General features: G+C 71.3%; 97 protein-coding genes (1 of these 97 running past the window's edge). 68 read left to right on the top strand and 29 right to left on the bottom strand.

Annotated features, from left to right (window positions below; genetic code table 11):
• A protein-coding gene (locus BEK98_RS08815) for a hypothetical protein (RefSeq protein WP_094215853.1) crosses the window boundary here: on the bottom strand, nt 1-340 show its 5' portion. It extends 89 nt beyond the left edge of the window; 340 of the gene's 429 nt are visible here — the first part of the coding sequence; its start codon is at nt 338-340; its stop codon lies beyond the left edge, outside the window.
• Between the two features lie 181 nt (nt 341-521).
• On the opposite strand from BEK98_RS08815, the gene BEK98_RS08810 reads away from it, so the two are divergent.
• The gene (locus BEK98_RS08810; protein WP_094215852.1) at nt 522-1,052 is read left to right on the top strand and encodes a YbjN domain-containing protein; all 531 of its coding nucleotides are present in this window, start codon (nt 522-524) and stop codon (nt 1,050-1,052) included.
• A gap of 43 nt (nt 1,053-1,095) precedes the next feature.
• On the opposite strand, the gene BEK98_RS08805 is transcribed toward BEK98_RS08810, so the two are convergent.
• Nucleotides 1,096-2,280 carry a pyridoxal phosphate-dependent aminotransferase gene (locus BEK98_RS08805; RefSeq protein ID WP_094215851.1) on the bottom strand — a complete coding sequence of 395 codons (1,185 nt, stop codon included), beginning with the start codon at nt 2,278-2,280 and terminating at the stop codon, nt 1,096-1,098.
• A 261-nt stretch (nt 2,281-2,541) separates the two neighbouring features.
• Here BEK98_RS08805 and BEK98_RS08800 point away from each other — a divergent pair, with 261 nt between their 5' ends.
• The 5 genes from BEK98_RS08800 (at nt 2,542) to BEK98_RS08780 (ending at nt 7,100) form a co-directional block, all read left to right on the top strand.
• Nucleotides 2,542-3,030, top strand: a complete 489-nt coding sequence (locus BEK98_RS08800) for a DUF7144 family membrane protein (protein ID WP_244201797.1) — start codon at nt 2,542-2,544, stop codon at nt 3,028-3,030.
• A 249-nt stretch (nt 3,031-3,279) separates the two neighbouring features.
• Entirely contained in the window at nt 3,280-3,600 is a 321-nt protein-coding gene (locus BEK98_RS08795) for a hypothetical protein (RefSeq protein ID WP_094215850.1), read from the top strand.
• 316 nt (nt 3,601-3,916) lie between these two features.
• Nucleotides 3,917-4,444, top strand: a complete 528-nt coding sequence (locus BEK98_RS08790; RefSeq protein ID WP_094215849.1) for a DUF2617 family protein — start codon at nt 3,917-3,919, stop codon at nt 4,442-4,444.
• A 152-nt stretch (nt 4,445-4,596) separates the two neighbouring features.
• The gene (locus BEK98_RS08785; RefSeq protein ID WP_094215848.1) at nt 4,597-6,237 is read left to right on the top strand and encodes a polyamine aminopropyltransferase; all 1,641 of its coding nucleotides are present in this window, start codon (nt 4,597-4,599) and stop codon (nt 6,235-6,237) included.
• Between the two features lie 80 nt (nt 6,238-6,317).
• A complete protein-coding gene (locus BEK98_RS08780; RefSeq protein ID WP_094215847.1) occupies nt 6,318-7,100 on the top strand; it encodes an SRPBCC family protein in 783 nt (260 codons plus the stop codon).
• Nucleotides 7,101-7,110: 10 nt separating this feature from the next.
• On the opposite strand, the gene BEK98_RS08775 is transcribed toward BEK98_RS08780, so the two are convergent.
• Entirely contained in the window at nt 7,111-7,488 is a 378-nt protein-coding gene (locus BEK98_RS08775) for a YciI family protein (protein WP_094215846.1), read from the bottom strand.
• Between the two features lie 63 nt (nt 7,489-7,551).
• Between BEK98_RS08775 and BEK98_RS08770 the strand changes: the two genes are divergently transcribed.
• From BEK98_RS08770 to BEK98_RS08755, 4 genes are all read left to right on the top strand, one after another.
• The gene (locus BEK98_RS08770) at nt 7,552-8,340 is read left to right on the top strand and encodes an aldose epimerase family protein (protein WP_094215845.1); all 789 of its coding nucleotides are present in this window, start codon (nt 7,552-7,554) and stop codon (nt 8,338-8,340) included.
• Between the two features lie 10 nt (nt 8,341-8,350).
• Nucleotides 8,351-8,899 (top strand): orotate phosphoribosyltransferase, encoded by a 549-nt coding sequence (gene pyrE / locus BEK98_RS08765; RefSeq protein WP_094215844.1) that lies wholly within the window; start codon nt 8,351-8,353, stop codon nt 8,897-8,899.
• Between the two features lie 147 nt (nt 8,900-9,046).
• Nucleotides 9,047-10,069, top strand: a complete 1,023-nt coding sequence (gene fbaA / locus BEK98_RS08760; protein ID WP_094215843.1) for a class II fructose-bisphosphate aldolase — start codon at nt 9,047-9,049, stop codon at nt 10,067-10,069.
• 66 nt (nt 10,070-10,135) lie between these two features.
• Nucleotides 10,136-11,590 carry an MFS transporter gene (locus BEK98_RS08755; protein ID WP_094215842.1) on the top strand — a complete coding sequence of 485 codons (1,455 nt, stop codon included), beginning with the start codon at nt 10,136-10,138 and terminating at the stop codon, nt 11,588-11,590.
• 110 nt (nt 11,591-11,700) lie between these two features.
• On the opposite strand, the gene BEK98_RS08750 is transcribed toward BEK98_RS08755, so the two are convergent.
• Together BEK98_RS08750 and BEK98_RS08745 are read right to left on the bottom strand one after the other, a co-directional pair.
• The gene (locus BEK98_RS08750; RefSeq protein ID WP_094215841.1) at nt 11,701-12,639 is read right to left on the bottom strand and encodes a sigma-70 family RNA polymerase sigma factor; all 939 of its coding nucleotides are present in this window, start codon (nt 12,637-12,639) and stop codon (nt 11,701-11,703) included.
• A gap of 10 nt (nt 12,640-12,649) precedes the next feature.
• Entirely contained in the window at nt 12,650-13,840 is a 1,191-nt protein-coding gene (locus BEK98_RS08745; RefSeq protein WP_094215840.1) for an NAD(P)/FAD-dependent oxidoreductase, read from the bottom strand.
• 227 nt (nt 13,841-14,067) lie between these two features.
• Here BEK98_RS08745 and BEK98_RS08740 point away from each other — a divergent pair, with 227 nt between their 5' ends.
• The 11 genes from BEK98_RS08740 to BEK98_RS08690 all read left to right on the top strand — a co-directional run bounded on the left by BEK98_RS08740 (nt 14,068) and on the right by BEK98_RS08690 (nt 26,025).
• Entirely contained in the window at nt 14,068-14,481 is a 414-nt protein-coding gene (locus tag BEK98_RS08740; protein WP_094215839.1) for a DUF3151 domain-containing protein, read from the top strand.
• 152 nt (nt 14,482-14,633) lie between these two features.
• Nucleotides 14,634-15,482 carry a tryptophan 2,3-dioxygenase family protein gene (locus BEK98_RS08735; RefSeq protein ID WP_094215838.1) on the top strand — a complete coding sequence of 283 codons (849 nt, stop codon included), beginning with the start codon at nt 14,634-14,636 and terminating at the stop codon, nt 15,480-15,482.
• A complete protein-coding gene (gene kynU / locus BEK98_RS08730) occupies nt 15,475-16,686 on the top strand; it encodes a kynureninase (RefSeq protein WP_094215837.1) in 1,212 nt (403 codons plus the stop codon). Before BEK98_RS08735 ends, kynU begins: the two co-directional genes overlap by 8 nt.
• A gap of 225 nt (nt 16,687-16,911) precedes the next feature.
• Nucleotides 16,912-17,811, top strand: coding sequence for an alpha/beta hydrolase (locus BEK98_RS08725; protein WP_094215836.1), 900 nt, complete (start codon nt 16,912-16,914; stop codon nt 17,809-17,811).
• Nucleotides 17,812-18,306: 495 nt separating this feature from the next.
• Nucleotides 18,307-19,065, top strand: a complete 759-nt coding sequence (locus tag BEK98_RS08720; protein WP_425276597.1) for an alpha/beta hydrolase — start codon at nt 18,307-18,309, stop codon at nt 19,063-19,065.
• A complete protein-coding gene (locus BEK98_RS08715) occupies nt 19,058-20,272 on the top strand; it encodes an acyltransferase family protein (RefSeq protein ID WP_094215834.1) in 1,215 nt (404 codons plus the stop codon). Before BEK98_RS08720 ends, BEK98_RS08715 begins: the two co-directional genes overlap by 8 nt.
• Nucleotides 20,273-20,471: 199 nt before the next feature.
• Nucleotides 20,472-21,872, top strand: a complete 1,401-nt coding sequence (locus BEK98_RS08710) for a sensor histidine kinase (RefSeq protein WP_244201796.1) — start codon at nt 20,472-20,474, stop codon at nt 21,870-21,872.
• A complete protein-coding gene (locus BEK98_RS08705; RefSeq protein WP_094215832.1) occupies nt 21,869-22,549 on the top strand; it encodes a response regulator in 681 nt (226 codons plus the stop codon). Before BEK98_RS08710 ends, BEK98_RS08705 begins: the two co-directional genes overlap by 4 nt.
• A gap of 155 nt (nt 22,550-22,704) precedes the next feature.
• Complete coding sequence (locus tag BEK98_RS08700) at nt 22,705-24,060, top strand: sensor histidine kinase (RefSeq protein ID WP_094215831.1); 1,356 nt, start codon at nt 22,705-22,707, stop codon at nt 24,058-24,060.
• On the top strand, nt 24,057-24,722 hold the full coding sequence (locus BEK98_RS08695; protein ID WP_094215830.1) for a response regulator: 666 nt from the start codon (nt 24,057-24,059) through the stop codon (nt 24,720-24,722). Before BEK98_RS08700 ends, BEK98_RS08695 begins: the two co-directional genes overlap by 4 nt.
• A 97-nt stretch (nt 24,723-24,819) precedes the next feature.
• Nucleotides 24,820-26,025 carry a cytochrome P450 gene (locus BEK98_RS08690; RefSeq protein WP_094215829.1) on the top strand — a complete coding sequence of 402 codons (1,206 nt, stop codon included), beginning with the start codon at nt 24,820-24,822 and terminating at the stop codon, nt 26,023-26,025.
• 21 nt (nt 26,026-26,046) lie between these two features.
• Here the strand turns inward: BEK98_RS08690 and BEK98_RS08685 are convergent, their stop codons facing one another.
• Entirely contained in the window at nt 26,047-27,615 is a 1,569-nt protein-coding gene (locus BEK98_RS08685; RefSeq protein WP_094215828.1) for an ABC transporter permease, read from the bottom strand.
• Nucleotides 27,612-28,514 carry an ABC transporter ATP-binding protein gene (locus tag BEK98_RS08680; protein WP_094215827.1) on the bottom strand — a complete coding sequence of 301 codons (903 nt, stop codon included), beginning with the start codon at nt 28,512-28,514 and terminating at the stop codon, nt 27,612-27,614. The genes BEK98_RS08685 and BEK98_RS08680 overlap by 4 nt, the downstream gene beginning before the upstream one ends.
• A 74-nt stretch (nt 28,515-28,588) precedes the next feature.
• Here BEK98_RS08680 and BEK98_RS08675 point away from each other — a divergent pair, with 74 nt between their 5' ends.
• Entirely contained in the window at nt 28,589-29,077 is a 489-nt protein-coding gene (locus BEK98_RS08675; RefSeq protein WP_094215826.1) for a GbsR/MarR family transcriptional regulator, read from the top strand.
• Here BEK98_RS08675 and BEK98_RS08670 read toward each other — a convergent pair.
• Both BEK98_RS08670 and BEK98_RS08665 read right to left on the bottom strand, forming a co-directional pair.
• On the bottom strand, nt 29,074-30,582 hold the full coding sequence (locus BEK98_RS08670; RefSeq protein WP_094215825.1) for an APC family permease: 1,509 nt from the start codon (nt 30,580-30,582) through the stop codon (nt 29,074-29,076). The genes BEK98_RS08675 and BEK98_RS08670 overlap by 4 nt on opposite strands.
• Nucleotides 30,583-30,717: 135 nt before the next feature.
• The gene (locus BEK98_RS08665; RefSeq protein WP_094215824.1) at nt 30,718-31,575 is read right to left on the bottom strand and encodes a diacylglycerol kinase; all 858 of its coding nucleotides are present in this window, start codon (nt 31,573-31,575) and stop codon (nt 30,718-30,720) included.
• A 197-nt stretch (nt 31,576-31,772) separates the two neighbouring features.
• Here BEK98_RS08665 and BEK98_RS08660 point away from each other — a divergent pair, with 197 nt between their 5' ends.
• From BEK98_RS08660 to BEK98_RS08640, 5 genes are all read left to right on the top strand, one after another.
• The gene (locus BEK98_RS08660; protein ID WP_094215823.1) at nt 31,773-33,056 is read left to right on the top strand and encodes an adenylosuccinate synthase; all 1,284 of its coding nucleotides are present in this window, start codon (nt 31,773-31,775) and stop codon (nt 33,054-33,056) included.
• Between the two features lie 178 nt (nt 33,057-33,234).
• The gene (locus BEK98_RS08655) at nt 33,235-33,711 is read left to right on the top strand and encodes a hypothetical protein (protein WP_143684090.1); all 477 of its coding nucleotides are present in this window, start codon (nt 33,235-33,237) and stop codon (nt 33,709-33,711) included.
• Between the two features lie 75 nt (nt 33,712-33,786).
• On the top strand, nt 33,787-33,999 hold the full coding sequence (locus BEK98_RS08650) for a hypothetical protein (RefSeq protein ID WP_094215821.1): 213 nt from the start codon (nt 33,787-33,789) through the stop codon (nt 33,997-33,999).
• Between the two features lie 120 nt (nt 34,000-34,119).
• The gene (locus tag BEK98_RS08645; RefSeq protein ID WP_244201795.1) at nt 34,120-34,761 is read left to right on the top strand and encodes a DUF6230 family protein; all 642 of its coding nucleotides are present in this window, start codon (nt 34,120-34,122) and stop codon (nt 34,759-34,761) included.
• The gene (locus tag BEK98_RS08640) at nt 34,752-35,228 is read left to right on the top strand and encodes a DUF6114 domain-containing protein (protein WP_208643055.1); all 477 of its coding nucleotides are present in this window, start codon (nt 34,752-34,754) and stop codon (nt 35,226-35,228) included. The genes BEK98_RS08645 and BEK98_RS08640 overlap by 10 nt, the downstream gene beginning before the upstream one ends.
• Nucleotides 35,229-35,287: 59 nt before the next feature.
• Here the strand turns inward: BEK98_RS08640 and BEK98_RS08635 are convergent, their stop codons facing one another.
• Together BEK98_RS08635 and BEK98_RS08630 are read right to left on the bottom strand one after the other, a co-directional pair.
• Nucleotides 35,288-35,884, bottom strand: coding sequence for a hypothetical protein (locus BEK98_RS08635; RefSeq protein ID WP_143684089.1), 597 nt, complete (start codon nt 35,882-35,884; stop codon nt 35,288-35,290).
• Complete coding sequence (locus BEK98_RS08630) at nt 35,865-38,102, bottom strand: hypothetical protein (protein WP_094215818.1); 2,238 nt, start codon at nt 38,100-38,102, stop codon at nt 35,865-35,867. Before BEK98_RS08630 ends, BEK98_RS08635 begins: the two co-directional genes overlap by 20 nt.
• Before the next feature lie 378 nt (nt 38,103-38,480).
• On the opposite strand from BEK98_RS08630, the gene BEK98_RS08625 reads away from it, so the two are divergent.
• Nucleotides 38,481-40,298 (top strand): bifunctional metallophosphatase/5'-nucleotidase, encoded by a 1,818-nt coding sequence (locus tag BEK98_RS08625; RefSeq protein WP_094215817.1) that lies wholly within the window; start codon nt 38,481-38,483, stop codon nt 40,296-40,298.
• Nucleotides 40,299-40,382: 84 nt separating this feature from the next.
• Entirely contained in the window at nt 40,383-40,841 is a 459-nt protein-coding gene (locus tag BEK98_RS08620) for a hypothetical protein (RefSeq protein ID WP_094215816.1), read from the top strand.
• On the opposite strand, the gene BEK98_RS08615 is transcribed toward BEK98_RS08620, so the two are convergent.
• Both BEK98_RS08615 and BEK98_RS08610 read right to left on the bottom strand, forming a co-directional pair.
• Nucleotides 40,830-41,024, bottom strand: coding sequence for a DUF397 domain-containing protein (locus BEK98_RS08615; protein ID WP_094215815.1), 195 nt, complete (start codon nt 41,022-41,024; stop codon nt 40,830-40,832). The two genes, BEK98_RS08620 and BEK98_RS08615, sit on opposite strands and share 12 nt — an antisense overlap.
• Nucleotides 41,021-41,863: a helix-turn-helix domain-containing protein gene (locus BEK98_RS08610; protein WP_094215814.1), complete on the bottom strand. Its 843-nt coding sequence runs from the start codon at nt 41,861-41,863 to the stop codon at nt 41,021-41,023. The genes BEK98_RS08615 and BEK98_RS08610 overlap by 4 nt, the downstream gene beginning before the upstream one ends.
• A 124-nt stretch (nt 41,864-41,987) precedes the next feature.
• Here BEK98_RS08610 and BEK98_RS08605 point away from each other — a divergent pair, with 124 nt between their 5' ends.
• The 4 genes from BEK98_RS08605 (at nt 41,988) to BEK98_RS08595 (ending at nt 44,635) form a co-directional block, all read left to right on the top strand.
• The gene (locus BEK98_RS08605; RefSeq protein ID WP_094215813.1) at nt 41,988-42,395 is read left to right on the top strand and encodes a hypothetical protein; all 408 of its coding nucleotides are present in this window, start codon (nt 41,988-41,990) and stop codon (nt 42,393-42,395) included.
• A 93-nt stretch (nt 42,396-42,488) separates the two neighbouring features.
• Complete coding sequence (locus tag BEK98_RS08600) at nt 42,489-43,454, top strand: helix-turn-helix domain-containing protein (protein WP_094215812.1); 966 nt, start codon at nt 42,489-42,491, stop codon at nt 43,452-43,454.
• 10 nt (nt 43,455-43,464) lie between these two features.
• On the top strand, nt 43,465-43,635 hold the full coding sequence (locus BEK98_RS48905) for a hypothetical protein (protein WP_167444111.1): 171 nt from the start codon (nt 43,465-43,467) through the stop codon (nt 43,633-43,635).
• A gap of 1 nt (nt 43,636) precedes the next feature.
• The gene (locus BEK98_RS08595; protein WP_094215811.1) at nt 43,637-44,635 is read left to right on the top strand and encodes a peptidoglycan-binding protein; all 999 of its coding nucleotides are present in this window, start codon (nt 43,637-43,639) and stop codon (nt 44,633-44,635) included.
• A gap of 41 nt (nt 44,636-44,676) precedes the next feature.
• On the opposite strand, the gene BEK98_RS08590 is transcribed toward BEK98_RS08595, so the two are convergent.
• From BEK98_RS08590 to BEK98_RS08580, 3 genes are all read right to left on the bottom strand, one after another.
• On the bottom strand, nt 44,677-45,327 hold the full coding sequence (locus BEK98_RS08590) for a hypothetical protein (RefSeq protein ID WP_094215810.1): 651 nt from the start codon (nt 45,325-45,327) through the stop codon (nt 44,677-44,679).
• 148 nt (nt 45,328-45,475) lie between these two features.
• On the bottom strand, nt 45,476-46,171 hold the full coding sequence (locus BEK98_RS08585) for a GntR family transcriptional regulator (RefSeq protein ID WP_094215809.1): 696 nt from the start codon (nt 46,169-46,171) through the stop codon (nt 45,476-45,478).
• 111 nt (nt 46,172-46,282) lie between these two features.
• A complete protein-coding gene (locus BEK98_RS08580; RefSeq protein ID WP_094215808.1) occupies nt 46,283-47,638 on the bottom strand; it encodes an aspartate aminotransferase family protein in 1,356 nt (451 codons plus the stop codon).
• Between the two features lie 188 nt (nt 47,639-47,826).
• On the opposite strand from BEK98_RS08580, the gene BEK98_RS08575 reads away from it, so the two are divergent.
• Both BEK98_RS08575 and BEK98_RS08570 read left to right on the top strand, forming a co-directional pair.
• Nucleotides 47,827-49,851: a serine/threonine-protein kinase gene (locus BEK98_RS08575; protein WP_094215807.1), complete on the top strand. Its 2,025-nt coding sequence runs from the start codon at nt 47,827-47,829 to the stop codon at nt 49,849-49,851.
• 129 nt (nt 49,852-49,980) lie between these two features.
• Nucleotides 49,981-51,516 carry a substrate-binding domain-containing protein gene (locus tag BEK98_RS08570; RefSeq protein WP_094215806.1) on the top strand — a complete coding sequence of 512 codons (1,536 nt, stop codon included), beginning with the start codon at nt 49,981-49,983 and terminating at the stop codon, nt 51,514-51,516.
• A 118-nt stretch (nt 51,517-51,634) separates the two neighbouring features.
• On the opposite strand, the gene BEK98_RS08565 is transcribed toward BEK98_RS08570, so the two are convergent.
• Nucleotides 51,635-52,384, bottom strand: coding sequence for an SLATT domain-containing protein (locus tag BEK98_RS08565; RefSeq protein WP_094215805.1), 750 nt, complete (start codon nt 52,382-52,384; stop codon nt 51,635-51,637).
• Nucleotides 52,385-52,658: 274 nt separating this feature from the next.
• Here BEK98_RS08565 and BEK98_RS08560 point away from each other — a divergent pair, with 274 nt between their 5' ends.
• From BEK98_RS08560 to BEK98_RS08550, 3 genes are read left to right on the top strand one after another with little or no spacing between them, the layout of a single operon-like run.
• Nucleotides 52,659-53,003: a YbaB/EbfC family nucleoid-associated protein gene (locus BEK98_RS08560; protein WP_094215804.1), complete on the top strand. Its 345-nt coding sequence runs from the start codon at nt 52,659-52,661 to the stop codon at nt 53,001-53,003.
• Between the two features lie 55 nt (nt 53,004-53,058).
• A complete protein-coding gene (gene recR / locus BEK98_RS08555; protein ID WP_033524560.1) occupies nt 53,059-53,658 on the top strand; it encodes a recombination mediator RecR in 600 nt (199 codons plus the stop codon).
• Nucleotides 53,651-54,313 carry a DUF5063 domain-containing protein gene (locus BEK98_RS08550; RefSeq protein WP_094215803.1) on the top strand — a complete coding sequence of 221 codons (663 nt, stop codon included), beginning with the start codon at nt 53,651-53,653 and terminating at the stop codon, nt 54,311-54,313. Before recR ends, BEK98_RS08550 begins: the two co-directional genes overlap by 8 nt.
• A gap of 6 nt (nt 54,314-54,319) precedes the next feature.
• Here the strand turns inward: BEK98_RS08550 and BEK98_RS08545 are convergent, their stop codons facing one another.
• Nucleotides 54,320-58,987 carry a wHTH domain-containing protein gene (locus BEK98_RS08545; protein WP_094215802.1) on the bottom strand — a complete coding sequence of 1,556 codons (4,668 nt, stop codon included), beginning with the start codon at nt 58,985-58,987 and terminating at the stop codon, nt 54,320-54,322.
• A gap of 192 nt (nt 58,988-59,179) precedes the next feature.
• Here BEK98_RS08545 and BEK98_RS48900 point away from each other — a divergent pair, with 192 nt between their 5' ends.
• The 3 genes from BEK98_RS48900 to BEK98_RS08535 all read left to right on the top strand — a co-directional run bounded on the left by BEK98_RS48900 (nt 59,180) and on the right by BEK98_RS08535 (nt 61,257).
• Nucleotides 59,180-59,350 carry a hypothetical protein gene (locus BEK98_RS48900; protein ID WP_167444110.1) on the top strand — a complete coding sequence of 57 codons (171 nt, stop codon included), beginning with the start codon at nt 59,180-59,182 and terminating at the stop codon, nt 59,348-59,350.
• 291 nt (nt 59,351-59,641) lie between these two features.
• Nucleotides 59,642-60,628, top strand: a complete 987-nt coding sequence (locus BEK98_RS08540; RefSeq protein WP_208643054.1) for a hypothetical protein — start codon at nt 59,642-59,644, stop codon at nt 60,626-60,628.
• 50 nt (nt 60,629-60,678) lie between these two features.
• A complete protein-coding gene (locus BEK98_RS08535; RefSeq protein ID WP_094215801.1) occupies nt 60,679-61,257 on the top strand; it encodes a Uma2 family endonuclease in 579 nt (192 codons plus the stop codon).
• A gap of 31 nt (nt 61,258-61,288) precedes the next feature.
• Here BEK98_RS08535 and BEK98_RS08530 read toward each other — a convergent pair whose 3' ends face one another.
• A complete protein-coding gene (locus BEK98_RS08530) occupies nt 61,289-61,717 on the bottom strand; it encodes a nuclear transport factor 2 family protein (RefSeq protein WP_094215800.1) in 429 nt (142 codons plus the stop codon).
• 160 nt (nt 61,718-61,877) lie between these two features.
• Here BEK98_RS08530 and BEK98_RS08525 point away from each other — a divergent pair, with 160 nt between their 5' ends.
• The 4 genes from BEK98_RS08525 to BEK98_RS08510 all read left to right on the top strand — a co-directional run bounded on the left by BEK98_RS08525 (nt 61,878) and on the right by BEK98_RS08510 (nt 64,610).
• A complete protein-coding gene (locus tag BEK98_RS08525) occupies nt 61,878-62,504 on the top strand; it encodes a TetR/AcrR family transcriptional regulator (protein ID WP_094215799.1) in 627 nt (208 codons plus the stop codon).
• A gap of 9 nt (nt 62,505-62,513) precedes the next feature.
• On the top strand, nt 62,514-63,680 hold the full coding sequence (locus BEK98_RS08520) for a bifunctional class I SAM-dependent methyltransferase/NUDIX hydrolase (protein WP_244201794.1): 1,167 nt from the start codon (nt 62,514-62,516) through the stop codon (nt 63,678-63,680).
• A gap of 129 nt (nt 63,681-63,809) precedes the next feature.
• On the top strand, nt 63,810-63,992 hold the full coding sequence (locus tag BEK98_RS08515) for a hypothetical protein (protein WP_094215798.1): 183 nt from the start codon (nt 63,810-63,812) through the stop codon (nt 63,990-63,992).
• A gap of 111 nt (nt 63,993-64,103) precedes the next feature.
• Nucleotides 64,104-64,610 carry an SgcJ/EcaC family oxidoreductase gene (locus BEK98_RS08510; RefSeq protein ID WP_094215797.1) on the top strand — a complete coding sequence of 169 codons (507 nt, stop codon included), beginning with the start codon at nt 64,104-64,106 and terminating at the stop codon, nt 64,608-64,610.
• Here BEK98_RS08510 and BEK98_RS08505 read toward each other — a convergent pair.
• Nucleotides 64,576-65,946: a HAMP domain-containing sensor histidine kinase gene (locus tag BEK98_RS08505; protein WP_094215796.1), complete on the bottom strand. Its 1,371-nt coding sequence runs from the start codon at nt 65,944-65,946 to the stop codon at nt 64,576-64,578. The genes BEK98_RS08510 and BEK98_RS08505 overlap by 35 nt on opposite strands.
• The gene (locus BEK98_RS08500; RefSeq protein ID WP_094215992.1) at nt 65,943-66,629 is read right to left on the bottom strand and encodes a response regulator transcription factor; all 687 of its coding nucleotides are present in this window, start codon (nt 66,627-66,629) and stop codon (nt 65,943-65,945) included. Before BEK98_RS08500 ends, BEK98_RS08505 begins: the two co-directional genes overlap by 4 nt.
• A gap of 208 nt (nt 66,630-66,837) precedes the next feature.
• Between BEK98_RS08500 and BEK98_RS08490 the strand changes: the two genes are divergently transcribed.
• The 4 genes from BEK98_RS08490 (at nt 66,838) to BEK98_RS08475 (ending at nt 71,408) form a co-directional block, all read left to right on the top strand.
• A complete protein-coding gene (locus BEK98_RS08490; protein WP_094215794.1) occupies nt 66,838-68,109 on the top strand; it encodes an aspartate kinase in 1,272 nt (423 codons plus the stop codon).
• A complete protein-coding gene (locus tag BEK98_RS08485) occupies nt 68,106-69,179 on the top strand; it encodes an aspartate-semialdehyde dehydrogenase (RefSeq protein WP_094215793.1) in 1,074 nt (357 codons plus the stop codon). Before BEK98_RS08490 ends, BEK98_RS08485 begins: the two co-directional genes overlap by 4 nt.
• A 322-nt stretch (nt 69,180-69,501) precedes the next feature.
• Nucleotides 69,502-70,194 (top strand): SigE family RNA polymerase sigma factor, encoded by a 693-nt coding sequence (locus BEK98_RS08480; protein ID WP_094215792.1) that lies wholly within the window; start codon nt 69,502-69,504, stop codon nt 70,192-70,194.
• Nucleotides 70,195-70,334: 140 nt separating this feature from the next.
• The gene (locus BEK98_RS08475; RefSeq protein ID WP_094215791.1) at nt 70,335-71,408 is read left to right on the top strand and encodes a hypothetical protein; all 1,074 of its coding nucleotides are present in this window, start codon (nt 70,335-70,337) and stop codon (nt 71,406-71,408) included.
• A gap of 10 nt (nt 71,409-71,418) precedes the next feature.
• Here the strand turns inward: BEK98_RS08475 and BEK98_RS08470 are convergent, their stop codons facing one another.
• On the bottom strand, nt 71,419-72,216 hold the full coding sequence (locus BEK98_RS08470; protein WP_094215790.1) for an SURF1 family protein: 798 nt from the start codon (nt 72,214-72,216) through the stop codon (nt 71,419-71,421).
• An 82-nt stretch (nt 72,217-72,298) separates the two neighbouring features.
• Nucleotides 72,299-73,855, bottom strand: coding sequence for an FG-GAP-like repeat-containing protein (locus BEK98_RS08465; RefSeq protein WP_244201812.1), 1,557 nt, complete (start codon nt 73,853-73,855; stop codon nt 72,299-72,301).
• Between the two features lie 277 nt (nt 73,856-74,132).
• Here BEK98_RS08465 and BEK98_RS08460 point away from each other — a divergent pair, with 277 nt between their 5' ends.
• Nucleotides 74,133-75,941, top strand: coding sequence for a S9 family peptidase (locus tag BEK98_RS08460; protein WP_094215789.1), 1,809 nt, complete (start codon nt 74,133-74,135; stop codon nt 75,939-75,941).
• Nucleotides 75,942-76,023: 82 nt separating this feature from the next.
• Here the strand turns inward: BEK98_RS08460 and BEK98_RS08455 are convergent, their stop codons facing one another.
• Together BEK98_RS08455 and BEK98_RS08450 are read right to left on the bottom strand one after the other, a co-directional pair.
• Nucleotides 76,024-76,863, bottom strand: coding sequence for a hypothetical protein (locus BEK98_RS08455; protein ID WP_143684088.1), 840 nt, complete (start codon nt 76,861-76,863; stop codon nt 76,024-76,026).
• 191 nt (nt 76,864-77,054) lie between these two features.
• Nucleotides 77,055-78,902, bottom strand: a complete 1,848-nt coding sequence (locus tag BEK98_RS08450; RefSeq protein ID WP_094215787.1) for an NAD-binding protein — start codon at nt 78,900-78,902, stop codon at nt 77,055-77,057.
• Between the two features lie 164 nt (nt 78,903-79,066).
• Between BEK98_RS08450 and BEK98_RS08445 the strand changes: the two genes are divergently transcribed.
• Nucleotides 79,067-80,110: a permease gene (locus BEK98_RS08445; protein ID WP_341868958.1), complete on the top strand. Its 1,044-nt coding sequence runs from the start codon at nt 79,067-79,069 to the stop codon at nt 80,108-80,110.
• A complete protein-coding gene (locus tag BEK98_RS08440; protein WP_094215786.1) occupies nt 80,107-80,832 on the top strand; it encodes a TIGR03943 family putative permease subunit in 726 nt (241 codons plus the stop codon). Before BEK98_RS08445 ends, BEK98_RS08440 begins: the two co-directional genes overlap by 4 nt.
• Before the next feature lie 12 nt (nt 80,833-80,844).
• Here BEK98_RS08440 and BEK98_RS08435 read toward each other — a convergent pair whose 3' ends face one another.
• Nucleotides 80,845-81,621, bottom strand: a complete 777-nt coding sequence (locus BEK98_RS08435; RefSeq protein WP_094215785.1) for an SCO2400 family protein — start codon at nt 81,619-81,621, stop codon at nt 80,845-80,847.
• Nucleotides 81,622-81,860: 239 nt separating this feature from the next.
• On the opposite strand from BEK98_RS08435, the gene BEK98_RS08430 reads away from it, so the two are divergent.
• The 7 genes from BEK98_RS08430 to BEK98_RS08400 all read left to right on the top strand — a co-directional run bounded on the left by BEK98_RS08430 (nt 81,861) and on the right by BEK98_RS08400 (nt 91,065).
• Nucleotides 81,861-83,678 carry an APC family permease gene (locus BEK98_RS08430; RefSeq protein ID WP_094215784.1) on the top strand — a complete coding sequence of 606 codons (1,818 nt, stop codon included), beginning with the start codon at nt 81,861-81,863 and terminating at the stop codon, nt 83,676-83,678.
• A gap of 428 nt (nt 83,679-84,106) precedes the next feature.
• Nucleotides 84,107-84,196: a K(+)-transporting ATPase subunit F gene (gene kdpF, locus BEK98_RS08425; protein ID WP_067057375.1), complete on the top strand. Its 90-nt coding sequence runs from the start codon at nt 84,107-84,109 to the stop codon at nt 84,194-84,196.
• Nucleotides 84,197-84,198: 2 nt separating this feature from the next.
• Complete coding sequence (gene kdpA, locus BEK98_RS08420; protein WP_094215783.1) at nt 84,199-85,860, top strand: potassium-transporting ATPase subunit KdpA; 1,662 nt, start codon at nt 84,199-84,201, stop codon at nt 85,858-85,860.
• A complete protein-coding gene (gene kdpB / locus BEK98_RS08415) occupies nt 85,860-87,983 on the top strand; it encodes a potassium-transporting ATPase subunit KdpB (protein WP_208643053.1) in 2,124 nt (707 codons plus the stop codon). The genes kdpA and kdpB overlap by 1 nt, the downstream gene beginning before the upstream one ends.
• 24 nt (nt 87,984-88,007) lie before the next feature.
• Nucleotides 88,008-88,640 carry a potassium-transporting ATPase subunit C gene (locus BEK98_RS08410; protein ID WP_208643052.1) on the top strand — a complete coding sequence of 211 codons (633 nt, stop codon included), beginning with the start codon at nt 88,008-88,010 and terminating at the stop codon, nt 88,638-88,640.
• A gap of 91 nt (nt 88,641-88,731) precedes the next feature.
• Nucleotides 88,732-89,415, top strand: a complete 684-nt coding sequence (locus BEK98_RS08405) for a response regulator (RefSeq protein ID WP_094215781.1) — start codon at nt 88,732-88,734, stop codon at nt 89,413-89,415.
• Nucleotides 89,416-89,514: 99 nt separating this feature from the next.
• Complete coding sequence (locus BEK98_RS08400) at nt 89,515-91,065, top strand: PH domain-containing protein (protein WP_094215780.1); 1,551 nt, start codon at nt 89,515-89,517, stop codon at nt 91,063-91,065.
• Between the two features lie 18 nt (nt 91,066-91,083).
• Here the strand turns inward: BEK98_RS08400 and BEK98_RS08395 are convergent, their stop codons facing one another.
• Entirely contained in the window at nt 91,084-93,060 is a 1,977-nt protein-coding gene (locus BEK98_RS08395) for a hypothetical protein (RefSeq protein WP_143684087.1), read from the bottom strand.
• A 185-nt stretch (nt 93,061-93,245) separates the two neighbouring features.
• Entirely contained in the window at nt 93,246-93,974 is a 729-nt protein-coding gene (locus BEK98_RS08390; RefSeq protein WP_094215778.1) for a chaplin, read from the bottom strand.
• 189 nt (nt 93,975-94,163) lie between these two features.
• Between BEK98_RS08390 and BEK98_RS08385 the strand changes: the two genes are divergently transcribed.
• The 5 genes from BEK98_RS08385 to BEK98_RS08365 are packed head-to-tail and all read left to right on the top strand — an operon-like array spanning nt 94,164 to nt 109,143.
• Nucleotides 94,164-95,600 (top strand): esterase/lipase family protein, encoded by a 1,437-nt coding sequence (locus tag BEK98_RS08385; protein ID WP_094215777.1) that lies wholly within the window; start codon nt 94,164-94,166, stop codon nt 95,598-95,600.
• Nucleotides 95,601-95,654: 54 nt separating this feature from the next.
• On the top strand, nt 95,655-99,803 hold the full coding sequence (locus BEK98_RS08380; RefSeq protein WP_094215776.1) for an AAA family ATPase: 4,149 nt from the start codon (nt 95,655-95,657) through the stop codon (nt 99,801-99,803).
• Nucleotides 99,804-99,842: 39 nt separating this feature from the next.
• Nucleotides 99,843-103,541, top strand: coding sequence for an AAA domain-containing protein (locus BEK98_RS08375; protein ID WP_167444108.1), 3,699 nt, complete (start codon nt 99,843-99,845; stop codon nt 103,539-103,541).
• Nucleotides 103,538-106,756, top strand: coding sequence for a phospholipase D-like domain-containing protein (locus tag BEK98_RS08370; RefSeq protein WP_094215774.1), 3,219 nt, complete (start codon nt 103,538-103,540; stop codon nt 106,754-106,756). The genes BEK98_RS08375 and BEK98_RS08370 overlap by 4 nt, the downstream gene beginning before the upstream one ends.
• Nucleotides 106,753-109,143 (top strand): ATP-binding protein, encoded by a 2,391-nt coding sequence (locus BEK98_RS08365; RefSeq protein ID WP_094215773.1) that lies wholly within the window; start codon nt 106,753-106,755, stop codon nt 109,141-109,143. The genes BEK98_RS08370 and BEK98_RS08365 overlap by 4 nt, the downstream gene beginning before the upstream one ends.
• Nucleotides 109,144-109,179: 36 nt before the next feature.
• Here BEK98_RS08365 and BEK98_RS08360 read toward each other — a convergent pair whose 3' ends face one another.
• Nucleotides 109,180-110,541: an alkaline phosphatase gene (locus tag BEK98_RS08360; RefSeq protein WP_094215772.1), complete on the bottom strand. Its 1,362-nt coding sequence runs from the start codon at nt 110,539-110,541 to the stop codon at nt 109,180-109,182.
• A gap of 224 nt (nt 110,542-110,765) precedes the next feature.
• On the opposite strand from BEK98_RS08360, the gene BEK98_RS08355 reads away from it, so the two are divergent.
• The 4 genes from BEK98_RS08355 to BEK98_RS08340 form a co-directional block, all read left to right on the top strand.
• Nucleotides 110,766-111,236 (top strand): hypothetical protein, encoded by a 471-nt coding sequence (locus BEK98_RS08355; protein ID WP_143684086.1) that lies wholly within the window; start codon nt 110,766-110,768, stop codon nt 111,234-111,236.
• Between the two features lie 74 nt (nt 111,237-111,310).
• Nucleotides 111,311-111,673 (top strand): ArsR/SmtB family transcription factor, encoded by a 363-nt coding sequence (locus BEK98_RS08350; protein WP_094215770.1) that lies wholly within the window; start codon nt 111,311-111,313, stop codon nt 111,671-111,673.
• Nucleotides 111,666-114,341 carry a magnesium-translocating P-type ATPase gene (gene mgtA, locus BEK98_RS08345; RefSeq protein WP_094215769.1) on the top strand — a complete coding sequence of 892 codons (2,676 nt, stop codon included), beginning with the start codon at nt 111,666-111,668 and terminating at the stop codon, nt 114,339-114,341. Before BEK98_RS08350 ends, mgtA begins: the two co-directional genes overlap by 8 nt.
• Before the next feature lie 97 nt (nt 114,342-114,438).
• On the top strand, nt 114,439-115,343 hold a 905-nt coding region (locus tag BEK98_RS08340; RefSeq protein ID WP_208643051.1), incomplete at its 3' end, for an LCP family protein.

The following is a 115,343-nucleotide window of genomic DNA, read 5'->3' as shown; positions in this document are numbered from 1 at the left end:
CCGGGGGCGCGTGCTCGTCGGAGTCAAGGTTCAGACACAGGTCCGCGCTCTCGTCGCACAGCTCCGTGCCGGGCGCGGGCCCCTTCGGGTAGGTGCCCGTCAGCCAGTCACGAACCCCCGCCCGAGGCATCCGGAAGGTGGCCTCGTAGTCGGTGTCCATCCAGGCCTGCACCGTGCACTCGGTGTCGTACGCCCCCTCCGGCAGCTTCGCCCCACCGAAGTCCAGGGCCTCGGCGCACGGCACCTTCTCCGGGCCCCCGCCCAGCGGATAGTCCGAGGTCGCGAACCTCACCACCACCACGGCCAGCCACCCCAGGACCAGTACGGGAAGTGCCCCCACCAGCGCGAAAAGGCCCCATCTGGTCCACCCTCGAGACGCCACGCCGCCCCCCGCCGCTCACCGACCCGCCACCCGTCCAGACGGATCATGTCAGCCGACGGCTGACAGGCCCCGTCGGGGCTTGCCACCCCCCTCCCCGCATGGGGGAGGATGACGGAATCCGTACGAAGGGAAAAACACGGTGACCATCGACCCGTCCTCGATTCCGAACTTCGGGGGCCAGCCCGAGCCGCAGCCCCAGGGACCGGGTGGCCCCGTCGTCCCGGATCAGGACCTCGTGAAGCAGCTCCTCGACCAGATGGAGCTGAAGTACGTCGTAGACGAGGAGGGAGACCTCGCGGCGCCGTGGGAGCAGTTCCGCACGTACTTCATGTTCCGTGGGGAGCCGGAGCAGGCGGTCTTCTCGGTGCGGACCTTCTACGACCGCCCCCACAAGATCGACGAGAAGCCGCAGCTGCTCGAGTCCATCGACGACTGGAACCGCCGCACGCTGTGGCCCAAGGTGTACACCCACACCCACGACGACGGCACGGTCCGCCTCATCGGTGAGGCCCAGATGCTGATCGGTACCGGCGTCGACATCAACCACTGGGTCTCCTCCACGGTCAGCTGGGTGCGGGCCGCGATCGAGTTCGACAAGTGGCTGGTCGAGCAGCTGGGTCTGGAGCAGGAGATCGACGACGCGGAGAAGCCCGAGGAAGACGGGGAGTAACCACGTCCGGCCAGGTCCGGGGGCGCAGGCCCCCGGACAGGGCTCACATGCGCCGCAGCCGCTCCGCCGCCTCGCGCAGGACCTCCTCGCGCTTGCAGAACGCGAAGCGCACGAACGGCGCCCCCGCCTCGCGGTCGTCGTAGAAGACCGCGTTGGGAATGGCCACCACGCCCGCCCGCTCGGGCAGGGCGCGGCAGAAGGCGAAGCCGTCCTTCTCGCCGAGGGGGCGGATGTCGGTCGTGATGAAGTAGGTGCCGGCCGGCTTGAAGACCTCGAAGCCCGCTGCCGTCAGCCCCTCCGCGAGGATGTCGCGGCGGGCCAGCATGTCCCGCCGGAAGCCGTCGAAGTAGGAGTCGGGCAGCGCCAGGGCCTCCGCCACCGCGTACTGGAACGGGCCCGAGGAGACGTACGTCAGGAACTGCTTCGCCGAGCGGACCGCGGTCACCAGCTCCGGCGCCGCCGTCACCCAGCCGACCTTCCAGCCGGTGAACGAGAAGGTCTTGCCGGCCGAGCCGATCGTCACCGTCCGCTCGCGCATCCCGGGGAACGCGGCCAGCGGCAGGTGCTCGGCGTCGTCGAAGACCAGGTGCTCGTAGACCTCGTCCGTCACCACCAGCAGGTCCCGGTCGACCGCCAGCTCGGCGATCGCGGCCAGCTCGGCGCGCGTGAGGACCGTACCGGTCGGGTTGTGCGGAGTGTTGATCAGCAGCAGCCGGGTGCGGTCCGTGACCGCCGCGCGCAGCTCGTCCAGGTCCAGCCGGAAGCGGCCCTCGTGGGGCCGCAGCGTCACCGGCACCCGCCTGCCGCCCGCCATCGCGATGCTCGCCGCGTAGGAGTCGTAGTACGGCTCCAGGGCCACCACCTCGTCGCCCGGCTCCAGCAGCGCCAGCAGGGAGGCCGCGATGGCCTCCGTGGCGCCGGCCGTGACCAGCACCTCGGTGTCGGGGTCGTACGACAGCCCGTAGCGGGTCTGCTGGTGCGCGGCGATCGCGGTGCGCAGCTCGGGGACGCCCGGACCTGGCGGGTACTGGTTGCCGCGCCCGTCGCGCAGCGCCCGTACGGCGGCCTCCCGGACCTCCTCCGGGCCGTCGGTGTCGGGAAAGCCCTGGCCCAGGTTGATCGACCCGGTCGACACGGCGAGGGCGGACATCTCCGCGAAGATCGTCGTCCCGAACTCGGCGAGACGGCGGTTGAGGTGCGGGCGCGCGCTGGAGGTCATGCCGGCCATCCTGCGCCCTGGCTCTGGACTTCCTCAACATGGCTTCGCGGATGAACACCTTCGGTGAGACCCGACGCGCCGGCTTTGACCGGGGGAAGGCCTTCGTCATCTGTCGTCGTCCGTCGTCGTCGGCTGCTCTCGGAGGGCCCGGGGCGGCGTCAGCCGCTGATGTCAGCCGTCGCCCGGGGTGCGGGTGTGCCCTTCGCGGCACCTGCGGCAATGCCCTGGTGGCGGCGCGGGTTGCAGTCGCGGTGACGAAGGATTGCGGCCATGCTGGCAAGGGAGCGTGGCTGGCTTCGCGCGGGCGGTGTGCATCGGTTGACCGCGCTGTACAGGAAGGCTGCTGCCATGACAACGGTGCCGAACAGGACACAGCGAGGACACGCGATCATCGACGCATCCTCGTTCGCCGGGATCATGATGATGCTCAGTGGGCCCCTCAGCATTCTGATGGGCGCAGCCGGAATCGCACAGGACAGCCTGTTCGCCGCGTCCCGGTACTCCTACCGGTTCGACCTGACGGCTTGGGGCTGGATCCACCTTGTGATCGGAGTGGCACTCGTCGTTGCCGGCCTGGGAGTCCTGGCAGGCCAGAGCTGGGGTCGCGGGGCCGGTGTAGCGGTGGCAGCGATCAGCCTGATCACTCAGTTCATGTTCGTTCCGTACTACCCGTTGTGGGCCATCCCCATGATGACGATCGACCTCCTGATCCTGTTCACCCTGACGAGGGTCCATATCGAGACCAGCGACGGTCAATGAACCTCACCGCCTTGCGGCGTGCCTCGGAGGAAGATCACGGCCCACAGGCGGCCCAGTGAGACATCGAAGGCCCCTGATCTGCCCGTCTGTGCAGGTCAGGGGTCTTTTCCAGGCGTTGACCCTCAGAACTTCCTCAACTCTGCTTTGACGGATGAGACGTCCGGGCATCCCCCCGTCACCGCACGAGAGGCGGGAACGGACGAGGCGTCCACGGGGGCCGCTTCGGGGGAACGGAAAGAAGGTGACGCCATGGGCACCGTCTTCATCATCCTGGTGGTCGCGCTCATCTGCGTCGGGGTCGTCGCGTCCGCGGCTCGCCGGAGCGGATGGCTCGGCGGCGGCGGCTCGTCGTCCTCGGCGTCGTACCAGGGGGACAGCAGCGGCAGCTGGTGGGCCGGCGGGGGAGACGGCGGATCGTCGTCCGGCGGCCACCACTCCGGGGGCCACCACGGGGGTCACTCCGGCGGGCACCACTCCTGCGGGGGCGGTCACTCGTCGTGCGGCGGAGGTTCCTCCTGCGGCGGGGGTTCCTCGTGCGGTGGCGGGGGCGGATGCGGGGGAGGCAGCTGACACGGGGCAGCTGAGCTTTTCCGCTGCCGGGCGCCCGTCGGACGAAGGCATTCCGTGGGCGTCCGGCCGTTTTGTCCGCGCGCCGGGCGTACGCCGTAGTTGAACAGTTGAGCTGTGGAGCCCTCTGAGGGATGGAAACCCCACGAAGTTGGGTAAAAACGCTGTGGCGGAGCCACTCTTCATGATTCCCTCTAAATCACCAACGCAGCCCCTCGGACGTCCTTGCAGACTCCCCTCCCCGGCCGGGCCGGCCGGGCTGACCGGGCTGACATGGCCGATCTCCCCCCTCTTCTTTGCGTGTTAGCGGAGCCGATCCATGCTCACGACCCTGAACACCTCCTATACCGATACCCGTGCTGCCGACCTCGCCTGGGCCCTCGGGCGCGAGCCGTTGCCCGCGCTGGCCACCCTCGATCTGGAACTGACCGGGGCGAAGCTGCAGTTGAGACTGCTCGGCGCATCCCACCAGGTGCTCCTGGAGGAGCAGCGGGGTGACTGCTCGGAGACGGTCGCGTGCATCCCCGGGTCCAGTACCCCGCTGCCGCTGGGCGTCGCCAAGCGGGTCGGCGACTGGGAGTACGAGTTCGCGGCGCGCGTCGAGGTTCTCACGCCGGGCTCCTTCGCGGGCCGGGCCCAGGAGTTGCTGGCCCTGGTCTCCGACCATCCGCACGGCCTCGCCGGTGTCTTCCCCGGCAGCCCGCACGCCTTCACCGCGATGCTGGCCCAGCGCCACGAGGGCCAGGTGCACTGGCGCACCTGGCACGCCTACCCGCAGGACGGCCAGTTGGTGGCGACACGGACCCGGGTCGGGGCGCGGGTGACGGTGGTTCGGTCGAACCAGTAGCGGTGGTCCAGTCGGACCAGGAGCGGTGGCCGAGTCGATCCGGGACTCGTCGGACAGGCTCTCGGCGGACATAAACCCCCGATACGTCAAGTGCCCGAGTTCCACACGTGTGGGTGACGAAGCGTACCGAGCATGTGACGTAACGTCGCAACGTGATCGAACCGCACGCCCCTGCGCGCCCGGGTGCCGCGCCCTGGACCGGCGGCCCCGCACGGCTGCCCGTCCGGCCCGGCACCGGGCGGTTCCTGGTCCTCGTGTGCGTCTTCGTGTGCGCGGCCTGCGGACTGGTGTACGAACTCGAACTCGTCGCCTTCGCCTCGTACTTGATCGGCGACTCGGTCACCCAGGCCTCCGTCGTGCTGTCCGTGATGGTCTTCGCGATGGGCATCGGCTCCCTCGCCGCCAAGCGGCTGCGCTGGCACGCGGCCGCCGGCTTCGGCGCGATCGAGACCGCACTCGCCCTGGTCGGCGGCTGCAGCGCGATGGCGTTGTACGCGGTCTTCGCCTGGACCGGCGGCTGGGGCGGGGTGTGGGCCGACGGCCCGCGCGCTCTCCTGGTCGCCTTCTCCCTCGCCATCGGCCTGCTCGTCGGCGCCGAAGTCCCCCTGCTGATGGAGCTGATCCAGCGGATCCGCCGCCAGGACGCGGGCGGCGCGGTGGCCGACCTGTTCGCGGCGGACTACGTCGGCGCACTGGTCGGCGGCCTCGCCTTCCCCTTCCTGCTCCTGCCCTTCCTGGGCCAGTTGACCGGCGCCCTGCTCACCGGCAGTGTCAACGTGGTCGCGGGCGGCGCCCTGGTCCTCGGCCTGTTCCGCCGCGACCTGACCCGCCGCGCCCGCTGGACCCTGCTGCTCGTCGGCCTCGCCGTCCTCGCCGTGCTCGCCTCCGCCGCCGCCCTCGCCGACGAGTTCGAACGCGCCGCCCGGCACGCGGTGTACGGCAGGGACGTCCGGGTCGCCCTGCAGACCGACGTCCAGGAGGTCGTCCTCGCCGGCGGCACCCATGGCCGCCCCCTCGACCTCTTCCTGGACGGCCGGCTGCGGGTCGGCGGCCGCGACGAGCGCCGCTACCACGAGGCGCTGGTCCACCCCGCGATGACCGGCCCGCACGCGCGCGTGCTGATCCTCGGCGGCGGCGACGGCCTGGCCGCCCGCGAAGTCCTGCGGTACGGCGGTGTGCGCCGCGTCGACGTCGTCGAACTCGACCCCGGCCTGATCGGCCTGGCCCGCAACGACCCGGGCCTGTCCGCCCTCAACGGCCACGCCTTCGCCGACCCCCGCGTCCGCGTCACCACGGCGGACGCCCTCACCTGGCTGCGCGGGGCGCCGCAGACGGCGTACGACGTCGTGATCGCGGACCTGCCCGACCCCGGCATCACGGCCAGCACCAAGCTGTACTCACAGGAGTTCTACGGCCTGACCCGCCGCGTCCTGGCCCCCGACGGCCGCCTGGTGGTGCACGCGGGCCCCGTCGCCGCCCGCCCCCGCGTCTTCTGGACGGTGGCGTCGACGCTCCGAGCCTCCGGCTTCGCCGCTTCCCCGTACCGGGTCCTGGGCCACGACTCCGGCTTCCCGGCGGGGCCGGACCGCTCGGCGGGGGCGTCGCGGGCGCCGCACGACTGGGGGTTTCTGGTGGCGGTGCCGGGGGACTCCGCTCCCCGCCTGGCCCTGAGCCCCGGGGGCCCGCGTCCGCGAACTCTGACGCAGGCCGACCTGATCGCCGACGCGAGGGCGGTCGAACGCACGCGGATCGACGGCCTGCCCGCGTCGACGCTGGTGCATCCACGGTACTGAGGCGAGGTGCTTCACTTTCCGGCTGGCCGGGACGGCGCGGGAGGGTACGTTCCGCTCGCTCCTGGGTAGGCTCAGCCGACATGGAGCACCAGGTCTTCGTCCCGGTTCCGGTCGAGCGGCTCAGAGAAGCCCTCGCCGACCCCGCACGGGTGGCGCGGGCGGTCCCCGGACTCCAGCAGGACGCCGGCGCCGAACCCGTCGCAGGACGCCTGAAGTTGCGCGTGGGCGGGCACTCCGTCACCTATCGCGGAGCGGTCCGCGTCACGCCCCGCGAGAACGGCACGTACGCCGTCGAGGGCGACGCCACCGAGGCCCGCGGCACCGGCAGCGTCAAACTCGCCCTCACCCTGCGCCTCACGGGCACCGAGGGCGGCACCACCGTCACGGTCGAGGGCACGGCGGACGCGGACGGCCGTGTCGCGGAACTTCCGGCGGACGCGGTCGCCTCCGCGGCGACCCGGCTGCTGAACCGTTTCGTGGAGAGCCTGGCGGAGACGGCAGAGACCACGGAGGAGCAGGCACCGGAGCAGGAACAGGAGCCGGAGCACACGTCGGTCTTCGACACCGAGGTCCCCCCGCCGTCCCTGGACCGCGACACGGACGAGACCACCCCCGACGACCGCTTCACCGAAGACTTCACCGACCTGGGCGAGCCCCCCGCCGAGGCCGCGCACGCGCGCCGCACGATGATCGGCCGCAGCGCGGAGGAGGTCGACCATGCCCCGCCGCGCGGCCGCTACGCCCCCGTACCGGCCCCCCAGACCGTCGCCGGGAACCCGGCCCTGCGCTGGGCGGCCCCCGCGGCGGCCCTGGCCCTGGCCTCGGCGATCGTCCTGGGCCGCGCCCTGCGCAAGCGCCGCTAGGGCACGGGATCTAGCGCCCCGGCCCCTCGTCGCCCATGCCGAACCAGTCGTGCACCGGCCGTACCTCGACCGCCACGACATGGAAGTCGAGGACGCGTTCGGCGATCTCACGCGCCCGCTCCGGGGTTGCGCACTCGATGACGTAGTAGGCGGTGACCTGCTCGGCCGCGTCCGTGAGCGGACCGTCCGCCGCGACCGACCCCTGCCCGGCCCAGCGGAGGGTGGCCGTGTCCCTCGGGTAGGCCAGCCCGGCGCCGTTCAGTATCTCGCCGGTGTCCGCCAGGTCCTCGTGGAGCGCTTCGTGCCGCTGGAACACCTCGGCGCGCTGCTCGGCGGTCATGGCCTCGGTCGCCGCGGGGTCGGCGTACATCAGCACCATGTACTTCATCCCCCCACCCTGGCACCGCCGGGACGGCGCACGCCCTCTTGATCGCCCCAGTAGGGTCGTCCCGTGAGTAACGAAGACATCACGCTGACCGCGGGCGACGCGGAAGTGAGCGTGCGGCCCGGCAACGGCGGCCGTATCGGTGGGCTCCGGATCGGCGGCACGGAGGTGCTGCGCCAGGGCGAGCGCTACGGCTGCTTCCCGATGGTGCCCTGGTGCGGCCGGATCCGGGACGGCCGTTTCCTGGACGGCGCCACCGTCCGCCAGATGCCCCTCAACTCGCCGCCGCACGCCATCCACGGCACCGCACGCGACGGCGCCTGGCGCACCGCCCGCGTCGACGCGCACGAGGCCGTCATCACGCACGACCTGGGCGACCCCTGGCCGCACCGCGGCCGCGTCACCCATGTCGTCACGCTGACCGAGGACAGCCTGACGCTGACCATGTCCGTGGAGGCGTACGACGACTCCTTCCCGGCGCAGATCGGCTGGCACCCCTGGTTCCACCGGAATCTGGGCGGCCAGGACGTCCGGCTGGACTTCACGCCCGCCTGGCAGGAGGAGCGCGGCGCCGACCACCTGCCCACCGGCAACCGCGTCGACCCCAAGCCCGGCCCCTGGGACGACTGCTTCGGCATGCCCGACGGCGTCGACGTCACCCTCACCTGGCCCGGGCAGCTGGAGCTGAAGGTGACCAGCCGCGAGGAGTGGGTCGTCGTCTACGACGAGCAGGCGGAGGCGGTGTGCGTCGAGCCGCAGACCGGCCCGCCCAACGGCCTGAACACGCTGCCCCGCCTGGTCACACCGCTGGAGCCGCTGGAGGCGACGACCACTTGGAGCTGGCGGCGCCTCTAAGCTGTTCGGCATGACGGACGTACGTGGCGCGCTGCTGCAGCAGATCAAGGACAAGGCCGTGGTGCACGGCAAGGTGACCCTGTCGTCGGGCAAGGAAGCCGACTACTACATCGACCTTCGCCGGATCACGCTGGACGGCGAGGCCGCTCCGCTGGTCGGTCAGGTCATGCTCGACCTGACCGCCGAGCTGGACTTCGAGGCCGTCGGCGGGCTGACCCTGGGCGCCGACCCGGTGGCCACCGCGATGCTGCACGCCTCCGCCGCGCGCGGGAAGGTCCTGGACGCCTTCGTGGTCCGCAAGGCGGGCAAGGCGCACGGCCTGCAGCGCCGTATCGAGGGCGCCGAGGTCAAGGGCCGCCGGGTGCTGGCCGTGGAGGACACGTCCACCACCGGCGGCTCCGTGCTGACCGCCGTGGAGGCGCTGCGCGAGGCCGGCGCCGAGGTCGTCGCCGTCGCCACGATCGTGGACCGGGCGACCGGGGCGGCCGAGGCGGTCGCCGAGCAGGCGGGGGTGCCGTACGTCTTCGCCTTCTCGAAGGATGAACTGGGTCTGGACTGACGCGCCGGTTTGACCTGGACTTGACCGGGGGCGCCGACCATCACGTCATGTCTGGAAAGATGGGGACGACGATGACGTCGCCCCCAAGGTCTAGGTCAGGGCCGTAGTACGCAGATCGCCAACCCGCACACTCCAAGGAGCGGACAGATGCCCATCGCAACCCCCGAGGTCTACAACGAGATGCTCGACCGGGCGAAGGCAGGCAAGTTCGCCTACCCGGCCATCAACGTCACCTCGACCCAGACCCTGCACGCGGCGCTGCGCGGCTTCGCGGAGGCGGAGAGCGACGGCATCGTCCAGATCTCGACGGGCGGTGCCGAGTTCCTGGGCGGCCAGTACAGCAAGGACATGGTGTCCGGCGCGGTCGCGCTCGCCGAGTTCGCGCACATCGTCGCCGAGAAGTACCCGGTCAACGTCGCGCTGCACACGGACCACTGCCCGAAGGACAAGCTCGACGGGTACGTACGTCCGCTGCTCGCGCTCTCCGAGGAGCGCGTCAAGGCCGGCCGTAACCCGCTGTTCCAGTCCCACATGTGGGACGGCTCCGCCGAGACGCTGGCCGACAACCTGGCCATCGCGCAGGAGCTGCTGGAGCAGGCCCGCCGCGCCAACATCATCCTCGAGGTGGAGATCACCCCGACCGGTGGCGAGGAGGACGGCGTCTCCCACGAGATCAACGACTCCCTGTACACCACGGTCGAGGACGCGATCCGCACCGCCGAGGCCCTGGGCCTGGGCGAGAAGGGCCGCTACCTGCTGGCCGCCTCCTTCGGCAACGTGCACGGCGTGTACAAGCCGGGCAACGTCGTGCTCCGCCCCGACCTGCTGAAGGAGCTGAACGACGGCGTCGCCGCCAAGTTCGGCAAGGCCTCCCCGTTCGACTTCGTCTTCCACGGCGGCTCCGGCTCCACCGAGCAGGAGATCCTCACCGCGCTGGAGAACGGCGTCGTGAAGATGAACCTCGACACGGACACCCAGTACGCCTTCACCCGTCCGGTCGCCGCGCACATGTTCAAGAACTACGACGGCGTCCTGAAGGTCGACGGCGAGGTCGGCGACAAGAAGACCTACGACCCGCGCACCTGGGGCAAGCTGGCCGAGGCGTCGATGGCCGCGCGTGTCGTCGAGGCCACGCAGAACCTGCGCTCCGCGGGCAACAAGATCAAGTAAGCACGTCTCACGACGTCTTCGACGGACCCGGTGCCACGGCGCCGGGTCCGCTGTATACCTGGGAGCATGCCCGACGTCCGGATCACCGCGCCCCAGGGCAAGTGGATCCTGTTCACCACCGTCCTCGGCTCCAGCATGGCCATGCTGGACTCGACCGTCGTCAACGTGGCGCTCCCGACCATCGGCCGCGACCTGGGCGCGAGCCTCGCCGCCCTGCAGTGGACGGTCAACGCGTACATGGTCACGCTGGCCGGCCTGATCCTGCTGGGCGGCTCGCTCGGGGACCGCTACGGCCGCCGGAAGATCTTCGTGCTGGGGGTCATCTGGTTCGCGGCCGCGTCCCTGCTGTGCGGCCTGGCCCCCACGTCCGGGGTCCTCATCGCCGCCCGGGCCCTCCAGGGCGTGGGCGGCGCACTCCTCACCCCCGGCTCCCTCGCGCTCATCCAGGCCTCCTTCCACCCGGACGACCGGAGCCGGGCGGTCGGCCTCTGGTCCGGCTTCGGCGGCATCGGGGCGGCCGTCGGCCCGTTCCTGGGCGGCTGGCTGGTGGACGGCCCCGGGTGGCGCTGGGTGTTCCTCCTCAACGTGCCGCTGGCGCTGCTGTGCGTCCCGGTCGCCCTGCGCCACGTCCCCGAGTCGTCCGACGAGCGCTCTCACGGCCGCTTCGACGTCCTCGGCGCGGCCCTGGGCGCCCTGGCGCTCGCCCTGCTCACCTACGCGCTCATCGAGGCCCCCACGGGCTCCCTGGGCGTGACGCTGAGCGCGGTCGGGGGCGTGGTCGCGGCCGTCGCCTTCGTCTACGTCGAGAAGCACCGCCCCGACCCCATGCTCCCGCCGGACATCTTCGCCTCGCGCCAGTTCACGGCGGTCAACCTGGTCACCCTGTGCGTGTACGCGGCCTTCGGCGGCTTCTTCTTCCTCACCGCGCTCCAGCTGCAGGTGGTGGCCGGCTACTCCGCCCTGCAGGCCGGTACGGCCCTGCTCCCCACGACGGCCATGATGCTGCTGTTCTCGGCCCGCTCCGGCGCGCTGGCCGACCGCACGGGCCCGCGCCTGCCGCTCACCGTCGGCCCTCTTCTGTGCGCTGCGGCGATGCTGCTGATGCTCCGGGTGGGCCCCGACGCGAACTACCTCACGGACGTCCTCCCGGCCCTGCTCGTCATGGGCACGGGCCTGGTCACCGTGGTCGCCCCGCTGACCGCCACGGTCCTCGCCTCCGTCGACACCGCCCGGGCGGGCCTGGCCAGCGGCATCAACAACGCGGCGGCGCGGGCGGCGGGCCTGGTGGCCGTGGCCGCGCTGCCTCTTCTGGCGGGGATGGGTCCGGAGGCGTACCGCTCCGCGGCCGCCTTCGACGCGTCGTTCGACCGCGCGATGCCGATCTGCGCGGGCGTGCTGGTGGTGGGGGCGGCACTGGCCTTCACCCTGATCCGCCGCCCACCCCCGGGCTGCCGCCACCCGGAATGCAAGAGGCACGGCTGTGTCACGTCTCCGCCGCTGGAGGCCGACGAACCTGCGTAGCTTCGGGCCGTCCTTCGGCTGCGGGCACGTTGTGGCTGGTCGCGTCCACGCGGCGGCAGCGGGGTTCCGTCCTCGCTCCGACTCGGGTCACTGGATTCCGGTGGCTCTGGTCACCATGCGGTGATGACCGGCGCGTCGGGTTCGTGTTGCCGCCAGGCCTCATTGAGGCGCGCGAGCCGGTCCGCGGCGCCGATGCCGCGCAGGGACGCGACCTTGCCGTCGCTGACTTCGAACGCCACGGCGCCCACGACCCGGTCGTCGACCACGGCGAGGACGGCCGGGGAACCGTTGACCAGCGCGATGTGCATCGCGGGGGAGCCGCCGGCCAGCCGCCGCTTCGCCGGAGTGGGCTTGAAGCCGGCCCGCACGTAGGAGGCGACGCGCTCGCGCGTCTTGTACCGGAGGAGCCGCCTGGCCAGTCCGGCGCCGTCCGAGACCGCGGTCACGTCGTCGGTGAGCAGCGCCACCAGCCGTTCGGTGCGCCCCGACGTGGCGGCGGCGAGGAACTCCTCGACGATGCGGCGCGCGGACGCGGGGTCTACCGCGTCGCCGCCGCGGCGCTCGGCGGCGACCCGGCGTCGGGCCCGGTGGACATGCTGCTGGCTCGCGGACTCGGTGATGTCGAGGATCCCGGCGATCTCGGCGTGGGGATACGAGAAGGCCTCGTGCAGGACGTAAGCGGCCCGCTCGACCGGCGCGAGGCGCTCCATGAGGGTCAGCACGGCCAAGGACACCGATTCGCGCTGCTCGAAGGTGTCGGCAGGGCCGAGCATCGGGTCGCCCTCGAGGAGTGGCTCGGGCAGCCAGTCTCCGACAGCGCGCTCATGGCGCGCCTGCGCCGAGCGGAGGCGGTCGAGGCAGAGATTGGTGACGACCTTGGTCAGCCAGGCCTCCGGCACCTCGATACGTTCCCGGTCCGCGGCCTGCCACCGCAGGAACGCGTCCTGCACGGCGTCCTCGGCGTCGGCCGCCGAGCCGAGCAGACGGTACGCGAGCGAGGCCAGCCGGCCCCGGCTGGCCTCGAACCGATCGACGGCTGCGCTGTCCATGCGGAGCAGCCTATGCGGCGGCCCTCACACCGGCCCGGTCAGGCGCGGTGGCCAGGCGGCGCTTGCGCTTCGGCATGCCGAAGGTCGGGTGGGCGATGCTCCACCCGGCCCCCTTGAGCACGCCTGACTTGAGAAACGCGGCGGTCCGGCCGCCCAGGTACCAGGACTTCGACCGGACGTCGCCGTCCACCATCTGGAAGATCGCGTCCCGCCGCCCGAGGCTGATGTGGTTGCCGTAGTACTTCAGCCCGGTGGTCGGGGCCTCGCTGCCCGTCAGGCGCGCGATGATCGCGGCGGTCGCCTGCATGTTGGTGTAGCCGGCCGAGGCGCAGGACATCGGCAGCGGCCGGCCGTTCTCGCCGATCGCGTAGGCGCAGTCGCCGGCGGCGTAGACGTCCGGGTGCGAGACCGAGCGCATGGTGCGGTCGACGACGATCTGGCCGGTCTCGGCGACCTCCAGGCCGCCGGCGGCCGCGATGGGGTGCACGGCGAACCCGGCCGACCAGACGGTCACGTCGGCCGGGAGGGACGTACCGTCGGCGGCGATCGCCCGTGTCGGCTCGACGGCTTCGATGCCGGTGTGCTCGTGGACGGTGATGCCGAGCCGGTCGAAGGCCTGGCGCAGGTGACGGCGGGCCTTCGGGGAGAGCCAGGCGCCCAGCTCGCCGCGGGCGGCGAGCGTGACCGTGAGGTCGGGCCGGGACTCGGCGAACTCGGTGGCGGTCTCGATGCCGGTCAGCCCCTCACCGACGACCAGCACGGTGCCGCCCTCGCCCAGGCCGGCCAGGCGCTCGCGCAGACGCAGCGCCGAGGACCGGCCGGTCACATCGAAGGCGTTCTCGGCCACGCCGGGGACGCCATGGTGGGCTACGGAGCTGCCGAGTGCGTAGAGAAGCGTGTCGTACGCGAGCTCGCCGTCGCCGTCCTCGCCGGTCACGGCGACGGTCCTGCGCTCGGGGTCGACGCCGGTGACGCGCGCCAGGCGCAGCCGGACCCCGGTGCCCGCGAATACGTCGGCGAGCTTGCGGAACGCGAGGTCCTGGCCGATCGCGAGCTGGTGGAGCCGCATCCGCTCAACGAAGTCGGGCACGGCGTTGACGACGGTGATCTCGGCGTCGGCGGGGGAGAGCCGGCGGGCCAGGTTTCCGGCGGCGAAGGCCCCGGCGTATCCGGCGCCGAGTACGACGATGCGGTGCTTCATGGCGATGCTCCTGTCTCGTTCGCGTGCCCCTTGAACGGGACGGCGCCCCGATTGCTGACAGGAACCGGGTGTGACGAGGGCCACACGGGCGTCGGTGTTGGGGGCGACCCTGCGCGCTTGCAACCGGGCCGAGAACCTCCTCGGCTGCGTAACCGCCGCCGTTGGGGTTGAAGGAAGGAGCACGGGGCACCCGAGAGGATCACGCCGCGGGGCGGCAGACTGGAGCCATGACAACCCACCAAAACCTCCTCGGCGGCCCGCCCCCCACCCACCTCCCCGACGACCCGGAGCCCCGCGAACTCCTCGCCCAGGGCACCGCGCCCGCGGACGTCGCCGCCAAGTACCCGACCTCCTCCCTCGCCTGGGCCCAGCTGGCCGACGACGCGTTCGAGCGGGGCGCGGTCGTGGAGTCGTACGCCTACGCCCGTACGGGCTACCACCGCGGCCTGGACGCCCTGCGCCGCAACGGCTGGAAGGGCCACGGCCCGGTCCCCTGGGAGCACGAGCCGAACCGCGGCTTCCTGCGCGCCCTGCACGCCCTCGCCCGCGCCGCCCAGTCCATCGGCGAGCAGGAGGAGTACGAGCGCTGCTCGCAGTTCCTGAAGGACTCCTCCCCGACGGCCGCCCAGACCCTGGGCTGACCCTTACGGGAGTTCCCGGTGTGGCCCGTCTGGCAGCAGACGGGCCTTGCCGTATCCGATGGGATTGCGGAGGATTCCGCTTGGGGACCGGGGCCCCCGTGCCGGCATCGGCAGGGGCGGACCGCTACCCTGAGTAACAACAGGAGACAGTGATGTCCCACCAGGCTCGCCCCCCTCATGAGGCCGCTGAGCCCGAGACCCCGCATCTCGACTTCGCCGGTACGACGCCCTACGAGGACTACGTCAAGGCGGATGTGCTCACCCACCTCCAGCACACTCTCTCCGACGACCCCGGAGAGATGGTCTTCCTGGTCACGACCCAGGTCATGGAGCTGTGGTTCACGGTGATCGTGCACGAGTGGGAGACCGCCGCGAAGGCGCTCCGCTCGGACGACGTCCCGACCGCCCTCGCCGCGCTGAAGCGTTCCGTGCGGGAGCTGGAGGCCCTGAACGCCTCCTGGAAGCCGCTCGGCCAGCTGACCCCGGCCCAGTTCAACTCGTACCGCTCCGCCCTCGGCGAGGGCTCCGGGTTCCAGTCGGCGATGTACCGCCGCATGGAGTTCCTGCTCGGCGAGAAGTCCGCGTCCATGCTCGTCCCGCACCGCGGCGCCCCGCGCGTCCACGCGGAACTGGAGAAGGCCCTGCACGAGCCGAGCCTGTACGACGAGGTCGTACGGCTCCTCGCGCGCCGCGGCCACGCGATCCCCGAGCCGGTCCTGCACCGGGACGTGGCCCAGCGCTACGAGACGTCCGACGCCGTCGAGGCGGCCTGGGCGGAGGTCTACTCCGGCGACCAGAACTCCGAACTCGTCCGCCTCGGCGAGGCGTTGTCCGACGTCGCCGAACTGGTCTGGCGCTGGCGCAACGACCACCTGGTCGCCACCCGCCGCGCGATGGGCGCCAAGCCCGGCACGGGCGGCTCCGCGGGCGTGGCCTGGCTGGAGAAGCGCGCGGGCAAGAACGTGTTCCCGGAGCTGTGGACGGCGAGGTCCCATGTCTGAGCTGACTGTGCGCGCCGAGAAGCTGGACGCGGCGGACGAACTGGCCCCGCTGCGCTCCCGCTTCGTCCTCGACACTGTGTCCGATCATGCGGCTGACGCCGCGGGCGTCTACCTGGACGGAAACTCCCTGGGCGCCCTGCCGGCGAACGTGCCGGCCCGGATCGAGGACGTCGTCCGCCGGCAGTGGGGCGAGCTGCGCATCCGCTCCTGGGACGAGAGCGGCTGGTGGACGGCCCCCGAGCGGATCGGTGACCGCATCGCCCCGCTGGTGGGTGCGGCGCCGGGCCAGATCGTCGTGGGCGACTCCACAAGTGTCAACGTTTTCAAGGCACTTGTGGCCGCCGTCCGCATGGCCGGCCCGGCCCGCGACGAGATCCTGGTCGACGCGACCACGTTCCCCACGGACGGCTACATCGCCGAGTCGGCCGCCCGCATGACCGGCCGCACCCTGCGCCCGGTGACCCCCTCGGAGGTCCCCTCGGCGCTGAGCGACCGTACGGCGGCGGTGCTGCTGAACCACGTCGACTACCGCAGCGGCCGCCTGCACGACCTGCCGTCGCTGACCGCCGCGATCCACGCGTCCGGCGCGCTCGCGGTCTGGGACCTGTGCCACAGCGCGGGCGCCCTGCCGGTGGGCCTGGACGAGCACGGGGTCGACCTGGCGGTCGGCTGCACCTACAAGTACCTGAACGGCGGCCCGGGTTCACCCGCGTACCTCTACGTCCGCCGTGACCTGCAGGACCGCTTCGACTCGCCGCTGCCCGGCTGGAACTCGCACGCCGAGCCCTTCGGCATGAGTCAGTCCTACGCCCCGGCGCCGGGCGCCCTGCGCGGCCGCGTCGGCACCCCGGACATCCTCTCCATGCTGGCCCTTGAGGCGGCCCTGGAGATCTGGGACGACGCCTCCGTCGCCGCGGTCCGCGCCAAGTCCCTGGCCCTGACCGACTTCTTCCTGGAGTGCGTCACGGCGTACACCGAGCCGGGCCGGATCACCTCCGTGACCCCGGACGCCCACGAGGAGCGGGGCAGCCAGATCGCCCTGCGCTGCCCCGACGCGGGTGACGTGATGAAGCGGCTCATCGACCGGGGCGTGGTCGGCGACTTCCGCAACCCCGACGTCCTCCGCTTCGGCTTCAGCCCGCTGTATGTGAGCTTCGCCGAGACGGAGCGGGCGGCGCGGGTGCTGGGGGAGGTGCTCGGCTAGGGGAGGCGCTGGGCTAGGGGAGGCGCTCGGCCGGCGGAGGTGCTCGGCCGGCCGAGCGGAGACAAGGGGGGCGGGGTGCGGTCGACCACCCCGCCCCCTCCTCGTCCCCCTCCCCTTGCTCTGCCTCTCCATGCACGTCACCGGCCTGATACCGTCCCCGCCAACGGTCGACGAAGAGTCGCCACCCGGTCCGCCAAACCCGTTCTGTCACTGAGAGGTTGGAGCATGCCGGACGACGCCGCAGCAGCCCGCGCCGCCGCCGAAGAGGAGTCGGCCTTCTCGCACCCCCCGGTCGACCCCGACGTCACCGCCGCCTACGGCGACCACCCCGACCAGGTGATCGACTTCTACGCCCCCCGGACCGATGCGACCCAGGCCCCCCTGGTCGTCGTCCTGCACGGCGGGGCCTGGCGCGCCCCCTACGACCGCCGCCACGTCACCCCCTTCGCGGACTACCTGGCCCGTAAGGGCTTCGCCGTGGCCAATGTGGAGTACCGGCGAGGCGGCGACCCCCAGATCCGGGCCCAGAACACCGGATCCGGCACCGGGGCGTCGACCCCGCTGGCCGGCCGCTGGCCCGACACCTTCGACGACGTAGCCGCCGCCCTGGACGCCCTCCCCGCCCTGGTCCGCGAGGCGCTTCCGCAGGCCGACCCCCGCCGCATGGTCCTCACCGGCCACTCGGCGGGCGGTCACCTCGCCCTGTGGGGAGCGGCCCGCCACGTCCTGCCCGCCGACGCCCCCTGGCGCACGGGCGGCCCGGCCCTGCTGCGCGGCGTGGTCGCCCTCGCCCCGATCGCGGACTTCGCGATGGCGGAGAAACTGGACGTCTGCGGTAACGCGGCCCTCCAACTCCTCGGCGGCCAGGACGGGTTCGCCGAGCGCCGGCCGTACGCCGACCCCGCCCTCCTCCTCCCGACGGGCATCGCGACGACCCTGGTCCAGGGCCGTGCGGACCTGGACGTACCGCAGGCGGTGGCCGAGTCCTACGCGGACGCGGCGGCGAAGGCGGGCGAGGTGGTGGGCCTGACGCTGCTGGAGGACGTGGGCCACTTCCCGCTGATCGACCCGGCGGCGGACGCGTGCGCGGTGGTGGCGGAGGAGATCGCCCAACTGGCGTGGTAGCCCTCTGACCCCGACCCGGTCATACCCGTAGTACCTGAGAGCTACATCCCAGAACAGCTCCCTGGCGGGACGCCGACGACACCCCCCGGTTCCTAACTTCCTCCTCAGACAAGCCCGATGGCCGGGCTCTCTGAGAGGAACCGAACCATGGGGCAGTCACCGACGGCGCTTTCGTTCCATCCCGACAACCCGCAGCCGCCGACGGCGCTTCCGCCCCACGAGGGCCACCCGCACCCGACGACGAAAGCTGCACGGGTGGTGCGGGTGGGAACCCAAACCCGGCCGAAGGCCGGGTGCCCACCCACGCACCCGCACCCAAAAACGCACCGCACGTGGCGCCAGGGCCTCCTCATAGCCGCAACCGTCGCAGCCCTGACCGCAGCCGCCCACCCTCAGATCCCGGCACCCGCCCCCGCCACCCTCCCCACTCCCACCGCAGCCAACCTCCAGGCGATCTACAAGGCGAACCGAGAAAACGCCACCCACGCAGCCCACATGGCCGCCACCCACGGCGACAACCACCGCGCCACAGCCGACCGCACCCTCGCCACCCGCAACCTCCTCACCTTCGACGGCAGAGGCCCGGGCCAGGCCACAGAAGTCCTCGGCGACCCCACCCACGCGGACCACATCGCCGTCCTGGTCCCCGGCTCCGACACCTCCCTGGACACCTACGCCCGCTTCCACCGAACCGCGGCGGCCCTCTACAAGGCGGCGCACCGCACCAACCCCCGCACAGCGGTCATCGCCTGGCTCGGCTACAAAACCCCCGCCACGGTCAGCACCACAGTCACCACCACCACCCGAGCCGACCAAGCGGCCCCCCAACTGCGCGCCTTCATACGACAGTTGCGCGGAATCACCCCCACCCCCACCACCCACATCACCCTCCTCTGCCACTCCTACGGCTCAGTCGTCTGCGCCCGATCCGCCCCCACCCTCCCCGTGGACGACATCGTCCTGCTCGGCAGCCCCGGCACAGCCGCGGACACCGTCGCAGCCCTGCACACCCCCACCCGAGTCTGGGCGGCCCGCGGCAGCAAGGACTGGGTGGCCCACGTACCCCACATCCGCGCCGACCTGCTCCTCGCCACCGTCGGCTTCGGCACCGACCCCGTCTCGCACGCCTTCGGTGCCCGGGTCTTCGACGCGGCCGACGCCGACCACAGCGGCTACTTCACCCCGGGCTCGGTCTCCCTCGCCAACCTGGCCCGCATCACCCTCGGCGAGACCTCGGAGGTGACCCATGGCTGAGCCGACCCCGCGCGCTCCGCGCCGCGCGCTGCACGCGATCCGTCAGGGCGCCCACCGCGTGGACGCCGCCACCCCCGCCTCCCGGGACCGCGCGGTCGACGCCCTGCGCGCCTTCGCGATCCTCGGTGTGGTCCTCGGCCACTGGCTGGTCACGGCACTGGTCGCGCAGGACGGCGGCCTGCACACGGCGAGCCCGCTGCAGCGCATGCCGTGGCTGGCCCCGATCTCCTGGATCTTCCAGACCCTGGCGGTGTTCTTCCTGGTGGGCGGTCACGTGGCGACCCGCAGCCTGGCCTCGGCACAGGCCCGCGGCACGACGTACCCCCACTGGCTCCGCGCCCGGCTCACCCGCCTCCTGCGCCCGGTTGCAGCCCTACTGGCCCTCTGGACGGTGGCCGCAGTGAGTCTCCTCCTCACCGGCGCCCCTCTCGCCACCATCCACACCCTCCTCAAACTCGCCCTGTCCCCCTTGTGGTTCCTCCTGGTCTTCGCGGCCCTGACCGCCGCGACCCCCCTCCTCACGCGCCTCAACCCCCTCTGGCCGCTGGCCGTCGTCCTGCACGTGGACGTCCTGCGCTTCGGCCTGCACATGGGCCCGTCCTGGCTCGGCTGGGTGAACCTGGCGGCGGGCTGGCTGGTCCCGTACACCCTGGGCGCGGCCTGGACCCGAGGCGAACTGGACACCCGCCGAGCGGCCTGGGTCCTGCTCATATCCGGTACGACGGCAACGGCGGCCCTGATCATCTGGGCGGGCTACCCGGCCTCCATGGTCGGAGTCCCGGGCACGACCATCTCCAACCTCAACCCCCCGACCCTGGCGGCCGTGACGTTCGGCCTGGCCCAGTGCGGCCTGGCGCTGCTCCTCAGAGACCGCCTGCACCGAGCGATGACCCGCCCCCTCGTCTGGTCGGCGACAACCCTGACCAACCTCTCGGCAATGACGATCTTCCTCTGGCACCAGACGGCCCTGATGGCCACGACGGCAACCGCCCTCCTGGCCGGCCGCCTCCCCGGCCTGCACACCCGCCCCGACTCCCTGAGCTGGGTAGCGGCCCGCCTCGCCTACCTCCCCCTCTTCGCCCTGACCCTGACCCTCTTCTGGCTGGCCTTCCGCCACCACGAACAGGGCCCCCGCCGCCCCCGCAACCGCCCGTCCCGCCTGGTCCACCACCATTCCCCCCAAGCGAAGACCCCACACAATGCCTAAAGTTGCCCAAGTGACACCCGCGGCCGCCGACGACGCGCACGCCCCACAGGGCCCAAAGACACCCAACGACGAAAGCCGCACACCCCACCCACGTGCCGCACCCGCCGACGGCGAATCCGCCCCACAAGGGCCACCCGCACCCGACCACGAAAGCGGTACGGGTGGTGCGGGTGGGAACCCAGACCCGGCCGAAGGCCAGGTGCCCACCCACACACCCGCACCCGACACACCCCGCAAATCCCCCCTCCGCACCTGGCTGGGAGAAACCCCCTCCCCCCACTCACCCCCGTTCTCGAAATACCGCTGGCTCCGCCTCCTCACCTACCTCCTCACCGCCTACACAGCCCTCGGCATCGCCCTGGCCGGAAGCGACGAACTCCACACCTCCTACGGCCTCACCACAGCCGTAGCCCTCCTCACCGGCGCCCTCCAGGCCACCGCCATCGTCCTCGCCCTCTGGCGCCCCACCCCCGCCTGGACCCTGTCCCTGACCGCCGCCGCCCTCACCGCCCTCCTGGCCCGCCCCCACCTGGGGACGGTCTCGACCCCCGGCCCCGACTGGCCCTGGACCACGCCCACGCTGCTCGCCCACATGGCCGTGCTCCTCCTCCTGGCCCTGCGCGTCCGTATACGCCTCACCCTCGCCGCCCTGGCCGTGACGACCCTGACGACCTACGTCCTGCAAGGCGTGATCGGTGCCCAGCGCTACTCCTCGACCGGCGTCATAGCGGTAGCCCTCTTCGCCGTCACCGTCCTCGTCGGCACCGCCCTGCGCAGCCGCAGCGAGGCCCGCACCCAGCTGATCGAGCAGACGACGATCACCGCGGAGGAACGCGCCCGCCGCACCCTGCTGGAGGAGCGCAGCCGTATCGCCCGCGAGCTGCACGACGTGGTCGCCCACCACATGTCGGTGATCTCCATCCAGGCCCAGGTCGCCCCCCACCTGGTGGAGAACCCCCCGGAGGAGCTGAAGGAGAACCTCGCCGGGATCCGCAACAACGCCCTGGAGGCCCTCACCGAACTACGCCGCGTCCTCGGCGTCCTGCGCTCGGAGTCCCCCGACAACCCCGGTAACCCCGACGCGACCGAGGGCCCGCAGCCGAACCTCGCCCGCCTGGCCGCCCTGATCGAGAACACCAGGGCGGCCGGCCTGGACGTCGTCACCCGCCTCTGCGGCGAGACCCGCACCTACCCGCCGGGTGTGGAGCTGTCGGCGTACCGGATCGTCCAGGAGGCGCTGAGCAACGCCCTGCGGCACGCCCCGGGTTCAAGCGTCCGGGTGGAGGTCAGCCATCAGTCCGACGGCATATTGCTGTGCGTGACCAATTCCCGTCCCCGCCGCCCGGTCCAGCCCTCCCCGGGCTCCGGCCACGGCCTGCTGGGCATGCGGGAGCGCGCGGCGATGCTCGGCGGGCACCTCAGCGCGATCCCGAACCTGCACGGCGGCTTCACGGTGACGGCGTTCCTCCCCAAGACGGGCACCCCACGTCAGCCCCGGCCCCTGCGCCCGGACTTTCCCCGCCCCGACATCTACTTCCCGCCCCTGCCCGACGACGACCCGCACCACCCCCAGCCCCCGACAGGAGAACCGACCCCATGACGAGCGGCGCCGGCACCATCCGCGTACTCATCGCCGACGACCAGGAGATGGTCCGGCAGGGCTTCACCGTGCTGCTCAACACCAAGCCCGACATCGATGTGATCGGACAGGCGGTGCACGGCCGCGACGCGATCGCCAAGACCGCCGAACTGACCCCGGACGTGGTCCTGATGGACATCCGGATGCCCGAACTCGGCGGCATCGAGGCGACCCGCCGCATCACCGCCGACCACCCCGGCACCAAGGTCCTGGTGCTCACCACCTTCGACCTGGACGAGCACGTGTACGACGCGCTGCGCGCCGGAGCCTCCGGGTTCCTGCTCAAGGACGCCTCCGCCGACCAGCTCGCCGATGCGGTGAGAGTGGTGGCGGCCGGGGACGCGTTGCTCGCCCCGGGCATCACCCGCCGTCTGATCGCCGAGTTCTCGCGTATGGACGGCCCTCCCCGGGCCCCGCTCAAACAGCGCGTGGGCGAGCTGACGGAGCGCGAGACGGAGGTGCTCGCACTGATCGCGCAGGGCCTGACGAACGCCGAGATCGCCGAGCACCTGGTCGTCGCCGAGCAGACCGTGAAGACCCACGTGGGCCGCATCCTGGTGAAGCTGGGCCTGCGCGACCGCACCCAGGCGGCGATCTTCGCCTACGAGTCCGGTCTGGTCCGCCCCGGCGGGCACTGACCCCGTCCCGCCCGGCTCCCTGGGTCCGGCACCCTGAGGACTGCCCCACCCCTAGGTACTGTCCCGCCCCCTACTTGTAGTACCTGAGAAGGATCCCCAAGGACCCCCCTCCGAGGGGACGACCGCTACCCCGCCCGGGCCCTACCGTTTTCCACGTGACCGACACGACGCACACGCAGCCGACACCGCAGGGCGGAGCCGCGAGGCCGCGCAGCCCCGAGTTCCGGCTCGCCGCGGATGCCCTGCGCGGGCTGCGGCAGGACCTGTTCCACGACGCCTTCGCCTACCGCCCGCTGCCCCGCAGGGACGCCGACGGCCGGCTCGCCCGCCGCGGCGGCCGGATGAAGGAGTACGCGGACTGGGCACCGCACACGGTCGTGGCGGTCCTCGGCGCGATGGCGGCGTTCCTCGCCGTGGGGAGCACGGACGACTCCGGGCTGCTGCCGCTGGTGTGCGGGCTGCTGGCCCTGGGGCCGGTCCTGCTGACCCTGGCGCGTCCGGTGGGAGCGTTCTGGTCCTCCCTCGCCGCGACCACGGTCACCGCCGTCATAGCCGGCGGCAACTGGGGCGACTGGCCGTGGACGCCAGGCAGCTTCCTGTCCCACCTGGTGGTGCTCACGGTGGTCGCGCTGCGCACCCGCCCGCGCACGGCGGCCTGGATGTGGGTGCTGACCGCGGCCTACGGCTTCGTGCTCCAGAGCAGTTTCGGCTGGCGCCACTACGACACCAACATCGGCCCGATGCTGGTCCTCTCCGCGCTGATCCTGCTGGTCGTCACCGTCCGGCAGATACGCAGGGAGGCCCAGCAGGAGGTGACCGCCCAGCAGACGGTGACCGCGGTGGAGCGTTCGCGGCGCACGCTGCTGGAGGAGCGCACAACCATCGCCCGAGAGCTGCACGACGTGGTCGCCCACCACATGTCGGTGGTCGCCATCCAGGCGGAGGCCGCGCCCTACCGGGTGGAGAACCCCCCGCCGGAGCTGGAGAAGGCGTTCGCCACCATCCGGGAGAACGCGGTGGCGGCCCTGACCGAGCTGCGCCGGGTCCTGGGAGTGGTCCGCGCGGAGGACTACGAGGCGCCGGACGCCCCGCAGCCCACCCTCGCCGACCTGGACGGGCTGCTGGCCAATGTGCGGGAGGCCGGGCTCGAGGTGGAGAAGGCGGTGACCGGTGCGGTGCGCGAACTGCCGCAGGGCGTGGAGCTGTCGGCGTACCGGATTGTGCAGGAGGCGCTGAGCAACACGCTGCGGCACGCCCCGGAGGCGGGCGCGCGGGTCGAGATCGGGTATGTGCTCGGTGGCCTGGGCCTGCGCATAGTCAACGGCCCGCCGCCCGCCTCGGCCCTGCTGAAGCCCTCGCCGGGCGCCGGGCACGGCATCACGGGGATGCGGGAGCGGGTCTCGATGCTGAACGGGGAGATGACGACGGGCCCGACGGCCGACGGAGGGTACGAGGTGACGGTGTTCCTGCCGGTGCCGGCGGCCGACACCGCGATCGAGGGTGAGGCATGACGATCCGCGTACTGATCGCGGACGACCAGATGATGGTGCGCGAGGGCTTCTCGGTCCTGCTGAACGCGATGCCGGACATCGAGGTCGTCGGCGAGGCCGTCAACGGCCGCCAGGCGGTCGAGCGGGTGCGGGAGCTGGCGCCGGACGTGGTGCTGATGGACATCCGTATGCCGGAGCTGAACGGCATCGAGGCGACGAGGGAGATCGTCGCGGCGGACGACACGGCGAAGGTGCTGGTGCTGACCACGTTCGACCTGGACGAGTACGTGTACCAGGCGCTGCGCGCGGGAGCCTCCGGCTTCCTCCTGAAGGACGCCTCGGCCCGCCAACTGGCCGACGGCGTAAGGGTGGTGGCCTCCGGTGAAGCGCTGCTCGCCCCCTCGGTCACCAAGCGGCTGATCACGGAGTTCTCCCGGCTGTCGGAGGCGCCGCGCATGATGCCCTCGGCGCAGGCGGCGTACGGGGAGCTGACGGAGCGGGAGACGGAGGTGCTGGTCCTGATCGCGCAGGGCCTGTCGAACGCGGAGATCGCCGAGCGGCTGGTGGTGGCGGAGTCGACGATCAAGACCCATGTGAGCCGGATCCTGGTGAAGCTGGGGCTCAGGGACCGTACCCAGGCGGCTGTGTTCGCGTACGAGGCGCGGCTGGTGACACCTGGGTAGGCGGGCGACGTCAAGAACGGCGAGGTCAACGCCGCCACCCCGTGAGCCGCTGAGACACCCCTGGTCAGGAGGGGGATCGTCGGTCTAACGTCCGTGCATGGCAGCCTTCGATCCCTGGGACCCGTACTTCCTGGCCGACCCGTACCCCGCGTACGCCGAGCTGCGCGCCAAGGGCCGGGTGCACTACTACGAGCCCACGAATCAGTGGCTGGTCCCGCGGCACGCCGACGTCTCGGCGCTGCTGCGGGACCGGCGCCTCGGCCGCACGTACCAGCACCGGTTCACGCACGAGGACTTCGGGCGTACCGCACCCCCGGCGGCGCACGAGCCGTTCCACACGCTCAACGACCACGGGATGCTCGACCTGGAGCCGCCGGACCACACCCGGATCCGCCGGCTGGTGTCGAAGGCGTTCACACCGCGTACGGTCGAGCAGCTCAAGCCGTACGTGGCGAAGCTCGCCGGCGAGCTGGTGGACCGGCTGGTCGCGGCGGGCGGAGGCGATCTGCTCACGGACGTGGCCGAGCCGCTGCCGGTCGCCGTCATCGCCGAGATGCTGGGCATCCCGGAGTCGGACCGGGCCCCGCTGCGGCCCTGGTCGGCGGACATCTGCGGGATGTACGAGCTGAACCCGTCGCAGGAGACGGCGGCGAAGGCGGTGCGGGCCTCCGTCGAGTTCTCGGACTACCTGCGCGAACTGATCGCCCAGCGCCGCAAGGAGCCGGGCGACGACCTGATCTCCGGGCTCATCGCCGCCCACGACGAGGGCGACCGGCTGACCGAGCAGGAGATGATCTCCACGGCCGTCCTGCTGCTGAACGCCGGGCATGAGGCGACCGTCAACGCCACCGTGAACGGCTGGTGGTCCCTGTTCCGCAACCCGGACCAGCTGGCGGCCCTCCGCGCCGACCACTCCCTCGTCCCCTCGGCCATCGAGGAGCTGATGCGCTACGACACCCCGCTCCAGCTCTTCGAACGCTGGGTCCTGGACGAGATCGAGATCGACGGCACGACGATCCCCAGCGGCGCGGAGATCGCCATGCTCTTCGGCTCCGCCAACCATGACCCGGAGGTCTTCCAGGCCCCCGACCAGCTCGACCTCACCCGCAAGGACAACCCCCACATCTCGTTCAGCGCGGGCATCCACTACTGCATCGGCGCGCCTCTGGCCCGCATCGAGCTGGCGGCCTCGATGACGGCACTGCTGGAGAAGGCCCCGACCCTGGCCCTCGCGACAGACCCGGAGCGGAAGCCGAACTTTGTGATCCGGGGCCTGGAGGGGCTGGACGTGCGGATCGCCTGACGCCCGGCCCGGCGGTGGGGCTCACGTGGTCAGGTCGCGCCTGCGCAGCCCCGCCAGCCCGCCGGTCACCAGCAGCACCGCAAGGGCCAGGAGGGCGCACACCGGCCCCCACTCCATCGCCCCACCCGGCAGCTTGGGCAGATGGCCGAAGGGGGAGAGGTCCAGGACGATCCGGGGGGCGTTCAGGGCGGGGCCGATCCAGCCGAGCAGCAGGACCGCCACCGCGATGCCCCAGGCGGCCGGTGCCAGTCGGGGTGCGAGCCCGTACAGGAGCAGGGTCACTCCGCCGATCACCCAGACCGCGGTGACCTGGAGGAGGCACGCGCCCAGCACCGGGCCGATCTGCCTCCCGTAGCCGGCCGCGAAGCCCAGGCCCGCCAGGAGCATGATCAGGGCCGAGCCGCCGAAGGCGATCGTCAGGTGGCTCGCGGCCCAGCGGAGGCGGCTCACCGCGCAGGCCAGCACCGGTTCGGCGCGGCCCGAGGTCTCCTCGCCGTGCAGGCGTAGTACCGAGGCCACGATGTACAGGGACGCGATCAGGCCGAGCATGTCCACCATCGAGGCCAGGAACGCGTCCGTGAGGCCGTTCCGGCCGCCCATCCGCTCGAAGATCTGCCGTGCGTTGTCGTTGTCGCGGACCAGGTCGGCCGCGCCGTCGGTCAGCCCGCCGTACACCACTCCGGCGAGGAAGAAGCCGATCGACCAGCCGAGCACGCTGCCCCTTTGGAGCCGCCAGGCCAGCGCGCCCACGGTGGCGAGACGCCCGGTGGGCGGTCCCGGGCGGGTGGGCAGGAAGCTCATGCCGAGGTCACGGCGGCCCGCCAGCTCGTAGGCGACCACGGCCTGTACGGCCACCGCCGCCGCGAAGAGCGCCAGTACCCACCAGCGTTCGTGTGCGAAGGAGCGCTGGTTCTCCAGCCAGCCCAGCGGGGACAGCCAGGTCAGGGCGGACGAGCCGTCGTTCGTCGTCGAGTCGCCCGCCGCGCGGAGGACGAAGGCCGCGCCGAGGACCGCCGCCGTCAGGCCCCGGGCCAGGCGGGCGCTCTCCGTCAGCTGGGCGACGATCGCCGCCATCGTGGCGAAGACCATGCCGACCCCGGCGAGGCCGAGCCCGAAGGACAGCGCGCCCGGGGCTCCTTGCCCGGCCAGACCGGCCGTGATGAGCAGCGCGAGTACGGCGTTGGCCACGGCCGCCGCCAGCAGAGCCGCCGTGAGGGAGGCCCGGCGGCCCACCATCCCGGACGCCACCAGCTCCTGGCGGCCGCTCTCCTCCTCGTCCCGGGTGTGCCGTACGACGATCAGCAGGCTCATCGCGGCCGCGAGCGCGGCGGCGTACACCCCCACGCGCCACGCCGTCAGCGCGCCGAGCGAGGTGTCGAAGACCGGGCCGATCAATGCGCGGAAGGAGGCGTTGGTCTGCAACTGGCTCACCAGGTCGGCGCGTTCGGCGGCCGTGCCGTAGAGGGTCCGCAGGGTGTTCGGCATGGAGAGGACCATCAGCGCGTTCACCGCGAGCCACACCGGGATCAGCACCCGGTCGCGGCGCAGCGAGAAACGCAGCAGCACTCCCGTGCCCGTGAACGTCGTCATCGCGCCGCCGCCTCGTCGAGATCCTGGTAGTGGCGCAGGAACAGCTCCTCCAGCGTCGGCGGGGTCGAGGTCAGGGAGCGTACGCCCGACTCGCTCAACTGGCGCAGGACCGCGTCCAGTTGGTCGGTGTCCACCTGGAGGCGGACCCGGTGGCCCCGCACGTCCAGGTCGTGGACGCCAGGCAGGTTCGCCAACCCGTTGGGCGGGCCCGCGAGTTCGGCGCTCACGCTCGTCCTCGTCAGGTGGCGCAGGTCGGCGAGCGAGCCGGTCTCCACGGTCCGGCCCTTGCGGATGATGCTGACCCGGTCGCAGAGTTCCTCGACCTCGCTGAGGATGTGCGAGGAGAGCAGGATCGTGCGGCCCCGCTCCCGCTCCTCCGTCACGCAGCGCTGGAAGACCTCCTCCATCAGCGGGTCCAGGCCCGAGGTCGGCTCGTCCAGGATCAGCAGGTCCACGTCCGAGGCGAAGGCGGCGACCAGGGCGACCTTCTGCCGGTTGCCCTTGGAGTAGGTGCGGCCCTTCTTGGTGGGGTCCAGCTCGAAGCGGTCGATCAGGTCCGCGCGGCGCCCCGCGTTCAACCCGCCGCGCAGCCGGCCGTAGAGGTCGATGACCTCGCCGCCCGACAGGTTCCGCCACAGCGTCACGTCGCCGGGGACGTAGGCGATCCGGCGGTGTGCCTCCACCGCGTCCGTCCACGGGTCGCGGCCCAGCACCTGTGCCGCGCCCGAGTCCGCGCGCAGCAGGCCGAGCAGGACACGGATGGTGGTCGACTTGCCGGCGCCGTTGGGGCCGAGGAAGCCGTGGACCTCGCCGGTCTCGACGTCGAGGTCGAGGCCGTCGAGCGCGTGGGTACGGCCGAAGGACTTGTGGAGTCCGGAGACCGTGATGGCCTTGGTCATGTTTCCGAACGTACGCTTCTTTCAGAAATTTGTGAAGTTAAGGAAGTGCGTGAACCCCGGATAGGGTGAGGGGCATGACGGAGTCGAGTACTGAGCGGGACCCGGAGTCGGTCTCGAGGTTCGTGGAGCACTTCGCGGCACAACTGGTCGAGGCCGGGATGCCGCGCATGCCCTCCCGGGTCTTCGGCGCGCTGCTCGCCTCCGACACCGGCACCCTGACCTCGGCCGAGCTGGGCGAACAGCTGAGGATCAGCCCCGCGGCCGTCTCCGGTGCCGTGCGCTACCTCGCCCAGGTGCACATGGTGTCCCGCGAGCGGGAGCCGGGCTCCCGCCGGGAGCGGTACCGGGTGCACAGCGACCAGTGGTACGAGGCGCTCACCAACCGCGAGGCGATCATCAAGCGCTGGGAGGACGCCCTCAGAGACGGCGTGGCCAGCCTGGGCGCCGACACACCGGCCGGGCGCAGGCTGGCCGAGACGCTCGCCTTCTTCGAGTTCATCGAGCGGGACGTCGCCGAGATGATGGAACGCTGGCGGGCGTACCGCGAGGAGAGGTTCGGCTAACGTTCCTTCGTCTCCTCCAGCACCGTCCGCCCCAGCAGCGCGTACCGCTCCGGCGAGCGCCGCTTGAGGTACTGCGCGTAGCCGATGCCGCCCGCCGCGATCAGTGCGACCAGCCACGGCGTCGCCTTCAGGACCAGTGAGCCGGACTCCGAGCCGGCCGCCACGCCCATGTTGGACACCAGCAGCACGACCACCGCGAGCATCGCGATGCCGCCGAGCAGCGGGGCGGCGGAGGTCTTGAACCAGTGCCTGCTCTCGGGGTGGTTCTTGCGGAAGTAGACCAGCACCGCGAACGAGCACACGGCCTGGACGACGAGGATCGCCATGGTGCCGAGGATGGCGAGCAGGACGTACGTGCCGTTGTACGGGTCCTTGCCCGCGGCCCAGAACGCGCCCACCAGCAGCCCGCTCACCACCGTCTGCACCAGGCCCGCGATGTGCGGGGAGCCGTGCCGGGGGTGGGTGCGGCCGACGGTGTTCTTCAGGGACGGCAGGACGCCCTCGCGGCCCAGGGCGTACATGTAGCGGGCGGCGCAGTTGTGGAAGGCCATGCCGCAGGCCAGTGAGCCGGTGATCATCAGCCACTGCATGACGTCGACCGCCCAGTGGCCGACGTAGCGCTCGGTGGGGTTGAAGAAGAGGCCCATCGGGTCCTTGGTCGCCACCTGCACGGCGCTGTTCATGCCGGTGCCCGAGATGGCCATCCAGGAGACGAAGACGTAGAAGACGCCGACGCCCAGGACGCTGATCATCGTCGCCTTGGGGATGATCTTCTTCGGGTCACGGGACTCCTCGCCGTACATCGCCGTCGACTCGAAGCCGACCCAGGACCAGAAGGCGAAGAAGAGCCCGAGCCCGGCGGACGTGCCCTTGAAGGCGTTCACGGGGTTGACCGGCGCGAAGGTGAAGCCGTGCGGTCCGCCGCCGTGGAAGGCGACCGAGACGGCCATCGCGGCCAGCACGGTCACCTCGGTCGCCAGCAGCACCACCAGCAGCTTCTCGGCGACGCTCACCCCGAACCAGGTGCCGGTGGCGTTGATCGCCAGCATCAGGATCGCGAAGGCCCACCACGGGATGTCGAGCCCCGTCTGGTCCTTGAGGGTGGTCGTGGCGAAGGTGGAGAAGATGCCGATCAGCGCGGGCTCGAAGACGACGTACGCGAAGGTCGCGAGCAGTCCCGAGGCGAGGCCGACAGTGCGGCCGAGGCCGTAGGAGATGAAGCCGTAGAAGGCGCCGGTGGACGTGATGTGCTTCGCCATCGACGTGAAACCCACGGAAAAGATTGCCAGTACGACCATTGCCACGAGATAGCTAGCGGGCGCCCCGATGCCGTTCCCGGAGGACACCATGAAGGGCACGTTGCCGGTCATCGCGGTGATCGGCGCGGCCGTGGCGACGGCCATGAACACCACGCCGAGCAAGCCGACGGCGTTGGGTTTCAGCCGATGAACCGTGCCGTCGTCGTCCGTCTTCGCCGCCGGGGCGACGCCCTCGTCCACTGCCATCGGGTGGCCCCTTCCTGACCGTCACGCGCGGACACAACCGCGCCTTGATGGAGCAGGATGGTGGAGGGTGAACCGGTCCCTCAAGGGGTCGGCACGGTTAAATATTTGTCACCAGACCTTTAGAGGCCGGTCGGCTCAGGCGTGGGCGGGCAGCGTCAGCGCCCAGGCAGCCTCGCGCACGGTCCACGTCCGGCGTCGTACGGGCCCCGAGACCTGCGCGTCGGCCCGGTAGCGGAAGTCCGACCCGATCACCGTCACCGTGCGGCCACGGGCCAGCAGCGGGGTCGCCTCGGCGCCCAGCGACAGCGGCCGGACCTCCACCTCGGCGATCCCGCAGGAGCCGGGCGTCACCGACACGGCCTCCACCGGCTGGTCCAGATCGACCACCGTCGCCCCGTCGACCTCCACCCGGAGCCGGGCCGGGCCCGGGGCCGGTACGGCCGACAGGCGGGCCGGGCGGGGGGCCAGGGTGCGCACCAGGGAGCGGTACGTCGTCCGCAGCCAGGGATGCCCCGAGGGGACGCCCACCGGCTCTGCGGCGGCCGCCGCCGCCCGCACCGGGGCCGACGGGATGCCCAGCGTGCCCAGGACCACCCCGTCGCTGTCGTCCACGAGCAGGTCCAGGCGCCGCTCCGCCCCGTCCAGCACGGCCCGCGCTGCCGCCACGGCGCCGGCGGGCACGCCCAGGGACTCCGCCAGGGCCGCACCACCGACCGGCACCACCGACAGTGCGCATCCGGCCAGCTCGCGGTGGCGGTGCAGCAGGGTCACCGCGCGGACCAGCGCCCGGTCGTCGCCGACCACGACCGGGCGCCGGGACCCTCGCCGGCCGAGCGCCCGGGCGAATTCCTCGGGGCTGTCCGGCAGACACACCTTGGTGGTCGCACCCGCGCTGAGCACGTCTTTCGCGATCCGGACGGACTCCCCGTCCGTCTGCGGGGCCGCCGGATCGATGATCACCAGCAGCTGATCGGACGTCGCGAAAGTCGCCACCTCGGTCCTGCCTCGCTTCCTCGGGTAGCATCTTTGTGCAAGAGCCCCTTGCGCTATTGCGCCAGGGGCTTCGTCTATTCCGGGGCATCCGGTCCGACGGTTGTGCGACCAAAGGCGGTCGCGGTGGTACGCGGCGGTGAACCTTACGCCCCTGCCCCCGACCTTGGACATGCCCCGCCCGGAAGGGGTGTACGCGCGTGCCCGCACTTGTGCTGCTCGGTGCTCAGTGGGGTGACGAAGGCAAGGGGAAGGCCACCGACCTGCTCGGTGGCTCGGTGGACTATGTAGTGCGCTACCAGGGCGGCAACAACGCCGGCCACACGGTGGTCGTGGGCGACCAGAAGTATGCACTCCACCTTCTCCCTTCCGGAATCCTCTCTCCCGGTTGTACGCCGGTCATCGGCAACGGTGTCGTCGTCGACCCGTCGGTCCTGCTCTCCGAGCTGAGCGGTCTGAACGAGCGTGGCGTTGACACGTCCAAGCTCCTGATCAGCGGTAACGCGCACATCATCACGCCGTACAACGTGACCGTCGACAAGGTGACGGAACGCTTCCTCGGCAAGCGCAAGATCGGTACGACCGGCCGCGGCATCGGCCCGACCTACGCGGACAAGATCAACCGCGTCGGCATCCGGGTCCAGGACCTGTACGACGAGTCGATCCTTCTGCAGAAGGTTGAAGCCGCCCTCGACGTCAAGAACCAGCTTCTGACCAAGCTGTACAACCGGCGCGCGATCGCCGCCGACCAGGTCGTCGAGGAGCTGCTGGGCTACGCCGAGCAGATCAAGCCGTACGTCACCGACACCGTGCTGGTCCTCAACCAGGCGCTGGAGGACGACAAGGTCGTGCTGTTCGAGGGCGGTCAGGGCACCCTGCTCGACATCGACCACGGCACGTACCCCTTCGTCACCTCCTCGAACCCGACCGCGGGCGGTGCCTGCACCGGCTCCGGCGTGGGCCCGACGAAGATCAGCCGGGTCATCGGCATCCTCAAGGCCTACACGACCCGTGTCGGTGCCGGACCGTTCCCGACCGAACTCTTCGACGCGGACGGCGAGGCGCTGCGCCGGATCGGTGGCGAGCGGGGTGTCACCACCGGCCGTGACCGGCGCTGCGGCTGGTTCGACGCGGTCATCGCCCGCTACGCGACCCGCGTGAACGGCCTGACCGACTTCTTCCTCACCAAGCTGGACGTGCTCACCGGCTGGGAGCAGATCCCGGTCTGCGTGGCGTACGAGATCGACGGTAAGCGCGTCGAGGAGCTGCCGTACTCGCAGTCCGACTTCCACCACGCGAAGCCGGTCTACGAGACCCTGCCGGGCTGGTCCGAGGACATCACCAAGGCGAAGTCCTTCTCCGACCTGCCGAAGAACGCCCAGAACTACGTCAAGGCGCTGGAGGAGATGTCCGGCGCCCCGATCTCCGCGATCGGCGTGGGCCCGGGCCGGGACGAGACGATCGAGATCAACTCGTTCCTGTAGGCAACCGCATGCCCTGTGGCCCCCGTCGGACGATGTCCGGCGGGGGCCATGTCTTGCCGCATTCAGGTCACATTTCGTGATCTTCCTGTGACGCACGGTACTGCTCTCTTCGCGTGCACCATCCCGCGCAGCCCAAGAGAAGGAGAAGTGCGTGCGTCGTGTCCTCAAGCTTCTGGCGATGACATTGCTGGCTCTCGGCATCGGCGTGACACCCGCCCTGGCCCAGAACCCGCACTTCATCGGTGATCCCACGTGCTCCGGCAAGACGATCACCAGCAACCGGGCGAGCATCACCTGCAGTGGCTCGGTCGCCGGGCTGGGTACGGGTAAGGTCGCCATCTTCCTGACCGCGGACTCGGTGCGCGCGACGTACCTCTGCGTGAACAAGGGCGGCAACACCGCGCCGGGTCACCCCGCCATCTTCCAGGATCTGGCGGGTCCGACGCAGACCATCACCCCTCGCCAGGGGCGGGTCAACTTCTCGGTGGTGCTCCAGACGCCGCCGAACCCCTCGCCCAAGGATGCCGGGTGCCCGAACAACAACTGGCGGGTGGTCCTCACCACGGCGACCTTCAACAACGTCGTGCTGCATGTGGAGCAGCCGGTCGGTACCGAGATCCTGCACGCGGACTTCGGGAACATCGACCCGTCCTGACACCGGACCGCCCGCCGATCCGCCGTGAGGCGTGATCGGCGGGCGGTTCCGCGTTCCGCGCGGTGCAATCGGAATATGAGCAACCACCGGACGGTGCGGTGCCGGGGGCCGTACGGCGGTGAGGGGGCGCAGGCCGTCGGTACGGACTGCTCCGACCCCGCTGTGTTCGAGGTCGCCCGGTACGACCTGCCGTCGCTGCCGGTGTGCCCGATCCATCTCGGGCCCTCGCTGCTGGTGGCGAGCAGGGTGCTGTGGCCGCCGGAGATCCGGCTGATCGGCCGCCCCTGACAGGTGCGTCACCCGTACGGCGGGCCCGGCGTGTGGCCGGTTGCTGTGGCTGGGAGCCTAGGATCCGGCACTGGAGCAGGGGAAATGTCCGCCTTGTCGGGTTGAGGAGTGATCCCCTCCATGACCGAAGGAGCCGGGATGTCGCACCGCGTCGGCAGGACCCACTGGCGACGTTTCGCGACGGTCCTGGTGCCCGGCGTCGCGGCCTGCGCGACCCTCGGCATCGTCATGGGCGAGGGGGCGCTGGCAGCGTCGTTCCTCATTTCCGGCAAGAGGTTCACGGTCACCGCGGACACGCTGGTCTCTCGCGGACTCAGCAGCTACGGCATGGTGGACGTGACCAAGCGGGGCGAGCTGGTGCCGGTCCAGGTCGTCGGGTCCCGGCGCGCGACGATCAGCGGGCTGTGCCAGTCCGTACTGATCGACGTCCCGGTGCTGGGCCCGCAGACTCTGAAGATCACCGGCGGGAACGAACGCCCGGTCGAGGCGTCGAACCTGTTCCTCGACACGACGTTCCAGTCGGCCGGGGAGGCGGATTTCCGGAACTTCGACATGGGTATCGCGCAGGGGGAGATCACCAAGGGACCGATCAATCCGGGCGACAGGGACTCCCGCTTCTTCGATCCCAGCGGCTTCGGGCAGCAGGCCACGTCGGTCACCCTGACCGACGTGCACGTGACCGCGGTCGCGCTCACCGCCGGTACATTCAACGTTCCCGGCCTGCGTGTGCGGATCGAGCAGGGCCGCCACGAATGCTCCTGACCCCAGGGCGGGGCGAATCCGCCGAACGCCCCCGTATCCGCGCGACAGCCGCGCACGCCCGCCGCAGGTTCCGCGCCTGGCGTGGTGAACGCCCCTTCTGGGCCGGGTTCTTCACCCTGGCGGCGGGGCTGCCCATCCTGTACTGGCCGTATGTGAACCTGGACCTGGGCGCCATTCCGCTGGCCATGTCGACCACCCCCGGTGCCGGGTCCCTGGTCATCGGAGTCCTGCTCATCACCCTGGGGCTCAGCCTCTGGTACCAACCCCACCTGCGCCTGTTCTCCGGGATCGCCACCCTCCTGCTCGCCCTCGCCTCCTTCCCCGTGGCGAACCTCGGCGGCCTCTTCCTCGGCGTGTTCACGGGCCTGATCGGCGGCTCACTGGCCTGTTCCTGGATTCCGCCCGTCGCCGACGAACCGCCGGCAGAGACTGCGCGGCCACCCGGTCGAGGCGGGCCGACCTCGTAAGCTCCACGCGCAGGGGCACGAGGGAGTGCCCCTGCGCGTGGAGCGTGCCGCAGTGGGTGTCAGTCCCTCAGCTTGAGCGGCGCGCCCAGCCGGATCCGGGTGACACAGGGCAGGTCCTGGCGGTACTCGGTGGAGCCCTGGCGGTACCGGTAGCGGCAGTCGTCCAGGCTGCCGTGGACGGTGCCGGTCACCTTGACGCGGGCCAGGTAGTAGACGTCCGACACACGGTGCGCCTTCACCCGGACCGGGCGGCCCGCGACGTCGCGGGCCCGCTCGATCTCACCGGCGTCGGCACCGGTGAGGGAGACGCCCATCGCGTGTCCCTCGGTGTCGTTGCCGCTGACCGCCTTGTATTCCAGGACCTTCACGCCCGCCGGGACCTGGGTGATCTCGGCGTCGAGGAGGGTGAGCGGTTTCGCGGAACGGTTGCCCGTCTGCGGCAGGCTCACCCAGTACTCCGCACCGACCTGGGCGTGCTCGAAGGAGATCTCCGCCTCCGACTGCATGCCGCCGTCCAGGGCCGTGCCCCGGGCGTCGTGCGCCTTGGCCCGGGAGGGGTGGTCGTCGCACGAGGTGAGGACCGTGGTTCCCAGAGCCAGGAGCACGACGGAGGAGAGCAGCCGGATCAGGCGCGCGCTACTTCGAGTAGAAGACACCGGCGTGGCCGCTGCTGATCGAACCATTCTTGCCCCAGATCCAGTGCTTGCCGGACCGGTCGCCGGCCACGATCTTCTGCTTGTGGTTGGAGTCGTAGCCCGTCTTGGCGCCCAGGGACACCCCGAACGCGGAGACCGCGTTGCCGAACTTCACGCTCTTGCCGTGGGAGAGCTGGAGTGTGTTCCCCGGGTTCACGTAGTTGCGGTTCGCCTTCGGGGAGCGGTCGAAGTTGGCCGAGCCGTCCTTGCTGGACACGTCCTTGCCGACCGCGCCGACGGCGCCGCCCGCGGGGGCCTTGTAGCGGCTGGCCTCGATCGTGTACCAGGTCGAGCGCACGGTGCCGGAGCAGATGTGCTGGTGCTTGTACTTGATGTACTCGACCGGGACCTTGTACTGGTGGGCGTAGTGCGGGCCCTTGTTGGCGTAGCCGACGGACACGCCGGTGCTGCCGGACAGTTCCTTCGTGCCGCCGATGGACCAGTTGCCGCTGCTCTTGACGGCGATGTCGAAGCTGCTGCTCATCGACGACTCGTACTCGAAGGTCGCCTTGGCGTCCCAGCCGGCGTGGGCCTCACCGACGACCGTGTACTTGGTCGACGAGCTGTCCTTGAACTTCAGGTCGCTGCACGTCCCGGAGTCCATCGGGGTGATCGGCGGGTTGACCGTCTCGGCGCTGACGTCCTTGCCGTTCACGAGGTAGGGGTTGTAGCTCGCGGCGAGCGTGCTGTTGTCGCTCTGCCACAGCGGGGTGTCCTGGTCCGTCGCCGTGGGGTTCGCCGCGACCTGGGCGGCGAAGGTCTGGGGCTCCGTGGACGCGGCGTAGGTGTCCTGGCTGGTGCTGCTCAGGGTGTTCGGGGCCAGCTTGACCGTGTGGTCGCCGTCCGCCGCGGCCGTGACCGCCGACGGGGTCGCGGGGGCGTTGAGCACCGTCGACAGCGCGTCCACGCCCAGCACCGGCACACCGCTCGTGGCGGTGGTGCCCGTGGCGGTGGCCTGGACGTTGAGGACTCCGTTGTTGTCGTCCACGGCCTTCTGCACGGCGGCCGGCAGAGTGCTCGGCAGGGTCAGGGACCAGCTGCCGTCGGCGGCGGTGGTGGCCGTGCCCAGGATCGGCTCGGTGACCTGGCCGGTGGCGTCCGGGTCGGTGTCGGAGGCCATGACGGTGACGGGCAGTCCGGGCGCGGCATTGCCGTTGCCCAGCGTGAACTTGCCGGTGACCGTACGGGTGGGAGCCGGGACGGTGTTGTCGGCCGGGTCGGTGGCCGCCTCGCCGCCGGTCTCGTCCGGCGGGGTGCCGAAGTACGGCGCGATCTCGGGGTCCGGGTCGGTCAGGCAGGGGCCGGCGTCCGCCATGATCTCGCCCACGACGCCGGAGCGGATGTCGTCGTCCACGCTCGTCCACGGGCCGGTCGTGAAGGACCGGATCTGGCCGGTGGTGTCCGGGTCGCTGGTGACCGACTGGGTGCTGATGGCGCCGCCGCCGGGCGACCAGGCCTGGGCCGCGTCCACGCCCGTGGCGATGTCCGTGGAGCCCCACAGCTTGAAGCTGGTGCCGATCGGCAGGACGACGGTCTGCTGGATGGTGCCGTCCTTCAGCCACTGCACCGCGGAGTTGACCATCCACGCATCGTCCGCATTGGCGATCGACGTGGTGATGCTCGACTTCATGTCGGTCGCCACCTGCGTGATGGTGCCGTCACCGGTGGCCGGGCTGGACTGCTTGTAGACGTCCATGGTGCCGTCGGAGGCGACGACGAGGATCCACTGGCCGTTGGTCAGGATCCGCTTGGCCGAGGACCAGTTGAAGCTGTAGGTCTTGACCGCGGTGAGCAAGGAGCCGCCGGTGGCGGTGTTGTCCTTGTACGCCTTCACCTGGCCGCCGATGGTGGCTTCGTAGATGATGCCGTTGCCGCCGCCGGTGAAGACCTTGCTCGTCATCGGCAGCGTCGCCGTGTACAGGGTGTCCAGCAGGTCGGCGTCCGCGCTCTGCGGACCCCACTGCATGTACTTGTGCAGGGTCCGCTTGCTGGCGATGTTGTTGCTGGTGGCCGGCTCGAACACATAGGTCGGCACGGAGTAGGTCGTGCAGTCCGCCGCGGATGCCGGGGTGCCCCCGGTCAGGGCCTGCGGGGCGGCGGTCAGTCCGGCGGTGAGCACGATCGTGCTCAGCGCCTGGACGGCCGTGGCCGTGCCGCGCCGTCGTGAGACAGATGACATTGGTTCCCCCCAATGTGCGGGCGAGCCTGGGTCGTTGCTCGCGCTGCCGCACATCGAACCATCACCAACGTCGCAGGTCACCAGCACAATCGGAGTAGTTGACTCCAGTTCAGCGCACGGCATGTCCACATTTGGAACCGGTGGATCCGATATGCGGACGCGATTCCTTGAGCGAGATCTGAGCTTTCCCCGCAGCCGCTTTGCCGGTTCATCGACAGAAACAGACCGTTAATTGGTCAACCACTCCAGAAAATGACCCGGACATGACCTGCTTCTGGTTCTCGCGGAGCGGTGGTGCCGAGAAGCATCTACGCGGGTAGCCCCGCACGGCACTCGTACCGAACCTCCTCCACTCCAGCCCTCTCCAGGAGCCTCGCCATGTCCCTCAGTCCCATGAACCGCCGGGATTTCGTGAAGAAGTCGGCCGTCACCGGTGCGGCGGTCGCCGCCGCGGGGACCGTCGCGGCAGCCCCTGCCCAGGCGGCCGGACAGCAGCCCGAAAAGACGCCCCGCACCTGGTCGTTCTCCATCCTGGGGACCACCGACCTGCACAGCCACGTCTTCGACTGGGACTACTACAAGGACGCCGCCTACACCGACAAGGCGGGCAACTCGGTGGGCGTGGCCCGGGTGGCCACCCTCATCAAGCAGCAGCGCGAGGCGAAGGGCGAGCACCGTGTACTGCTCGTCGACGCCGGCGACATCATCCAGGGGACCTCGCTCGCCTACTACTTCGCGCGCGTCGACCCGATCACGGGCACCGACGGCAAGCGCGGCCCCAGGCACCCGATGGCCGTCGCCATGAACGCCATGCGCTACGACGCGGCCGCCCTCGGCAACCACGAGTTCAACTACGGCATCGACACGCTCCGCAAGTTCGAGAGCCAGTGCCACTTCCCGCTGCTCGGCGCCAACGCCCTGGACGCGAAGACCCTGCGCCCCGCCTTCCAGCCCTACACCGTGAAGCGGATCTGTGTGCCGGGCGCCCCGGACATCAAGGTCGGCATCCTGGGCCTCACCAACCCCGGCATCGCGCTGTGGGACAAGGACAACGTCAGCGGGAAGATGGTCTTCCCGGGCCTGGTCGAGCAGGCGAAGAAGTACGTGCCCCGGCTGCGCGCGCTCGGCTGTGACGTCGTCTTCCTGACCGACCACTCGGGCCTCGACGGCTCCTCCTCCTACGGCGACGAACTCCCGTACGTGGAGAACGCCTCCAACCTCGTCGCCCAGCAGGTGCCCGGCATCGACGCGATCCTCGTCGGCCACACCCATGTCGAGGTCCCGTCGTACACGGTGAAGAACGAGGAGACCGGCGAGGACGTCCTGCTCTCCGAGCCGTACTGCTGGGGCTACCGGCTGAGCGTCTTCGACTTCGAGCTGGAGCTGCACCACGGCCAGTGGAAGGTCACCGGCAAGACGGCCCAGACCCTCAACCCCAACACGGTGGACGAGGACCCGGAGATCAAGAAGCTCCTGGAGGCCGACCACGAGCTGGTCGTGAAGTACGTCAACACGGCGGTCGGCACCTGCACCGCGGACCTCTCGGCGGCCGAGTCCTGCTGGAAGGACGTGCCGATCATGGACTTCATCCACAAGGTGCAGATGGACAGCGTGAAGGCGGGGCTCTCGACGGCCGACGCGGCGCTCCCGCTGATCTCGGTGGCGGCCCCCTTCAGCCGCACGGCCGACATCCCGCAGGGCAGCGTGACCATCAAGGACATCGCCGGGCTCTACATCTACGACAACACCCTGTACGGCAAGAAGCTGACGGGTGCGCAGCTCAAGGAGTACCTGGAGTACGGGGCGAAGTACTACTACCAGGTCCCGGCCGGTACGAAGGTGGACACGGCCACGCTCACGAACGCCAACAAGTTCTGGGACTACATGTACGACACGGCGGCGGGCGTCGACTACGAGATCGACATCGCGCAGGCCGAGGGTTCGCGCATCAAGAACCTGAGCTACAACGGCGCCCCGGTCGCCGACGACCAGGTCTTCGTCGTGGCGGTCAACAACTACCGGGCGAACGGCGGTTCCGGTTACCCGCACATCGCCTCTGCGCCGATCGCCTACAGCTCCACCAACGAGATCCGCCAGCTGATGATCGACTACGTGACGGCGAAGAAGACCCTCGACCCGGCGGACTTCGCGGTCACCAACTGGAAGCTGACGCAGGCCGGAACTCCGGTGTTCTGAGATGAACGCCTGATCGCTGGTCGGCGTCGTAGTGGTGTTCCGTGCTGAAGGCGTGCACCGCACACCACGAAGGAGACCGATCCAGTGACCCGGATCCGAACTGCCGTCATCGGTCTGGCCGTTGGAACCCTCGCCCTCTCCGCCTGCGGCGGTGAGGGCCCGGCCGAGGCGGACCGCGGCCAGACCGCCGCCGAGTGGGTCGCCTGTTCCACGACGATGGTCATCGGCGATGTGGCGTCGGCGAGCCCGTCCGCCCGGCACAAGGGGCGCATCGCGGTGACGGTCGAGGCCACGGAATGGCTCAAACCGGCCCATGGAGACCGCCGGATCACCCTCGACGTCGTCGACCCGGGCGTGACGGACGCGCAGCGCAAGGTGAAGCCCGGGCAGCATCTGCTCATCGCCGTCCCCGAGCGGGCGAGTCTGGAGCCGGGGGTCTACCAGGGCGACCAGCTGCAGCTGGAGCGGCGCCGGATCAAGAAGGCCCTGCAGGCGGCGAAGGCCACTGAGTGCCCTTCTCCGTGGGTGAGTTCAGGTGCCTGATGTTCCGGTTGTCGAGTGACCCAGGAAGTCGGCCCAGGCCGTGGGGGAGACCGACAGCCGGGGGCCGGTGGGGTTCTTGGAGTCCCGGATGTGGATGGTGTGGGGGCAGGTGGCTACTTCGACGCAATCGCCGCCACTGTCGTTGCTGTAGCTCGACTTGAACCACCGCAGGGTGCTCGTCATGTCCGCTCTTCTCCTGCCAACTTCTGGATGAGGCTTAGCGAGTCGTCCCGGCTCAGAGCCTGTGTGCGGATCTTCGCATACCGGTGCGTGAGGTGAGCGACCTTTGCGGGATCGCTGACCAGCACACTCTCGTCTTCGATCTCCATGTAGACCACGTGGTGATGATCCTTCGTCACCACCAGCACCATGTCGCCTCGCGTGCCCGCGTGTCCGCCTCTCAACCCGCGTTCCATAGGCATCACTTGGATGCTGACGTTGTCCCGCTCCGCGTCCTCCGCGAGCGAGCGCAGCTGGTCCCGCAGTACTTCCCAGCCGCCGATCGGCCGACGAAGCGCTGACTCGTCCAGGATCAGCTCGATCATGGGCGTGGGATCTGTACGGTCCAGCAACGCCCGGCGAGCAATACGCGCCTCGACCAGCTCCTCCACCTTGGCGTCAGGGAGCTTGGGAAAGCCGCCACCGATGAGTGCGCGGGCGTATTCAGGGGTTTGAAAGCGGCCGTCGATCACGTACGTCTGGTACGACGACAACGAGACCGCCTCCCGCTCCATCAGCGCGAAGTTCTTGAACTGCGGCGGGTACTTGTCGAGAAGGATGAACTTCCGCGCCTTCTCGAAGATCCCCAGCCCGCCCCCGATCTCCTTCTCCAACGCAACCAGCATCTTGTCGCTGGCGGGCTGCGCACAAGTCTCCATCGCGCTGATTGCGGACGCCGTGTAGCCGATCCGCTTGCCCAACTCCTCCTGAGTCAGGCCCAGCTGCTCACGCAGTGCTTTCGCCAAAGCGGCAACGAGAAGTGCCGTGCCGCCCGCCTCCACCTTGTTCTCTGCCCGCGCCATGCGGTCACCCCCGGACTCAACCGAACTCAACCGGTCATCGGCACTCCGCGTCGACTCTCGACCGTTCCGAAGGGTCGACAGAGAGTTATGGAAGAAGGTAGCGCCCGCCACTGACACTGGCCGCATGAATACGCAAAGTGACCCCACCCTTGAATGGATTCCCGCCACCGGCATCCAACTCCGCAAGGCAGGGGTCCAATTCGACGCGGTGCGGCTCGACGGGGACCACGGGCGCGAGGTCGCCGACCGGCTGGCGCGGATGACCGGCGGTGATCCGGGACCGGTGGTGGAGTCCGGCAGCGGGCGGCGCTGTGTCTACTTCCTCGTCGCGGCCGGGAGTACCGCCCACCACAGCTGGCCGGAAGACGTCACCCGGCTGACGAGCGGCCCGTACCGGATCAGCTTCATCCCGATCCCCGCCCTCGAAGGCCAGACGTGGCCCCTCACCTGGCGCTATCCGCCCACCGCCCCGGACCGCCTCGTGCACACCCTGCTGCTGCGCACCGCGCTCCGGGAGGATGCCCAACCCTGACTGGTCACTGCGGCAAGCCGTCGACGATACGGGGCGACCGGCTGGTATTCCTGGCCTCTGCGTATTTGATCTTTCCAAGGGGGACAGAGGCTCGTGGAAGCATGGGCTCAGGCGTTGGGCGGGTTGTACGAGAGACCGGGCGACGCCCGGACCGATCAGGGGGAGCAGCTCCGGGGGACGGTAAGGGAGTTGGGTTCCGTCCGGCTGTCCACCGTAAGAGGGCCCGCCGCAGAGGTGCGGGGGGACGGGCGAGTGGCCGGCTGGCACCTCGTGCTGGTGCAGGACGGGGAACTGGAGCTGGAGCAGGCAGGGCGGACCGCGCGGATCGAAGCGGGCGGGTTCGTGCTGCTCGACTCGGGGCGGCCGTTCCGCATACGGCTGGCCGGGGCGTCGAACACGGTGCTCGCGACGCGTCTGGCGGGTCGCCCGCAGCCGCATGACGGTCTCGTGGCACGGGAGTTGGGCCGTCGGCCCGGGGTCGCCCAGCTGGTGGCGGGGTTTCTCGTCGGCCTGGCGGCGGACACCGCCCCGTACGGGCCCGGTGACGAACTGCGGCTCGGCACCGTGGTGTCCGACCTGGTCGTGCTCCTCCTCGACGAGGGGCTCGGTGACTCGGCACTGCTTCCGCGCATCCAGGCGTACATCGTGCAGCGCCTGGGAGAGGAAGGGCTCACGCCGGACCGGGTCGCCGCGGCGCACCACATCTCCACCCGCTATCTGCACCGGCTCTTCCAGCGTCAGGGACTCACCGTCGCGTCATGGATCAAGGGCCAGCGGCTGGAGCGGTGCCGGCGCGACCTGGCCGATCCGGGGCTGCGTCACCTGCCCGTCCATGTGGTCGCGGCGCGTTGGGGGTTCGCGCAGGCGGCCGATTTCAGCCGGGCGTTCCGTGCCGCCTACGGGACCACGCCGACGCGCTTTCGCGCGGGTGTTCCCGGGATGTGGGGACGCCACCTGCCAAGAAACTGTGCGCGCAGCGCCAACGACGTGCGCGTACCGGCACAGCAGACTCATGGACATGACGAGGCACGGCGGATCGTGCCTGTCACTGCACATTAGGGGGAACTCCATGCCTGAGAACGGAGCGCAGCTCGCCGCTGCGGCCGGTGGCAAGCCCGTCGAACCACGCGGCGGCGCCGGAATCTTCGACGTCGACCCGGACCAGTCCGGCGTGAGCCAGGACCCGAACGTCATCGTCAAGGGCGACATCGACGCTCTCCCCGAGAACGGGGAGGCGTGACATGGGGTCTGTAGACGGAATGCTCGCGCAGATGCGCAGCCTGCTGGGCACCGCGGAGTACCCGCCCGGCTCGAACCACAACAAGATCACCGAGTGGTACGGCATGAATGACGCCTGGTGCGACATGACGGTCAGCTACGCCGCCGCCCACTCGGACAACCTGGGCGCGATCGGCGGCAAGTTCGCATACACCGTCGCCCACGCGCAGTCGTTCCAGTCGCGGGGCCTGTGGCACTACGGGACCGGCGGCATACGGTCGGGCGACGTCGTCTTCTTCGACTGGAGCGGCAGCCAGTCCATCGGCGCCATCGACCACGTCGGTGTCGTCGAGGCGGTGCACTCCGACGGCACCATCACCACCATCGAGGGCAACACCAGCGACCAGTGCATGCGGCGGCTGCGCAACTGCAGCACCATCGTCGGCTACGGCCGCCCCAGCTACGGCGACGCCAGCCCGCTGCCCGCCTCGGACGGCATCCTGCGCAAGGGTTCCACGGGCGACGCGGTCAAGACGCTCCAGCAGAACCTGAACACGGTCATGGGGTCCGGTCTTGACGTCGACGGCGACTTCGGGCCGGCCACCGACACGGCGGTGCGTGCCTTCCAGGCGAAGTACGGCCTGACGGTCGACGGTGAGTACGGGCCGGCCTCGGCGGCGGCGATGGAGGCCGCGCTCAAGGGCGGCACCAAGCCGCAGCCGCCGGCCCCGCGTCCGCCGTCCGGCGGCCAGCTGGAGGTCGACGGGGACTTCGGGCCCGCGACCTGTTCCGCGCTGCAGCGCGCGCTCAACCAGCACGGCGCGAAGCTGTCCGTGGACGGTGGCTTCGGGCCGCAGACGAAGAAGGCGCTCCAGAGCTACCTGGGGGTGACCGCGGACGGCGTGGTCGGCCCCAACACGGTCCGGGCCCTGCAGAAGAAGGTCGGCTCGGGCGTCGACGGCCAGTGGGGTCCCGACACCACCCGGCATCTGCAGCAGGCGCTCAACGCGGGCACCTTCTGATCGTCGGCTGCCGATCGCCGTCTTCTTGATCGTCGGCGTCGTCAGCTGAACACGATCATCGACCCCTGTGCCAGGGACCGCGTCGCCGCCGCGTGCAGGCCGAGCCACACGTGGCGTTCGCGAGCGAAGGGGCTGGGGTCGTAGGGCGCCGGTACCGCGGGCTCCTCCAACTCGGTGGGGCCCGACGGCGGTGCCGGCGCCGTCGGCGGATTGGCCGGGTCGATGCCGATCGACGGGGCGACGAGTTCCAGTTCCCTGAGCAGGGCCTGGGAGGAGCCCAACGGGCCGCCCCCGGCGAGGAGTTCGTCGCTGGACAGCGGGCTCGGGAAGTCGACCGGGACGTAGGCGCCCGCGTGGTCGTAGTGCCACACCAGGTGGGACTGCTGGGCCGTGGACTCGAACATCTCCAGCAGCTGCTCGTAGTCGCCGCCCAGTTCGTCCACCGGGGTCACCGGCAGCCCGCACACCTGGAGCAGATAGGCCCGGCGCAGGAAGTGCAGCGCGTCGTAGTCGAATCCGGCCACCGGGGCGACCTCGCCGGACAGGCCCGGCATGTACTGGTACACCGGCACCGGTGGGAGACCGGCCGCGGCCAGCGCGTTGTTGTAGTGCGCGAGTTCCTCGGCGAACGGGTTGTCCGGGGTGTGGCACAACACGTCGACGAGCGGGACCAGCCACAGGTCACAGGCCAAAGGACAGCTCCTAGTGTGGGTCGATCACAGGCCGCACCCCGCGGGCAGGGCGGTCAGGGAAGGGTAATCGCTACGGGTCATGTCGACGCCCCCTGGTGCGACTTCTACCCTCGGTACGGCTTGTTCGCACAGCACGGGACCCGGCTGATCAGGCCTGCTCGGCCAGGCGCTCGATGAGGGCGAGGGCGTGGGCGTTGGCCGCGGTCACGATGGCGCGGGCCGTTTCCGCGTCGCGGCGGGCCAGGGCGTCGACCAGGTCGGTGTGGCCGGCCCACAGGTGGTCGCGCACGTCGGGGAGGCGGCGCAGGTGCTGGACCGCGCAGACCCAGGACTGGACCCGCAGCCGGTGCAGGAAGTCGGCCAGGTAGGGGTTGCCGAACAGGCCGCTCAGTTCGCGCCAGAAGCGCAGGTCGTAGCCGATCAGCACGGTGAGGTCACCGGCGGCCGCGGCCCGCTGGGCCTCCTCGCCGCGCCGGCGCACCGCCGCCAGCGCCGCCGCGGTCCGCGGGTCCTCGGCGGCGGTGAAGGCCGGGTGGTGGGTGCTGAGGGCCCGGAACATACCGTCGGTGACCAGGCCGCGGGCCTCGATCATGCCCCGGTAGTCGGCCAGCGAGTACTCGGGGACGCGGAAGCCGCGGTGCTGGTCGGCCTCCAGGATGCCCTGCGCGGACAGGTCCACCAGCGCCTCGCGGACCGGGGTCGCCGAGACGCCGTACTGGTCGGCGATCTCCTTGACGGTGACCGCCCGGCCCGGTTGCAGACGCCCCGCCAGCACCTCGTCACGCAGTGCGTCCGCGATCTGCTGGCGCAGAGTGCTGCGCGTCACGGCACCGTTGCCGGGCATCGTCCGGGCCTCTCCTCACACGTATGGGTGACGTACTCGTACGTACTCGCACTCTCTTACGAGCACGTCACCTTACGCGTTCGGGCTCCCGTGGCGGCAGCTGCGGTTCCGTTACACCGTGTGCTCGTCGGCGACGCTCAGCGCCGCGTCCAGGGCCGCCAGGCCCTCCTTCAGCTCGGCCTCGGTGACGTTGCAGGGCGGGACGATGTGGGTCCGGTTCATGTTGATGAAGGGCCACAGTCCCTGCTGCTTGGCGGCGGCGCCGAACGCGGCCATGGGGGCGTTCGCCTCGCCGGCCGCGTTGTAGGGCACCAGCGGCTCCCGGGTCTCCCGGTCCTTCACCAGGTCCAGCGCCCAGAACATGCCGACGCCGCGGACCTCGCCGACGCTCGGGTGCCGCTCGGCCAGCTCGGCCAGGGCGGGGCCGACGACGCTCTCGCCGAGCCGCTTGGCGTTCTCCACGACGCCCTCCTCCGCCATCACGTTGATCGTGGCGACGGCGGCGGCGCAGGCCAGCGGGTGGCCGGAGTAGGTGAGACCGCCCGGGTACGGCCGCTTGCCGAAGGTCTCCGCGATCTTCTCCGAGATCGCCACACCGCCGAGGGGCACGTAACCCGAGTTCACACCCTTGGCGAAGGTCATCAGGTCCGGGACGACACCGGACAGGTCCGCCGCGAACCACTCACCGGTCCGCCCGAACCCGGACATGACCTCGTCCAGGATGAAGACGATCCCGTACTTGTCGCAGATCTCACGGACCCCGGCCAGATAGCCCGGCGGCGGGACCATGATCCCGGCGGTGCCGGGCACGGTCTCCAGGATGATCGCCGCGACCGTACCCGGCCCCTCGAACGCGATCGTCGTCTCCAGGTGCTCCAGGGCCCGCGCGGTCTCCTGCTCCTCCGTCTCCGCGTAGAAGCGGGAGCGGTACAGGAAGGGCGCCCAGAAGTGGACGACCCCGGCGCCGGCGCTGTCGGAGGCCCAGCGGCGCGGGTCACCGGTGATGTTGATCGCCTGCTGGGTGCCGCCGTGGTACGAGCGGTACGCCGAGAGCACCTTCGGGCGGCCCGTGTGCAGCCGGGCCATGCGCACCGCGTGCTCGACGGCGTCCGCGCCGCCGTTGGTGAAGAAGATCTTGTCCAGGTCGCCGGGGGTCCGCTCGGCGATCAGCCGGGCCGCCTCCGAACGCGCCTCGACGGCGAACGCGGGCGCGAACGTCGTCATCGTCGCCGCCTGCTCCTGGATCGCGGCGACGACCTTGGGGTGCTGGTAGCCGATGTTGGTGAAGACGAGTCCGCTGGTGAAGTCCAGGTACCGCTTGCCGTCGTAGTCCCAGAAGTACGACCCCTCGGCGCCGGCGACGGCGAGCGGGTCGATGAGGTCCTGGGCGGACCAGGAGTGGAAGACGTGGGCACGGTCCGCGGCCTTCACCGCGGCGCCGGCTTCGGGGCTGAGCTGAGGGGTCATGCGGGCGAGCGTAAATGTCCGGGATGCGGACGCGACATCGGCGTCTTGTTCCGTGGGCGGGGGGATTCCGCGACAGGTTGTCGAAGACACCGCCGTTACGGAACCGTAGACACCGGGCCGCGCGGCTCCACGTACGACCGCACTATTCTCGGTCCGTTGCAGACCTATGGGGGGAAGGCGGCGCGAGGATGGACAAGCTGGGACCGGGGGATCCGCAGCGGATCGGGGCGTACCGGCTGCTCGCGCGGCTCGGCGCGGGCGGTATGGGGCATGTGTATCTGGCCCGGTCGGACCGGGGCCGTACCGTCGCCGTGAAGCTGGTCCGCGAGGAGCTGGCCGAGCAGGAGGAGTTCCGGGCGCGGTTCCGGCAGGAGGTGCAGGCCGCGCGGCGGGTCGGCGGGTACTGGACCGCGCCCGTGCTGGACGCGGACACCGAGGCCGCGGTGCCGTGGGTGGCCACCGGGTACGTCGCCGGGCCCAGCCTGCAGCAGGTCGTCTCACACGATCATGGGGCGCTGCCCGAGCGGTCGGTACGGATCCTCGCGGCGGGGCTCGCGCACGCGCTCACGGACATCCACGCGGCCGGGATCGTGCACCGGGATCTGAAGCCGTCCAACGTGCTCGTCACCATCGACGGGCCGCGGGTGATCGACTTCGGGATCGCGCGGGCGATGGAGACGATGGCGGGGGACGGGCTGACCCGTACCGGGTCGTTGGTGGGGTCGCCCGGGTTCATGGCGCCGGAGCAGGTGCGGGGGGATCGGATCACGCCCGCGTGTGATGTGTTCTGCCTGGGGTCCGTGCTCGCTTATGCCTCCACCGGTGTTCTGCCCTTCGGTGGGGCGAACAGCGGGGTGCATGCCCTGATGTTCCGGATCGCTCAGGAGGAGCCGGATCTGGAGGGGGTGCCGGAGGGGATCGCGGATCTGGTGCGGGACTGCTTGAAGAAGGACCCGGCTTCTCGGCCTTCGCTGGAGCGGATTCTGGAGCGGACGGGGGCGGGGGACACGGTGGCCGGGGGGCGGTCTCGGGATCCTTGGCTGCCGGGGGCGTTGGTGGCGCAGTTGGGGCGGGGTGCTGTGCAGCTGCTTGACGCGGAGGATCCGTCGGCGGAGGGGGAGGGCCGGCCTTCGGCCGGATCAGGGTTCCCACCCGCACCACCCGTGCAGGAATCGTCGTCGGGTGCGGGTGGCCCTGGTGGGGTGGACGCGCCGTCGGCGGGTGCGGGTGCGGGGAGTCCGGCCCCGGGGGTGCCTGCTCCTGCCTGGGTGGTTCAGCAAGGAGGCGGGGGGTCGCCTGAGCATGCGGCCGCTGCTGATGACGGGGGCGCGCCGCCGCCCTCGCCCGGGATCCCGAGTCAGCCGGGGCCGTCCGCCGGGAGTGGTGCGCCCGTCAATCATCTTCCGACCATGGTTTCCGGGCAGACCCCGCCGCCCGCCCCTCCCCCCGCCGCTCCCGGGTACGGTGCGCCCGGCCCGTACGGGTATCCGCAGCAGCCCCAGCAGCATCCTCAGCCGCCTGCTGCCGCCTACGGCTACCCGCAGCAGCCGTACAACCCCTATGGGGGTGGCGGGCTCGGCTCGACCCCGCCCTATGGGCCGCCGCCGGTCGGGGTTCCGCAGCAGCCTGAGCGTAGGAACGGGCGTTCCACCGCGCTGCTCGTCGTGATCGCGCTGGTGGTGGCGTTGGGCGCGGGTGGGTCCGTGTATGCGCTGATGAACCGGGGTGGGGACGACGACAAGGGCGGGGGGACGGTCAGTCCCGCGCCGACCGTCACCACCACCGCGCCGGGCGGCGGCAGCTCGCCGGCGCCCAATCCCACGACCTCGGCGCCGTCCCCCTCCGCGCCCACGGACGGTGCGATCCCGGACGGCTACCTCGGCACCTGGGAGACCACCATCGACAACTCCAACGGGAGCAACACCCGTCAACTGACCATCCAGCAGGGGAAGGTGGGGGACACCGTCCTCACCCTCGTCGCGGACGGGCCCACCGACGGCGGCGGGACGTACCACTGCGTGTTCGAGGCGCAGCTCACCGAAGAGCCGGGCACGGACGGGCCGTTGGAGATCGGACCGTCGTCCGTCACCTCCGGTGAGCCGATCTCCTCCTGCTCGCCGGGCGAGGCGACGGAGGTCACGCTGCTGTCGGACGGGCGGCTGAAGCGGGTGAAGAAGAGCGGCGGGGAGAGCCTGACGTACACCAAGCAGTGAGGTGAACTCGGCTTCCTGCTAAGGCTGTTGAACGTTGGGCGAACTTCGGCCGACGCGTCCGGTTCGCCCCCTCCCGCGCGCGTACCGTGACCCCACCATCCGGCTCCGGGGAGTGGCGGGGGCACCCACATGGAGTGGCTGAGCGCGGAGAACGTCGTCGCCGTCGGCACGGCGGTGCTGGGCATCGTCGCGTCCGCGGGCATGGTCTGGTACGAGCGCCGGGTGCCGCGCCGCAAGCGTGTCGGCTACCGCGTGCAGATGGACAACCCCATCGGCGACGACGTCCGCTCGGGCCGTGCCAACCGCCGGCTCGGCCTCTTCCTCTTCGACGGGGCGCCGGACACGAGCGACGCGACGCTCGTCCTGCTCCGCATCGAGAACGACGGCTCGCAGGGCATCGACCGCGACGACTACACCAGCCCCGAGCGGCACGGGCTGACCGCGGTGTTCACGGACCGGACCGTGCGCGGTGTCTCGGTCACCCAGCCCACCGACACCGACCACCTGCTGGACCACTTCACCGCCGAGCGCGGCTTCGGGTACGAGGGCAACACCCTGCGCATCCCGCGCGTCCCGCTGAACCGGGGCGACCACTTCAAACTGCTCGTGCTGCTGTCCGGCGGGGACGTCGGCCGGGAGATCCGGATCGTCGGCGGGATCAGGGAGGGCGAGGTCCATCCCAACCGCAGCGCCACACCCGACGACAAGCCGCCGCTGTTCAGCCGTGCGTCCCGGCTCATCACCATCATGCTCACGGTGTGCGTGGTGACCCTGGCGGCGATCGTCGTGGCCCGCGACGACACACCACCGCCGATCGGCTGCGAGAAGGGCGCGCTGACCGTGACGGGGTCGACCGCGTTCGAGCCGGTGATGCGGGAGGTGGCGAAGCGGTACGAGGAGGACTGCGCGGGTGCGACCGTCACGGTGGATCCGCATGGATCGACGGCGGGTGTAAGGGAGTTGGCGGCGACCGGCGCCCAGGCGAAGGGGCAGGGCTCACCGCCGTTGATCGCCCTCTCCGACGGCCCCAAACCCGCCGACATGCCGGAGCTGCGCGAGAACCGCATCGCGCTGTCGGTCTTCGCGCTGGTCGTGAACGACGACGTTGGCCTGACGAACCTCTCGACGGCGGACGTACGACGCCTCTACCAGGGCGAGATCACCAACTGGCGGCAGCTGGGCGGGCGTTCGCTGCCGGTGCACCTGGTCAGCCGGGACGCCAACTCCGGTACCCGGCAGGTCTTCCAGCGGCGCGTCCTCGGCCGGGGCGAGATGGCGAACTCCTCCGTCGACTGCGTCCACAAGGACTACCCGACGGCGCCGGTGACCCGCTGCGAACTCGACTCCACGGACCAGGTGCTGACCGAGGTGGCCCAGCTCCCCGGCGCGATCGGCTACAGCGAACTCAACCTGGCCACCCGGGCGAAGGGCCTCCACGTGCTCTCCCTGGACACCGACGCCCCCTCGGTCGACGCCATCGAGCACGGCCACAGCCCCTACCCCTACCGCGAGATCGAGTACGCCTACACCTACGGCCAGCCGCCTGCCAACTCCCTGGCGTCCAGCTTCCTGACGTACCTGTCCCGGGGGAGCGGCCAGGAGATCATCCGCACGCACGGCCATGTGCCCTGCTGGACTCCGGAGGGCATGAAGCTGTGCGCGTAGCCAGTTGGCTACGCAGCTGCGGGCAGTCGTGCCGCTGGGGCGGCACGGGTGGGCGCAGCGGCACCCGGCCAGCGCCGGTGAGCGAAACCCACCCCCGGCCAGCCGCAGCACCGGGCGCCTATCGAGGCTCAGGTGGCCGCTGGCGGGGCATGTTCGGGCGCGTACCGTTCGCGGGCGGCAGGGGAAACCGGCCCACAGACCCGCCCCCTTCCGCCCGCACCCCCGACGCCACCGCCGCCTGGATACCCAACGGCGCCGACCCCGTCCGGAACTCCACCATCCAGTCGGCCGTCTCCGTCCGCACCAGCTCCAGCACGTCCTCGGAGAACCGCCGCAGAACCCCCAGACACCGCTCCGCGGCCTCACTGGCCGTCCCCTCGGCCGGCCCCAGCACCTCCCGCACACTCTCCGACGCCCAGTCGAACTGCAATGCCTGCAACCGCCGCTGCACGGCCTGCGCGGTCGCCACGTCCCTTATCCACCCGGACGTGACCCCGAAGAAACGGTCGACCGCGACACACGCCACCGAGAGCATCAGCGCCAGATACCCCCAGGCCGCCACCCCGCCGACCACCCCGGTCAGATCCAGCAACGGCAGCGCGGCCCCGCACACCGCCCCCGCCGCCGCCCCGGCCCGCAGCGCCCGCGCCCCGCGCCGCTTCCACACCCGGTCCGCGAGATACCAGGACGCCGTCTGCATAGCCCCCCGCTCCACCCACCGGTACAGCTCGTCGAGCCGCTCGGCGGGCTCGCCCCAGTCCCCGAGCGGAAACGACCGCCCGGTCAGATCGCCCGGCCGCAGCCCGGCCGCACCCTCGCCCCACCCGTCCTGAGGCGGACCCTCGGGCTGCATCTCCGGCTGACCCACCCGCACTCCCTACTGAACACGACACCGAACACGGCACTGGACATGACCGGTCACATTGCGTGACATTGCATGCCGATGCGCGCCACCCTTCCTACCTCCCAATGGGTGGCGGGGACGTAGCTTTCCCTGCTTTTCCGCCCAGAAGAGGGCCTTGATCAGGTATAGGCCTGCCCTTGCTGTCACTCGAAAGAGTGGCGGGGCGATGGTCGCGTAGACCACGTAGGCTCGTGCACAACGGAAGACGACGGAGCAGACGAAGGACCAGGAGCTGATCGTGATCCCCGGTGGTGGCCAGCCCAACATGCAGCAGTTGCTCCAGCAGGCCCAGAAGATGCAGCAGGACCTGCAGCGGGCGCAGGAGGAACTGGCGAACACGGAGGTCGACGGGCAGGCGGGCGGCGGCCTGGTGCAGGCCACCGTCACCGGCGCCGGCGAGCTGCGCGCGCTGAAGATCGACCCGAAGGCGGTGGACCCGGAGGACACCGAGACCCTCGCCGACCTGATCGTGGCGGCCGTACAGGCGGCCAACGAGAACGCGCAGACGCTCCAGCAGCAGAAGCTGGGCCCCCTGGCGCAGGGCCTGGGCGGCGGCAGCGGCATTCCCGGCCTGCCTTTCTAAGACGGGCCGTGGCCAACTACCGTACGTACTGAAAGACTCCAGGAAGGGCAGTCCGTTGTACGAAGGCGTGGTTCAGGACCTCATCGACGAGCTGGGGCGGCTGCCCGGCGTCGGTCCCAAGAGCGCGCAGCGGATCGCCTTCCACATCCTGCAGGCGGAGCCGACGGACGTCCGGCGGCTCGCCCAGGCCCTCCTCGAGGTGAAGGCGAAGGTCCGCTTCTGCGCGACCTGCGGCAACGTGGCACAGGAGGAGCTGTGCAACATCTGCCGCGACCCGCGCCGCGACCCGTCGGTCATCTGCGTGGTCGAGGAGCCGAAGGACGTCGTGGCGGTCGAGCGCACCCGCGAGTTCCGCGGCCGCTACCACGTCCTCGGCGGCGCGATCAGCCCGATCGAGGGCGTCGGCCCCGACGACCTGCGTATACGAGAACTTCTCGCGCGGTTGGCCGACGGGACGGTCACGGAGCTGATCCTGGCCACGGACCCGAATCTGGAAGGCGAGGCCACGGCCACGTACCTCGCCCGCATGATCAAGCCCATGGGCCTCAAGGTCACCCGCCTGGCCAGCGGCCTCCCGGTGGGTGGCGACCTGGAATACGCGGACGAGGTCACCCTCGGCCGCGCCTTCGAGGGGAGACGACTCCTAGATGTCTGACGCCACGCTGCACGCGACCGGTCACAATCCGGACGACTTCGCGGTCCAGATCGCGGACCAGGTCGAGAGCTTCCTGGTGGCCGTCTCAGAGGTGGCGAAGGGCGACGAGCCGGACTCGGCGGTGCCCTTCCTCCTCCTGGAGGTCTCCCAGCTGCTCCTGGCCGGCGGCCGCCTGGGCGCGCACGAGGACATCGTCCCCGACGAGCGCTACGAGCCCGACCTGGGCCCCGAGCCGGACGTGGACGAACTCCGCGAGAACCTCGCCCGCCTCCTCGACCCCATCGACGTCTACTCCGAGGTCTTCGACCCCTACGAGCCCCGGAAGGCCCCCGTCCCGGCCCGCATCTCCGACGACCTCGCCGACGTCGTCACCGACCTCCGTCACGGCATGGCCCACTACCGCGCGGGCCGCACCACGGAGGCCCTGTGGTGGTGGCAGTTCTCCTACTTCTCCAACTGGGGCGGCACCGCCTCCGCCAGCCTCCGCGCCCTCCAGTCCCTGGTCGCCCACGTCCGCCTCAACCAGCCCCTGGAAGAACTCGACGGCCTCGACACCGACCAGGCCACCCTGGGTGACGAGACCCTGGAGTTCGAGGCGGGCAAGGTCATGGCGGAGGAGATCGGTGGGCCGCTGGGGATGCGGCCGGGGAAGTAGCTCCGGTCACTGTGCCGGAGGGGCCTCGGCTTCGGGTTTCATGACGAGGCCCGGGACCTTGGGGAGGGCGGCGCGGACGGCGTCGGCCACGCGCTGCAGGTCGACGCCCAGGCGGGTCAGGCGTTCGAGGAGTTCGTCGGGCGGCAGCTGCGTGGAACGCGCGATGCGGAGGAAATCGCGGATCGGATCTCTGAGTGTCAGACGAGGATGGGGCATTCCTTCCCGGCCCCCGAGGCACAGGTAGTGGTCGACGTCGTCGAGCTGGTCCGGACGGATGTCGGGGAGCCGGAAGCCGTACGCCGACAGCCGTTCGGTGACCTCGTGGGTGTCCATGCGCAGGCGCGCCGCGACGCAGACGAGGTGGTACAGCGGCACTGGTTTGTCCCAGGGGAGCAGTGTGTCAATGTCGATGTCGGCTCCGTAGTCTCGGTGACCGAGACCGCCGATGGCCTCGTATTCCATGCGGACCAGCTCGTTATCGAACTTTCCAGCGATGTCCGGCGCCTGATCGGGGGCTGTGGTCAGGCCGTACTGGGCGAGACGGAGCATGACGCGCCGGGGCGATGTGCGCAGACGCTCGGACACCTGCATCACGTGACGCATGGGCACCGGCTGGTCCGGCGAGAGGGGCGCCAGCTTCCAGTGGTGCCTGAGAATGACCTCATCGTCGGGCTCGGCCCGCTCGGGGAACATCGTCGCCGGCGGCACCACACCGTAGGCCCGGAGCCGGGACACCACCGTCGGTGGGGGGAGTTCGGTCCGGAGAGCGATCTCTGCCACGAACGACACGGAGACTGGTCTGCCCGGCCTGGGCCAGAATCCAGACCTCCCGCCGAGGATCACGGCGTCCACGGCTTCCGCCCTCTCCGGCAGGGTTTCGGGAGGTCTCAGGCCCAGTTCGCGGATCCACTGAGCGATCTCATGCAGGGGCGTTCCCAGATTGGCCGAGAGTTCCACCAGCAGGCCGGGCGGCACAGATCCCTCGTCATCCAGCTCCGTCCAGTGGTATGCCTGCCAGCCGTACTGCCTGCCCTTGTTGAGCAGGTCGAGGGTCGGCCACCCGAAGTCGGGCTCCCGGATGAACCGGAAGCCATAGGAGCGGAGTTCTTCGGCCACGTCAGAGGCAGGGCGGTTCCGGGCGAAGGCAACATCGAGCACGTGGCTGGCCGGGACGGGATCATCCGTACTCAGCCAGCCGGAGCCGAGCAGCCCCTTACTGAGCAGTTGCTGCGTGTGGTTGTCCGGGTTGTTCACCTGTGGGGCGAGATCGGGGACGGTGTATCCGTACGCACGCAGCCACTGAGCGGCCTCATGGATACCCATGCCGAGTGTGAAGTAGGCGCTGACGAGATGGCCGGGCGGCACGGGGGAACTGATGTCGAGCCAGTACTTGCCATCCAGCTCTCTACAGAGCAGACGCAGCGTTCGGTCGTCCGGGGTGTCCGCCAGCGGCTCCAGGTCCGGGACGGTGAACCCGAACGACCGCATGCGTTGTGCGGCCTCACTGACGCTGATGTCCAGTTCGAAGTGGGCGCTGACGAGGTGACCCGGTGGGACCGCTTCGTAGGTGCTGCGCCAGTGCAAGAAGCCGGTTCCGGAGTCGGCGAGACGCAGGGTCTTGCCGAGCAGCGCGAAGTTCAGCGCGTCGACGGCGGGCTCACCGTCGGGCGACGGCGGTGCGGGCATACGCAGTCGCCGCATGCGTGCCACGACGTCGGTGTAGGACATCCCACAGAGTTGGGCGAGGGTGAGTGCGTGGCCCGGGGTGGCCAGCTGCTCACGGCCATACCCGTCAAGTGCCCAGCTCCTGGCCTTCAGTGAGATGAGCGCGGAGTCGGTTCGCAGGAGAACGTCCGAAGGGAGAGCGGGGAGAACGCCAGTCACCTGATCCAGCTCTGGTACGAGCCGGCTCAACGCGGTCAGGTCGGTATTGGGGCGCTGTGCCAGCAGCCGCCACAGCAGGGTGGGGCCGTCCGGATCGCCTTGCACCTTACTGTTGGGCATCCGATCCAGGTCAGCCCCTCTGCCCTGGTCTCCGGACAGATCGCTGACGAGTTTGACGTCCGGCGGAAAGAAACCGGCTACGGCAACTGACGAGAGCCAGCCGTTCAGCTCCAGGTAACACCCCGCCGCTCCGGCGGTCTCGGTCACGATGTCGGCGAGCCGGGGGCTCTGTTCCGCGACCTCGGCCAGCCAACGGGAGCTCAGCAGGTGGCTGCCGGACTGGATCAGGACCGGCAGCGCGTCCCTGATGAGCCGCTCCACCGTCGTGCAGACGTCGGCGTCCAGGATCTCCGTCCGGTCGACGGACAGCCGCTTGGGACGGCTGTCCCCGACCAGGTTCACGACGACACCGCGCAGTCTGCGCACGTTCTGCGGGTCGGCCAGTACGCCCTCGCGGACGCGGGGCTCGGTGAGGATTCCATCGACCAGTACACCTCCGCCGCGCTCGCACCAGACGACCTGACCGTCCACCAGCCCGGGATCACCAGGAGTGGGCAGCAACTCGCCGTCGGCCTCCAGGCTGTGCGACCGAAGCTCCTGGCCCCTGCGGCGCAGCAGGACACCGGGCTTCCACTCGGCGCTCTGTGTGCCATGTACGGCCGTGGTGGTGAACTCGGCGATGCCCAGGAGCCGTCGGAGTTCCGATACGCAGGAGGGCGCCCTGTCGTCGTCCCGCAGATAGAGCCGGACAGTGGTGCCGATCGTTCCCGGCCGGCCGGTCGGGCGTACACGGAAGTAGTGCCCGGGGCCGCTGATCAGGACGGTGAGTTCCCGCAGTCTGCCGTTGGCGCCGTCCATGTGGCACGTCGTCACGCGTACCTCGTCGGCGAGCATGAAGTAGCTCAGTACGCCGATCCCGAAACGGCTGTTGGGGTGGATGGTGATGCCCCGGGTACGCCACTCCTCGCGTTCCTCCTGGTACCGGGGAAGATCCGTGAAGCGGACCCCGGCCTGTGCGAAGACCTCCGACAGCGTGACCTCGTCCATGCCCACGCCGTTGTCCCGGCACTCCAGGTAATGCCGACCTTCCTCCTCGTCGAACCCCTGAACGAACTCGATCCGGCCTTCGTAGCTGCCGAAGTTGTCACGGGCCTGGGTGCGGGCTCGCCGGTAGCGGCAGGCGTCCAGTGCGTTCTGGTAGAGCTCGCGAATGGCGAGGGACCGGTCACGGTAGAGGTTCTCGCCCATGAGTAGCTCCTGGACGCGTTCTTCGTCCAGCTTGAAGCGGATCACACCGTCGACCGGAACGGCATGACCCTGGTCGTCCAGTTCGCGTACCTCGTCGGCCCGGGTGTAGGCAGGCAGCGTGCTCAGGGCCGGATCGGCGGTGTGCCGTATACCGCGCAGGAGCGATTCCAGCTGGTGGGTGTGGTCGGTGAGGGCGGCCACGACGGCGGGGTGACCGCACCCGGCCTTGAGTCCGAGTCCGTCCCCGCGCGGCTGCCAGGACGCGGTGTCCAGCGTGGTGAAGAGCCGGGCGGGATGCAACGGGTCCGGAATACCCACATGCCTGACGATCACCGATGACAGGTGCGTGACCTCGATCGCCATGTTGTGAGCCACCGCGAACAGAGGGCCCACGAGCCTTTCCCGCACGCTTTGGAAGTCGCGTCCGTCGAAATCCAGTTGGAACACGTCCGCGCGGAGATGCTCCACGCGAGCAGCGTCGAACAGCTCTTTCGGACTGGCGTGAACGGAGGCGAGCAGCCGGGAGAGGAGTTCGGGATCGAGCACGACACCCAGACCGGTCGGGTCGGCGCCCAGGTCCGAAAGAAGTTCCCGCAACCGTCCGGGCTGTCGCCTGGCCCACTGGTCGAACAACCACCAACCGATCTCGCGCCGCCCGTTCCTGCGGTCTTTAAGATGGCCCAACTCGGCCCGGCGAACGAGTCGCTCGTGCCCGTGCAGCAACACTTCGTACATCTGGCGCTCCGGGCTGCCGGAGACCTGTCGGCCGAAGTCCGTCGGAGCGACATGGGACAGATCGGCGGACGTACGCGAGCGGTGAACGTGATGGATGAAGGGGAGCAGGGCGATCAGAGCGGCTTCGCCCGGGGTGAGGAGACCTTTGGTGTCCCGCCAGAGTAGGTGAACCAGTTGATTGGTCCTGCGTGCGATGCGCCGGGCCAGGTTCGCATCGTGCCAGGGATTGTCGGAGAGAGCGTGCCGCGCAGAGGCGTACAGTTCCGCCAGCCTGTCGGCGACTTCTGCCGCCTCGTGCTGGAGCTTTTGGGTCCGCTCGCGGTCGTCGGGGCTCAGCAGCTTCCACGCCGGGGATTCCGTGACATCGCTCCGCCATAACCGCTGGGCATCTGGGGCGAGGGGCGAGCCCGAGGTGTGGGCGTCCGGCTCGAAGTCTCCCCTCCGGCGGGCCTCGCGGGCTTGCTTGGCCATGTTGTGCCACTCCTGGTGGCTGGGGAACCGCGGTGTCGCGGGGCGCTGTCTCGAGGTCGCGATCCGTTGGAGCGCGGACAGGAGGAGGTTCAGGTCGCTGCTCTGCCGTGGAATCGTCCGTCCGGCCATCCAGTCCGCGACCGTACTGTCCGCCGGCGGCCGCTCGTCGCGCGCCAGGTCTCGCCTCATCTCGGCGCGCACGGCCGCGGCTTCGGGATGGCCGCCCAGCTCCATCAGCTTGGCCAGTGCCTTCCAGTACCCCAGCGATACCGCCATGGTCGGCTCCCCGTGTCCCGTGCGCCCTGGCCCCGGCGTCCCCGACTCGGCCGGTTCGGCCGAGTCGTGAAGTCACACGGTACCGGCCTGATCTGCGAAGCAACTCGAGAACAAGCAGATCGCGGAGCCGCTGCTCGGACAGAACTCGGCACCATCACCGACGTCTTCACACGATGTTCCGAAGGAGTCGCAATGGACCCGGTTCTTGTCGCAGCAGGCGGCAGCGTGCTGGCCCTGCTGATCGTCGCCTGCGCGGCGGTGTTCGTCGTCCGGTCGGCGCTGCAAGGGGCCGAGTCGCGACACCGTGCACACATTCTCGAAGCCGTGGCCGAGGTGCTTCGGGCGATGCGAGGGAAGAGGTGATCCCGGGGCTTGAGCCTCGGGCTTCGAGCCCTTCTCCTGGGGTCTGGAATGGGTGGAAAACCAATCCAACCAACCAAGCCTGTAGGTGAGTTGAGTGGGCGCTACCTCTAAAGAGTGACGTTCTGTGATCGGCTTGCGCCGGAACGTAAAGGCACTCTAGGTTCGCGGCAAATAGATCGGCCCCGGTCGGTGCGCCAACACCGGCTCCGGGGCCTGGACCTACGGATCGAATGAGGCTCGATCGTGGCTTGCTTCCACCCTAGCCCTGCCCTGCCGTCTGCGGACCACCCCATGGCCAAAACGGGGTACGGAAAGCGCTCGGCAGGTGACGAAGATCCGCACGCGGACCCGGACTTCGCACATCTCGGCGACCGCGACCGCGACATCGCCCTTTTCATCGACCACCTCCAAGTCGGCCACGCGGTGGGCTACAAGGCGATCGCTGCCGAGCACCCGCGCTACGGCCAGCAGGCGACACGCGTTTCGATGGGGCGTCTGAGCATTGCCGGGCACCTGCACTGGATCCGGGAGCACATCACCCTCGAGGACAACTCGATGCGGTGGGTGACACGGACGTACTGGTCGCGTACGCCCAGGTCGGTGGCCTGGTGGGAAGAGTTCGCGCGGGCCCGCAACGGCAGGACCGTGACCGACGGCTATCAGTCGGGACTGGCCCGGGTCGAGGAGGCTGAGGAAGCCGCCCCGGAGGCCGATCCCGCCGAGCCCGCTCAAGCACCGGCCGACGAGCCGCAGCCCAGCACGGCCTACCGCACGCTCGCGGAACTCGTCGACACGGACCGCCGTATGCCGCTGTCCGAACACGACTGCCGGTCTCTCGAAGCCCTCGCCGCGGAGTGGCTGTCTCGCGGCTCGACACCCGAGGACATCACCCGCGCCCTCACCGGCGGACTCCCCTCCGCCGTGTCCAACCCGGGCGGACTCGCCCGCACACGACTGGAGAAGAAGATGCCACCGAAGAAGGCCAAGGTGCGCCAGCAGAAAGCCCCCCTCCGCGGCCGTGTCGACCGGGTGGTCCGAGCCTGTGTCACCTGTGACGCGGACGAGCGGACCGTGGAGATCGTCGGGGGCGTGTGCCGGGAGTGCCGGGTGGAGCTCGGGCTGGACACGCCCGAGGGGGAGCCGATCCCTCCGGTGCCGGAGACGTTTCTGGCCGGGCCGGTTCCCAGCGCCGTGGAGGTGCACCGCTGGGCCGCGCGCGTCCGTGCGGCGGGCGGCTTGGGCAGCCCCGCAGGCAAGGCGCTCTGGGAGGGCGTATGAGCGTGCAGGACGTGCCGGTCAGGGCACCATGGAGTCGAGGAGGCGACGCCATGACCCCCAGGACCGAGCAGCAGCCGCAGATGTCAGTCGAGGAGTTCGAGCAGCTGGAACGTCATGCCCCGGAGACCGTGCGGCTGGAGTTCATCAATGGGAAGGTCCAGGTCAAGCCCGTGCCGGACGGCAACCACAGTGAGATCTACATGTGGCTCCTGGAACGGTGCATGCAACTGCGCCCGGACCTGCGTCTCCACCCCGAGAGGGGGCTCAGGACCGAGGCCTACCGCAAGGGTCGCGCTCGCGCGGACGCAGTACTGGTGCCCAAGGGCAGCCTCAAGGGGCGGGGGGAGTGGTCGGCGGCCGAAGGTGTGCTCATGGCGGTGGAGATCACTTCGTACGACTCCGACACCAACCAGCGCGACCGAGTCGAGAAGCTCGACGGCTACGCGGCCGCCGGCATCCCCGTCTACCTGCTCATCGACCGTGACGAGTGCTCCGTCGTGGTCTTCAATCAGCCGAAGGACGGTCGCTACCTGCATGAGGAGAAGCTGCCGTTCGGTGCCTCCGTCAAGCTCCCCGACCCGGTGAACATCACCTTGGACACCGAGCCGCTGAAGGAGTACGTCGACTGAGGCTCGGTGTCCGGTCTTCCGCGGCTGCCGCCTAGGCGGGAGCCGTCAGTTGGGCGATGACCGAGGCGCCGTCCAGCCACACGTTCTCGCGGGAGATCTTTCCCTCCCGGAACTCGAAGACGTGCAGGATGCGGAAGGTGATGCGGCGGCCGTTGCCGGGGATTCCGAGGAACGAGCCCGGGACCGTGCCCGTCATCACGTTCTCGATGGTGACGGCGTCGTCGGAGTAGTAGGTGTGGGTCCGCTCCTCCTTCTCGCTGCGGAAGTCCTTGCACAGCTGGCGGTAGAACTCCAGCGCCGCCGGGATGCCGTGCTTCGGGCCGCCGGGGTCGCCCACGACGTCGTGCTCGATGTCGTCGGTGTAGACGGCGACCGATCCCTCCGGGTCCCCGCGCTCTTCGGCGGCCATGTGCGCCTGGATCAGAGCTTCCAATTCCGCGGGTGTGGTCGTGGAGGACATGGAGTCCCCTCTCTTCTCGCGCCGCGCGCCCGGACGAGCCGCGGCCCCCGTAGTGAGACATTGGTATCGTAATGAGAAGGAATTCTCACGACAAGAGGAGACTCTCATGAGTGGCGGGGGCGCGCGGAGCACGGAGGGCGTGAGAGAAGGCGCGCGAGGTGTGGGTGACGGGCGGCGGAATCAGAAGCTGCGCACCCGGCGCGCCCTCATCGACGCCGCCGTCACGCTGCTCCGCGAGGGGCGGACGGTCACCATCGCCGACGCCGCGGAGGCGGCACAGGTGTCCACGGCCACGGCGTACCGGTACTTCTCCAGCCCGCCCGAACTGCTGCAGGAGGCCCAGACCCTGCTGCGCACCCCGGATGTCCTGGCCGACCTGCCGTCCGACCCGGCGCAGCGGCTCGACACGCTCGTCTCCCGGGTCGCGGACATGCAGTTCGGGGACGAGGCCATGTGGCGGGCACTGCTGCGGGCCTCGATGGAGCGCTGGTTCCAGCAGGCCCAGAAGGGCGGCGAGCAGGGCGACGAGATCCCCATCCGCAACCGCACCCGCCTGGACCTGACCCGCACCGCCCTGGAACCCCTCGCCGACACCCTCCCACCCGCCGAACACCGCCGCCTGACCATGGCGCTCATGCTCGTCTACGGCGTCGAGGCCCTCATCACCACCCGCGACGCCAGCGGCCTCGACCCCGAGGAGGCGAAGGAGACCATGCGCTGGGCAGCCGGGGCGCTGCTGGAGACGGCACTTCGTGAGTCGGGGCTGTGCGTGGATGAGGCGGGGTAGCTTCGGGCGGTGAACGCCGAAGAGATCAACGCCGAAGAGATCAACGCCGGGATCTGGCACTCCTACGGGACTCATCACATCCGGCGCGGCACACCCCTGCCCGAGCTGGACGGGATCGACTGGGGCCCCGGAGGAACCGGGCCGGGAGACGAGGTGCTCGGGGATCTGGCGGGACGGCGTGTGCTGGACCTCGGCTGCGGTCCGGCCCGGCATGCCGCACATCTCGTGCGCACCTACGGGGCGTTGCTCGACGCGGTCGACGCCTCGGCCAGCCAGCTCGAGCGGGCCCGCGCCCGCTACCCGGATCTGCCCGGACTCCGGCTGGTCCACGCGGACGGCGTCGAGCACCTGCGCACGGCGGCGCCGTACGACGTCATCTACTCACTCAGCACCCTCCACTTCCTCGACCCCCACCGGCTGCTGCCCGCCCTGGCCGCGGCCCTCAAGCCGGGGGGCCGGCTGTGCTTCACCGTGCTGCACACCAACTCCCAGGGCAGCGGCCCTGATTCGGCCGTTGCCCCCCGGCCCGAGATCCTGCGGCTGGCCGGTGGCGGAGAGCTGACCGGGCAGATGTGGGTGCTCACCCCGGAACTCTGGGAGGACCTGCTCGTGCAGTACGGGCTGCGGGTGGAGGACGTCGCCGTCCTCGACGCTCCGGAGGAGGGCAACCACGCGTCCTACCGGCTCTTCCAGGTTCGTCGGCCCGCCCGTGTCACCGCCCGTCCGCGCACCGCCAAGCCGCCGGTGGCCCACGCGGCCGCCGGGGTCGGCGCCGTACTGCTCGGACCCCGTGGCCTGCTGCTGGGCCGGCACCGGCGGGGGACGACCGAGTTGCCCGGCGGGACCGTGGAGCCGGGTGAGTCGCTGGAGGAGACCGTGGTCCGCGAACTCGCCGAGGAGACCGGGCTGTTGGCCGATCCGTCCGATGTTCGGCTCCTGGGGACGCTGGTCGACCAGGTCGACGGGGTCGTCCGGATTACCTTCGGCGCGCTGGTCACCGCCTGGCGCGGCGAACCGGCCGACCAGCCGGACGAAAGCGTCGGCGACTGGCGTTGGTGGCCCCTGGACGCGCTGCCACCGAACCTCTTCGAATGCAGCGCCCAGATCCTCACCGCCTGGCGCCCTGACCTCCCGATCGACCATCCGCCGGCCCACTTCACCCCGTTCGCCGAGTAGCGGTGTAGCCGCCTACACCCCTGTTCCGGGAGTGCGCTCCCTCGTTTCGAGATTCGTGAGCCGGGATCGTTGATCTCGTCAGGTCAGCGAGATCTGCGAGATCAACGAGACGTGAAACGAGGGAAATTAATGAAGTCGCTGCTCAATTCCAAGCCCGTTCTGTGGTTTCTGTTTCTTTTCAATGCCGTCGTCGCTGTTGCCGCGCCTTTTGTGGTCGACGGGGCGCAGGGGGTGGCGACCGCTGTCGGGATGGGTGTCGTGTCGGTCGGGGCGGGGGTCGGTCTGGTGAAGGGGAGAAGGGTCGTCGGCTGAGAGATTGGCGAAGTGCTGGACGTCCGCTGTACGTCCGCTGGACGGGTCCTAACCGGTGCGAAGCGAGGCTGGAGGCACCTCGAACAAGGCGACCTCGCACTGGAGTCAGCGATGAACAGCAAGAGCAGTAAGACCCGTATACGTGCCGCCGTCGTCACCGGCGCCGCCCTGGTCACCGCCGCTTCCGTCACCGCCGGTGTCAGCGCGGCCGGGCCGCGGCCCGAGGCGAAGCCCAGCAAGGCCCAGGTCGCCTCGCTCTTCGACCGGTGGAACGCCGCGCTGCAGACCGGCGACCCGGAGAAGGTGGCGAAGCTGTACGCCGACGATGCCGTTCTGCTGCCCACTGTTTCCAACAAGATCCGTACCGACCACGCCCAGATCGTCGACTACTTCGAGCACTTCCTGGCGAACAAGCCGGTGGGCAAGAAGGTCCGGACGATCGTGAACGTGCTCGACCGGAACTCCGCCATCGACACCGGGATCTATCAGTTCACCCTGACCGACCCCAAGACCGGCAAGAAGCGGGTCGTGGAGGCCCGTTACAGCTACGAGTACGAGAAGCGCGGCGGGCAGTGGCTCATCGTCAACCACCACTCCTCGGTGATGCCCGAAGGGTGATCGACACGCACAGGCCGCCGCCCTGGGCGTCCCGCAGGGTCACCGTGCCGCCGTCGTCCGTCACGAGTTGTCGTACGACGGCCAGGCCCAGGCCTGAACCCGAGCGCCCGGTCAGGCCCTGGCCGCGCCAGAAGCGGTCGAAGGCGCGGGACTTCTCGGCGTCGGTCATGCCGGGGCCCTCGTCCAGGACGGAGAGGGTCACCTCGTCGGGGCCGGACTCCACCCGCACCGTGATCGTGCCGCTGTCGGGTGAGACCTCCAGGGCGTTCGAGAGCACGTTGTCCAGTACCTGGTCCAGATGACCCGGGCTGGCCAGCACAGTCGGCCGGCCGTCGGCACTCCCCCTGAGCGCGATGTGGACTCCGCGCTCGTCGGCGGCCGGTCTCCACACCGAGAGGCGTTCGCGCACGATGTCCCCGAGGGGGAGCGGTTCGGCCGCCGTGACCTTCGCCTCGGCGCGGGCCAGCACCAGCAGGCCGTTGACCAGGCGGCTCATCCGGACCACCTCGGCCGTCGCCTGCTCCACGTCCTCCCGGACGAATTCGTCGTCCACACCGTCGGCGATGTTGTCCAGGGACAGGCGGAGTGCCGTGAGGGGGGTGCGGAGTTGGTGGGAGGCGTCCGCGACGAAGATGCGCTGGGACGCCACCAGCGTGTCCAGGCGTTCGGCGCCCTGGTTGAGGGTGCGGGCCAGGGTCTGTGTCTCCGGCGGGCCGGTGACCGGGGAGCGGGCCGTGAGGTCGCCGTCGCTGAACCTGCTCGCCATGTCGTTGAGCTGGCGCAGGGGGCGGGTGAGGCGGCGGGCCACGATCGCGCCGATCAGGGCCGCCACGGCCAGGACGGCGACGGCCAGCGTCGCCCGGAAGCCCCAGATGATCCACAGCCTGTGGGTGAGGCTGCCGGTGGAGTAGACGATGCGTACGGCGCCCACCACCCGGTCGCCGTCCTTCGCCGGGACCGTGACCACCAGCCGGGGGCCCCAGATGAAGTTCGAGCCCCAGTCGGTGGTGGACCTGCCGTTGACCAGCGCATGCGTCAGGGCCGTGTCCTGCCGGGGGCGGGGGCGGGGGTGCGGGGTGGTGCAGGCCGCCGTCGACGTGGCCTGGACCTCGTCGTGCATCTCTTCGGCGTACGCCCGGCCCAGCTCGGCCAGGGCGCGGCAGGAGGCCGGGTCGCCGTTGGCCAGCAGCAGCGCCATGGTGGTCGCCTCGCGCCGCACGGACTGCTCGGTGTCGCCCCGCAGTTGCGCGGTGAGCGTGAACGCCACCGGCACGGTGAACAGGCCGATCGCGACCGCCACCAGCAGGATGTAGCTCCAGACGAGCTGGCGGATCACGCCGAGCCGCCGGAGTCCTCATGCACGAGCAGCCGGAAGCCCACCCCGCGTACCGCCTCGATCGTGATCGCCCCGGCGAGTTTCCGGCGCAGGGCGGCCACATGCACGTCCAGGGTCTTGGTCGGGCCGAACCAGTTCGCGTCCCAGACCGCCTCCATGATCTGCTCCCGCGACATCAGCGCGCCCGGCTCCTCGGTGAGGAAGGAGAGCAGGTCGTACTCCTTGGGAGCCACGGCGACCTCCACGCCGTCCAGGTGGACGCGGGCCGCCTTGCGGTCGACCGTGAGGCGGGGGCCGTAGCGGTCGGGTCCGGCCGCGGCCTCCGTGCGGGGCTGGACGCGGCGCATCACCGCCCGTATGCGGGCGATGACCTCGCGGACCCCGAAGGGCTTGGAGACGTAGTCGTCGGCCCCCAGCTCCAGCCCGACCACCCGGTCCGTCTCGTCGCTGCGCGCGCTGATCACGATGATCGGCACGTCCCCGCGGGCCCGCAGTGCCTTGCACACGTCCAGGCCGTCGGTGTCGGGGAGCCCGAGATCGAGGAGTACGACGTCGTAGGGGCCCGAGTGGGCCAGTGCGGCCGCGCCCGTGGTCACCCACTCCACCTCGAAGCCGTACCGCTTCAGGCCGCGCCGCAGCGACTCGGCCACCGGTTCGTCGTCTTCCACCAGAAGTACGCGCACGCCCCGCACCCTAGTGCTTGAAACTTAATTCACAGGATCCACTGTGAGCCGGGGCACGTTTCGCGTGCCGTGCCGTGCGCTGGGCAGGTTCCGGTCGCGAGCGCGTCGACCTCCCATCGCCCGATGTCTCACCATGCGGGAGCAGGGGGGTGGATTTCGGACGCTCGTTAGACTGAGCCGACACAAACGAACCGAGCGAGGAGCGCACGTGGGCCTTGTCGTGCAGAAGTACGGAGGTTCCTCCGTAGCCGATGCCGAAGGCATCAAGCGCGTCGCCAAGCGGATCGTGGAAGCGAAGAAGAACGGCAACCAGGTGGTTGTCGTCGTTTCCGCGATGGGCGACACGACGGACGAGCTGATCGATCTCGCCGAGCAGGTTTCGCCGATGCCTGCCGGCCGGGAGTTCGACATGCTGCTGACCGCCGGAGAGCGGATCTCCATGGCCCTGCTGGCCATGGCGATCAAAAACCTGGGCCACGAGGCGCAGTCGTTCACCGGCAGCCAGGCAGGCGTCATCACCGACTCGGTCCACAACAAAGCCCGGATCATCGACGTCACGCCGGGCCGGATCCGCGAGTCCCTGGACAAGGGCAACATCGCGATCGTCGCCGGGTTCCAGGGCGTCAGCCAGGACAAGAAGGACATCACCACGCTGGGGCGCGGTGGCTCCGACACCACGGCCGTGGCGCTGGCCGCCGCGCTCGACGCCGAGGTCTGCGAGATCTACACCGACGTCGACGGCGTGTTCACCGCCGACCCGCGTGTGGTGAAGAAGGCGAAGAAGATCGACTGGATCTCCTTCGAGGACATGCTGGAGCTCGCGGCCTCTGGCTCCAAGGTGCTGCTCCACCGCTGTGTGGAGTACGCCCGCCGCTACAACATCCCGATCCACGTCCGGTCCAGCTTCAGCGGACTGCAGGGCACGTGGGTCAGCAGTGAGCCGATTGGGGACATCAAGGTGGAGCAGGCCATCATCTCCGGTGTCGCGCACGACACCTCCGAGGCCAAGATCACGGTCGTCGGCGTGCCGGACAAGCCGGGTGAGGCCGCCGCGATCTTCCGGACCATCGCCGATGCCGAGATCAACATCGACATGGTCGTGCAGAACGTGTCGGCGGCCTCCACGGGGCTGACCGACATCTCCTTCACGCTGCCGAAGACCGAGGGCCGCAAGGCCATCGACGCGCTGGAGCGGAACAAGCACGGCATCGGCTTCGACTCGCTGCGCTACGACGACCAGATCGGCAAGATCTCCCTCGTCGGCGCCGGCATGAAGACCAACCCGGGCGTCACCGCCTCCTTCTTCGAGGCGCTGAGCAACGCGGGCGTGAACATCGAGCTGATCTCGACCTCCGAGATCCGCATCTCGGTCGTCACCCGTGCCGACGACGTGCCGGAGGCCGTGCGCGCCGTGCACACCGCCTTCGGGCTCGACTCCGACACCGACGAGGCCGTCGTCTACGGAGGCACCGGCCGATGACGGGCAAGCCGACGCTCGCGGTCGTGGGAGCGACCGGAGCCGTCGGCGCGGTCATGCTCCAGATCCTGTCCCAGCGCGCGGACGTCTGGGGCGAGATCCGTCTGATCGCCTCCCGGCGCTCGGCCGGCCGCAAGCTGGCCGTGCGCGGGGAGGAGGTCGAGGTCGTGGCCCTGACGGAGGACGCCTTCGACGGCGTCGACATCGCCATGTTCGACGTGCCCGACGAGGTCTCCGCCGAGTGGGCGCCGATCGCCGCCGCGCGCGGTGCGGTCGTCGTCGACAACTCGGGCGCCTTCCGGATGGACCCGGACGTGCCCCTCGTCGTACCCGAGGTCAATCCGCACGCGGTGCGCAGCCGGCCGCGCGGGATCGTCGCCAACCCCAACTGCACGACCCTGTCGATGATCGTCGCCCTGGGCGCGCTGCACGCCGAGTTCGGGCTGCGCGAGCTGGTGGTGTCGTCGTACCAGGCGGTGAGCGGGGCGGGCCGGGCCGGCGTCGAGACGCTGCGGGCCCAGCTGTCCCTGGTCGCCGGGACCGAGCTGGGGACCAAGCCCGGTGACGTACGGCGGGCCGTCGGGGACGACACCGGGCCCTTCCCGGAGCCGGTCGTGCTGAACGTCGTCCCGTGGGCCGGGTCGCTGCGGGAGGACGGCTGGTCGTCGGAGGAGATGAAGGTGCGGGACGAGTCCCGCAAGATCCTCGGACTGCCGAAGCTGCCGGTCGCCGTGACCTGTGTCCGGGTGCCGGTGATCACCACGCACTCGCTCACCGTCCACGCCCGCTTCCAGGGCGAGGTGACCGTCGACGGCGCCCGCGAGATCCTCGCCACCGCGCCCGGCGTCGTGCTCTGCGACGACCCCGCCGCCGGTGAGTTCCCCACCCCCGCCGACGTGGTGGGCACCGATCCGACCTGGGTCGGGCGGGTACGGCGGGCCCTGGACGACCCGACCGCGCTCGAACTCTTCGTCTGCGGCGACAACCTGCGCAAGGGCGCCGCGCTCAACACCGCGCAGATCGCCGAGCTGGTCGCCGCGGAATTCAGGGGCGAGGTATCCACCCGCGGATAAAATGTTTGTAGGATCCAAGTAAGAAATGTGGCCGGGAGCATGGTCCAAACCACTTGAACCGCGCTCCACGGCGACAGAGGATTTTCCTCCCCGTTCCTCGCAACCACGCGAGGGGCGGGGAGCGTCTTTGCGGTCACCCTTGCGGGGCGTGGGACGTGAGGATCCTGGCGTGGGGACGCCGTGATCGGGGCGTGGGGACGCCCGTTCAAATGGGATATAAGGGAAGAGCGGGACGCATGGCGGCAGTTCAGGCACCGTCGGTTGTCGGACATGTGACGCCCGGCACGTACAACCCTGGCGGGGGGAGACGTGTCCAACAGGCGTGGCAGAGGTACTCGAACTCAGTGCGGCCCGCGGCACCGCGGCGCTCCGGCCGCCCCGCGCGGCACTCCGGCCGCGCATTCCCGGCGGCATGCCGGTGATCGCGCCCATGCCCGCAGCGCGGCCCGCCCGCATACCCAGTCAGCGCGACGGCTCCGACGACACCGCGGTCACCGCCGCCACGGCGGACACCGAGGTCGCCGGTACGACCGTCGACCATCTCACCGAGACCTACCGGGCGCACTACCGCTCGCTGCTCGGCCTCGCCGCGCTCCTCCTCGACGACACCGCCTCCTGCGAGGACGTCGTCCAGGAAGCCTTCATCCGCGTCCACTCGGCCCGCAAGCGCGTCCGCGACCCCGAGAAGACCCTCGCCTACCTGCGCCAGACGGTCGTCAACCTCTCCCGCTCCACACTGCGTCGGCGCATCCTCGGCCTGAAGCTCCTCTCCAAGCCGATGCCGGACATGGCGAGCGCGGAGGAGGGCGCCTACGACTCGCTGGAGCGGCGCGACCTCATCAAGGCGATGAAGGGCCTGCAGCGCCGCCAGCGCGAGGTCCTCGTCCTGCGCTACTTCGCGGACATGACCGAGGCCCAGGTCGCCGAGGCGCTCGGCATCTCGCTGGGCTCGGTGAAGGCGTACGGCTCGCGGGGCATCGCCGCGCTGCGGGTGGCCATGGAGGCACCAGCATGAGCGAGCACGCCGAAGGGGGCGACACCCATGACGGCCATTCCCACGAAGGCCACTCCCATGGACGCCATGAGCCCTACGCCTGGCACGAACCGACGAAGCACGAGCAAGACCACACGCAATCGCACGCTGGGAACGGAACTGTGAACCACGGCCCCGACGAAAAGGGCCCCGAGGGGCTCGGCCAGAGCGGGCTCGACTCGGACGAGCTGGACCTGCGCCGACTGCTGCACTCCGCGGTCGACGACCTCGAACCGCGCACCGGCACGCTGGACCACCTGCGCCGCGCGGTGCCCGCCCGGCGCGCCCGCAAGCGCCAGGCCGCCGTCGGCATGGCGGCCGCCGCCCTGTTCATCGGCACCGCGGTCCCCGCGCTCATCCACGTCTCGAACTCCGGCGGCACCGACCCCAACACCGCCATGGCCGGGCAGACCTCCCAGGCCCAGGGCGGCGCCACCCAGGGGAAGAACCCCGACGGCGGCTCCAGCAGCGTCGGCGGCTCGCACGGCAAGACCCCCGGGCCCGGCAAGGACACCAGCAAGGGCACCGAGCCGGGCAAGACCGGCGGCAACGGCACCGGTTCGACCGGCGGCGCCGACCCGTCCTCGACCCTGGCCGCGGGCGCCCCGGTGTGCACGGCGGCCCAGCTCGGCTCCGCCACCCAGACCGTCGACGCCCCCGACACCACGGGTGTCGTCTACGGCACCTTCCGCGTCACCAACATCTCCACCGCCAGCTGTACCGTCGGCGGCCCGGGCACGGTCGGCGTCGCGGCACAGGGAGCCGCGGACCCCGCCAAGGTCCTCAGCGCCCGGCATGTGGCCGGGGACGCGGCGGCCACCCTGCCCGATCCCTCCCTGGAGGTCGCGGCGCTGGTCCTGCAGCCGGGTGCGGCCTACGAGGAGAGGTTCGCCTTCGTGCCCTCCGAGACCTGCCCCACCACCGGTGGCTCCACCACCACAGGCGGCACGGACGGCGGCAGCGACCCCTCGCCGGACCCGACGCCCACCCAGGACGCCGGCGCCACGGGCGGCACGGACACCGGCACCACGTCCTCCGGCACCACCACCCAGCTCGTCACCGAGGACGGCGGGACGGCCGACGGCAGCGTCCTCGTCACCCACACCGGGCAGGGAGGCTCCCCCTCGGTCCAGGCGACCGTGCCCAACGCGTGTGCGGGGACGGTGTACTACACCGGGGTGCTGGCGGGGCAGTAGGCCACAGGCCTCAGACGGTGCTCGGAGCGGACGGGATCTCCTGCTCCTGCTCCGGCACCAGGCCAAGCGCCGCGTCCCGGTGGAACTCCACCTCGCGGCGCAGCAGCCGGAACCACATGAAGACCACGAAGCCCGCGAAGACGAACCACTCCCCGGTGTAGCCGAGGTTCTGGAACGCCTTCAGGTCGAGACCGGTACCGGCCGGCGCGCTCGCGGGCACGGCCTTCATTCCCGCGTCCGCCCGGTCGAGGGTGACCCAGGCGTCGTACAGCCTGTCCGGCACCAGGTTCACCAGCGAGGCCGCGCTGATCGCCGCGGTCTGCCCGGCGGGCAGACCGCCCTGGGCGCTGACCCCGTTGTCCCCCGGGGTCTCGGAGGCCTGCAGCGCGCCGGTGACGGTGACCTCGCCGGCGGGCGGGGCGGGAGCCTTGGCGGGGTCCGCCTTGCCGGGCAGCCAGCCGCGCACCACGGGCAGCGCCTTGCCGGAGTCGGTGCGCAGCAGCGTCAGCACGTAGAAGCCCTGCTTGCCGTCCAGCTCCCGGCCCGGCACGAGCAACTGCTTGCCGTACCGGCCGCTCGCGGTGACCCGCCGTCCCGAGGTGCTCTTGTCGACGGGCAGCATCCGGGCCAGCGGACGGGCCGACTCGTGCTGGTCGGAGGCGGCCTGCTCGGTCGCGGCGCGGTGGTCCTGCACCCGCCCCTCGAACCGGCTCAGCTGCCACGACCCCATGAAGACGCAGAACGGGATGGCGAGCAGCACGAAGACGTTGATGCCCCACCAGCGGGGTGTCAGCAGAAACCGGTACACGCTTTAACGGTACGGGGCCGCGGTGGAGGGCCGGGGCCGGGGGTCCGGCCACGGCCCTCCACCGCGGAGTCCTCACCTCACCTCAGGGGCAACCGGCACCGGCGGGAGGGTTGGTGCAGGTGTTGTGGCCTGCGCCGCCGTCGTTGGTGTTGGTCCCGGCTCCTCCGTCGAGGCGGTCGTTGCCGTTGTTGCCCTGAAGGGTGTCGTCGCCGTTGCCGCCGTTGATGGTGTCGTTGCCGTCGTTGCCGATCAGAGTGTCGTTGTTGTCGTCACCGTTGATGGTGTCGTTGCCGGTGCCGCCTTCGATGCGGTCGTTGCCGGCGTTGCCACTGAGCTTGTCGTTGCCCGCGGCGCCGCAGATGAGGTCGTTGCCACCGGCGCCGTTGACGGTGTCGTTCCCGGCGAGGGCGAAGATCACGTCGTTGGCCGCGGTACCGGTGATGTTGTCGTTGCCGGTCGTGCCGGTGATCGTGGGCGTGGCGGTGGCGCAGCTGGCCGGTGGCGGCGGGGCCGTGGCCAGCAGCACGGACACGTTGTCGCTGATCAGGTTCGCGACGGCGAGGTCGGGGCGGCCGTCGCCGTTGAAGTCACCCGTCGCCACCGACTTGGGGGCGTTGTCGACGCCGTAGTTGTCGGGCGCGGCGAAGATGCCGGAACCGTTGTTCAGCAGCACCGACACGTTGTCGTCGTTCTCGTTCGTGACGGCGAGGTCGGGGCTGCCGTCGCTGTTGAAGTCACCCACCGCCACCGCTGTGGCGGCGTCGCCGGCCATGTAGTTCACCGCTGTGCCGAAGGTGCCGCCAACGTTGCCGAACAGCACCGACACGTTGTCAGTGCCGATGTTCGCGACGGCGAGGTCGGGGCGGCCGTCGTTGTTGAAGTCGCCGACCGCCACCGAATTCGGGGCGTCGCCGACGCCGTAGTTCACCGCCGTGCCGAAGGTGCCGGTGCCGTTGTTCAGCAGCACGGACACGTTGTCGCTGCTCTGGTTCGCGACGGCGAGGTCGGGGCGGCCGTCGCCGTTGAAGTTGCCCACAGCCACCGAGATCGGGGCGGAGCCGACGAGGTAGCTCACCGGCCCGGCGAAGGTGCCGTCACCGTTGCTCAGCAGCACCGACACACCGCCGGAAACGTTGGTGACGGCGAGGTCGGGGAGGCTGTCGCTGTTGAAGTCACCCACCGCCATCCCTTGGGGCGCATCGCCGGCGGCGGAGTTCAACCGCGCGCCGAAGGTGCCGTCACCGTTGCCGGGCAGCACCGACACGTTGTCGTCGTTGAAGTTCGTGGTGGCGAGGTCGGGCACGCTGTCGGCGGTGAAGTTGCCCACCACCACGGTCGCCGGGCCGTCGCCGACGTTGTAGTTCACCGCCGTGGCGAAGCTGCCGCCACCGGTGCCCAGCAGCACCGACACGTTGTCACTGCCGGCGTTGGCGACGGCGAGGTCGCGGTTGCCGTCGCCGTTGAAGTCGCCCACCGCCACCGAGAACGGCCCGTCGCCGGCGCCGTAGTTCACGGCCGGGTCGAAGAGCCCTTGGGCGTGAGCCGAGGGAGCCATGACCATGGCGGCGGACAGCATCACTCCGGTCATGCCCGCCAGCACCCGCGCCCGCCGACGAGCCGTCGGCCAGGCCGCCCGCATCAGGGACACCAGTCCCTCCGCCCCTGCACTGCACCTCGACACAGTCGTCACGCGACACCTTCTCAGTGAGATTTCCTGACAGAACGGACACCCTGCCAGCGCCTCACCTGTGCGCGCCCGCGCGCGCACCGCGCCCGGCCCGGCTACCACCCGGAAGGCCTCAGAGCCCCCTTCGGCGGACCCCCGGCCTGCGGTCGGCCGGAGTTATCCACAGGCTGGGTACACCCGGCAGCGCATTGTGGGTGGGGCCAGGCAGTATGGGCGCATGACTGGGGCCATGAGTGAGAGCAGGACGCCGGACACACCGGACATGCCGGACTGGGAGAAGCGCTTCCGGGCGCCGCGGGTCTCGCTGCCCGACTGGGCCGAGGACGCGCCGGACCGCTCCCTGTTCGTGTCGAACGCGACGGGCACGTACGAGCTGTACGCCTGGGACCGGGCGACGGGCGGGCAGCGGCAGGCGACGGACCGGCCGAACGGCACGACGGACGGCGTGCTCTCCCCGGACGGCGCGTGGATCTGGTGGTTCGACGACAAGGACGGCGACGAGTTCGGCATCTGGCGCCGCCAGCCCTTCGGCGGCGGGGCCGACGAGACCGCTGTGCCCGGCCTGGAGGCCTCCTACCCGGCCGGCCTGGGTCTGGCCCGCGACGGCCGTACGGCGGTGGTCGGCCGCTCGACGGACGAGGACGGCACGACCATCCACCTCGCGCGCGAGGGCGCGGACCCGGTCGAGATCTACCGGCACCGCGAGTCGGCGGGCGTCGGCGACCTCTCCCACGACGGCTCGCTGATCGCGATCGAGCACACCGAGCACGGCGACGCCATGCACGCGGCCCTGCGGGTGCTGCGCCCGGACGGCACGACGGTCGCCGAGCTGGACGACACCAAGGGCGGCACCGAGGAGCTGGGCCTGGAGGTCCTCGGCTTCGCACCGGTGGAGGGCGACACCCGCCTTCTCATCGGCCACCAGCGCCGGGGCCGCTGGGAACCGCTGGTGTGGGACGTGGGGACGGGCGTGGAGAGCGACCTCTCCCTCGACCTGCCCGGCGACGTCGCCGCCGAGTGGTACCCGGACGGCAGCGCCCTGCTCATCGCCCACAGCTTCGAGGCCCGCAGCGAGCTGTTCCACTACGAGTTGGCCTCACGCGCTCTGACCCGCATCCCCACCCCGCCCGGCACGGTGTCCGGGGCGACCGCCCGCCCCGACGGCAGCGTGGAGTACCTGTGGTCGTCCGCCGCCGAGCCGCCGGCGGTCCGCTCCACCACCGGTGAGGTGGTCCTGGACCCGCCCGGCATGAAGTGCCCGCCGTCCGTGGCGGTCGAGGACGCGTGGGTGGACGGCCCCGGCGGCCGCATCCACGCCCTGATCCAGAAGCCGGCCGGTGCCACCGGCCCCCTGCCCACGGTCTTCGACCTGCACGGCGGCCCCACCTGGCACGACAGCGACTCCTTCGCCGCGGGCCCGGCCGCCTGGGTGGACCGGGGCTACGCGGTGATCCGCGTCAACTACCGCGGCTCCACGGGGTACGGCCGCGCCTGGACGGACGCCCTGAAGCACCGGGTCGGCCTGATCGAGCTGGAGGACGTGGCCGCCGTCCGCGCGTGGGCGGTCGGCACCGGCCTCGCCGACCCCGAGCGCCTGGTCCTCACCGGCGGCTCCTGGGGCGGCTACCTCACCCTCCTCGGCGTCGGCACCCAGCCGGAGGCGTGGGCGGTGGGCATCGCGGTCGTGCCGGTCGCGGACTACGTCACCGCCTACCACGACGAGATGGAGGCCCTGAAGGCCATGGACCGCACCCTGCTGGGCGGCACCCCGGAGGAGGTCCCCGAACGCTTCGAGGCGTCCTCCCCGCTCACCTACGTCGACCAGGTCAAGGCCCCGGTCTACATCTCCGCGGGCGTGAACGACCCCCGCTGCCCCATCCGCCAGATCGACAACTACGTCAAGCGCCTGGAGGCCCGCGGCGCGATCCACGAGGTGTACCGCTACGACGCCGGGCACGGCTCACTGGTGGTGGACGAGCGGATCAAGCAGCTGAGACTGGAGATGGAGTTCGCGGGGAGGCATCTGGCGGGGGCGTGAGCCGGAAAGGCACGTGGCCGGCAGGGGCCTGAGCCGGCGGGCGTCGCGCGGGTGCGGGACGCCCACCGGAGGGTGCGGGCGGTCAGTTCACGCAGCCAGGTACGGCTCCCACCGGGCGGCAGTTGTTGGGTGTGTTGCCGGAGACGTTGGTGTAGACGACGGAGACCGTGCTGCCGGTGCCTTCGTAGATGCCGCCGCCCTGGAGCGTGCCGTTCGCGGTGTTGCCGGTCACCTGGCTGACCGACAGGGTCGCGACGGCCGGCGCTTCGGTACGGAGGCCGCCGCCCTCGCCGCCGGCCGTGTTGCTCTGGATCCGGGAGTAGTTGACGGTCAGCGTGCCACCGGCGTGGCTGATGCCACCGCCGCCGCCAGTCGCCGTGTTCCCGCTGACCAGGGCGTTGTTCAGGGTGGCGGAGGCGCCGGTCCGCAGGCGGATGCCACCGCCGAACCCGGCCTTGTTGTCCCGGACACTGCCGTTGTTCACCGTGAGGGTGCTGCCGCCACCGGTGACCAGGACGCCGCCGCCCGAGTCGCCGGGCACGTTCCCGAAGCGGACGCTGAGCGAGTTCAGGGTCAGATCGCCGCCGGACTCGACCGTGAAGAGCCGGAAGGCGGGCGTGCCCGACGCCGTGGAGCGGGCGATGGTGGTGTTGTAGCCGTTGATGCTGTAGGAGCCCGTGACGGCCGGCAAGCCGTTGCTCGCCCCCACGCTGGTCGCGACGGTGTACGTGCAGAACGGCGCCAGCGTGATGTCCTCGTCGGTCGTGTTGGACTGGGTGATCGCGTTCCGGAGAGCGGTGACGTTCCCGCAGGGCACGAAGGTCACCGCGTGCGCCGGGGCGAGCGGCAGCACGGCCAGGCTCAGGCCGAGAGCTGCCGCGGCACCCAGGGTCGTCGGACGGTACATGCGCATCCTCGTCATTGAGGACTCCTCCTCGGTCGGGTGGGCCGCCCGTGAAGTCCGCGCGAAGCGCGTTCGGTCGAAGCGGCCCTACCAGCCAACGGCGGAGTCAAGGCGCCGCGCCAAGCGGACTGGGCCAACCAGGCCCCGGATCCACCCGTCCGGCCGCTCCGAGGGCCTGCGGCGACCCGCGCGACCCGCAGGACCCCTGGTCAGCCCAGCTCGGCCAGCCCTCGGCGGGTGGCGGCGACCACCACCCGGTCCCCCTTGCGCAGCACGTAGTCGCCGGGAACCTCGGCGCGGCCCTCCAGCGCCAGCACCCGGAACGCCCCCGCCCGGAACGCCTCCGCCACGCTCCGCCCCTCCAGCACCGGATGCCCGGCCACCTCGACCGCGGCGAACAGCAACACGCGCCGCTCCACGGGAATCGCCCCCAGCACCTGCCGCCCCAGCATGGCTCCCGCGAACGCGGGGGCGGCGAGGTGCGAAACACTCCGGCTCCGCGTGGAGGCCTGCGGATGGGCGGCCCGCAGCGTCCGGTACACGGCGGTCGCGAAGTCGTCGTCGTACAGCCGCAGCACCACCCGCAGATCCGGCCGCACGGACCGCGCGTACAGCACCGCCTCCAGGTTCGTCGTGTCCGCGCTGGTCACCGAGAGCAGCGCATGCGCACGGTGGATCTTCGCGGCCTCCAGCACCCCCTCCTGCGTGACATCGCCCAGCACCACCGGCACCCGCAGCCGCCGGGCGGTCGCGAGCCCCCGCGCCTCCGGGTCGGACTCCACGCACACCACGGGAATGTGCAGCTCCCGCAGCCGGGTCAGCACCCGCGTACCGATCTTCCCGAGCCCCAGCAGCACCACATGCCCGCCGAGCCCGCGCGGCGGCTTCCGCAGCCCGGACGCGCTCCGGAAGGTGCCCAGCGCCTCCAGCACCGCCGCCAGCAGCACCGGCAGCAGCAGCAACCCGACGAGACCGGACAGGAGTTGGAGGATCTGCCGCCCCAGCGGCGCCCCGATCGCCGGATCGTCGATCGCGAACAGGTCCAGCAGCGTCAGATAGAAGGCGCTCAGCGGATGGATCCCGGTGACCACCGACAGCGCGACGGCGAGCGCGACCACGCACCCCACGAGCCCGGCCAGCGACCACCGCAGCCGCCGTGAGAAGAGGGAGGCGAGCGGCGGTACGACCCCCACCCCGCGCCGGGCCGTGGCCGCCTCGGGCCCACCGAAGGAGGACACCTGCTCCAGCACCACGGCGGCCCGCCCGGCAGCCCGCCGTACCTCCTCGTCGTCCGGCAGCAGCACGGGTTCCTGCTCCCTGGCGCCGTCGGACCCGTCCGCCCCGGCGGGATCCGTGGCGGGCGCCGAGAGCAGCGCCAGGGTGCACAGCCCCGGATCGGCGATCCGCCCGTCCCCGGACGGCACCCGCTCCACGGCCCGCAGCAGCAGACTGTCGGTCTGTACGACCTTGGTGGTGCCGGCGACGGCGGCCGCGGCCAGCGCGGGCGCGGCGGTGTCGGCGTCGGACAGCACGGTCGTGGACGCCTCCGCGGCCTCGGCCGCCCCCACGCCGGCCGCCAACGCGGCGGTCTGGTCGAGGAGTTCCTCGATGTGCTGGCCCAACCTGCGGTTGTACAGCCGCAGGACCAGCCGCAGGCGCGGGTTGAGCCGGCGGGCGGTCAGCGCGGCCCGGATGTTGATCTCGTCGTCGTCATGGACCAGCGCCAGCGCGGCGGCCCGCTCCACACCGGCCTCGGCGAGCACGGCCTCCGTCAGCTCGACGGCCTCCAACACCGGCTCGCCGTCCGCCCGATGGGCACTGCCGGCGCTCCCGGCCGTGCCGTTGCCGCCGTTGCCTGCATTGCCACCGCCCAGTCCGACGGCGGCGCTGACCACCCGGTCGAGCAGCGCGGCCGAGGCGGCCCGGGCCCGCCCGACGACCGGCGGTCGTGCCGAGCGCTCGTTCGGCGGCACCACGAGGGTGACCTGTTCGCCGTGGACTCCGCGCAACTCGGCGGCCAGCCGGTGCGCGAGCCCGTCGTCACCGCACACCACCATGTGTGCCGCCGGGGCACCGGACCCACCTTGATACGGAACGCTCGCCACGAGGGAAAAGACTGCCTCAAGGAGACGGGTGGTTCCAGCAACGAAGTGAACACCCGTGCTCACGATCGCGTATTGATGGGGAGGGACAGGCAGAGCACAGCCGGAGGTACGCGCCCGTGGCCATCACCGAAGACGCCCCGCGCGGCGCCGCCGAGCGGGACCCGGCGCACCCGTCCGGTGAACGCCCGGGCCGGGAGGGCCAGGAGGGCGACCGGCGTCTCAGCTCCCCGCTGATCCTCACCATGACCCTGCTGCTGGCGGTGCTCGCCCAGTCCCCGATCCGCGGGGCCCTCGGCACCCCGCTGATGCAGAGCTGGATGACGGTGTTCGTGGCCGTGACGGTCCAGGCGCTGCCCTTCCTGGTCCTCGGGGTCCTGCTCTCGGCGGCCCTCGCGGTCTTCGTGCCCCCCTCCTTCTTCGCCCGCGCCCTCCCGAGCCGGCCCGCGCTGGCCGTACCGGTGGCCGGGCTGGCGGGCGCGGTGCTTCCGGGCTGCGAGTGCGCGTCCGTGCCCGTGGCGGGCGCGCTGGTTCGCCGGGGCGTGACCCCGGCCGCCGCCCTGGCCTTCCTCCTCTCGGCCCCCGCGATCAACCCGATCGTCCTGACCGCCACGGCCGTCGCCTTCCCGCGCAACCCGGAGATGGTCCTGGCCCGGTTCCTGGCCAGCCTCCTGGTGGCCTGCGCGATGGGCTGGCTGTGGCAGCGGCTGGGCCGCACGGACTGGCTGCGTCCGCCGGCCCACGGCGCGCACGAGGGCGCGACCAAGGGCGAGGCGTTCTGGAACTCGGTCCGGCACGACACCGTGCACGCGGGCGGCTTCCTGGTCCTGGGCGCGATGGCCGCGGCCACGCTGAAGGCGGCGACCCCGGCGACCTGGCTGCGCACGGCGGCCGACAACCCCGCCTTCTCCGTCCTCGCCCTCGCCGTCCTGGCCGTACTCCTGTCCATCTGCTCGGAGGCGGACGCGTTCGTCGCGGCCTCCCTCACCCAGTTCTCCCTGACGGCCAAGCTGGTGTTCCTGGTGGTGGGCCCGATGATCGACCTCAAGCTCTTCGCGATGCAGGCGGGCACCTTCGGCCGCACCTTCGCACTGCGCTTCGCCCCCGCCACGTTCGCGCTGGCCGTCGTGGGGGCCGTGGTGACCGGGACGGTGCTGCTGTGAACCGCCAGGCCCAAGCGGCAGTGATGTTCCTGCTGGGCGCCGCCCTCCTGCACGCGGGCGCCACCGACCTCTACCTGCGCTACGTCAAGGCGGGCCTGCAGCCGCTGCTGCTGGCCTCGGGCGCGGTCCTCATCGCGGCGGCCCTGGCGACGGCGTGGTACGAGCGCAAGCGGAACAAGGCGGCGAAGGCCACCGCCCACGCCGGCCATGCCCACCCGGAGCCCCGGATCTCCTGGCTCCTCGTGCTCCCCCTGCTCTCCCTCATCCTCATCGCCCCGCCGGCCCTGGGGTCGTACAGCGCCCTGCGCACCGGCACCGCACTGCAACAGCCGTACGGCTACGGCAGGTTGCCCGCCGGTGACCCGGTCCCGCTCAGCGTGGTCGACTACGCGTCCCGAGCGGCCTACGACCACGGCCGCTCCCTGCACGGCCGCCCGGTCCGCGTCACCGGCTTCCTGGCCCTGGACCACTCCGGCGCGCCCTACCTCGTGCGCATGGCCCTCAACTGCTGTGCGGCGGACGCCCAGCCGGTGAAGATCGCCCTCACCGGCAAGCTGCCGCCGGTCCTGCAACCGGACGCCTGGCTCGAGGTCACGGGCAGCTACACGCCGAAGCTGACCCACGACCCCGTCAACAACGGCCCGATCCCGTACCTGAAGGTCACCTCGGCGAAGCCGGTACCGACCCCGCACGATCCGTACGACGAGACCTGGAACAACTGACGAGCCGGGCGGTCAGCCCAGGCAGAGCACGACCAGGCAGAGCTGCGACGGCGAGGTCGCCGCCGGGGACGGGCTGGTCTGGGGCGTGCCCGAGTCCGTTCCGGTGTTGGTCGAGGGGGCGGGTGCGGGGGTGGACGGCGCCTGGGCCTCGGTGCCGGTGCCGGAGCTGTCGGAGACCGGGGCGGCTGCCTGCTGGTGTGTGGCCGGGGTCTGTGCGGGGACCGGAGCGGCCGCGGCGTCCGGGTGGGTGTGCGGCACGGTGGTGCGGGCTGCGGCGATGGTCTGCCGGTGGGGGGCGGCGGCCGCGGGCTGCTGGGTGTGGGCCGGGGTCGTGGTGCGCGGGGACCGGTGGTGGGTGGGCGGTGTCGACACCGGAGTGGTCTCGGGGTCGGTCCGTCCGTCGGTGGCGCCCATGGGCCGGTTGTCCGGGGCCGAGGCCGCCTGGGCCCGGTCGGGGGACTGGCGGTCCATCGAGGCCAGGGTGAGGCCGCCGCCGACCAGCGCGACGGCGGACGCGACCGCGGCCCGGCGCTTGTTCTTCTTCCAGCGAGCCAGCTGACGGCGCCGCGCCGCCCGTCCCTGCGAAGCGGCGGGCGCGTCCGGGACGTCGTCGGACGGTGCCTCGTCCAGGTGGGCCGGGGCCGGGTCGTCCAGGAGACCGTCGTCGTACCGGTGCGCGGGGGCGACGGCCACGGGCGGGGCGGGAGCGATGTCCGGGGCGTACGCGCCGCACCCCGGACACACCAGGGCGCCGTTCAGATGCCGACGGCACGAGGAGCAGTAGTCCATGTGGGGTCTTCCTGATTCGACGCGTTCGCACGGAGGATCGAGCGGCCACGCTAACGAGGCTTTCGGAAGACTGTGTGCGGCCCTTGTGGCACTCCTGCACACATTCACAGGGGATTCATGGGTGACTCGTGTCCCTCACGGAACAGGGGGCACACGCGGACGGCCGATCACGGGGAGCCGTGCGGCCGTCGCGCGCGGAGACTGGTCCGGACCGTCCTGCCGTCCGTGGTGAGGTCCCGATGGCGTATGGCCTGGCACGTCGTGAGCTGGCACCGCGGGTCCCGCTGCGCCCGGGCGAGGGGGAGAAGAACCACCTCACCAGCCTGGAAGGGCTGTCCGCGCTGTCGCTGGACGCGCTCAGCTCGGTCGCGTACGGCCCCGAGGCCATCGTGCTGGTGCTGGTCGCGGCCGGGACCGGGGCGCTGGCGGCCACCCTGCCGATCACGCTGGCGATCACCTTCCTGCTCGCGGCGCTCGTGGTGTCGTACGCCCAGGTCATCGCCGTACACCCGGACGGCGGCGGCGCCTACGCGGTGGCGAAGAAGGACCTGGGCGCGACCTCCAGCCTGCTCGCAGCGGCCAGTCTGGTCGTCGACTACGTCCTCACGGTCTGCGTCAGTCTCACCGCGGGCGTGGACGCCCTGGCCTCCGCGTTCCCCGACCTGGCCCGGGACAAGCTGCCGGTGTGTCTGGTGGGCCTCGCGCTGCTGACGGCCGTGAACCTGCGCGGTGTGACGGACAGTGCCCGGGTGCTGATGCTGCCGACCGTGCTGTTCATCGTGGCCATCCTGGGTGTCGTCGTCGGTGACCTCCTCCGCGCCCATCCGGCGGCCGTGGTGGGCACCGCGCAGCCCGTCCAGGCGCACGAGACCCTGGGTCTGCTGCTCATCCTCAAGGCGTTCTCGTCCGGCTGCTCGGCGCTGACGGGCGTGGAGGCCATCGCCAACGCCGTGCCGACCTTCCGCACCCCGCGGGTCAGGCGCGCCCAGCGCACCGAGTTCATGCTGGGCGGGCTGCTGGGCCTGATGCTGATCGGCCTCGCCGTACTGATCCGCCGCGACCACGTCGCCCCGCGCGGCGGCGTCACCGTCCTGGCCCAGCTCACCGCGGGCGCCTACGGCGACGGCTGGGCGTACTACGCCACCAACCTGATCGTCACCCTGGTCCTGCTGCTCGCGGCGAACACCAGTTTCGGCGGGCTGCCGGTGCTGATGAGCCTGCTGGCCCGCGACCACCGGCTGCCCCACCTGTTCGGGCTGCGCGCCGAACGGCCCGTCTACCGCTACGGCGTGGTGGCGCTGGCCCTGCTGGCCGCTGCGCTGCTCATCGCGTCCGAGGCCGACACCCACCGGCTCATCCCGCTGTTCGCGATCGGGGTGTTCATCGGCTTCACCCTCAGCCAGCTCGGTCTCGTCCGGCACTGGGCCACCGAGCGGCCCTCGGGCTGGAAACACCGTGCGCTCATCAACGGCACCGGGGCGGTGCTCACCACCCTGGCCGGGCTGATCCTCCTCTTCACCAAGTTCCTGGAGGGCGCCTGGGTGGTCGTGATCACCGTACCGCTGCTGATGCTGCTGTTCTCCCGCGTCCAGCGCTACTACACGGAAGTCGGCGAGGAACTCGGCCTCGGCCGCATCCCCGACCCGCCCGCCCCGCGCCCCGGCAGCCTGGTGATCGTCCCGCTCGGCGACGTCAGCAGGCTGGCCCAGCACGCCATCGGTGCCGCCCTCGCGCTGGGCGACGAGGTGGTCTGCGTAGCCGTCCACAGCGACCCGGACAAGAGCCGTGCCCTGCAGGAGGCGTGGGCGCGCTGGAACCCGGGGGTACGCCTCGACGTCATCGACAGCCCGCACCGCTCCCTGGTCCAGCCGATGGTCGAGTACGTGCGGCACGCGGCCCGGGGCGGCCGGCAGATCGCGGTGCTGATCCCCGAGGTCGAGCCCCGGCACCGCCGCTACGAGATCCTGCAGAACCAGCGGGGACTGCTGCTGGCGACCGTACTGCGGGCCCGCACGGACGTGGTGGTGTGCATGCTGCCGTACCGGTTGCGGGTCTGAGGCGGCGAGAGGGCTCACCGCCGTCGGACTGCGGCCGAGGCCGGCCGTAGCGACAGTGTCAAGGTCCAGCACATTCCGTCCGCACCGCACCGGCCGGGCCCTCCCGGTTCCGGGCGCGTGGCCGCTGTCGCGGTGACCCTGGCCGATCAGATCGGTGCCGCGCCGGACACGTCCGGGCCGGTCACCCGACCGGCCTGTCCTGCCGGGGCCGTCCGTCAAGGCCGTAAGAGACCCGTCAAAGGGGTGCGGGCCGCCGTATGAGAGCCGTCAACGGGCGGTCGGATCCGGACAGCCAGGGGTTTTCCTCTAATCGTCCGTTTCCACCGAACCTCACTCCAGGAGTTCGCGATGGCCGATCTGGCCTTCGTCGTCACCGTGATCGCGGGATTCGCGCTGGTGGCTCTCGTCGCCAAGGGGGTGACCAAGCTGTGACCGTCGAGAACATCGTCGGCCTGGTCGTGGCCGTCGCCCTGCTCGGCTATCTCGTCCTCGCCCTGATCTTCCCGGAGAGGTTCTGAGAGTGGGTCCCGTACTGGCCGGCGTGCTCCAGCTCCTCGCGCTCATAGGCGCGCTGGCGCTCGTCTACGTCCCCGTCGGCGGCTACATGGCCCGGGTCTACTCCTCCGACAGGCACCTGCGCGTCGAGAAGTGGATCTACAAGGCCATCGGCGCCAACCCCGACGCCGAGATGACCTGGCCCGCGTACCTGCGCGGTGTCCTCGCCTTCTCGGCCGTCGGCGTCCTCTTCCTCTACCTGCTGCAGCGGCTCCAGGGCATCCTGCCCGGCTCGCTCGGCTTCTCCTCGGTCGACCCGGCGCAGTCGTTCAACACGGCCGTGTCCTTCGTGACCAACACCAACTGGCAGTCGTACTACGGCGAGCAGACCATGGGGCACGTCGTGCAGACGGCCGGGCTCGCCGTGCAGAACTTCGTCTCCGCCGCGGTCGGCATGGCCGTCGCCGTGGCCCTCGTACGCGGGTTCGCGCGCTCGCGCACCGGTGAGCTGGGCAACTTCTGGTCCGACCTGGTGCGGGGCACGCTGCGGATCCTGGTGCCGGGTGCGGTCGTCGCCGCGGTGATCCTGGTCGCCTGCGGTGCGATCCAGAACTTCTCCGGCATCCACGAGGTGGGCCAGTTCGTGGGCGGCTCGCAGCAGTGGAACGGTGGCGCGGTCGCCTCCCAGGAGGCCATCAAGGAGCTGGGCACCAACGGCGGCGGCTACTTCAACGCCAACTCCGCCCACCCCTTCGAGAACCCGACGCCCTTCACCAACCTCTTCGAGATCTTCCTGATCCTGGTGATCCCGTTCTCGCTGACCCGCACCTTCGGCCTGATGGTCGGCTCGGTGAAGCAGGGCTACGCCATCCTCGCCACGATGTTCACCATCTGGCTGGGCTTCGTCGCCCTGATGATGTGGACCGAGTTCGCCCACCGCGGCCCGGCGCTCCAGGCGGCCGGCGGGGCGATGGAGGGCAAGGAGGTCCGCTTCGGGATCGGCGGCTCGTCGATCTTCGCGGTGTCCACGACGTTGACGTCGACCGGTGCGGTGGACTCCTTCCACTCCTCCTTCACCGGGCTGGGCGGCGGCATCACCATGCTCGGCATGATGCTGGGCGAGATCGCGCCCGGCGGTACCGGCTCCGGCCTCTACGGCATGCTGATCATGGCGGTCATCGCGGTGTTCATCGCCGGTCTGATGGTCGGCCGTACGCCCGAGTACCTGGGCAAGAAGATCGGCGCCCGCGAGATGAAGCTGGCCGCCGCCTACATCCTGGTCACCCCGGCGCTGGTGCTCGTCTTCAGCGCGGCCTCCATGGCGCTGCCGACCCCGCCGCACTCGATGCTCAACCCGGGCGCGCACGGCTTCTCCGAGGTGCTGTACGCCTTCACCTCGGCGTCGAACAACAACGGCTCGGCCTTCGCCGGCCTGAACGCGAACACCGACTGGTACAACACGATGACCGGACTCGCGATGCTCTTCGGCCGCTTCCTGCCGATGGTGTTCGTACTGGCGCTGGCCGGCTCGCTCGCCGGGCAGAAGCCCGTCCCGGTGACCGCGGGCACCCTGCGCACCGAGAAGCCGCTGTTCACCGGTCTGCTGGTGGGCGCGATCCTGATCATCACCGGTCTCACGTACTTCCCGGCCCTCGCCCTGGGTCCGCTCGCGGAAGGACTGGCGTGATGAGTACCGACGTACAGAAGCACGAGGACTCGATGTCCACTCCCACTCTCGCGCCCCACCAGGACGCCCCCACCGGGCACAAGCCCGCCGAAAGCCGTGTCGGCGCGGGCCTGTTCGAACCCAGGCAGCTGATCAGGTCGCTGCCGGACGCGTTCCGCAAGCTCGACCCGCGGGTGATGGTCAAGTCCCCCGTGATGTTCGTGGTGTGGATCGGCTCGGTGCTCACCACGGTGTTCTCCTTCAAGGACCCGGGCGACTGGTTCGGCTGGACCATCAGCGCCTGGCTGTGGCTGACCGTGATCTTCGCCAACCTTGCGGAGGCGGTCGCCGAGGGCCGCGGCAAGGCGCAGGCCGACACCCTGCGCAAGGCCAAGACGGACACGGTCGCGCGCCGGCTCGACGGTTCCGCGGAAGAGCGCGTCCCGGGCACCGAGTTGAGGATCGGCGACCTGGTCGTCTGCGAGGCCGGCGACATCATCCCCGGTGACGGTGACGTCATCGAGGGTGTCGCCTCGGTCGACGAGTCCGCGATCACCGGTGAGTCGGCTCCGGTCATCCGTGAGTCCGGAGGTGACCGCTCGGCCGTGACCGGCGGTACGAAGGTGCTGTCCGACCGGATCGTCGTCAAGATCACGACGAAGCCCGGTGAGACCTTCATCGACCGGATGATCAACCTGGTCGAGGGCGCCGCGCGCCAGAAGACGCCGAACGAGATCGCGCTGAACATCCTGCTCGCCTCGCTGACGATCGTCTTCCTGCTCGCGGTGGCCACCCTGCCGCCGTTCGCCGACTTCGCGGGCACGCACCTGACGATGGTCGTGCTGGTCGCCCTGCTGGTCTGCCTGATCCCGACCACTATCGGAGCCCTGCTCTCCGCGATCGGCATCGCGGGCATGGACCGTCTGGTGCAGCGCAACGTGCTCGCCATGTCGGGTCGGGCGGTCGAGGCCGCCGGTGACGTCTCCACCCTGCTGCTCGACAAGACCGGCACGATCACCCTCGGCAACCGCCAGGCCGCCGAGTTCGTGCCGGTGAAGGGCACCACGGAGGCGGAGGTCGCGGACGCGGCCCAGCTCTCCTCGCTGGCCGACGAGACGCCCGAGGGGCGCTCCATCGTCGTCCTGGCGAAGGAGAGGTACGGGCTGCGCGAGCGCCACCAGGGCGAGTTGGCGCACGCCGAGTGGATCGCCTTCACCGCCCAGACCCGTATGTCGGGTGTGGACGTCGACGGCCGCCTGGTCCGCAAGGGCGCCACCGCCTCGGTCAGCGCCTGGGTGGAGGAGCGGGGCGGCACGGTCGCCGAGGACGCCGACGCCATCGCGAACCGGATCTCCGAGGCCGGCGGCACCCCGCTGCTGGTGGCCGTCGAGGACGAGCGGGGTGCCCGCGTCCTGGGCGTCATCCACCTCAAGGACGTCGTCAAGGAGGGCATGCGGGAGCGGTTCGAGGAACTGCGCCGCATGGGCATCAAGACGGTCATGATCACGGGTGACAACCCGCTGACCGCCAAGGCGATCGCCGAGGAGGCGGGCGTCGACGACTTCCTCGCCGAGGCCACTCCCGAGGACAAGATGGCCCTCATCAAGCGGGAGCAGGCCGGCGGCAAGCTGGTCGCGATGACCGGTGACGGTACGAACGACGCGCCCGCGCTGGCCCAGGCGGACGTCGGCGTGGCGATGAACACCGGTACGTCGGCCGCCAAGGAGGCCGGCAACATGGTCGACCTCGACTCCAACCCGACCAAGCTGATCGAGATCGTCGAGATCGGCAAGCAGCTGCTGATCACACGCGGTGCGTTGACCACGTTCTCCATCGCCAACGACGTCGCGAAGTACTTCGCGATCATCCCGGCGCTGTTCGCGGCGGTCTACCCGGGCCTGGACAAGCTGAACATCATGCAGCTGTCCTCGCCGGACTCCGCGATCCTGTCGGCCGTCGTCTTCAACGCGCTGATCATCATCGCGCTGGTGCCGCTGTCCCTGAAGGGCGTGCAGTACCGGCCGGTGAGCGCGGACCGGATGCTCCGGCGCAACCTCGGGATCTACGGCATCGGCGGCCTGATCGCGCCCTTCATCGGCATCAAGATCATCGACGTGGTCATCTCCTTCATCCCCGGGCTGTAATTTTTTGAAAGCGTGCTGATCGCCATGAACAACTCCGTTACGAACACGGCCCGGTTGCTGGGGGCGAGCCTGCGGGCGCTGCTCGTGTTGACCGTGCTCACAGGCGTCATCTATCCGCTCGCCGTCACAGGTGTGGCGCAGGCGCTCTTCACCAACAAGGCGAACGGCTCCGAGATCAAGGCGGACGGCCGGGTCGTCGGCTCGTCCCTGATCGGTCAACAGGGGTACGGCCTCAAGTACTTCCAGCCTCGTCCTGCCAACGGACTGGGTGTGAACTCGGTCAACACCCAGTACAAGCTGGTCCTTTCGGGCGCGACCAACCTGTCCGCCGACAGCAAGGTCCTGCTCAAGCAGGTCGAGGACGCCAAGGCCAAGGTGGTCAAGGACAACTCGGTGCCCGGCTACGCCGTCAAGCCGTCGGACATCCCCGCCGACGCCGTCACCTCCTCCGGCTCCGGCCTGGACCCGGCGATCTCCCCGCAGTACGCCGGACTCCAGGTGCACCGGGTCGCCGCGAGGAACGGCCTGTCCGTCGCCGCGGTCGAGAAGCTGGTCAAGGACCACACCGAGGGCCGCACCCTGGGCTTCATCGGCGAGCCGCAGGTCAACGTCCTCGAACTCAACATCGCGCTCAAGGACCTCGTGGCCGAGCAGTGACGGCCTCACGCGACCCGCACGGGAGCCGGCGGCCCGGGAGACATCCCGGCGCCGCCGGCTCCCGCGGCCATGACAGGAGAGGCGTACACCCATGACCCGGGTGCTCGTGGTGGAGGACGACCCGCAGCTGGTACGGGCCCTCGTGCTCAACCTGCAGGCCCGCCGGTACGGCGTCGACGCGGCCCCCGACGGCGCCACCGCGCTCCGGCTGGCGGCGGCCCGCCGGCCGGACGTGGTGCTGCTCGACCTCGGGCTGCCCGACATGGACGGCGTCGACGTCATCAGGGCCGTGCGCGGCTGGACCCGGGTGCCGATCCTGGTCCTGTCCGCCCGGCAGTCCTCCGGCGAGAAGGTCGCGGCCCTCGACGCCGGCGCCGACGACTACATCACCAAGCCGTTCAGCATGGACGAACTCCTGGCCCGGCTGCGGGCCGCCGTCCGCCGCACCGAGGACCTGCCGCTCGTCCCGGAGACCACGCTGGTCCGCACGGACGGGTTCACCATCGACCTGCTCGCGAAGAAGGTTGTACGGGACGGCCGCGACGTGCGCCTCACCCCGACCGAATGGCAGCTGCTGGAGATCTTGGTCACCCACCCGGGCCGCCTGATCACCCAGAAGCAGCTGCTGCAGGAGGTCTGGGGCGTCTCCCGGAGCAACAAGACCAACTATCTGCGGGTCTACATGGCCCAGTTGCGGCGCAAACTCGAGACCGACCCGTCGAGCCCCCGTTACCTCATCACCGAGCCCGGCATGGGATACCGCTTCGAAGGGTGAGGCGGTCGGCCGCACGCCGCAACACGGCAGGGTCGGCCGTCCCGACACTGCCGGGATCCGCACAAGATCCGGCAGCGCACACGCACGGAAGCTGTGCACATGACGAACGCCCCGGAAGCAACCTGCCGTCCTCTTCACGAGCGCCCTCTGTGGTTCCTCGTCATGCTCGGGGCGGCCGGCGCGGGCCTGGCGGCCGTCCGCCTGGCCGACCGGGGCGTGCCGGACGGATGGACGGCCGTCGGCCTGTCCCTCGCCCTGGCGGGCGCCGTCTCGCTCCACCACGTCACCACCCGGGTGAGCGCCGACGCGTACGGCGTGCACACCCGGACCCTGCTGCGCCGCCGGAGCGTGGCGTGGGGTGACATCGCCGACGTGCGTGTCCTCCTGACGTACGCGCACACGTCCCGCGCCCATGAGAGCCGCCGGGTCGGCCTGGCCCTGCGGGACGGACACCGGCTGCGCCTGCCCCTGCCGAGGAGCTGGTCGCCGGACGACCCGGACTTCGACGCGAAGCTGGACGCGCTCCGCGCACTGCACCGCCGGCACGGAAGGCCGGAGTCGAGCGACCTCCCGGTCATCTCGCACCGCACCGCGGGCGGCGGCTGGGCGGGGGCGCTCGCCCTCTGCGCGCTGCTGCTCGTGGCCGCGGGCGTGGCCGCGTGGTTCGTCCCGAACGCCGCGTCGGACGAGCAGGCCTGGCGCAGCGCCAGGCCCTGCACGGCCGGGACGCCCGCCGTCAGCCGCGACGACTGTCTGACCACCGCCCGGGCGGTGATCGCGCGCACCGACGCCAACCGGCCCAAGCAGCGCAGCTGGCTGTACTTCACGGACAGCCGGCCACTGCACCGGCTCGAGGTTTCACCCGAGGCCGCCCGGGACTTCCGGTCCGGCGACCACGTGGAACTGACCGTCTGGCGCGGACAGGTGATGAAGGTGACCGGGGCGGGACACAGCTGGCACGAGCACATCACCACCGCCCGCTCCCTGGCCGTCGTAGCGGCGCTGCTGGCCCTGGCCGCGGGATACCCGGCGGCGAAGGTGCTGGTGCGCCTGCGGGGACGCCGGCTGCCCGACGACGAAGTCCTGCCCTCGGCCCTGCCGTTCGCGGGCGCGCTGGCGGGCACCGCCCTGTGGCTGCTGCCCCTCTGCTACCTGGATCCCACCGCCCCGCTCTCCTCGCCCGCGCAGATCACCTGGGCGGCCGCGGGCTCGCTGCTCACCCTGGCCCTGCTGATGGGGGCCTGGCGCGCGACCCGCGTCCGTACGCCCGAGGAAGCGGATGCGGCCGGACGGCCGGAGGAGGCCGAGGCCGGCGGAGCGGCCGAACAGCCCGAGCAGGGCGAGGTGTTCCTGTCCGCCCGGTTCCTGGAGTCCACCGACTTCAACCCGCACGGCTTCGGCACCCACATCGCCCTCGGGGACGGCGCCCCCGCGGTGACCCCCGGCCCGGGCCGCTTCGCGGCGAGGCGCATCCCGGTCGAGCGGCTCACCGTCAGGACCGTACGACGGGCCCGGGGCAGCGACGGCGACACCGTCCCCCGAAGCTGGCACATCGCCGAACTCGACGACGCCGGCACCCCGATCCGCCTGGCCGCGGCCCCGGCCGACCTGACGCGCATCGTGCGCGCGCTGGGGTCGGCCAGGACCTGACCCTGGTGCGGGAGCCGCTCAGCGCACGGTCACGGACGCCGTCGTGGCCGACCCGTTGGTCCAGCCGTAGCGGTGGGCGGTGACCTTGACCGTGATCTTCTGGCCCCGGTCGGCCTTCACCGGCACGTAGGTGGACTTGGTGGCGCCGGTGATGGTGTGGCCGTTGCGCTTCCAGGAGTACGTGTAGGAGGTGGCGGCCGGAGACCAGGTCCCGTGGGCCGCGGTCAGCTTGTAGCCGACCTTCGCGGTGCCGGTGACGGCCGGGGCCTTGGTGACCTTCAGCGCGGGGCCGACGGCGACCGTGACGGCCGGTGACGTGGAGCGCGTGGAGCCGGCACCGTTGCTGACCGTGATCCGGCAGGACACCTGGTGGGTGTAGTCGTCGGAGGTCAGGGTGCGGGTCTTGCCGGTGGCGCCCGAGATCGTCTTGCCGTCGCGCAGCCAGGACCAGGCGGCCGTGGCGTTGTAACCGGTCCAGGCCGCGTTGCAGGTGAGCTTGGAGCCGGTGCGGGCGGTCCCGGTCACGGCGGCCTTGGAGGTGATCTCCGGCTTGGCCAGCAGCGTCTGGGACTGGGTCCAGAGCTGGGATGTGTAGCTGGCGGGGGAGGCGTACACCGCCTGGCGCCACACCACCGTGGCCCGGCCGTCAGGCCCTGCGGCGACGTCGCCGGACAGCGCGTCTGTGTTCGGGACGTCGGCGACGGGCGCGCTGTTGAGGGCGGTCGCCTTGCTCCACGTGCCGTCGGCCCGGACCGCCCACTCCAGGTAGTGGTCGTCGCCGTTGTCGATGGAGGGCGTCTGCGGCCACACCACCTGGACGGTGCCGTCGGCGCCGATGGCGGCGGACACCTGCCAGTTGACGTACCCGGTGGACAGCGTGTTGGGCGCGGACCACGTGCCGGTGGCCGCGCTGCGGGTGCTGGCCTGCACGACGGGGGTGCCGGCGCTGGTGCTCCAGCCCGCCCACACGTACGTGACGTCCCCGTTGGGGGCGGTCAGCGGGCCGCTGCTGTCGCGGTCCTCGATGGCACTGGCCACGGTGTGCGCGGAGCCCCAGTCTCCCGTGGGCGACGTCCGGGTCGCGGACTTCAGATCGGTCCTGTTCGCGGTGGAGCTGCCGTCGTGCCACAGCACGGTGGTGCGGTCGTGCGTGTCCATCGACACCTGCACACCGCTCGACGCGCTGGTGGTGCCGGGCAGGACCGCGGGGCTGCTCCAGTCGCCGGCCGAGGAGCGGGTGACGGTGGAGACGGCGTTCTTGTCGTCTTCGAAGCTGTTGCGGAACTCCCACACCGTGGTGGCCGTTCCGTCGGGAGCCACCGCGAGGTCGAGGTTCCAGACGGAGCCACCGGAGACGGAGCCCAGCGGCTCGGCCGCGGACCAGGCCGACCCGCCGGGGGTGAGGGTGGCGGTCATCACCTTGTAGTTGAGGGAGCCGTCGCCCTGGTTCCATACGGCGGTGACGGTGCCGTCGGCCGCCGCGGCGAGCCGGGGCGTGGACATGTACAGGCCGTCGGTGGCCGCGAGCGTGCCCGGGTCCGACCAACCGCCCGTCCCCGCGTCCCAGGTGCTGAAGCGGGCGGCCACCGAGCCGTCGGCGCCGCTGCCGGTCAGCCAGGTCACGATGGCGCCGCCGTCGGCGGTCACCGCCAGCACGGCGTCGGCGCTCGCGGCCCGGTTCGTGACCAGCGTCTTGGCGGCGCTCCACGTCCCGCTTCCGGCGGGCCGGACAGCGGCCTGGATCTCCCAGCTGTCGGCCCCGGCCTGCTTGTCGCGCCACAGCGCGAAGGCGGTGCCGTCACCGGCCACCTTGACGTCGATCAGGCTCTGCTGGCCGTCGGACTCGGTCAGGCCGACCGCGGTGCCCCACGGGCCGGCCGAGGCCGAGTACCCGGAGGCGGCGGCGGGCAGGGCGGGGCCCCACACGACCGCGGCCGCCGCTGCTGCCGCGAGTGCCACGGCGGCGGCTCCCGGTCTCCGTATCTTGGATGCCACTACGACTCCTGATCCCCTGGACGACGGCGCCGTTCCCGGCGCCGGCTGGAGAATGACGGTATCCGGCCATGTTTGACATTGCCTGTGCCCGGCAGTCTCGAGTGGATCAAGATTTCCGGATACTGCTACCCGGCAATGCGCACACGGGCGTCATTGCCGGGACGCGGACTCCTCGGGTATCGGGGTCAGCGTGCTGCCGTGGCGCGGAATCGCCGGTGGAGAACGGTTCCGCCGAGCAGCAGAGCCGCGCTCAGGGCGGCGGCGGGCAGCATGCCGTCCGCGCCGGTGTGCGCGAGCGGGACCGTGCTGTGATGCGCGAGCGGGGTCATGCCCGCGTGCAGGGTGACGGTGCGACCCGGCCGCGGCTGCGGGTGGGTCGCCGGGGTGGGCGGCTTCTGCACCGGAGGCACGGTCTTGACCGGCGGCTGGTTCTTGACCGGCGGCTTGGGCTGCTCCGTCTTGGGCGGAGTGGGCTGCTCGGCGTGGACGGAGGAGCCGCCGTTCACGGACGTGTTGCCGAACACCGGGTTGAGGACACCGCCCGCGTTCACCGTGTTGCCGCTGGCGTTCACCGGCAGATGCACGGGCAGCTGAACGCCGTTGCCGCTGATGACGCCCGGGGAGTCCTTGGCCGAGCCCACGGCAGTGGCCTCGCCGGACTTGCCGGTTCCGCCGCCCGCGTTGGCACAGGTGTTGCCCATGGCGGGGTTCAGCAGCCCCACCACGTTCACGGTGTTCCCGCAGACGTTCACCGGGAGGTGCACGGGGAGCTGGACGTTGTTGCCGGAGATCACACCGGCCGAACCGGCCGCGGAGCCGTTCGCCGTGGAGTCCGCCTGCGCCGACGCTGCCATGGCCATCGCACCCGAGGCGGCGACGACAGCGATCACGCTGTTTCGGGTAACCCGCTTCATAGGTTCCCTGCCTTCCATACATGGTCGCGGGCGCTCGCCCGCACAGGAAGAAACGGTGGTGTACCCGTCCGGGTTATGACGAATCAGCCTTTCGCACCGCTGAATCGCACAACATGCACGTGGCACGTCCGCACAGAATGTGCCGTCAAGTCGGCATCTCCTCGTACGTTCCTCTAGTAGCTTTGCTTCATGTTTCCGACGATTCCCCGGGACAGGCCCCCGGTCCGGCCGGCGGCGACGCATGACGCCGTCCTGGTCGTGCCCGGGATCATGGGCACGGAGTTATACGAGGCCGCCACCGGGCGCATGCTCTGGGGTATGCCCAAGGTGGCCGAGTACGCCGCCCGTTGGGACCTCGACCAGGGCATGGACGCGCTCGCGCTGACCGAGGACGAGCGCGCGGGCCGCCTCGGCCGGGTGGTGCCCGGCCGGCTGCTGCGCACGCCCGCCTGGATGCCGTTGGCCGACGGGTTCGAGCCGTACACGCCACTGGTGAAGAGCCTGCGCAAGGTCGCCCATCCCGACGCGGTCGCCGAGTTCGGCTACGACTGGCGTCTTCCCGTCGAGCACAACGCCCGGTTGCTGGCCGACGCGGTCGACCGGCATCTCACCGCCTGGCGCGCCCACCCCGACTGCGTGGCGGCCCGCGACCGCGCCCCCGACCAGCGACCCGCGCGGATCGTCCTCGTCGCGCACTCCATGGGCGGCCTGGTGACCGCGGCGCTCGCGCTGATCCCGGGCGCCGTCGACGAGGTGCGCGCCGTCCTCACCGTGGGCACGCCGTTCCACGGCGCCGTCAAGGCCACGGAGATCCTGAACAGCGGCCGCGGCATGCTGGGACTGCCCGCGAAGAACCTCAGCCGCCTGGCCCGTACCCTCCCCGGCGTGCACGATCTGCTCCCCAGCTACCGCTGCCTGGACACCGGGGACGACGTCGTGGCGCTCACCCCGTCCGACGTGGAGAGCATCGGCGGGGACCGGGAACTGGCCCGCGACGCCTTCGAGTTGCACGCCCGGCTGGACAAGGCCGTGCTGCCGGGCCACCGGATCGTGGAGGGCACGGCCCAGTCCACCACGCAGTCGCTGCGCATCCGGGCCGGGGTGGTCGAGGCCCGGCACGTCGGCTACGACCGCCACGACGACGGCGAACTCCTGCGCGACGAGATCGGCCGGCTGGTCGAGTACGACCACGGCGGCGACGGCACCGTCTACCGCTACTCGACCACGCACGGCGACGTGGACACGTACGCCGTGGCCCAGCAGCACGCCGCGCTCGCGGTCACCGGCTCGGTCCTCGACTTCGCCCGGGGGCTGCTCACGGGAGACCGGCGCGGCGCCCGGCTCGGCGGCACCGATGTGGGCCTCGACCTGCCGGACCGGGTCGCGGTGGGCACCGAGTTCGAGGTCGTGGTGCGCACCGGGCAGGACCCGGCCCGGGTCAGCTGCCTGGTGGAGGACGCCGGTGCCGAGACCCTCCAGGGCCCGGTCCGCAGGCCCATGCTGATGCCCGTACCCGGTGCGGACGGTGTGCTCGGTGCCCGCGTCCTGCTCGACCGGCCCGGGCTGTACCGCGTGAAGGTGGGCGGCGGCAACGACCCGGTGACCCGGCTGGTCATGGTGGCCTGACCGGCCCGGGGATGCGCAGACGGTACGAGGCACGGGCACGGGGGCTGGGGCTGTATGGACGGGGACGGACAGGACGAGGGCTTCGCCGTCGTCACGGTGGCGATGGACCGTTACGTCGACACCGACCGGTTCGCCGAGGTCCACGAGGTCGTGGCCGAGGCGGGCGGCGTCGCCGGGCTGCTCGGCGAGTGGGGCGGCGAGCACCGGGTCTGGACGGGCGCGGAGCGCACCCTGGCCGCCACTCAGGTCCGGCTGCGGGAGTGGTCCGCGGCGAGCCCGCCGCGCAACTCCATGCTGCTGTGGTTCGGCCACGGCGAGTCGAACGAGGACGACGCCCTGCTCGCCGTGCGCGGCGCGGGCACCGACGGCGAGGACGACGCGCTCACGCCCGAGGACCTGGGCAAGCACCTCGTCCGCAACTTCCGGCACCGGGCGCTCGCGGACCGCTGGGCGGTCGTGGTCGTCGAGGCCTGCGGTGCCGCCCGGTTCGTCGAGGAGCTGTTGGCCTACGTCCTGCGGCAGCGCGCCGCCGTCCGCCTGCTGCTCATCGGCTCGGGCGCGGACCAGGGCAGCGGGTACGTGGCCTCCTTCCGCGAGGTGCTCACCCGGGTGCTGGCCGAGTTCTCCGACAACTACAGCCACATCCGGCTTCGGGACCTGGCGCAGCGCATCCAGGACCTGCTGTCGCCGGGCCGGGTGCTGTGCCTGCTCGAAGGAGACGAGCAGGTGGTCCGCCGGCACCCGTCGGGCCGGCCCGTGATCATGACGCTGGAGGACTACGCCCGGCCGCGCGGGGAGCCGCTGCCGTCCCCGGAGCCGGCCGGGGCCGTGCTGCCCAGGCCGCGCACTCCGGTCGGGGCGGACGCCCCCACCGGCGAGCTGTCGTGGTTCTTCGTCGGCCGGAGCGAGGAGCGCGGCCGGATCGCCGGCTGGCTGGCGGCCGCCGACCACGGCCTGCTGGCGGTCACCGGACCGCCCGGCTGCGGCAAGTCCGCGCTGCTGGGCCACATCCTGTTACGCACCGACCGTTCCGCGGAGCCGCCCGAGGCGGGCGAGGCACCCCGGCACGAGCCGTGGCCCGAGGACGTCCCGCGTCCCCGGGCGGACACCTTCCTGAACCTCACCGGCGCCTCGGTCCGGCAGGTCGTCGGCCAGCTGGCCCGGGTGTTCGCCGTACCGGCCCCGCCCGACACCTCGGGCGACGACGAACGCATACGCGCCCTCCTGGACGCCGTCCGCCCCGACGGCCGGCGCAGGACCCTGTTCGCCGACGGGCTGGACGCGTCCGCCGACCCGAACCGGCTCGCCGACCTGCTGCGCCGGCTCGGCGCGCTGCCCGACGTTCGGGTGGTGGTCGGCACCCGGCCGTCGTCCGCGGACAGCCTCGACGTACCGCGTGCCGTGACCGAGGACCTGCTCGACGGACTGGGGTGCGTCGAGGCGAACACCCTGCGCCTGCGCCCGGATCCGCAGGATCTCGCCGTCTACGTGCACGAGGTCCTGCGTGCCGAACGCGCCGCGTTCCAGCACCTGGACATCGACCTCGAAGCGGCCGTGCAGCGCGTCTCCGTCCTCGTCTGCACACCCCAGCAGCCGGGCGCGGAGCGCGACTTCCTCTACGCCACGCTGGCCGTGCACGAGATCATCGCCGACCCGTCGCTGCTGCTGGACAGCAGACGGGCGGACCTGGCCGACCTGCTCGGCAAGGACCACCGCCGGCTGTTCGCCGCCGTCGTCCGGCGCCTGCAGGTCGCGCTGCCGGGCAGTACGGCGGTGCTGCGCGCGCTGGCCTTCGCGCAGGGCCACGGGCTCCCCCGGGCCGAGCGGATCTGGGCCACCGTCGCCTCGGCGCTGAGCGACACCCCCGTCGACGCCGGGCTCCTGGAAGCCGTGTCGCAGGCGGCGGCGCCGTACATCATGCTGGACGCCGAGGACGGGCAGGCCGTCTACCGCCTGGCCCACCGCACCTTCCGCGACTTCCTCCTCGGCGACGACACGCGGGACGGCGACAGGAGGGAGGGCGAAGGGCAGGAGACCGCCCGGACGCGCGACGACCGGCTCGGCGTCGTCACCGCCCTGACCCGGCTCGCCGCGACCAAGGACGAGGGCATGACGGCCCTGCCCCGGCCGCACCCCTACCTGCTGCGCCATCTCGCCGCGCACGCCGCCGAGGCGGGCCCCAGGGGATGGCGGGTGCTGGCCGACCACCCCGGGGTGCTCGACCATCTCGACCCGGCGGCGCTGGCCGGCGCCGCGCTGCGGTCCGGCGCCGGGCTCGGTGCGCTGCCCCCGGCCGTCACCGGGGCGCTCGCCCTGCTGCACCTGGCCGTGACCGCGGACCCGGGCGACCGCAGGGGACTGCGCGAGCTCGGCACCTGGCGGACCACGGGCGCCACCCCGGCCCCGCCCGCCGAGCGCTACGACGGCCCCACCGCGCCCTGGACCGTACGGTGGGCCGCGCTGCAGCCGCACGCCCCGCATGTGACCCTCGCCGATCTGCACGTACCGATGCGGTCCCTGCGGGTGTTCGCCCGGCGCACGGACGGGCGGCAGCTGCTGGTCGGCGCGGGGGACGCCGGGGTGGTGCGGGCCTGGGACCTGAGCACCGGCCTGGAGACGGCGCCCGCGCTGCGCGGCGGACCCCAGGACGGGGCCCAGTGGGTGCTCGCCCCGCTGCGCGGACCGAGCGGCCGGGACTGGCTCGCCGCCGCCGGGGTCGACCGGACGCTGCGGCTCTGGGACGTGCTGACCGGACGACCGGCGAACACGGCGTACTCGCTGCTCGGGGACGCCGTACGGGCCATGGCGCCGTTCGCGGGAAAGCTGGCGATCGGCGACCTCCAGGGCCGGCTCTGGCTGTTCGACCCGGCCGTGGGCCGGGAGGACCGGCCCCACCGGACCGGTCACCATGGCGCGGTGCACGGCATGACCGTCTACCCGCAGCCCGGCTCCGGCCCGGATCGCGAGCGTCTCGTCACGGCCGACGGCAAGGGCTGGGTCCTGGTGTGGCGGGCGGACCGCAGCCGCCCCGAGAACGAGTGGCGGGCCCACGACACCGGCGTGAACGCGGTGACGACGTTCACCGATCCGGACGACGGAGTGGTGCTGGCGACGGCGGGCCAGGACGGGACGGTACGGCTGTGGGATCCGCGGGGCGGGCGGGAGTTGGGCCGGTTGACGGGGCATGAGGGTCCGGTGCACGCGGTGACGGCGTACACGGATCCGGAGGACGGGGTGGTGCTGGCGACTGCGGGCCAGGACGGGACCGTACGCCTGTGGGGCCCGCGCGGCAGGAGCGCGGCCGGGCAGCCGGCGGCACCGCCGTCACCGGTGCGCGCCCTGGCCGAGGCCGCCGACCCGGCCGACGGCGGCCTGCTGTGCGTGGCGTACGCCGACGGCGGTGTCGCCCGCTTCGGCGCGTCCGACGGCGCCCGCCGCACCGCGCCGGATCCGGGCGGCCCCGTCGTCGCCATGGCGTCCCTGGAGGACGCCGAGGGCGGCTGGCTGCTGGCCACGGCCCACACCGACGGGAGCGTCCGCATCGGCGGCGTCGCCGATCCGGGGGACCGGATCGAGGTGGCCGTACCGCCAGGGCCGGGGCCGGGTGACGGGCCGGTGACGTTCCTGGCCGGGCTCCGGCTCGCCGACGGGCAGCGGGTCTTCGCCGGGCTCACCGAGGCCGGCGGGCTGTGCTGGTGGGACGCGCGCACCGGCACCCCGTTGGGGTCCGCCGACACCGGGCTGCCCGGGCCGTTCACGGCGCTGACCGCGATCCCGTACGGCTCGACGACCGCCCTGGCCGTCACCGGCGACGGCGGCCACCACGTCTGGTGGTCCGCAGGCCCGGACGGGCACTGGAACCCGCTGTTCCCCGGGCACACGGGTCGGCTGGCCGCGCCGGCGGTGGTCCGCGGCCCCACGGCCGGGGACCGGGCGCTGGTCACCGTGAGCCGCGAGGGCGAGCTGCGGGTGTGGGACCGCACGGGTACCCGGCTGCTGCACACCGTACGGCTGGGACTGCGCTGCCACGCCCTGACCGCGCTGGGCGAGGGCGGGGTCGCGGTGGGGACGCAGGACGGGATCGTCGTCCTCGGCCTCGACCCGCACGCGTGGGAAGGCGCCGGCGAACCCGGCGGGGAGGACGCGGGGGCGAGCCGAGTGGTGTTGGGCGAACGAGCTGACAGGCCGTCGGGTGTCGCCTGAGAATGAATGGTGCGAAGTACGTCGAGGGGGACGGGCGCATTGAAGAACGTCGCAGAGTGCAAGGAACTCATAGACCGGCTCTTCTGCCGTGACGAGGCCCAGTTCGGGGGCTACACGCTGGTCGGGGACCCGGAGATCGTCGTCCCGGAACGCCTGGTGCGGGCGACCCTGAACCGCCGGACGGAGACCCACGGGCACGACGCCTACCAGCTCACCGTCTTTCTCCAGATCACCGGCCTGGCCGGGGAGTTATGGGAGCACACCGCCCGCAACCTGCTCCGGGTCGGAGCGCTGAACCATCCCGCCCTGCCGCAGATCGCCATGGGCAAGTTCGTCCCGAACGAGGACATCGCCTTCACCCTCACCCGGGAACGCGGCAAACCGATCAACATCGACCACACCGTCGCCTGGGCCAGGCGCGCCCCCCGCAGGGCGCTGGAGCACTTCAGCAAGCTGCTGGACGCCCTCAACGAGCTGCACTCGGCGGGCATCATCCACCGCAACCTCACCGCGGCCTCGCTCAACACCCATGTGATCGACGTCTGGGACCCGGACCGGGTCGAGATCGTCCTGTCGCGGTTCGAGATGAGCACCCTGATGGGGAACGTCATCCGGACCGTGGGCGCGGGCAGCAGCCCCGACACGGTGGCCGAGGTCCGCCAGTTCTACACGGCACCCTCCGGCATCCAGGCCGAGCGCCATCTCGCCTTCCTCGCGCCCGAGTTGCACTCCTACCTGTTCGACGAGCACACCAGCGTGCGGCGGGACTGGGTGAGCACCGACGTCTACGGGCTCGCGGCCACGGCCTGGGAATGGTTCTGCGGCCGCATCCCCGACGTCCTGCCCGAGCCGTACGCGGAGGTGAGACAGGCCGGCGCGGCGGACCGCAAGGACGCGCTGGCCAGGCTGCAGCGGGCCATGGTGTCCCACCTCGCCACCGCCAAGCTGCCCGAGGCCCTGGCCCACGTGCTGCGCCGCATGATGGAGCCCCACCCGGACAGCCGCTGGACCGCGTACACCGCGGCGAAACACCTCGACGAGAACTGGCAGCAGATCCAGGCCCACTGGGCCGGGCCGGACGAGAAGACGCCCCGGCTGGTCGCCTTCATGCCGGACGAGAGCGTGCAGATGCTCTACGAGGAACGGCAGTGGATCCGGCGCTCCCCGGCCACTCCGGCCGGCCGGGACGAACTGCAGTTCTTCCTGGAGCGGGAACTGGAGGACGCCGAGCTGGTCCACTCCGAGCGCGGGGCCCTGGGCTACGCCACCGGACCGGAGGACCGGCTCAAGGAAGCGCAGTGGGTGCTGATCGGGCAGCGCGCGGTCTGGTTCTGCGCCGTCCTGTACGACCCCGTCCCCATGACGAACACCCGCAAGCACTTCGAACAGGTCCTGGTCATCAAGTACCTGCGCGACAAGGACATCACCATGGAACTGGTGACGGCCAAGCGCAGGCGCAGGATCGAGAGCCCGCTCCAGCTGATCCCCTTCCGGCCCGGACAGGACATGTCCAAGGTCGTCGAGGGCAGGCGCTCCTGGGCGGACCTGCAGGAGGAGGTGCGCGGGCACGCGGGCAGCGACACGCTCAACGAGATGTACCTGCGCTCCCTGCAGTTCCTCCTCAACTACCAGCGCGTGGTGCTCCAGGCCCGGTCCTACCCGTTCCGCGTGGTCGAGACCGCCCACCAGCAGGGCACGGTGACCATCGAGTTCGACGAGGACGCGGACGCCGAACGCCGGCACGCCAACCCGATGCTGGCCGCCTACGCGCTCGACGAGCGGCGTCGGCCGCGGTTCGGGGACTTCTTCACCGGCCTCGACGGCGAACGCGAGGGCAAGGCCACCCTGCTGAACGTGGTGCGCCGCAGCTCCACCCGCGAGCCGTACTTCGGCGGCTCGGGGGTCACCGCGGTCTTCCGGGAGTACGTCGACCCGCAGACGATCAGGGTCACCGTGCAGGGCGCGGGCACCATCCCCAGGACGGGCTGGATCCGGCACGTCGACGACGGCGGCAGCGGCCCCCAGCTCGACCGGCAGGAACGCGGACTGGCCCTGCTGCGGGCGCAGCCGCTGCTCATCGAGTCGCTGCGCGCGCCGTTCTCGTTCGACCTGGGGCGCGGCCGCTGGATCGACCCCCATCCCAAGGAGGGCGAGGTCGACTTCGGCCCCACCACGCGCAAGCTCATCGAGCGGATGCTCGGCACCCACCCGCTCTTCGCCCTGCAGGGACCGCCCGGCTCCGGCAAGTCGACCCTCACCGCCGCCGCCGTACGCCGCAATCTGGCCGTGGAGCAGGGGGCCCGGATCCTGGTCACCTCGCAGTCCAACCACACCCTGGACGGCCTGGCCCGCAAGCTCATCCAGCAGCAGGGCCCGCGCACCCTCATCCTGCGCGAGACCCCCACGGACCGGGAGGACGAGGTACGGGACGAGCTGGTGCGTTCCCACACGCTCACCCACCTGACCCGATCGGTGCAGGACGCCTCGACCAAGCTGCTCAGGGCCAGGCTCGCCCGTAAGTCCTACGAGCACCCGCCCTACGCCGACGCCCCCTACCCCCGCGACCTCGTCGAGCTGGGCGCGCGCTGGTGGATCGACCTGCCGAACCTGCCCCCGCTGGAGGAGGCCCGCCGGGAGCTGGCCGAGCAGTGGCTCAAGCACATCACCTCCAACCAGCTCGAACTCAGCGAGCGGATCCGCAGCGGGGCCAGCGTGGTCCTCGCCACCTGCTCCATCGCCGCGACCATCAACGACGGCCGCTGGGACCCGAGGGACCTGTTCGACTGGGTGATCGTGGAGGAGGCCGCCAAGGCGTGGTCGACCGAGGTCATCGTCCCGCTGGTCCTCGGGGTGCGCTGGACCCTCATCGGCGACCACCTGCAGCTCGGGCCGCACCGCGAGGAGGAGCTGGAGGCCTTCCTCGACTCGCTGCGCGGCCACCGGGACCCACTGGTGGCCCTGGAGTACGAGCAGAAGGACGACCATCTCAAGGCGCTTCGGCTGTTCCAGCAGATCTTCGCGGACAAGACCGAGCGCGACTACCAGCAGATGGACTCGGCCGTGGGCCGGATCGAGAAGCAGTTCCGCATGGACAAGACCATCGCCGAGCCGGTCAGCCGGGCCTTCTACCCCCGGGTCCCGCCGCGCGAGGAGAACGGGATGCCCGTCAGCTTCCTGGAGACCGAGCGGTACAAGCCGCACGACCTGACCGCCCCACGCTTCCTGCGCGGCCGCTCGCTCGTCTGGGTCGACACCAGCGGCTGCGAGGGATTCGGTGACGAACCCCGCTGGCGCAACCCGGGGGAGGTGGACCTGGTGGACCGGATCGCCCAGTGGATGCAGCCGTCCTCCGCGCCTCCCGACCGCCTCGACGACGACGGCAGCCTCGCCGTACTCACGCCCTACAAGGCCCAGTTGGACCTGCTGGGCGGCCGGGACTCGCTGCGCGGCCGCGAGTACACCGTGCACTCCTTCCAGGGCCGGGAGGCCGACCGGGTCATCGTGTCCCTGGTGCGCAGCACGGCCGACCCGAGCGGCCGCATCGAGCGGAACGTGGGCCATGTGGGCCGGCGCGAGCTGATCAACGTGCTGATGTCACGGGCCAAGCGGCTGCTCGTCGTCGTCGGCGACCTGCAGCACTTCGCCACGTACGGCGGTGAGCACTGGGCGACGGTCACCAAGGTGCTGCGGCACTACGGCACCGTCGTCTCGGCCGACGAAGTGGGGCAGCAGCGATGAACGAACTGGTCCAACTGGCGCTGCCGTGCCGCATGCTGACCCTCAAGATGCAGGTCGGCCCGGAGGACGGCGAGACCACCCTGGAGACCCTCGTCACCAAGGCGATCGGCACCGGGCTGACCAAGGTGCAGGACCTGGCCGACCTGTTCGTCCTGCCCTACCGGGTCGTGCTCGACGTGGTGACCTCGCTGTGGGCCCGCGGGCTGGTCACCATCGACCTGCAGAGCGGCGACCTCGCGCTGAGCGACGGCGGCCGCGACAGCATCGGCACGGGCTCCGGGACCGCCGACGAGAACGGGGTGCAGGAGAGCCGGTCGTACCTCTTCGAACCGATCACCGGCAGCTTCTACGCGGAGCGGGAGGGCACGGCCAAGGCGCCGCCGCAGGCCCTGCGCGCCCCCGTGGACCACGGGCTGAAGGCCTCGGACCTGCCGCAGCGCGACCTGCTGGCCGCGGTCCGCGCGGCCACCCGGTACGGCGGCGGGGCCGGCTTCCGGCGCCGCATCCTCAACGTCAGCTTCGGCAACCCGCTGCTGCAGCCGCCGCAGGAGATCCGCTGGTACACCGTCGGGGTCCAGGTCCGGGCCGACGACGACAGCGGGCGGCTGACCGTGTCCGTCGCCGACCCGGGCAAGCGGTTCTGGAGCGCCCGTGCCGAGGCCCGCTTCCAGGAGTACTTCGCCCGGCTCGGCGACGAACAGCCGGACAGCGGTCTGGTGCAGGCACTGCGCGGGCGGGCGAGCCGGGTCCTGCTCGAACCCGAGGGCGTCCCGCAGCTGCTGACCCGGCTGGCCGCCCAGGTCGAGAAGCTGCCGAAGGTCGAGGCCGTCCACGCCGGGCAGCACCAGCAGAAGCTGGAGGACGTCGGACGCCAGATCCAGCAGCGGCTCAGGGGACTGCTCCAGGCCCGCGCGCACGTGGAGCCGATCGAGAACGCCCAGGGCCACGAGTGGGCGCTGAAGCACCTGCTGGCCAAGGCGAGCAAGCAGGTCGTCATCGTCTCCCCGTCGATCCGCTACTCCACCCTGAAGGACCTGCTGCCCGACCTGCAGGACGCGCTCAAGCGCAGGGTCCGGCTCGTCTTCTCCTGGGGACGCACGATCGGCGACTCGATCGCCCCGGAGGTGCGCACCGCGCTCAGCGAGCTGGCCGCCAGGTACCCGGGGCGGGTGCTGCTGTCCGACGCGAGCGTGCGCACCGCGGCCTGTGTCGTGATCCAGGACAACGTGCGCGCCTACGTCAGCGCCCACGGCCCGCTCGACCTGGTGAGCGGCTCCGGCGGCCAGCTGACGGGACTGCTGATCGAACCGTCGAAGTACGGTCCCGAGCTGCCCGCGTGCGTCGCGGAGCTGCTGCTGTGGGTCCGCCGGACCGGGTTCGCCGGCCAGGAGCGGCTGCAGGTCCTCACCCACCAGGACGAGTTCCCCGCGGCCGACGACGTCGAGCCCGTCGGCGCCGAGATCGCCGAGACGCCGCTGCCGGAGGGGCCCACCGACGCCACCCCCGAGATGATGCGGATCTGGGCGGCGAGCTGGCACGAGCACCGGGCCGCGCTCGCCGACGCCGTGCGGCAGGCCACGGACGAGGCGCCGAGCGTGGAACTGGTGGAGGACGGCGCCCACCAGGACTACCTGTGGCAGGCGCTGCACGGCGCCACCGACAGGCTCGTCCTCGCCGACGACCGGATCAGCGCCCGCGCCGCCACCGAACGGGTCGCCGGCGCCCTGCGGGAGTGCGCCGACCGGGGTGTCGCGGTTCACCTGGTGCAGCCCTCCCCGGGTCGCGACGCCGACGCCGTCAAGCCGTTCACCAAGGTCGTCGAGGGAACCCGGGGCATCACCGTGCACCGACGGCGCTCCGGCGTCCGGCTGGTGGCCCGCGACGACACCCTCCAGCTCGGCAGCTTCGCCCCGCTGGGGCGCAGCACCGCCCGGGTCGAGGGCACGGGCAGCGCCAGCCAGCTCGGGGTACGGGTGCACGGCTCCCGGTTCGTGACCGACCTGCTCTCCCGGCTGGGCGTCGAGCAGGACCCGTACCCCGCACCGCGGGACCAGGAGTCCGCGCCCCCCGCCCCGCCGGTCACGGACGGCGCGACCGCCGCGTACGGCGCGCTGGTGACGGCGCGTCAGGCGGATGCCGAGGGCGGGTACGGCGAGGCGCTCACGGAGATCCTGCGCGACCTCGACGACCCCTGGCGGGTCCTGGAGGTCTGGCAGGAGCGCAAGGTCTCCGCCACCGATCTGCGGCGCGCCGCCGCCACGCTGCTGCGCCTGGGCGACCGGGTGCCGTCCGCGCACCGCAGGCGCTGGTGCCGCTGGCTGGTAGCGGACGCCTGGAGCCGGCACGCCTACTTCGAGGCCGCGCTGGTCGGGCGGCTGCTGCCCGACAGCGGCGAGCGGCTGGCGGCGGCCGTGTGCACGGCGGCGCTGCCGCTGGAGTTCGGCCCGGTCGGCATGACGCTGGAGCACACCGCCCTGGAGATCGAGGACGAGGGCGACCGGGCCGTCGCGGCCGTCGGCGGGCTCGCCGAGACCCTGCTGTGGGGCGGCCCCTCCGGCGGCCAGGTCGTCGACCTGCACGGCGAGACGCTGTCGCCCCGATGGCGTGAACTGGCCGCCGCCGCACGTGAACTGGGCCTGCCCGAGGGGCGTGGCCTGCCGCTGGACGCCTTCACCGCGGAGCTGGCCACGACCCTGACGGCCGCCGAGGCGGAGGAGCGCTGGGCCGTGCTGGCCCGCAGGATCGACGAGATTCGGCGGCGCCGCGGGCGCTTCAACTTCGGCGCGGGACAGGCCTGGCACGACGGGATGTTCGCCGCGGACGGCGTCCTCACCCGCATCGAGGCGGCGACCACGGACCTCGCGCTCCGCCCCGGGCTGGGCTCCGAGCTGCCCTCCGACGTCCGGCGGCACGTCGACCGGCTGGTCGCCGACGCCGGGGAGGAGCCCATCCAGTGGCGCAAGCAGATGTCGCACCTCAACCGGATAGAGGAGCTGGTCCTGGAGGCGCGCCGGCTGTCCGCCGGCGCCGTGCGCCGGGCCGACGCCGGTGAACCGGTCCTCGCCTCCTTCCGGAGCTTCGCCGCGCTCACGGCCCAGGCCTGGGACGGGCTGTTCAGCGAGGCCGACGTCCTTCAACCGCCGTACCGCCACCCCCCGCTGGCGCTGCTGGAGCGCCTGAAGCCGGTGGCCAACTGGGCAAGGGTGCACGCATGACCGACGACCCCGTGATCGAACTGCTGGGCCGGTGGCCGGGGCGCTTCCGCTTCGGCCGGCTGGCGGTGGAGCTGCGCAGACCGGAGCGGCTGGACGACGCCTCCCTCACCGATGCCGTGCTGCGCGGCATCGCCGAGGACGAGGACGAGCAGTCGGTCTTCGAGAGCCTGCTGCGGGAGGGGGAGGTGGAGGCCGCCGAGTACCTGCTGGAGCACGGCCCGCTGCCGGACCAGGCCCACCTCTCCCGCCGCCTGCAGGCCATCACGGCCCGCCGGCAGGAGCTGCTGGACGAACTCCGCTCCCGTCGGGCGGCCCTGCAGAAGCGGGCCCTGGAGGCGGACCTGCCCCTGCCCGACCTGGACCTGGCGGAGCTGGAGCGGCGGTGCGCCGTCTCCTGGCCGGAGACACTGCCGCTGCTGGAGCAGGCCGAAGCCGACTTCGGTGAAAGGCTGCGGGCCGGGCAGCAGGCGCTCCGGGACCGGCTGGCGGAACGAGAGGCCGAGGGCACGACCGACCCCGCGGGGGCGGAGTCGAGCCGCGCGCTGATCGAGGCGGGGCTGCTGCGGGCCGCGGCCCGGCAGATCGACGACGGTACGCGCAGCTCCGGCCCGGAGCGGGTGCCAGCGCTGCCGGCCTGGATGCCGGAGGTGTCCCCGGAACAGCTCCTGGAGTGGCACCTCGACCCCGTTCAGCAGCAGCGGCAGGCGCGCTTCGTCCGCTGGACACCGGCCGACGACTCGGCCCGGCAGCTGCTGGAGGCGTACGCCTCCCTGGCCGACGGCGGCTTCGACACGGCCCAGCGCTTCGCCACGGCGCTCAACTCCTTCCTGAACCGCGACGACGCCGAGGACATCAGGCCCGACGAGGTCACGGGCGGCTATCTCACCACCGTGTCGCGGGCGTTCGCCGATCCGGAGATCGCGCGGTTCCGGCCCCTGGACAACCTGGACCTGTTCATCGGCGGGCCCGAGACCCGGGAGCCGGAAGGGATGGAGAAGGTCGCCCCGTTCGTGGCCGTGGGCCCGGCCCTTCGGGCACCGGCCGGCCGCGGCGGGTACGCGGTGCTCGGTCTGCGGGCGTTGCTGCAGCTGGCCACCCTGCGCACGGGACGCTCCACGGCACTGCTGCGGGTGCTGGGCCCCCAGTGGCCGCTGGCCGCGTTCGCGGGCCGTACGCCGGACGAACTCGACGAGCTGCTGGGGCCTGACGAGTCCTCGCGGTGGCTGACCCTGCGCTGGATGCTCGACCTGACCGGCCTGGGCGGCATCACCGTCGCCGACGCGCTCGCCTATGCGACCGGCTGGGACCCGGCGCTGCTCCACCTCTTCCTCCAGGCCCTGGCCGAGCGGCAGGGCCGGGCCGGGGGCGGCACGCAGTGGCTGTCCCAGTGGCGTCAGGACCGGCCGTTCACGGCGGCCGTCGAGGACGCGGTGCTCAGGCCGCTCGGCCCGTCCCTCGTGGCGCGGATCGCATTCTGGGCCGCGCTCGCGGCGGCGCCGCCCGGTGAGGAGGTCACGGCGGAGGAACTCCTGACGGAGGCGCAGTACGCGGCCGACGTGATCCCCGACGCCGAGGCGGTCAAGGCCGCCATGGCCGGGCTCGTCCGGCTCCGGTCGGCGAAGGAGGCCTCCGCCGACCGCGTCCGGTTCCGCCGCTGCGGTGTCCTGGCCGTCCTCGGCGACCAGGCGCAGCAGCGGCTGGAGGCGGCCCTGCGGGACTGGGAGGCCCGCCCGGAGGACGCGGCGCCCGAGGACGACGGTCACGCCGTACGCCAGTGGGAGGCCCGGCGGCACGGCCTCAGCCCCGGATACGACGACTACATGGCGGCCCTCGCCGACTCCGCTCCCGCCGCCGACCTGGACACCCGGCTGGCCGAGCTGGCGGCGCGGACCGCCGAGAACACGGTGGACGGGCAGCGCGTCGAGGGCACCACGGACCTGGTCCCGCTGCTGCGGGAGATGGCCGGCATGTGGCAGCAGGCGTTCCCCGGCCCGCAGGTGGAGATCGGCGCCCCGGCCGCGGCCGTGGCCCGGATCGGCACCCGGGCCGCGCAGGTGCTGCTGTACGAGCTGCTGGCGAACGCGGGCGAGGCGCTGGCCGGTTCGGACACCGGACGCGTCGCGATCCAGGTCGAGCCGTCCGGCGGCGAGTGGGTCGTGGACGTCCGGGACAGCGGCCCGGGAATCGGCGCCACCTACCCGCAGGGCCGGGAGGACCTGGTCTTCCGCGCGGGCCGCTCGACCAAGGGAGAAGGCCGCGGAGACGGCCTCCACCGCGTCCGGCGCATCGCCGAGGCGGTCGACGGCGACGTCCTTCTGGCCGCCCGCTCCCACGGCCACCCCGTCCTGAAGGGGGCTCACTTCCGTCTGATCCTGCCGATGGGCTGAGCGGGTACGACCCCGCTCAGCCCATCGGTCGCGGGTTCAGCGCAGGCGCAGGGCCTCGCGGATCGTGGTGAACAGGTCGGTCTGGTTGGTGACGCCGAGGACGCGGTACGCCTGCGGGCCCTGGGCGGCGATGCGGACCTGGGTGCCGGTGTGCTCCTGGGACTGGCCCGGGGTGTTGGTCGAGTAGTTGACCTTCAGCTGCTGGCCCTCGTTGGTGACGAGGGTGGAGGACAGGCCGGGCGGGGTGGCCTCCAGCGGGACGATCTGGCTGGTGTGGCCGTGGTCGGCTGTGGTGACGACCAGGGTGTCGGGGTGCTTGGCCGCGTAGGCGCGGGCGACCTTGACCGCCCGGTCGAAGGCGGCGGTCTCACCGATCTGGCCGCACGGGTCGGCCGCGTGGTCCTGCTTGTCGATCGAGGCGCCCTCGATCTGCAGGAAGAAGCCCTGGTTCGAGTGCTTGGCCTTCTGCTTGGCCTCCAGCAGCTGGATGGCCTTCGTGGCGGAGTCGGCGAGGCTCGGGGTGGTGGCCGGGCGGTTCGCGTTGGAGGTCACGCAGCGCTGCGGGTCGGTGCCGCCGACCGCGGCCGCCTTGCCGGTCCACTCGACCGGCACGTTGCCCGTGGCGAACAGGCCCAGGACCGGCTTGCCGGGCTTCACGGTCTTCAGGCCCGCCTTGTCGGTGACGACCTGGTAGCCGAGCTTCTGCGCCTGCTCGGTCACGGTGAGGCCCTTGTACCGGCCGTCGGTGACCTTCTGGTCGAAGCGCTGCTTGCCGCCGCCGAGGAGGACGTCGACCTTGTGGTTGACGGACTGCTCGGCGATCGAGCCGGGGCCGCCGGCCGCGAGGGTGTCGGTGGGGCACTTGGCCATGTCGGCCGGGCCCTGGCAGGAGCGGTCGGTGACGTGGGAGTCGAGCACCGCCGGGGTGGCGTCGGTGAGTTCGGCGGTCGTGACGTTGCCGGTGGCGTAGCCGGTCTTCTTCGCCAGCTCCAGCAGGGTGGGGACGGCCTTGTCGGTGCCGGGGGTCTTGGAGATGCGCCCGTTGACCGTCTTGACGCCGGTGGCCCAGCCGGTGCCGCTCGCGGCGGAGTCGGTGACGTAGTCCGGCGTGCCGTCCGCGTGCACGGCGTACGTGGTGTAGGCGCCGGTGAGCGGGAACTTGTCCATGTTCAGACGGCCGTTGGCGCCGACCGTGTAGTCACGGGCCAGCGTGATCTCCGAGTCGCCCATGCCGTCGCCGATGAGCAGGATGACGTTCTTCGCCTTGCCGCCCTTGATCGCGTCCTTCGCCTGCTTCTCGCTGTCGAAGGCGCCGGCGGAGGTGGCGACCGCGACGGCCGTGGTGGCGGCGACCAGCGCGGTGGCGACGGTGAGGTGACGACGGGTGGGTCTGTGCATGGAATTGACTCCTTGTGGCGTCCGACGGGCGGAAGCGGGGACCAACGCAGGCCAGACCACCAGGCATTCGCAAAGCGAACGTAAACGAATGGTCGAGCGGGTGTATCCGGAACATGACACAAGGGCGGGCCGGCGCGCCCTGGGTCCCGGTGAGTCTTTAATGGTTGCGCAATCCGGGAACTATTAGACTCGCCAGTCCTCAACCGCAGTTCACGGGGGGACACATGTCGCGTGCCGGACCGTCGGTGCCGGAGACCGCCGTTGTCTTCGAGCGTGCGCTCGACCATGCGCTGAACTCCCAGCAGGTCCTGGACGCCCTCGTCCGTGCCAAGGGAGTGGCCGACCGGGAGCAGCTGCGCACCCGGGCGGTGCGGGCGCGTGCCGCCATCACCGCGGCGGCGGCCGTCGAGTACCAGGAGTACCTCCGGGCCCGGTCCGCGGTGGAGGGCGCGAACCGTGAGCCGGTGGCCCGCGTCGTGCCCGGCTGGTCCGCCGCGAGGGCCGCCTTGCGGTGGGTGGCGGCGAAGCGTGACCGGGCCGGTGCGGGCGACGTCCCGGCCGACGACGTTCCGGACGTGACACGAGCGCGGGAGGCGTGGGAACTCGCCCTGCTGGAACGGGGGGTCGTGCCCTTCCTGCTCGGTCGCCTGGAGGAACTGCTCATGGGGCAACGAGGAGGGCGGGCCGCACGTTAGCAGGCCGCCCGGGTACCCGCCCTTACGATGGGCGGGCGTATGTGCGTCGGCTGTGGGCGGGACGGGAGAGGACTGTGACGGAGAGCGCCGGTGGCTTCGAGGACCCGCCCGCCGAGGTGCTGGCGGCCGCGGCCGCCGCGTTCGGGCTGCTCGCCTCGTCGGCCCGGCTCCACCTGATGTGGGCCCTGTCGCAGGGTGAGTGCGACGTGACGCACCTCGCCGACCGGGTGGGCGGTGCGCTGCCCGCGGTCAGCCAGCACCTGGCCAAACTGAAGCTCGCCGGGCTCGTACGCTCCCGGCGCGAAGGCAGACGGCAGGTCTACTACATCGACGACCCCGACGTCGTCACGCTGGTCCGGGTGATGGTCGGGCAGCTGACGGCGCGGTCGCAGCAGGCCTCCGCACCGGTACACCGGCTGCGCGGGATCGGTGGCTGAGAGCACAGCGCCCCCGGGCCCGGACGCCGAGGCGCCGGACGCCGGTGCCCCGGCGGCGTTCGGCGACGCCCGGGCCGCCGCCGCGCCGTCCCGTCCCGGGCGCTCCGCGCCGACCGTGCTCGAAGTGCTGCGCGAGCTGGACGCCGGTCCCCGGGGTCTGACGGAGACGGAAGCGCAGGAACGGCTGGCCCGGTTCGGTGACAACGTGCTTCCGGCCCGGCGGGAGGCCTCCTGGCCGCGGCTGTTCGTCCGCAGCCTGCGGGACCCGTTCACCGCGGTCCTGCTGTGCCTGGGACTGGTGTCCGCGGCCGTCTTCGCCTGGGGGACCGCCTCGGTGATCCTCCTCCTGGTCGTGGTGAGCTGCGTGCTGCGGGCGACCGGGGAGCACCGGGCCGACCGGTCCACGGCCGCCCTGCGCCACCTGGTCGCCACCACCGCCACGGTGGTGCGCCGCGCCGACGCGGACGCGGCGCCCACGAGCCGCGAACTCCCGCTGGACGAGCTGGTCCCGGGGGACGTGATCCGGCTGGGTCCGGGCGACCTGGTCCCGGCGGACGTACGACTGCTGCGGGCCCACGGCCTGACGGTGCACCAGTCCGCGCTGACCGGGGAGTCGGCGCCCGTCGCCAAGTCCGCCTCGGACACCCCGCACCCCGCCGACCGGGGGGTCTTCGCACAGCGGCAGTACTGCTTCCAGGGCAGCAGCGTCGTCTCCGGAAGCGCCACCGCGGTCGTCACCGCGACCGGCGCGCGGACCCGGTTCGCCGCCGCCCACAGCCGTCCGGCCGAGCCGCGGGAAGCGAGCGCCTTCGACCGCTCCGTCCACGGCATCTCCTGGATCCTCATCCGGTTCATGCTGCTGGCCCCGCCGTTGGTCCTCATGGCCAACGCGGCGCTGCGCGGACGCGGTCTGGAGACGCTGCCGTTCGCCGTCGCGGTGGCCGTCGGGCTCACCCCCGAGATGCTGCCGGTCCTCGTCACCACCTGCCTGGCCCGCGGCGCCGCGCTGCTCGCCCGGACCCACGGGGTGATCGTCAGACGGCTGACCGCGCTGCACGACCTCGGCGCCGTCGACGTGCTGTGCCTGGACAAGACCGGCACCCTCACCCAGGACCGGCCGGTGACGGACCGCGCCCTCGGCCCCGACGGCCGGGACGACCCCGAGGTGCTGCGCTGGGCCGCCGTCAACGCCTGGTGGACCCTGCACCTCGCCGACCTGCCGGAACCCGACGCCCTGGACGAGGCGCTCCTGGAGGCGGCCGACGAGGACGACCTGATGGCGTACGACGGCGTGGCGGCGGTCCCGTTCGACCCGGTCCGCCGGCTCGCCACCGCCGTCGTCCGCACCCCGGGCCGCCTCGGCCGGCACACCCTGGTCGTGAAGGGAGACGTCCAGGCCGTTCTGGAGCGCTGCGCGCTGACGGACGAGGAGCGCGGGAGCCTGACCGCACGCGCGGCCGCACAGGCCGACGACGGTCTGCGCGTCCTGGCGGTCGCCACCGCCGAACGCCCGGCGCGCACCCGCGCCTACACCCCGGCCGACGAACGCGGCCTCACCTTCTGCGGCCTGATCACCCTGCGCGACGCGCTCGCGCCCACCGCCGCCGACACGCTGAGGAACCTCACCGACCGCGGTGTCACCGTGAAGATCCTCACCGGCGACCACCCCGGCACCGCCGCCCGCGCCTGCCGCGACCTCGGCATCCCCGTCACCGGGGACGCCGTTCTCACCGCCGACCGCATCGACGCCCTCACCGACGCCGACCTCCCCGCCCTCGCCCGCCGTACGACCGTCTTCGCCCGCTGCACCCCGGACCACAAGGCCCGGATCACCCAGGCACTGCGCACCGCCGGACACACGGTCGGCTTCCTCGGCGACGGCGTCAACGACCTCCCCGCGCTGCGCGCCGCCGACGTCGGCATCGCCCCGCGCGACGCCGCCGACGTGACGCGCGAGGGGGCCGACGTCGTCCTCGCCGAGAAGGACCTCACCGCGCTCGACCACGCCATCGCCGCGGGCCGGCACGCGGGCGGCAACATCGCCACCTACCTGCGGATCACGCTCTCCTCGAACCTCGGCAACGTGATCGCGATGCTCTCCGCCGGCCTGCTCCTGCCCTTCCTGCCGATGCTCCCGGCCCAGGTCCTCACCCAGAACCTGTGCTTCGACGCCGCCCAGCTCACCTTCGCCCACGACCGCCCGCACCCCTCGGTGCTGCGCCGGCCGACGGAGCTGCGCCCACCCGACCTGCTGCGCTTCATCACCGGCTTCGGCGTGCTCAACGCGGTCGCCGACCTCGCCACCTTCGCCGTCCTCGCGCTCGCCCTGCACGGGCCGGGCACCGGGGACGACGAGGCGGTTTTCCACTCCGGCTGGTTCACCGAGAACCTCCTCACCCAGGCCCTGGTCATGCTGCTGCTCCGGGCCGGCCGCCGCGGCGCACAGGGCCGCAGGCCGGGCCCCGTGACCTGGGCCGCGCTCGCCCTGGCCGTCATCGGCCTGGCGCTTCCGCCGTCACCCCTCGGCCCGGTGCTCGGCCTGACCGGCCTGCCGGTCCTGTACTACGCCCTGCTCATCGCCGTCCTGGCCGTGTACGCGGCCGGTCTCCTGGCGGCCGGCTCCCGCGCCGCACGCAGGTGGACGTCCCAGCAGACGCCTCACCTGTGAATTCTGTGTGGATCTGTGCTGCTCGGGCCACGGCTTTGTTAGATTGCGCAATCACGCAACCGAGGTGATGGATCCGACCGTCCATGGGAGTGGGTAGATGAGCGAGCCGTGGGACGGCCGGGGTGGCCAGGCCACACGCGGTCGCACCGCCCGGGTGCCCGGACAACGCACGGGCGGGCCCGACGGACCGCGCCCGGGCGGCCGGGCCGCGGCCAGAGCCGCCGCCTCCCGCTCACGCGGCGGCACCCGTTCGCACGGCGGCTCACGTTCGCGGCGCCGGGCCCGTCCCGCGGGGCGCGGCAAGCGGGTACTGAAGATCCTCGCGATATGCCTGTCCGTCCTCGTCGTGGTGACGGCCGGTGCGGGTTGGTGGTTCTACCAGCATCTGAACGGCAACATCCAGAGTGTGTCGCTGGACGGCAAGGGCGGTTCGGAGAAGGCGGACGCGTTCGGCCGGACGCCGATCAACATTCTGGTGATGGGTTCGGACGGCCGGACCAGCAAGGCGGACTGCAAGCTGGGCGGTGGCTGTTCGAAGACCGGTGTGCAGACGGGCAGCAACGCGGATGTGCAGATGGTGGTGCACATATCCGCCGACCGCTCCAACGCGACCGTGATGAGCATCCCGCGGGACACCATGACCCGGGTCCCGGCCTGCAAGGACAGCACGAGCGGCCAGTCCACGTCCGGGTACTACGGGCAGATCAACAGCGCGCTGCAGTACGGCCCGGCGTGCCAGGTGGCCACCGTCCACCAGCTCACCGGCATCCCCATCGACCACTTCGTGAAGCTGGACTTCTCCGGTGTGGTGAAGATGTCGGACGCGGTCGGCGGTGTCTCCGTGTGCGTGAGCGACGATGTGTACGACACCTACTCGCATCTGAAGCTGTCCAAGGGCGGCCACACCCTCAAGGGGGTCGCGGCGCTGGAGTTCGTGCGCTCCCGGCACGGTTTCGGGGACGGCAGCGACCTGGGCCGCACGGTCTCGCAGCACATCTTCCT

Source organism: Streptomyces diastatochromogenes (genome assembly GCF_002242805.1).
GTDB classification, from domain to species: Bacteria; Actinomycetota; Actinomycetes; order Streptomycetales; family Streptomycetaceae; genus Streptomyces; species Streptomyces diastatochromogenes.
Note: the sequence above shows the minus strand (reverse complement) of the source record. Positions and strands in the feature narration are given on the sequence as shown.

Coding starts and splice junctions, on each gene's coding strand:
- BEK98_RS08805 (WP_094215851.1), bottom strand. CDS start 2,280: ATGGCCGGCATGACCTCCAGCGCGCGCCCGCACCTCAACCGCCGTCTC.
- BEK98_RS08800 (WP_244201797.1), top strand. CDS start 2,542: ATGCTGGCAAGGGAGCGTGGCTGGCTTCGCGCGGGCGGTGTGCATCGG.
- BEK98_RS08795 (WP_094215850.1), top strand. CDS start 3,280: ATGGGCACCGTCTTCATCATCCTGGTGGTCGCGCTCATCTGCGTCGGG.
- BEK98_RS08790 (WP_094215849.1), top strand. CDS start 3,917: ATGCTCACGACCCTGAACACCTCCTATACCGATACCCGTGCTGCCGAC.
- BEK98_RS08780 (WP_094215847.1), top strand. CDS start 6,318: ATGGAGCACCAGGTCTTCGTCCCGGTTCCGGTCGAGCGGCTCAGAGAA.
- BEK98_RS08775 (WP_094215846.1), bottom strand. CDS start 7,488: ATGAAGTACATGGTGCTGATGTACGCCGACCCCGCGGCGACCGAGGCC.
- pyrE (WP_094215844.1), top strand. CDS start 8,351: ATGACGGACGTACGTGGCGCGCTGCTGCAGCAGATCAAGGACAAGGCC.
- fbaA (WP_094215843.1), top strand. CDS start 9,047: ATGCCCATCGCAACCCCCGAGGTCTACAACGAGATGCTCGACCGGGCG.
- BEK98_RS08755 (WP_094215842.1), top strand. CDS start 10,136: ATGCCCGACGTCCGGATCACCGCGCCCCAGGGCAAGTGGATCCTGTTC.
- BEK98_RS08750 (WP_094215841.1), bottom strand. CDS start 12,639: ATGGACAGCGCAGCCGTCGATCGGTTCGAGGCCAGCCGGGGCCGGCTG.
- BEK98_RS08745 (WP_094215840.1), bottom strand. CDS start 13,840: ATGAAGCACCGCATCGTCGTACTCGGCGCCGGATACGCCGGGGCCTTC.
- BEK98_RS08740 (WP_094215839.1), top strand. CDS start 14,068: ATGACAACCCACCAAAACCTCCTCGGCGGCCCGCCCCCCACCCACCTC.
- BEK98_RS08735 (WP_094215838.1), top strand. CDS start 14,634: ATGTCCCACCAGGCTCGCCCCCCTCATGAGGCCGCTGAGCCCGAGACC.
- kynU (WP_094215837.1), top strand. CDS start 15,475: ATGTCTGAGCTGACTGTGCGCGCCGAGAAGCTGGACGCGGCGGACGAA.
- BEK98_RS08725 (WP_094215836.1), top strand. CDS start 16,912: ATGCCGGACGACGCCGCAGCAGCCCGCGCCGCCGCCGAAGAGGAGTCG.
- BEK98_RS08720 (WP_425276597.1), top strand. CDS start 18,307: ATGGCCGCCACCCACGGCGACAACCACCGCGCCACAGCCGACCGCACC.
- BEK98_RS08715 (WP_094215834.1), top strand. CDS start 19,058: ATGGCTGAGCCGACCCCGCGCGCTCCGCGCCGCGCGCTGCACGCGATC.
- BEK98_RS08705 (WP_094215832.1), top strand. CDS start 21,869: ATGACGAGCGGCGCCGGCACCATCCGCGTACTCATCGCCGACGACCAG.
- BEK98_RS08695 (WP_094215830.1), top strand. CDS start 24,057: ATGACGATCCGCGTACTGATCGCGGACGACCAGATGATGGTGCGCGAG.
- BEK98_RS08690 (WP_094215829.1), top strand. CDS start 24,820: ATGGCAGCCTTCGATCCCTGGGACCCGTACTTCCTGGCCGACCCGTAC.
- BEK98_RS08685 (WP_094215828.1), bottom strand. CDS start 27,615: ATGACGACGTTCACGGGCACGGGAGTGCTGCTGCGTTTCTCGCTGCGC.
- BEK98_RS08680 (WP_094215827.1), bottom strand. CDS start 28,514: ATGACCAAGGCCATCACGGTCTCCGGACTCCACAAGTCCTTCGGCCGT.
- BEK98_RS08675 (WP_094215826.1), top strand. CDS start 28,589: ATGACGGAGTCGAGTACTGAGCGGGACCCGGAGTCGGTCTCGAGGTTC.
- BEK98_RS08670 (WP_094215825.1), bottom strand. CDS start 30,582: ATGGCAGTGGACGAGGGCGTCGCCCCGGCGGCGAAGACGGACGACGAC.
- BEK98_RS08655 (WP_143684090.1), top strand. CDS start 33,235: ATGACATTGCTGGCTCTCGGCATCGGCGTGACACCCGCCCTGGCCCAG.
- BEK98_RS08650 (WP_094215821.1), top strand. CDS start 33,787: ATGAGCAACCACCGGACGGTGCGGTGCCGGGGGCCGTACGGCGGTGAG.
- BEK98_RS08645 (WP_244201795.1), top strand. CDS start 34,120: ATGACCGAAGGAGCCGGGATGTCGCACCGCGTCGGCAGGACCCACTGG.
- BEK98_RS08640 (WP_208643055.1), top strand. CDS start 34,752: ATGCTCCTGACCCCAGGGCGGGGCGAATCCGCCGAACGCCCCCGTATC.
- BEK98_RS08630 (WP_094215818.1), bottom strand. CDS start 38,102: ATGTCATCTGTCTCACGACGGCGCGGCACGGCCACGGCCGTCCAGGCG.
- BEK98_RS08625 (WP_094215817.1), top strand. CDS start 38,481: ATGTCCCTCAGTCCCATGAACCGCCGGGATTTCGTGAAGAAGTCGGCC.
- BEK98_RS08615 (WP_094215815.1), bottom strand. CDS start 41,024: ATGACGAGCACCCTGCGGTGGTTCAAGTCGAGCTACAGCAACGACAGT.
- BEK98_RS08610 (WP_094215814.1), bottom strand. CDS start 41,863: ATGGCGCGGGCAGAGAACAAGGTGGAGGCGGGCGGCACGGCACTTCTC.
- BEK98_RS08605 (WP_094215813.1), top strand. CDS start 41,988: ATGAATACGCAAAGTGACCCCACCCTTGAATGGATTCCCGCCACCGGC.
- BEK98_RS48905 (WP_167444111.1), top strand. CDS start 43,465: ATGCCTGAGAACGGAGCGCAGCTCGCCGCTGCGGCCGGTGGCAAGCCC.
- BEK98_RS08595 (WP_094215811.1), top strand. CDS start 43,637: ATGGGGTCTGTAGACGGAATGCTCGCGCAGATGCGCAGCCTGCTGGGC.
- BEK98_RS08585 (WP_094215809.1), bottom strand. CDS start 46,171: ATGCCCGGCAACGGTGCCGTGACGCGCAGCACTCTGCGCCAGCAGATC.
- BEK98_RS08580 (WP_094215808.1), bottom strand. CDS start 47,638: ATGACCCCTCAGCTCAGCCCCGAAGCCGGCGCCGCGGTGAAGGCCGCG.
- BEK98_RS08575 (WP_094215807.1), top strand. CDS start 47,827: ATGGACAAGCTGGGACCGGGGGATCCGCAGCGGATCGGGGCGTACCGG.
- BEK98_RS08570 (WP_094215806.1), top strand. CDS start 49,981: ATGGAGTGGCTGAGCGCGGAGAACGTCGTCGCCGTCGGCACGGCGGTG.
- BEK98_RS08550 (WP_094215803.1), top strand. CDS start 53,651: ATGTCTGACGCCACGCTGCACGCGACCGGTCACAATCCGGACGACTTC.
- BEK98_RS08545 (WP_094215802.1), bottom strand. CDS start 58,987: ATGGCGGTATCGCTGGGGTACTGGAAGGCACTGGCCAAGCTGATGGAG.
- BEK98_RS48900 (WP_167444110.1), top strand. CDS start 59,180: ATGGACCCGGTTCTTGTCGCAGCAGGCGGCAGCGTGCTGGCCCTGCTG.
- BEK98_RS08540 (WP_208643054.1), top strand. CDS start 59,642: ATGGCCAAAACGGGGTACGGAAAGCGCTCGGCAGGTGACGAAGATCCG.
- BEK98_RS08535 (WP_094215801.1), top strand. CDS start 60,679: ATGACCCCCAGGACCGAGCAGCAGCCGCAGATGTCAGTCGAGGAGTTC.
- BEK98_RS08530 (WP_094215800.1), bottom strand. CDS start 61,717: ATGTCCTCCACGACCACACCCGCGGAATTGGAAGCTCTGATCCAGGCG.
- BEK98_RS08515 (WP_094215798.1), top strand. CDS start 63,810: ATGAAGTCGCTGCTCAATTCCAAGCCCGTTCTGTGGTTTCTGTTTCTT.
- BEK98_RS08510 (WP_094215797.1), top strand. CDS start 64,104: ATGAACAGCAAGAGCAGTAAGACCCGTATACGTGCCGCCGTCGTCACC.
- BEK98_RS08485 (WP_094215793.1), top strand. CDS start 68,106: ATGACGGGCAAGCCGACGCTCGCGGTCGTGGGAGCGACCGGAGCCGTC.
- BEK98_RS08465 (WP_244201812.1), bottom strand. CDS start 73,855: ATGCGGGCGGCCTGGCCGACGGCTCGTCGGCGGGCGCGGGTGCTGGCG.
- BEK98_RS08460 (WP_094215789.1), top strand. CDS start 74,133: ATGAGTGAGAGCAGGACGCCGGACACACCGGACATGCCGGACTGGGAG.
- BEK98_RS08455 (WP_143684088.1), bottom strand. CDS start 76,863: ATGACGAGGATGCGCATGTACCGTCCGACGACCCTGGGTGCCGCGGCA.
- BEK98_RS08450 (WP_094215787.1), bottom strand. CDS start 78,902: ATGGTGGTGTGCGGTGACGACGGGCTCGCGCACCGGCTGGCCGCCGAG.
- BEK98_RS08435 (WP_094215785.1), bottom strand. CDS start 81,621: ATGGACTACTGCTCCTCGTGCCGTCGGCATCTGAACGGCGCCCTGGTG.
- BEK98_RS08430 (WP_094215784.1), top strand. CDS start 81,861: ATGGCGTATGGCCTGGCACGTCGTGAGCTGGCACCGCGGGTCCCGCTG.
- kdpB (WP_208643053.1), top strand. CDS start 85,860: ATGAGTACCGACGTACAGAAGCACGAGGACTCGATGTCCACTCCCACT.
- BEK98_RS08410 (WP_208643052.1), top strand. CDS start 88,008: ATGAACAACTCCGTTACGAACACGGCCCGGTTGCTGGGGGCGAGCCTG.
- BEK98_RS08405 (WP_094215781.1), top strand. CDS start 88,732: ATGACCCGGGTGCTCGTGGTGGAGGACGACCCGCAGCTGGTACGGGCC.
- BEK98_RS08400 (WP_094215780.1), top strand. CDS start 89,515: ATGACGAACGCCCCGGAAGCAACCTGCCGTCCTCTTCACGAGCGCCCT.
- BEK98_RS08390 (WP_094215778.1), bottom strand. CDS start 93,974: ATGAAGCGGGTTACCCGAAACAGCGTGATCGCTGTCGTCGCCGCCTCG.
- BEK98_RS08385 (WP_094215777.1), top strand. CDS start 94,164: ATGTTTCCGACGATTCCCCGGGACAGGCCCCCGGTCCGGCCGGCGGCG.
- BEK98_RS08380 (WP_094215776.1), top strand. CDS start 95,655: ATGGACGGGGACGGACAGGACGAGGGCTTCGCCGTCGTCACGGTGGCG.
- BEK98_RS08370 (WP_094215774.1), top strand. CDS start 103,538: ATGAACGAACTGGTCCAACTGGCGCTGCCGTGCCGCATGCTGACCCTC.
- BEK98_RS08365 (WP_094215773.1), top strand. CDS start 106,753: ATGACCGACGACCCCGTGATCGAACTGCTGGGCCGGTGGCCGGGGCGC.
- BEK98_RS08360 (WP_094215772.1), bottom strand. CDS start 110,541: ATGCACAGACCCACCCGTCGTCACCTCACCGTCGCCACCGCGCTGGTC.
- BEK98_RS08355 (WP_143684086.1), top strand. CDS start 110,766: ATGTCGCGTGCCGGACCGTCGGTGCCGGAGACCGCCGTTGTCTTCGAG.